Source organism: Asanoa sp. NPDC049573, assembly GCF_040676615.1.
Lineage (GTDB): Bacteria > Actinomycetota > Actinomycetes > Mycobacteriales > Micromonosporaceae > Asanoa.
The window spans coordinates 300,580-413,441 of record NZ_JBFAPI010000006.1; the positions used below are offsets into that span (position 1 = coordinate 300,580).

Genomic DNA, 112,862 nt, shown 5'->3' on the forward strand with positions numbered 1-112,862 from the left:
GCTGGCTCGGCCCCGAGAAGGGCGTCATGCACATGGCCATCTCGGCCGTGGTCAACGCTCTCTGGGACCTCAAGGCCAAGCAGGCCGGCCTGCCGCTCTGGCAACTGCTGGCCTCGATGCCGCCCGAGGAACTGGTCTCCCTGGTCGACTTCCGCTATCTGACCGACGCGCTCACCCCCGGCGAGGCGCTCGACCTGCTCCAGCCCGGCGCCGTCGGTCGCGAGGAGCGGGTCGCCGAGTTGCTGGCCAGCGGTTACCCGGCATATGCGACGTCGCCGGGCTGGCTCGGCTACGACGACGCCAAGCTGCACCGGCTCTGCCGGGAGGCCCTCGACGCGGGCTTCACCCAGATCAAGCTGAAGGTCGGCGCCGACGTCGACGACGACATCCGCCGGCTGCGGATCGCTCGTGAGGTCTGCGGCCCCGACATCCGGATCGCCGTCGACGCCAACCAGCGCTGGGACGTCGGCCAGGCCATCGAGTGGGTCGGCGCGCTGGCCGAGTTCGAGCCGTGGTGGGTCGAGGAGCCGACCAGCCCGGACGACGTGGTCGGGCACGCGGCGATCGCCCGAGGCATCGCACCGATCCCGGTGGCCACCGGCGAACACGTGCAGAACCGGGTCGTCTTCAAGCAGTTGCTGCAACTGGGCGCGGTGTCCTATGTGCAGCTCGACGCCGCCCGGGTGGCCGGTGTCAACGAGAACATCGCGATCCTGTTGCTGGCGGCCAAGTTCGGCAAGCCGGTCTGCCCGCACGCGGGCGGCGTCGGCCTGTGCGAGCTGGTGCAGCACCTCTCACTGTTCGACTACGTCGCGGTGTCGCGTTCGATGGACAACCGCGTCATCGAGTACGTCGACCATCTCCACGAGCACTTCCTCGATCCCGTGCAGATCCGCGCCGGTCGTTACCTGGCACCTCAGGCACCCGGCTTCAGCTCGACCATGCGCCCGGAAAGCCGGGCCCGGTTCGCCTTCCCCGACGGCCCGGCCTGGTCCCGCGCCGGCTGAACGGCAACACCCCTACCCATCCCTCTTCCCACCACAGAGGACTGCGATGATCCTGAACAGACGCGCCGTCGTCAGCGTGGCGGTCGTCGCCGCATTCGCCGCGGCGACCGCTGGTTGCAACTCGTCCGAACCCTCCTCGACCGGCGGCAGCGGCACCGACGCGGGTGGCAAGCAGCCGCCGATCGCCGTCGACCTGCCCCGGGCCGACTCCGACTTCTGGAACTCCTACGCGAAATACATCCCGCAGTACGCGCAGGAAACCGGCATCAACATGATGACGCCGACCAACTCGCAGAACGACATCGCGAAGCTGGTCGCCAACGCGCAGGCGCTGACCGCACAGGGCGCCAAGGCGATCGTGATGGCACCGCAGGACACCGGGGCCATCGCCACGACGCTGACCATGCTGGAGACCAAGAAGATCCCGGTCATCTCGGTCGACACCCGGCCCGACAAGGGCAAGGTCTTCATGGTGGTGCGGGCCGACAACCGCGCCTACGGCCAGAAGGCCTGCGAGTTCCTCGGCGAGAAGCTGGGCGGCAAGGGCAAGGTCGTCGAGTTCCAGGGCTCGCTGTCGTCGGTCAACGGCCGCGACCGTTCCGAGGCGTTCGCCGAGTGCATGAAGTCGAAGTTCCCCGGCATCACCATCTTCGAGGAGCCGACCGAGTGGGAGGGCGCCAAGGCGTCCGCCGCGCTGCAGACCCGGCTCGCGCAGCACCCCGACATCAACGGGATCTACATGCAGGCCGGCGGCGTTTTCCTGGCACCGACCCTGCAGCTGCTGAAGTCGAAGAACCTGCTGGTGGCGCCGACCGACCCCAAGCACATCTTCATCGTCTCCAACGACGGCATCCCGCAGGAGTTCGACGCCATCCGCAAGGGCGAGATCGACGCGACGGTCTCGCAGCCGGCCGACCTCTACGCCAAGTACGCGCTTGTCTACGCCAAGGCCGCGGTCGACGGGAAGACGTTCACCCCTGGACCGACCGACCATGACAGCACCATCATCGACGTCGGCAACGGCGTGCTCGAAGACCAGCTGCCGGCGCCGCTCGTGACGAAGGACAACGTCGACGACGCGTCGTTGTGGGGCAACCAGATCGGGAAGTGATGACCGCAGCTCTGTCCGACACGGTCGGCGGTGGGGCCAGCACCCCGCCGCCGGCCGTGGAGGCCACTTCGATAACCAAGCGGTTCGGCGCGACGACCGCGCTGGCCGACGTGAACGTGGCGATCCGGGCCGGCGAGACGCACGCCCTGGTCGGGCGCAACGGCGCGGGCAAGTCGACGCTGGTCTCGGTGCTCACCGGGCTGCACCGCGCCGACGAGGGCACCGTGCGCTTCGGTGGCGAGCCGGCGCCCGCGCCGGCCGACCGCGACGGCTGGCGGCGCCGGGTCGCCTGCGTCTACCAGAAGTCGACCATCATCCCGACGCTGACGGTCGCGGAGAACCTGTTCCTCAACCGGCAGAGCTCGGGCGGTCCGATCCGCTGGGGAACGCTGCGCCGGCGGGCCGGTGCGTTGCTCGAGGAATATGGTGTCGCGGTCGACCCGGCCGCGCAGGCCGGCGACCTCAACGTCGAGCAGCGCCAGCTCGTCGAGATCGCCCGGGCGCTCTCGCTGGGCACCCGCTTCATCATCCTCGACGAACCGACCGCCCGGCTCGACGCGACCGCGATCGAGCGGCTGTTCGAGCGGATGCGGTCGCTGTCGGCGGCCGGCGTGACCATGCTGTTCATCTCGCACCACCTGCGCGAGGTCTACGAGGTCTGCGACACCGTCACCGTGCTCCGCGATGCCCGCTGGGTGCTCACCGAGCCGGTCTCGGCGGTCAGCCACGACCAGTTGGTCGCGGCGATGACCGGTGAGGCCGTCGGGCTGACCGAGGTCGCGCCGCGCGAGGTGCCGCCCGGCGACAGCGTGCTGTCGTTGCGGGAGTTGACGCTCGCCGACGCGTACACCGGGATCGATCTTGAATTGCGTGCCGGCGAGATCGTCGGCGTCACCGGCTCGGGCAGCAGCGGCAAGGTGTCGCTGGCCGAGACCGTCGGCGGGCTACGGCGCGCCGACAGCGGCACGGTCGCGGTCGGCGACCGGGTGGTCGGTGCCGGCGTGCCCGGGGCGCTCAGGGCGGGCATCGGGCTGGTCCCGGAAGACCGGCACCGCGAGGGGCTCGTGCCGCTGCTGTCGGTGGCGGAGAACGCGACCCTGCCGATCGGCGACCGGTTGGGGCCCGCGGGCGTCGTGCTGCCGGCCCGGCGGTCGGCGGTCGCGGAAGAAATGATCAAGAGGTACGACATCCGCACCGAGAGCCCGGCCGCGCCGGTCTCCAGCCTCTCCGGCGGCAACGCGCAGAAGGTCGTGCTGGCCCGCGCGCTGTCCACCGACCCGCGGGTGCTGGTGCTGATCAACCCGACCGCGGGTGTCGACGTGCGCTCGAAGGAGTCGCTGCTCGGCGCGGTGCGGTCGGCGGCCGACCAGGGCACGGGCGTGCTGATGGTCTCCGACGAGCTTGACGACCTGCGGCACTGCGACCGGGTGCTGGTCATGTTCCACGGCCGGGTGACGGCCACGCTGGCCCGCGGCTGGGACGACGCACACGTGGTCGCCGCGGTCGAGGGTGTTTCTGCAGAAGGAGCGCAGTCATGAGCGAGCGAGTCAGCCGGCTCGGTGCGTCGCGGTCAGGGCACGCCTGGCGAAGCGAGGTGCGCGGGTGAGTGAGCGGAGCGAGCGAATCAGCCGGCTCAGTGCGTCGCGGTCAGGGCACGTCTCGCGAAGCGAGGTGCGCGGGTGAGTGAGCGGAGCGAGCGAATCAGCCGGCTCAGTGCGTCGCGGTCAGGGCACGCCTTGCGAAGCGAGGCGCGCGCATGAGCGGCACTACCACGGCACCGCCGTCGACGTCGGCCGAGCCGGCCGGGCGGCGGTTGCGGGGGCCTCGGCTGGCGCGGATGCGGGACCTGGCACTCGTACCCGCGATCATCGTGTTGGTCCTGGTCGGCGCTTTGATCGACCCGGTGTTCCTGAGCAGCGCCAACATCACCAACGTGCTGCAGCAGCAGACCGAGTTGTCGCTGCTGGTGCTGGCCGAGGCGATCATCCTGATCGGTGGCCGGTTCGACCTCTCGCTTGAGTCGACCGTCGGCCTGGCGCCGGCGCTCGCCGTGGCGCTGGTCATCCCGGCCGCCAGCAACGGCTTCGGCACGGAGTGGTCCACGGCGCTGGCGATCCCGATCTGCCTGCTGGTGGGCCTGGCCATCGGTGCGTTCAACGGCCTGCTGATCCTGCGGTTCGGGCTGTCCGCGTTCATCGTCACGCTCGGCATGCTGATCGTGCTGCGCGGCCTGCAGATCGGCATCACCGGCGGCCAGAACCTGTTCGAACTGCCGGAGTCGGTGCTCTACCTGGGCAACGCGACCTGGGTCGGGCTGCCGGCCTCGATCTGGATCTCCGGCATCCTGTTCGCGATCGGCATCGCGGTGCTCGGCTTCTTCAGGCACGGGCGCGCGGTGTACGCCATCGGCGGCAACCGGGACGCCGCGCGCGCCGCCGGCATCCGGGCCGACCGGGTGATGTGGATCGTGTTCATCGTGGGCAGCCTGCTGGCCGCGCTCGCCGGTCTGCTGATGACCGGCCGGCTCGGCTCGGTGGCGTCGGCACAGGGCGACGGCATGATCTTCACGGTGTTCGCGGCGGCCGTGATCGGCGGCGTGAGCATGGAGGGCGGCAAGGGCACGCTGTTCGGCGCGTTGTGCGGCGTCATCGTGCTCGGCCTGATCAACAACATCCTCACGCTCGCCGGCGTCTCGGCGCAGTGGATCCAGGCCATCTACGGCCTGATCATCCTGGTGGCGCTGATGCTCGCCCGGTTGACGACGGGTAAGGCCCAGGACTGAGGTGACCGCGTGGCGTTGACCGACGAAGCCATCGACAAGATCAAGGAGATGATCGTCTCCGGGGCACTCGGCCCCGGAGACCGGCTGCCCAAGGAGGCCGATCTCGCCGAGCGCCTCGGCCTGTCGCGCAACTCGTTACGCGAGGCGGTCAAGGCGCTGTCCATCATCAAGGTGCTCGACGTGCGGCAGGGCGACGGCACCTACGTCACCAGCCTCTCGCCCGACCTGCTGCTCGAGTCGCTGAGCTTCGTGGTCGACTTCCATCGCGACGACACCGTGCTGCAGTTCCTCGAGGTCCGCCGGATCCTGGAGCCGGCGGCCACGGCGCTGGCGTCCCGGCGGATGAACGACTCCGACATCGCGAAACTGCAGCGGGTACTCGACGAGTTGGGTGCGTCCCCCTCGGTGGAGGCGCTGGTCGCCAACGACCTCGAGTTCCACCGGGCGATCGCGGCCGGGTCGGGCAACGCGGCGCTCTGCTCGCTGATCGACGGGCTCTCCGGGCCGACGACCCGGGCCCGCATCTGGCGGGGGCTCACCCAGGAGGGTGCCGTCGACAAGACCCGCGAGCAGCACCAGGCGATTGTCGACGCGATCGCCGGGCGCGAGCCGGAACTCGCCCGGTCGTGGGCGACCGTCCACATCGCGGGCGTCGAGGAGTGGTTGCGACAAGCGCTCTGATCCGCCTTGTACGTCGCTCGGCGTAGTGTCGGATACTCCGGGCCGAGTACGAATTCGTCGGTCCCCGGTCTTAGAGTCAGCGCATCCCATACAGACTCTCCGGACGGGGTTCTCCGATGCGCTCGCTCTACCTCTGGTTGTCCAGGTTGATCGCGCTCGGCGTGGTGGTGCAGGTGCTGGTCATCGCGTGGAGTGCGTTCGACATCTTCAACAAGGCCAACGACGGCGTCCCGTTCACCGAGGACACCGACGCCAACGCCGGCCAGCTGGTGCACTCGGCCGTCGGCATGATGGTGATCCCGGCGCTGGCGTTGATCTTCGGCATCGTCTCGTTCTTCGCCAAGGTGCCCGGCGGGATCGGCCGCGCCTGGATCACGGTCGGTCTCGTGGTGCTGCAGATCGTGCTGGCCTTCGTGTCGTTCGACGCCCCGGTGGTGGGCATGCTGCACGCCCTCAACGCGTTCGCGATCGCGGGCGTCGCCGGCGTGGCCGGTGCCCGCGCGTCCCGTGCCGCTCGTTCTGACACCTCCGTCGCGGCCCCCGTCGGGAGCAGTGACCCAGGGGTCACCGCGGGCGCATGACGGCGCTTGACGACCCGGCCGAGCAGGTTCCCACCTCGGCCGGGGGAGACAACCATGCCCTTTCCACGGCGGTCGACGACGCGGCTGGCACGCCGCCGGCGCCGGCGCCCGGCGGTGCGGAGGCCGCCGGGCGCCGGTCCTGGGTCCGCCACCTGACGCGGTGGGGTGCGATCGGGCTGTCCCTGGTCCTGGTCGGCACGCTCGGCTATCTCTGGTTCGACAGCCGGGTGCCGTCGACCTACTCGGTGATCGACATGGGCTACGCCGACTACGGCGGCGGGGCCGTTCCGCTCGCCGGGCATCAGCATGCCGGGGGAGTGAGCGTCTCGACGCTGACGGGGCCCGCCACCGGGACACCGGCGGTCGCGGTGACGCTGACGGCGCGTAAGGAGTCGTTCACGCTGGCGTCCGGCGAGCGGGTCGACGGCTACACGCTGAATCACGCGTCGCCCGGCCCGGAGATCCGGGCGCGGGTCGGCGATCTGGTCCAGGTCGACCTGGTCAACGAGTCGGTGCCCGACGGGGTGGCGTTGCATTGGCACGGGGTTCGGGTGCCCAACGCCGAAGACGGCGTGGCCGGGGTGACGCAGGACGCCGTGCCCGTCGGCGGGCGGCACACCTACCGGTTCGTGGCGCAGGACGCCGGCACCTACTGGTACCACTCCCACCAGGTGTCGCATGAACAGGTGAAAGGCGGCCTGTTCGGGGCGCTGGTGGTCGACCCTTCGCCCGCGGACCTGGTGCTACCCGTCCACACCTACGACGGGCGGCGCACGGTGCAGGGCGCGTCCGGGGAGCGGCGTCTGCCCGCGCCGGCCGGGGTGCCCGCGCGGCTCCGGTTGATCAACACCGACAACGGGCCGCTGCGGCTGTCGGTGACCGGTGCGCCCTACCGCGTGGTCGCCGTCGACGGCCACGACCTGCACGGGCCGACCGACATCTCCGACCGCGGCGTGGTGATCGCGGCCGGTGGCCGGGTTGACCTTTCCGTGACGCCGCCGGCCGGTGGCGGGGCGGTCCGGGTCGACCTCGGTGCCGGGTCGTCGGTGGTGGTCGGTCCGGCGGGTGCCTCTGCGCCGGCCGCCGTCACCCCGGCCGCGGTGGTCGACCTGCTGTCCTACGGCACGCGCGGGCCCGTCGACCTGGACCTGTCGCACTTCGACCGCGACTTCACGCTCAGCATCGGGCGGTCGCCGGGTTTCCTCGACGGTCGCCCCGGGCTGTGGTGGACGATGAACGGCCACCTCTATCCCGACGTGCCGATGTTCATGGTGCGCACGGGCGACATCGTCAAGATGACGATCAGCAACGATTCGGGCGAGGTGCACCCGATGCACCTGCACGGCCACGTAGCCCTGGTGCTGTCCCGCAACGGCGTGCCGTCCAGCGGCAGTCCGTGGTGGACAGACTCACTCGATGTCGACGACGGCGAGAGCTACGTGATCGCCTTCAAGGCCGATAATCCGGGCATCTGGCTTGACCACTGCCACAACCTGCCGCACGCCACCGACGGGATGATCGCCCACCTGGCGTATGAGGGGTATACGACTCCGTACGTGATCGGTGGAAAGGCCGACAACGCTCCCGAGTGATCATTCAGACAATGTGAATGACCTTGCATATTTTTCGCGCCTGCAGGTAGCGTTCCCAGCCGATCATCGATGCGGGGGACAGGCAACCATGCGGGTCGACGTCGAGAAGGTCCAGTCCACCACGCGCCGCGAGGAGGCGTGGAACCTCTACGTCGCCGCGTTCGACGAACTGCGCACGGCCGCGGTGCAACGCCACGTCATGCACCGCTGGGAGTTCGACGAGGTCATGTCCGACGACCGCGTGGAGAAATACGTGGCGCTGGCGTCCGACGGCTCGCTCGCGGGCCTGTCGACGCTGACCAACGACCTGGACGCCATGCCGCTGATCTCCCCGGACTATTTCGCACACCGCTGGCCGGACCGCTACGCCGAACGCCGCATCTGGTACCTGGGCTTCATCGCCATCGCCACCGACCACCGCCGCTCAGGCGTCTTCGAGGCAATGATCGAGAAGATGTGGCGCGTAGTCCGCGCCAACGCGGGCGTGGCCGCCTTGGACCTCTGCGCCCGCAACGAAACCCGCCAACTAGACGCGGCGATCACCCGCACCCTGACGGCCCTTACCCCTGAGGTGATCCCGACCCGCCTCGATACCCAGGCCTTCTGGGCCTGGGAACTTCCCGTCGCCTCATAGGGCCGCCGCGCCACCACGCGGCTGAGACCACCTCGGTCGCCCACCGGGGGCCTTGGTCCTTCGCGCGTTGCGGTGTTTCTTGCTGGTGGTCTTTGGCGCTTGCGGCCTTCGGGGGTCAGGCGGCGCCGCTCTTACGCCCCTTGCGGCCTTCCCGGCCTTGCGGCCTTCCCGGCCTTGCGGCCTTCCCGGCCTTGCGGCCTTCCCGGCCTTGCGGCCTTCCCGGCCTTGCGGCCTTCCCGGCCTTGCGGCCTTTGCCAGCAGAGCCTTACAGCGTGGGCCCTGTGCGCGCCTATCGCTCGTCGCTGTCGATGCGGGTGCGGGCTACCAGCTCGACCTCTTCGCCGGAGGGCGGGGCCTCCGGCGATTCGGTTGTCGCGCGTCGGCGGTTCTTGACCGGCACGCGCGGCACCGGGTGGGTTACCTGCGGGACCTCGGGGCCGCGGCTGCCTTTGCTGCGGCTGGGCACGACCGGCCTCTCGTCGGCGTCCGGAGCAGCCTCCCCGGCCAGCGCCGCGAGCGGTTTGTCCGGTGATGGCCTCCGGTCGCCGGTGCCGTTGGCCGTTGCCGCAACCCCGTCCGGGTGGAGGGCCGGCGCCGCATGGTTGGGGCCGTTGCCGTTCGCCGTTGTCGGCTCGGCCGGGATCGGGTCGAGCAGGCGGCGGGCCAGGTCGCCGTTCGTGTCTGGGCGACGGGGTCCGGCGCCCGGGATCGGGCGCGGGATGGGCTCGGCGTCGTGGGCCAGGGCGCCGCCGCGGCCGACTGCTGCCGGGCGGCGTAGGCGGGCGAAGGTCTCCGGGTCCTGCGGGCGGCCCCACAGCCAGCCTTGGCCGTAGACGACGCCCAGCGCCTGGAGTACGTCGCGTTGCGACTGGGTCTGTACTCCCTCGGCCACCACGCTCAGGCCCAGCGCCGAACTCATCGCGACCACCGCGCGGACGATTTCCTCGTCTTCCGGGTTGGTGCCGAGGCCGCCGACGAACGAGCGGTCGATCTTCACGCCGGTTACCGGGTGGCGGCGGAGGTAGCCCAGGGCCGAGAAGCCGGTGCCGAAGTCGTCGACGACCAGGCGGACGCCCAGGTCGCGCAGGTCGGCCATCACCTGGTCGGTGACCTGCGAGCCGTCGACCATGACCGACTCGGTGATCTCCATCATCACCGACGCGCCTTCCAGGCCGTGTTCGACCAGGGCCTCGGAGAGCTCGCCCGGCAGGCGGGGGTCGCGGAGCTGGCGCGGCGAGACGTTGATCGACAACCAGAAGTCGTCGGCGACCACGTCGTTCTGGCGCCACTCGGCGAGTTGGCGCAGGGCCTCGCGTATCACCCAGCGGCCCAGGTCGGTGATCAGCCCGGTCTCCTCGGCGACCGGGATGAACCGGGTCGGGGGGATCGTGCCCTTTGTCGGGTGCTCCCAGCGGATCAGCGCCTCGACGCCGGCCAGGCGCGCGCTGTTCATCCGGACGATCGGCTGGTAGGCCAGGCGCAGCTGGTCGTGGGCGAGCGCGTGGCGGAGGGCCAGTTCGATGTCGATCCGGTCGCGTACCCGGTCATGCATGGTCGAGTCGAAGAGCACCCAGCGGCCGCGGCCCTCGGCCTTCGCCTGGTACATCGCGGTGTCGGCGTCGCGGAGCAGGCCCTCGGCGGTGACCAGGGCGGGGCCGGCGGGCTGCGGGCCGGCCACCTCGTCGGCCAGCACGGGCTTCGACACCGGCGCGGCGGCGGAGCTCGCGATGCCGATCGAGCCGGACACCACCACGTCGGAGGCGGTCGCCTTGAGGGGCAGGGTCAGGCTGGCCAGGATCCGCTCGGCGAGTGCGATCGCGTCGTCGGGCGTGCTCACGTTGGCGATCACGAACTCGTCGCCGCCGACCCGGGCGACCGCGGCGCCGCCCGGCACCGTGCGGCGCAGGCGGCGGGCCACCTCGACGATCACCCGGTCGCCGGCGTAGTGCCCCCACGAGTCGTTGACCAGCTTGAAGCCGTCGAGGTCGAGGAAGAACAGCCAGAGCGGGCGTTCCGGGTCGACCGGGCGGGCGAGCACCTGGCCGACGTGGTCGACGAGCAGCGCGCGGTTGGGCAGCGCGGTCAGGTGGTCGTGGGTGGCCTGGTATTCGTACTCACGCTGCGCGGCCGCGTAGGCCTGCACTGCGGAAACCGCCCGCAACAAAAGCAACGCCACCATCAGCGCGCCGCCGACGGCCAGCACGACGCGGTCGAGCACCGTCTGGTCGGGGATGACCGCGGTCAGCACGAATGGGACCGCCAGCGCCGGGATGATCAGCAACAACCGGCGCCAGGACCAGGCCTGGACCGGCAAGGGGGTACGCCGGCCGATGTCGCGCATCGACGGGTGGAGCGCGCAGGCACCGACCAGCACGAAACCGAGGATGAAGGGCAGGTCGATCAGGCGGCTGCCGCTGAGCGTGCCGTTGAGCCCGATGATGGCGTAACCGATGTCGCCCACCAGCAACAACACCATCGAACCGATGAGCATGAGGTAGCTGGGGCCGCGGATCGAGGTGGTGAACGCGACGTTGGCGACCAGCAGGACCAGCACCAGGTCGAGGATCGGGTAGAGCCCCGCCACGGTTGACACGGCCGCGGAGCGGTCGTCGATGCCGGCGGCCGGCATCGAGAACAGCAGGGCGAATATCAGGCCCGCGCCGAGGCCGAGCAGGGTGCCGTCGATGACGGCGTGCCGCTTGGGCCCGTGTTTGACGGTGAGGAAACCGACCAGGCCGGCGAACATCAGCACATAGCCGGGCAGCGTGAACGCGTCGCCGGTCAGCTGGGTGGCGCCGCTCTGCTCGGTCGACCACGGTCGCACGGTCGCACCGACCACGAAGAACAGGGAGGCTATCCCGAGCAGCACCCAGGGCCAGCGCGGGCGTGCGTGGAAGCGGCGCGGCCCGACGATCAGTGCGGTGGCCGCGCCGACACCGACGATGGCGAAGGTGACGCCACTTCCGACGGTGCTGTCGATGAGCAGATATGCGATTGCGGCGGCGAGGCCGACCAGGATGAACACACCGGCTGGAAAGGCGGAGGCCAGTGTCTTCGAGCCGGCCGAGACCGCACGTGGCATTTCATCGCCCCCTGCGCGGACTTCCGGCGAAGTTACCCAGCGAACCACGACTGTAGCAGGGTCCATCGGTGGAAACTGATGGTTCTTCGCGTTTGTCGGCCAGATTCACCAAGCTGCTGCCGAGTGCCCGGTTCTGGTCTCACGCACGGGACTCACCTGACTACCGTGGGGTGGTATATGAGGTCGGCGTGACCGCCGTGCCCGGTGTGTTCTGTCTATTGTGGGCGGGGTTGCCGCAACAGTTCCCTGATGGCCGCCGTGGATGGCGCGGCGTCGAGCGCCTCGAGCGCGCCGCCGTTGTCGAGCCAGCGCTGCGCCGCCCGCGCGTCGCCGCCCGCGGGCAGGCCACCGGCGATGAGCAGGGGCAGCAACACCGCGTAGCGGGGAACCATGTGCGCCGGGAAGCGGTGCGGCACGCGCGCGACCGCGGTCGCGACGCGGATGGCGTGCTCGTTGCCCGGTGGCGCGCCGGGCCGCTCCGGTTCGGCGGCCAACCAGCGCCAGCCGTGGGCCGCGTCGCAGTCACGGCATCCCACCGCACCGGACCCGAGCACCGCGCCGCACACGGCGCATGTCGTGTGCGCGAGCGCGCCGTCGAGCACCCGCCAGGGCACCCCGCGCGGATCGGCGGCGACGGTGGCGGCGAACGCCGGAATGTCGGCCTCACCCACGTCGTAGTCGCGCAAGGCCGCCCGCCAGGCCGCCTCGATGTCGTCGTCGAGCCACCGCGAGCAGGCCACACACGACGGGGCCCGCGCCGGCCGCCGCCAGCCGCACTCGACACAGCGCGGCAACGGTCGCAGGTCCATCCGGCGATGCTCCCAGAGCAGCGGCCAGCGGTCGCGTGGGTTTCTCGGCGAGGGCGGCCGCATCTTTCTCGGCCCCCGCAGCCGCATCGGCCTGCCGGCCGGTGGCTGGCGGGCTAAGCCGACGCCGGGGTCGGGAGGGTTTCGGACTGCGGGGCCTCGACGGGGGCCGTGTCGGCCTGGGTCGGGAGGGTTTCGGACAGCAGGGCCTCGACGCGGGATGCGTCGCCGGCGTCGTGGGCGGCCAGCAGGGCGGCGAAGCGGTCGGCCGGCATGATGGGGATGCCCAGGTCTTCGGCCTTCGCCGCCTTGGAGCCGGCACCGTCGCCGACCACCACCAGGTCGGTGCGCTTGGAGACCGAGCCGGCGGACTTGCCGCCCAGCCGTTCGACCGCCTCGTTGCCCTCGTCGCGGGTCAGGCCGGGGACCGCACCCGTCACCACCACTGTCATCGGGGCGCCGTCGGGCCTGCGCAGCGGCGCGGCCGCCGGGGAGAGCGCGTCGGCGGTGGCAGCGGCGGCGGTGGGGTCGACGGGCTCGGTCATGTTGACGCCGCGGGCGATCAGTTTGTCGATCACCGGGCGGAGCTCGACCAACTCGGCCGCTATGGTCACCGCCCGCTCGGGACCGACGCCCTCGACCTTCTGCAGGTCTTCGGCCGTCGCGGCCAGCAGCGCGTCCATCGTCGTGAAGTGGCGGGCCAGGCGGCGGGACATCGAGCGGCCGGTCATCCGCAGGCCCAGGCCGGTCAGCACCCGGGACAACGGCTGCGCCGCCGAGGCCTGGATGTTGGCCACCAGCTTGCCGGCCGAGACGTCGCCCATCCGGTCGAGCGGTTTGAGGGTGGCCACGTCGAGGTCGTAGAGGTCGGCCGGGTCGGTGACGAGGCCGGCGCGGACCAGCAGGTCGATGATTTTGTCGCCAAGGCCCTCGATGTCCATCGAGGTGCGGGCCGTGTAGTAGGCCAGCGACTCGTGTGCCCCGCAGGACCGGCCGCGGGTGCAGCGCCAGCGTTTCTGGGTGCGGTCGATCTCGCCGCCGCAGCGGGGGCACTCGGTCGGTGGGGTGAAGGGCTCGGATGAATCCGGCCGCTCGTCGAGCTTGGCCCCGGTCACCTCGGGGATGACGTCGCCGGCGCGCCGGACGAACACCGTGTCGCCGGCGCGGACGTTGCGGCGGGTCAGGTCGTCGAAGTTGTGCAGGGTCGCCGACGTGACCGTGACGCCGCTGATCTGGACCGGATCGAGCACCGCGACCGGCGTGATCACCCCGGTGCGGCCGACCTGGACCTCGATGCGGAGCAGCGTCGTGGTGCGGGTGTCGGCGGGGAACTTGAAGGCGATGCCCCAGCGCGGCGCGCGGCTCGACGAACCGGCGTCGTCGCGATCGGCGGCCAGGTCGGCCTTGACCACCGCGCCGTCGACGCCGAAGCCCAGGGTCAGCCGGTTGGCGTCGAGGTGGTCGATCGCGGCGATGACCTCGTCGATGGTCGCGCACAACGGCATGCCGGCGGCCGAACCCGCGGTCGTCACCACGCCCAGCGACGCCACGTAGGCCATCGCCCCCGAATGGGACAGGTGGTCGGCCGGGTCGAGGCCGTGCACCGCATACGCGAAGAAGGACAACGGTGCCGAATAGGCCCGGTCGACCGCCCGCAAGGTGCCGGCCGCGGCGCTGCGCGGGTGGGCGAACGGCGGCTCGCCGTGGCCGGTGCGCAACTCGTTGGCCAACGCGAAGTCGGCCTCGGTCATGAAGACCTCGCCGCGCACCTCCAGGGTGACCGGCGAGGAGAGCCGGTGCGGCAAACCGACGGCCCGGCGGGCCTGGCCGGTCACGTCTTCGCCCGCCCGGCCGTCGCCGCGAGTGATCACCTGGGTCAGCGAGCCGTCGACATAGCGGGCCGAGATCGCCAGCCCGTCGATCTTGGGCTCGACCGTGTAGCCCCCGGCCTGGCGGCCCAGGATGCGGTCGAGCCGGGCCGCCCATTTGCGCAGACCGTCGGCGTCGAACACGTTGTCGAGGCTGAGCATCGGCGTGGTGTGTGGCACGTCGCCGACCACCCCGCCGCCGGCACCGACCACCTCCGTCGGCGACTCGGCGACCGTCCACTCCGGATGCGCGGCCTCGGTCGCGGCGACCCGGGCGATCAACGCGTCATAGGTGGCGTCGTCCATCGCGAGCGTGGAACCCGAGTAGTAGTCGCGGGCGGCCGCGCGGACCCGCTCGACCGCGGCCGTGTAGTCGGCCTGCGAGTCGAAGGCCGCGGCGTGCGCGGGATCGACGGTGGTGGACATCTGAGCCCCCATGATCAGCATCAAACGAACACCACGAACCTTAGCCAACGGGTACGACAGAACCCCGCATCCGGGTCCCGTATGCCCGCAATGCCCGGAGGAAGCGAGAAAGCCGACTGCCGCAGCAGGAAACCGGACATACGCCGCTCGTCGTCGTCGGTCACGCACTGTATGCCCAGCTCGGCGCACCAGCCCAGGACCCGGTCGAGGTGCGCGGCGAATCGAACCACAACGGCACCTCCGGCAGAGGAAAATCACCGACAGAGACCAGGGGGTACGGGCATGCGAGTGGCAGTCATCGGCGGCACCGGGCTGGTCGGTCGGCACACGGTCGACGCGCTGCGGGCCGGCGGGCACGACGCGGTCGCGGTCTCGCGGCGCTCCGGCGTCGACCTCAGCACGGGGGAGGGGCTCGACGCGGCCCTCGACGGGGTCGAGGCGGTGATCGACGTGTGCAACACGAACGCGACCGACCGGGCCGAGGTCGAGCGCTTCTTCGCCGCCGAGACCGAGAACCTGCTCGCCGCCGAGCAGCGCGCCGGCGTCGGCCACCACGTGCTGCTCTCGATCGCCGGCGTCGACAGCGTGACGGGCAACGCGCACTACGCCGGCAAGCGGGTGCAGCAGGCCATGGTCAGCGACGGCGCCATCCCGTGGACCATCGTGGCCGCCACCCAGTTCTACGAGTTCGGCGCGATGGTGGCCGGCTGGACCCGCGACGGTGACCGGGCGGTGGTACCGCCGCTGCTGATGCAACCGATCGCGGTCGTCGACGTGGCCGCCACGCTGGTCGAGGTCGCGGTGGGCCGGCCGCTCGGCCGGCTGATCGAGATCGCCGGCCCCGACACCCACGACCTGGTCGACATGACCCGGCGCACGCTGACCGCCCGGGGCGACCAGGTGCGGCTCGTCGCGAGTTGGCGCGGCGGCCCGCTCGGCGTCGAGATGGCGGGCGAGGTGCTGCTGCCCGGCGACGGGGCCCGGATCGCGGCGACGACGTTCGAAGATTGGCTCGCGGGCCAACCGGGGTAGCCGCCGCCGGCCAGCGACCGTCATCCTGGACGCGTGACGGAGACGGCGCTACGCACCACAGTGGAACAACGACGGCCCGAGCTCGACGCGATTCGCACCTTCGTCGTGGTCGGCCTGGTGTTCTTCCATGCGTCCCTGGTGTTCGACGCGTCCGACGACTACTACGTCAAGAACCCCGACACGACCAGCGTCACCACCGTGCTGGCGGGTTTCGGCGTGCTCTGGGCGATGCCGGCCCTGTTCCTCATCGCGGGCTTCGGCTCGTGGCACTCGATGGCCCGCCGCGGCGCGGGTGGCTTCGTCCGCGAGCGGCTCCAGCGGCTCGGCGTGCCGCTGCTCTTCGCGATCCTCACCTTTCTGCCGGTGCCGGTGTGGCTGCGCCTCAAGGCCGCCGACCCCGGCTATCACGAGAGCTACCTGAGCTTCCTGCCGCGGTTCTACGAGGTCCACCTCGACCTGGGAGACTTCCCGTTCATCCTGCGCGGCGACTATTTCGAGACCGGCCACCTCTGGTTCGTCGTCCTGCTGCTCACGTTCTCGCTCCTGCTCGCGGCGGTGGTCCGCTGGTTACCCGGCGGCCAGCCGCTGGCTCGGGCGGTCGACCGGCGCGGTGTCGTGCTGCTCCCGGCCTTCCTCACGTCGGCCATCTGCGCCTTTATCGGCATGGAGGAGCCGTTCGCCGGCTGGAGCCGTTGGGCCTACCTGCTCTTCTTCCTCTGCGGCTACCTGGTCGCGTCCGACGAGCGCTTCCGGCTCGCGATGCGCCGCGACGCGGTGCCGGCCGCGATCGCCGGAGCGGTCGTGTTCGCCGCGAGCGGGCCGGTCCTGCTGACGGCGGGCGACGAGCCGTTCACCGCGATGACCCCACACGCGATCGCCGGCCGGGCCCTGTTCGGCTTCGCCGGCTGGTGCGCGGTGGTCGCCATCCTCGGCCTGCTCGACCGCCGCAACACCGGCCGCACCGGCAGGAAAGAGCCAGGGCGGCCCTTCCGCTATCTCGCCGAGGCCGCCCTGCCGCTCTACGTCCTGCACCAACCGATCGTCGTCGCGGTCGCCTACGGCGTGGTCCAGTGGCACGCGCCGATCGTCGTCAAATACCTGGCCATCGTGGTGGCGTCGCTGGCCCTGACACTGGCCGCCTACGAGTTCCTGGTCCGCCGCACCCGTGTCACCCGCTACCTGATGGGGATGCGACCCACCACCTAGCCCTTCAACCCGCTCATCGAGATGCCCTGGATGAACCGCCGCTGGAAGATGAGGAACACGACCACCATCGGCAGGGTGGCCACTACCGAGCCGGCCATCAACAGGTTCCAGGAGGTGCGGTTCTTCACGACGAACAGGGCCAGCCCGAGCGGTGCCGTGTAGTGGTCGGAACTCGAAACCACGATCAAGGGCCAGAGGAAGTCTTCCCAGGCCTACGTGAACGTGAAGATCGCGGTGGCCGCGAGCGCGGGCCCGCACAGCGGCATCACCACCTTCCAGAACACCTTGAACTCACCGGCGCCGTCGATCCGGGCGGCGTCGAGCAGTTCGTCGGGGATCGACATCATGTACTGCCGGAGCAGGAAGATGCCGAACGCGCTCACCGCGCCCGGCAGGATCAGCCCGTAGTAGGAGTCCAGGAAGCCGTGCCCGCCCTGGCCCATGACGTCGTTGCCACCGAAGAACGGCACGTGCTTGAGGACCAGATAGTTGGGAATCAGGGTGACCTGCGGCGGCACCATCATGGTGGCCAGGAACACCAGGAAGATGAGGTTGCGGCCGGGGAACGTGCGCTTGGCGAACGTGTAGGCCGCGAGCGAGTTGAAGAACAGCTGCAGCGTGGTCACCGAGCCGGCGACGAACGCGCTGTTGAGAAACCAGCGCCAAGCGCCCTCGCTGCCCTGCGCGAGCTCGCCGGCTTTGCCGATCCCGAAGAAGCCCTTGTAGCCATCCAGCGTCGGGTGCTTCGGAATCCACTGTGGTGGCCAGGAGAAGATGTCGCCGACGTGCTGGAAGGACGCCGAGACCAGCCAGGCGAACGGCGCCACGAACAGGATGGCGCCGGGCACCAGGACGAGATAACAGAAACCGAGCCAGGCGCGGCGGCGCCAGACCGGGCCACGCGGCGGCGGCGAGACGATCGGTGCGGTCGCGGCCGGGCGGTCGACTACGGTGGTCACACGTCAGCCCTCCGGTAGAGGCGAAGCTGGAGCACGGTGAACACCAGCAACAACACGAACAGGCCGTACGCCAGCGTGCTCGCGTACCCCATCTCGTAGAACTTGAAGGCGGCCTCGTAGATGTAATAGACCATCGTGGTGGTGCGGTCGAGCGGGCCGCCGCTGGTCATGATGTAGATCTGGGTGAACACCTGGAACGAGCCGATGATGCCCATCACCATGAGGAACAGCGTCGAGGGCCGCAGCTGCGGCAGCGTCACGTAGCGCAGCCGGGCCCAGGCGCCCGCGCCGTCGATCCGGGCCGCCTCGTAGAGGTCGCTCGGGATCGCCTGCAACGCGGCCAGGTAGACCACCATCGAGAAGCCGACGCTGGTCCAGACGCTCATCAGCACGACCGCCGGCATCGCCAGGTTCTTGTCGGAGAGCCAGACCAGTGGCTCGCTGATCAGGTGCGTCTTCAGCAGGTAGAAGTTGAACAGCCCGAAGTCGCCGTTGTAGAGCCATTTCCAGATGATCGCGGCGACCACGAACGGCGTGACGGTGGGCAGGAAGTAGAGCGTGCGCAGGATTCCCCGGCCGCGGATCGGTTGGTTGAGCAGCAGGGCGACGGCCAGGCCGATGATCATCCCGAGCGGCACCGAGGCGCCGGTGAAGTAGGCGGTGTTGATGATCGACCGGCCGAAGTCCTTGTCGTGCAGCAGGTCCTGATAGTTCTGCAGGCCGATGAACGGCTTCTCCGGCTCCAGGATGTTCCACTCGCGGAACGTCAGGTAGAACGCGAAGCCGAGCGCGAAGACGGTGAAGATGGAGAACAGGATGAGCCCGGGGGCGAGAAACCCGTACGCGGACCGCTCCCGCCACATTCTGTTGAGGACGCCGCTGCGGGCTCCTCGCCCCCGCGCGCTCACCTGATGATCTTCTCGGCCTCGGCGGCGGCGTTGTCGAGCGCCTGTGCCGCGGTCTGCTCGCCGTAGATGGCCTTGGCCAACTCCGCGTTGATGGCTTCCTCGATCTTGGGCCAGTCGGGGTTGGCGACCACGTTGCTCACGCCGCACGGCATCGCCTCGGCGAAGCCCTTGAGGATCGGCTTGGTCGCGACCAGGTCGGGCGACTCGAGCAGGCTGCTGATCGGGGGAAGGGTGGTGCCGGCCTTGGACTTGTAGGTCCATTGGGCCACGTTCTCGGGCTGGCTGAGGAACTCGATGAACTTCCACGCGGCGTCGGCGTTCTTGCCCTGGCTGAACATGACCAGCGCGTCACCGGCGATCGTCGTGCCGCAGCCCGCGGAGCCCTTCGGCAGCGGCGCGACCGACCACTTGCCGTCGATCTGCGGGAACTCGTCGCCCAGCGTGCCGGCGAACCAGGAGCCGGCGACATACATGCCGACCTGGCCGTTGGCGAACGCCTGGCGGCCGTCGTAGGAGTTGGAGTTGAGATAGTCCTTGGGCGCGTACTGCGCCATCTTGACGTAGAACTCGGCCGCGGTCTTGGCCTCCGCCGAGTTGAAGAGCACCTGCTTGCCGTCGTCGGAGAGCAGCTTGCCGCCGGCCTGCCAGAGCCACGGATACCAGTAGTAGGCGGCCTCCGGCGAGCTGGCGAACATGGCGTTGCCGTAGGTGCGCTTGGCCGGGTCGGTCAGCTTCTTCGCCGCTTCCTCGTACTCCGGCCAGGTGGTCGGCGGGGCCGTGATGCCGGCGGCCTGGAACAGGTCGGTGCGGTAGAACAGCGCCGTCGACTCACCGTCGAACGGCAGGCCGTACATGCTGTTGTCGTAGGTCACGAAGGTCTTGAAGGCCGGCACGTAGGCGTCGGCCTTCACGACGTCGGAGCGCTTGATGTAGTTGTCGAGGTTGACCAGCGCCTTGCGCGCGGCGAACTGGGCCGTGGTGCTCGCGTCGATGAACGCGACGTCGGGCGGGTTGCCGCCGGCGACCTGGGCGGTGAGCTTCTCGTTGGCCTCCTCCGCCGGCACGTTCTGAAACTCGATCTTGATGTTCGGGTGCGCGCTCTGGAACGTGTCGACCAGCGTCTTCATGTCTGGTTCCGCGCCGACCCAGGACGCGAAGGAGATGGTCACGGGGGAGGACGGCTCGGGTACCGGGCCTTCGCCGGCGCCCTTGTCGGTCGACGAGCCCCCACCCGTCGAGCAAGCCGCCAGCGCGAGCGCCGCGGTCGTCGTCGCCACCACCGTTGCCAGGGACCTACGGGACAGGCGATGTGTCATCGGATCAGCTCCCTAAGTCTTTATCGACGAATCACAGGCGTAACCCGCATGCAAATCGTTTGGCATACTGCGGCTAGGGTCATCGTCGGAACAGTCGTTGTCAAGAGATCCGGCGTAACGAACCGCTCGCGCGGGCTCTCGAAGGGAAACAGCTTTGCTAGCGTCTGCAGGCATGCCAGAGCCACCGCGCTCAGCCGGGCCCGACGACACCCGGGTGACGCTGGTGCAGGTGGCCAAGTTGGCCGGGGTCAGCCCCACGACGGTGTCCCATGTGCTCTCCGGCAAGCGCTGGGTCGCCGAATCGACCCAGGAGACCGTGCGCGAGGTCATCCGCCAGCTCGGCTACCGGCCCAACAACGTCGCCCGCAGCCTGCGCACCCGGCGGTCCAAGATGATCGCGGTCGTGGTTCCCGACATCACCAACACGTTCTACGCCGTGCTGACGCGGGGCCTGGCCGACGCCGTCGACGTGGCCGGCTACGGCACCTACGTCTGCAACACCGACGGGATACCGGAGCGCGAGGACTCGTTCCTGGCCGACGTGGTCGACCGCGGCGTCGACGGCGTGGTGATGGCCGCCGGCAACGTCACCGGCGACGTGGGCGCCGGCCCCGGCGGCCTGGGCGTGCCCGCGGTCCGCATCGGCAGCGCGTCCGACGACGACCCGCACGTCGACCTGGTCGCACCCGACGACGAGGTCGGATCGCACGCGGCCGTGCGCCACCTGGTCGACCGCGGCTCCCGCCGGATCGCCATCATCGAAGGCCCACACGCCACCGGGTCCGGCCGCGACGACGGCTATCGCCGCGCCCTGACGGAGAGCGGGATCCCCGTCGACCCGGCCCTGATGGTGCGCGGCGACTGGACCCGCTCGGGTGGCCAGAAGGCGATGCACACGCTGATGGCGCTCGACGAACGGCCGGACGCGGTGTTCTGCGCCAACGACCTGACCGCGATCGGTGCCATCGACGCCGCGCACGAGCTCGGGCTGACGGTGCCCGGCGACGTCGCCATCGTCGGCTTCGACGACGTCGACGCCGCGACGATCGTGAACCCTCCACTGACGACAGTGCGCAACCCGGCCTACGAGACCGGCTACACCGCGGGTGAGCTGTTGCTCAGCCGGATCACCGGCAGCTACGCCGGCGAGGGTCGCATCGTCGTGCTGCCCTGCCCGCTGGTCGTGCGCTCGTCCGCCTGACCGGGTCACATCGTCACCACCGCCTTGACGAAGCCGTCCGGCTTCGTGCGGGCCGCTTCGAACGCCTCGCCGATCCGCTCCAGCGGGAACCGGTGCGAGACCAGTGGCGCCAGCGAGAGGTGGCCCGCGGTCAGCAGCCGCATGCCCACCTCCATCCCGCGCATGATGACGCCGACGTCGCGGTAGTGCGCGTTGACGATGCCGAACGCCATCCAGTTCCAGTGCGCCAGGTTGATCCGGCGGGCCTCGCCCTGGTGGAAGCCCACCAGCACCACCTTGCCGCTCATCCGGGTGGTCTGACCGACGACGTCGAGCGCGGCCTGGCCGCCGGTCGCCTCGAACGTGATGTCGGCCCCCCGCCCCTCGGTCGCGGCCGCCACGACGTCGACCAGCGACTCGGAGCGCACGTCGACCACCCGGGTCGCACCCAGTGCCGCGGCCCGGGCCAGCGCGTCGGGCCGGGTGTCGGCGACGATGAGCTGCCGGGCCCCGCGCAGCGCGACCAGCGACTGCACCAGGTTGCCCATGAAGCCCGCGCCGATGAGCACCACGTCGTCGCCGAGTCGGACGCCGGTCTCCTCGACGGCGTTGACGGCGCACGCGAGCGGCTCGGCGAGGGCCTCGTCGAGCGGGACGCCGCCGGCCGGCACGCAGTAGGCGGCCTTGACGGTGACGTATTCGGCGAAACCGTGCGAGGTGACCCAGCAGCCGACCGGGTCACCGGCGGCCAGACCGGTGACGTCGGGACCCACCTCGGCGACCGTGCCGCTCACCTCGTGCCCGATGAAGCGCGGATAGTCGTCGCCGTCACCGGCGAACGCCGCGAGTTCCGAGGAGCAGACACCGCAGGCGGCCACCCGCACCAGCACCTCGTCGGGCGCCGGCACGGGCCGGTCGACCTCCTCGATCTCGAACCGGCCGGGACCGGTCAACATCGCGAGCCTCATCAAACCTCCCCGAACACCACGATGGTGTACGTGCCGAGCCCGTCCAGTGCCACCCGGTGGAAGCCGTCGGCCGCCACCACCGGAAGCGGTGTCACCGTGCCGTCGCTCTCGTACGCGGCCGCCACTTCCGTCACGTCCGGCAGCCGCACCGACAACGTGACCGGGCCCGTCCGGCGCACCTGGTCGGCCGCGTCGTCATGGCCGTAGTTGACCAGGTGCACGGCAACGGCACCACCGGCCAGCGCGGCCGTGTTGACCGCGACGGCGCCGGTGTCGGCTCCCGCGAGCGTGACCTGCCGGCCACCCGGCAGCAGCGCGTCCAGCCCGGTCTGGTCGTGGATCCGCACGACCTGGCCGCCACCGTCCGCATAGGCGGCCAGCGCCGCCTGCTGGGCCTCGGTCAGGTGGTCGACGCGCGGCAGGACCACCGTGCGGTAGCGGCTCAACGACTCGGCCGTGACCCGGTCCGGCGCGGTCCGCCCGTCCGAGAAGATCACCACGTCGAAGGGCACCGCGGCATTGGCCAGCGCCTCGGTCACCTGGCGGTAGGGCACCACCACGGTCTCGTCGCGGGCGTTGACGAGGTTGTCGCCGACGTCGGCCTTGGCGATCAGCTCGCGGTTGCTCTCGACGCCGTAGACGACGGCCACCTCGTTGACCGTGCGGCGCGCGAAGAACCGCTCGTGCTCGGCCAGGAACGCCTGTGCCTGTGCGGCCATCTCGTGCGGTGCGTAGAAGGCGTCTTCGATCGTCGCGCCCATCCACGAGCCGTAGGGCACCGACATGTTGACGCCGAACGCCGCCGCCTCGAAGAGCGAGAGGCGGAACAGGTCGTAGCCGCGGCCTTTCTTCAAGGACTCGACCAGCTCGGGCACCACGCCGCCGTACGGGTTCTCGACGACGATGACGTCCTTGTCACCCGCGAACCCGGCCACGTAGCGGAACCACTGCGGCTGCCGGAACGTGGTGTTGCGCATCTCGGTGACGATCAGGTCGACGTCGTCGACCAGCCCGAGATACTGCGGGTCCATGTTGAAGAAGTTGCCGGAGACCAGCACCTCGCGCCCGACCGACCGGCCGTACTCGCGGGCGTAGTCGGCCAGCTCCGCGAAGTGCGCCCGGATCGCGCCGAGCTGGTAGCGGTGGTACTCGGCGTACAGCGGTGTCTCGTGGAGCCGGCTCTTGAAGTCGTAGCCCTGTTCCAGCAGCCACCGTCCGTAGTGGAAGTCGGTGAGGTCCAGGTCGATCGGCAACGAGGCCAGATACGACCGGAAGCCGGTCATGCAGTCGCGGCAGAAGCAGCCGCCGTACTGCAGTGAGCCCAGCGGCAGCTCGGTCTCGTCGAGCTGAACCCCGTCGACACCGGCGTCGATCTGGATCTTGATGATCGCCTTCAGATACGCCCGCCAGACCGGGTTGTTGCGGTCCATGTAGAAGCACTGGTGCTCGCGGTCCGGGCACTCGACCCAACGGGCGTGCAGCGCGCGCTGGTGGATGTCGCGCGCGCAGCACTCCTCGATGATGTCGGTGACCGGTTCGCCGGCGCTGTTGACCAGACCGTCGAGGAAGTAGGCCTCGACCGGCTTCCACAGCTTCGGGTACCGGTTCTGGCCGAACTCGCGCAACCCCATCCAGTCGCGCTTCCCGGCGCCGCGCAGTTCGTTGATCGCCAGCACCTCGTCCTCGGCCTCGGACAGTTCGACCGGGAACTCCCAGCCCTGCGCCTCGAAGACGATGCCCAGCACCTTGATGCCCCGGGCCTGTGCCGCCGCGACGAACTCACTGTCGTTGACGAAGCCGTAGAACCGGGACCGGGCGTCGACCGGCCCGAACGCCTCCTGCTCCAGGTAGGGCAGCGAGATCGAACCGCCACCCATGGATGCCCAGACCAGCGTCGTGGCCCGGTAGTCGACCAGGTCGTCGATCATCCGGAGCCGGCGGGGCGGCAGGCTGGGGTGATAGCAGTGCTGGCGGGGGAACCAGGCGTCGAAGTACACGCCACGTTGCATCGCGAACTCCCGTCTAGACGATCAGCGGTGCCAGCGTGCGCTGGGCGATCACGAGCCCTTGGCGGACCCGTTCGGGTGTGCCGGACCAGACCGGGTCCTCGTGCTCGACCGAGACGAAGCCGTCGTAGCCGCCCTCGTAGAGCACGTCGACCAGGCGCCGCCAGTCGACCTCGCCCAGGCCCGGAACCCGGTAGCGCCACCACCCGCTGGTCCACGGCGACGGCTTGTCGATCAGCTGGCCGAACACGCCGAAGCTGTTGCGGGCGGCCGGGTCGACCTGCACGTCCTTGGCCTGCACGTGCTTGACCAGGCCGAGGTTCTCGGCCAGCGCGGCGACCGGGTCGATGCCCAGCCAGACCAGGTGCGACGGGTCGAAGTTCAGGAAGAAGCCCAACCCGCCCAGCCAGCGCCACAGCTCGGGCGAATAGGCCAGGTTGGCCGGGTAACCGTCCGGGTGCCAGCCTTCCATCGGGCAGTTCTCCACCACGAAGACCACACCCCGCTGCGCCGCGTACGCCACCAGCGGCGGCAGCAGGTCCTCGGCGAGCCGCAGGTTCGCGGCGACCGTGCGGGTGACGTCGCGGCCGATGAACGTGCCGACCAGCGGACAGCCCAGCGCCGCCGCCTGGTCGACACAGCGGCGCAGGTGGTCGTGGATCCGCTTGCGCTCTCCCACGTCGTGGTGCAGCAGGTTCTCGTAGTAGGCGACCGCCGAGATTTCCAGACCGTGCCGGCGCAGCACCTCGCCGGTGCTCGCGTCGAGATGGCTCGCTTCCCACGGCCGGCCCGGGTCGACCGGCCACGCCGCCACTTCGAGAGCGGCGTAGTCCTGCCCGGCGGCCCACCCGGCGATCGCGTCGAGCGGCTCGCCGGGCAGGCACGCGGTCAGGAAGCCCAGTTTCACCGAGGATCCGGCTGGTAGGTGTTGCCCGCGCTGTCCTCGCCCCGGGCCAGCCAGATCTTCCAACCCGCGTTGTCGGGCACGTCGAGCACCTTCACCGAGGCGGGGAAGTAGCGCATCGTGTAGCCCGTACGCCGGATGTCGCTGGTGTTGGGCTTCGCGCCGTGGATGATCCGTCCATCGTGGAGTGAGCACTGGCCGCGTTCCAGCTCGAAATAGACGGCCTTGCTCTCGTCGACGTTCGGGATCTCGGCGTGGAACGTCTGCACGGTCTTGTCGGTCGGCACATACTCGGAGAAGCCGTTGTGGTGCGTGCCGGGGATGACCCGCATGCAGCCGTTCTCCTGGTTGCTCGGGCCGAGCGCCAGCCAGACGGTGACGATCCGGTCATACTCCGAGAGCCGGCCCTTCCAGTAGGCGCTGTCCTCGTGCCACGGCGTGGCCCGGCCCACCTTCGGGTCCTTCGAGATGAAGTGACTGGTCCACAGCGCGATGTCGGGCCCGACCAACGGCTCCACGAGGTCGAGCACCTCCTCGGACAGCAGCAGGTCGAGCAGGCGCGGGTCGCGGAAGTGCGGCGTGTCGAGCTCGTCCGAGAGCTTGTCACCCTTATCGGCCAGGTGTTCCTCGAAGATTCCTTCGAGCAGGTCCATCTTCGCGGGGGAGAACAGCTGCTCGCGGTTGAGGTAGTAGCCGTTCTCGCGGAAGAACGCAACGTCCTGTTGGTCCAACACGGTGCACCTCCGGGTGCGGGATCAGGGTTTGGTGGACGGGTCGGCGGCCATCACCCGGATGAGCTCCGCGAACAGGTCGAGGTCTTCGACGAAGTCCTCGGGACCGGTCTTCGGGCTGCCGCCGGTGGTGACCATCGTGTGGAAATACTCGAGCTCGTGGGTGTAGGGGTCCTTGAGGTGGGGCCGGTTGACCGACCGGTGCAGGCCGTCGCCGTGGGTCTCCTCGGTGATGAGCAGGGTCGGGAAGTGCCGGACATACGGCGTGTCGTACTGCACCCGCATGGTGGCGTGCTCGCCATAGACCTCGATGTGCGCGTCGAACCGGAGTTGCTGGTCGACCCCGGTCTCGTAGGTGACCAGATAGTCGTCGTACTCCAGCAGGGCCGTGATGAACTGCCCGTCACGCCACTGCCGGGCCGCCAGCACGCCGCGCGGCCGGCCGAGCAGCTCGCGCATGGCCGACAGGTCGTGGCTGCCGAGCCCGCAGAGCAGCCGGTAGGTGCCGGCCAGCACGTCCGGAACGGCACCGAGCGCGTCGGCGACCAGAGCGCGGCCCTTGGCCCACCGTTCTTCGACCTTCTCCCGGGGTACGTCCTGCGGCCGGTCCACGAAGATCGTCTGGTCGATGATCAACTGGTTCCGGCCGATGATGTCGTGCACCCGCGCGTAGTTGATCCGGCCCAGGTCGCCGATCCGCTCGGTGGCCTCGACGAACGCCGGCGCGAACCGCCGCATGTAGCCGACCATGACCACCGCTCCCGAGCGGTCCCGGGCAGCGATGATCCGCTCCGCCTCCCGCGGGCTGAGGCACATGGGCTTCTCCACGAGCACGTGCACGCCCCGGTCGAGCGCGGCGACCACGGCCTCGGCGTGGTACTCGTCGCTGTTGAGCACGAGCACGCAGTCCAGCCGCTGGTGGTCGAGCATCTCGGCGACATCGGCATATCGGTTCGGCACGCCGTACTGCCGTCCGATCCGGTCCAGCAGGCCGGGGGAGATGTCGCAGACGGCGGTGACCTCGAAGAGGTCCGGCAGGGACCGGAGCACCGGAAGGTGCACGACCTGGGCGACCTCGCCGAGTCCGATGACGCCCATGGACAACCGAGTCACGAGCAGACCCCTTCCGACGGTATGCAAAACGTTTTGCCAACTTCGGTGGGCGCAGCCTAACCACAGGTGTGCGGTGGGGGCAATGGGTCTTGTGAGGTGCCCGGGAACGGCCGTAGAGTGCGCGCTGGCAAAACGTTTTGCACCTCCGCCCTGAAGGAGGAACCATCGTGCGCCACGACTTCTCCCGCCGTTCCCTTCTCCTCGGCGCCGCCGGCCTGGCCGGTGCGGGCGCCCTCGGTGTCGCGCCGGCCTCGGCCGCGCCGCGCACCCCGCTCTGGAAGACCGCCAAGCAACGCGGCATCGTGTTCGGCTCGTCGACCGCGACCTGGCAGATCTCCGACCCCGACTACGCCGCGTTGTTCAACCGCGAAGCCGCCCTGCTGTTCACCGAGGACGACCTGCTCTGGTACCGGCTCAAGCCGACGCCGGACGCGGATCTCGACTTCAGCTACGCCGACCAGATCATCGCGTTCGCCGAAGAGCGGCACATGCGGGTGTTCGGCGCCCACCTCGTCTGGGACGAGGGCTTCGGCGACGGCTGGACCGAAGACGACCTCTGGGGCATGTCCGAGCAGCGGGCCCGCACGGTGCTCTTCGGCACCGCCCGCGCGGTGGTCCGCCGCTATCGTGGCCGGGTCGACGCCTGGAGTGTCGCCAACGAGGTCACCAGCCCCGAGGGGGAGCGCGGCTATCGCACCGACGTGCCGTGGTGGGAGCCGCTCGGGCCGTCCTACGTGGAGGAGGCCTTCCACGTGGCGCACGACGCCGATCCGCACGCGCTGCTGGTCATCAACGAGTTCGGCTTCGAGACCGTCAACGAGTACGGCGACGAGCCCGGACCGCGGCGCCGGGCCACCCTCCAGGTCATCGACAGGCTGCTCGACCGCGGTGCGCCGGTGCAGGCCCTCGGCGTGCAGGCGCACCTGTTGGCCGACCAGTTCCAGGACCGGTTCGACGCCCGCGCCTACACCCGCTGGCTGGGCGAGGTCGCCGACCGCGGCCTCCAGATCCTGATCACCGAACTCGACGTGCGGGACGACGGCCTGCCGGCCGACATCGCGGTCCGCGACGCCGGCGTCCGCGACGTCTACCGCCGCTACCTTGACGTCGCGCTCTCGTGCCGCGACGTGCGCGCGGTCATGGCGTTCGGCCTCTCCGACCGCTACACCTGGCTGGAAGAGGACTACCCGCGGGACGACGGCGCCGCACGACGCCCGCTCGCCTACGATGACGACCTGGCGCCGAAGCCGGCCTACACGGCGATCGCCAACCAGCTCGGCGGCGCACCGAACCGACCTCTACTGTGGAGCATTCCGGAATGACTGAAAACCGCCGGGCGCTGGTCGTCCGGGGCGGCTGGGACGGGCACGTGCCGGTCAGCGCGACCGACCGGTTCGTGCCGTTCCTCCGCGAACAGGGCTTCCATGTCGAGATCAGCGACACCCTCGACGTGTACGCCGATCCGGCCGCGATGGCCGGTCTCGACCTGATCGTGCAGTGCTGGACGATGGGCACCGCGACCGCCGAGCAGATCGACGGGCTGATCGGCGCCGTGCGCTCCGGCACCGGGTTCGCCGGCTGGCACGGCGGTGTGGTCGACTCGTTCCGTTCGTCGACCCGTTATCTGCAGATGACCGGCGGCCAGTTCGCCGAGCACCCCGACGACTTCGTCGACTACGAGGTCGAGGTCGTCGCCGCCCGGGCGGACCACCCGATCGTCGCCGGCCTGCCGGCCAAGTGGGCGCTGCACACCGAACAATATTGGGTGCTCACCGACGCGCTCAGCGACGTGCTCGCGACCACCCGGTTCCGCGCGACCGCCGACACCGCCTGGCGCGCCGACCTGGTGGTGCCGGCGGTCTGGACCCGGCAATGGGGCCAGGGCCGCATCTTCGTCTCGACGGTCGGCCACAAGCTCGACGACCTCGACCACCCGCAGGTGCGCACCCTCACCGAACGCGGCCTGCTCTGGGCGAGCCGACAGGCCTAAGGGCAATCGGGCGCCTTGCACCCCCGGCGGGCCTTCGCGTGCAGGTCGAAATCGTGCGCGCTGATCCGCACCAGCCTCAGCCGGGGGCGCATCGGCCCGCGCCGCCAGAACCACCGCACCCGGTCGAGTTCGCGGCGGGCCGCACCCTCGTCGGCGCGTGGGCAGCCGAACTCGTGATCACCGGCCGGCCAGTCGAGCCGCACCGCGAACACCATGTCGGCCGACGAACGGGCCTGCCTGGCGCCGCGCAGCGGCCCGCCGTCGCCGACGGTAGCGTCGAAATGCCTGGTCCACAGACTCTGCCACACACTCTTCCCCTTCGATGCATCCACTGTGCATGTCCGGCCGAGGGGGAAGACGCCGGCGTCCTTGATTTTACCCGTTACCCGGCGCCGGAAACCGTCGAGAAGTAATGCGTGACGAACGCGTCCGGGTTAACCGTTTCGGCGATCTCGTGTGGCCCGTTGTCGGTGGGCCGCCACCGGGTGCCGCCGTCGGCGGTGTCGACGGTGACCTCGCCGCGCGCAAACCCGCACAGCCCGGGCGCGAAGACCGAGGCGGCCGCCAGCGGGTCGTGGAAGGTCACCTCCGGCCGCTCGGTGAACCAGGCCGCGGCCATGTCGGCCACCGGCCGCAACAGCGGAAGGTCGCAGCGGGCCAGGAACTCGGGCGCGTCCATCCGCACGCGGCGGGTCACGTCCAGGCCCACCGACCGGTGCACCCGGACGGACGCCGCGTAGACCCGGGCCGCGGCGTGCGGATCGTTGTGCACGTTCCACTCCGGCCCGGTCGGATCGAGGAACCACCCACCCATCATGACCAGGCCCTTCAGCAGTGACGGGAGCACCGGGTCGACGGCGAACAGCAGCGCCACGTTGGTGAGCGGGCCGATGGTCAGCAGCGTGACCTCACCCGGGTGTGCGCGGATCGTGTGCCGCATGAACTCGACCGCCTCGCCGACCGGGAACACGTCGTCGTGCGGCCAGCGGGCGAGCGCGGCGGCCTGGGGCGGCGGCTTCTGCACGGGCGGCCCGACCAGCGGCACGCCGGCGCCCGGCAGGATCGGCACGTCGCGCCCGGCGACCCGGCAGAGCACGCTGGCTAGGCTGGCCCGGTCGACCGGCGCGGCGGTCACCGTGGTGATGCCGAGCAGCTCGCACTCCGGCTGGGCCAGCAGGTAGGCCAGGCAGACGGCATCGTCGATGTCGTTGCCGATGTCGGTGTCCAGCAGGACGAGCTCGGCCATCCGGCCATGATCCCAGCCTCAGGAGACCTCGGCCAACCGTTCGGCGAGGATGATCCGTGAGGCCGCCTGGATCAGCGCCAGGTGCGAAAAGGCCTGCGGGAAGTTGCCCAGGTGCCGCCCGGTCTTGGTGTCGAACTCTTCGGCGTAGAGGTTCATCGACGAGCCGACCTTCAGCAACCGCTCCATCAGCTCGATCCCGCGGGCCACCTCGCCGGTCGCGGTCAGGGCCGACACAAGCCAGAACGAGCAGATCAGGAACGAACCCTCCTTGCCGGAGAGGCCGTCGTCGGTCTCGTCGGTGCGATAGCGCAACACGAACCCCTCCTCGGTGAGGTCCTTGGCGATCGCGTCGACCGTGTTGCGCATCCGTTCGTCGCTGGGCGGCAGGAAGTTGTAGAGCACCGCGAGCAGCGTCGACGCGTCCAGGGCGTCGGTGTCGTAGTGCTGGCGCAGCACGCCGTCGTCGCGTACCCCGTGGGCCAGGATGTCGTCGTGGATCTCCTTGGCTGTCTCGGCCCAGCGCTTCTTCGCGTCGGGATGCCCACGGATCTCGGCCAGCCGCGACGCCCGGTCCATCGCGATCCAGCACATCAGCTTGGACGACACGTAGTGCTGGGGTTCGCCGCGCGCTTCCCAGATCCCCTGGTCGGGGTTGCGCCACACCTTGGCCGCGGAGTCGGCCTGGCTGGTCACGATGGGCCACAGCCGGCGCGGCATCCGCTGGCTGCGCCGGGTGTGCAGCAGGACCGAGTCGAGCACGGCGCCGAACACGTCATTTTGCCGCTGGTCGAACGCGCTGTTGCCGACCCGCACCGGCCGGGCGCCGCCGTACCCGGAAAGGTCGTCACGGGTCTTCTCGGTCAGGTCCCGGCGCCCGTCGATGCCGTACATGATCTGCAAGGTGCCGTCGTGGTTGGGTTCGATGTCGGCGACGAACTGCATGAACTCGTCGGCCTCCCAGTCCAGGTTGAGGTAGTGCAGCGCCTGCATGGTGAACGAGCTGTCCCGCATCCAGGTGAACCGGTAGTCCCAGTTGCGCTCGCCGTGTGGTGTCTCGGGCAGCGACGTGGTCAGCGCGGCGACCGTCGCGCCGGTCGGCATGTAGGTCAGCCCCTTGACGGTGATCGCCGAGCGTTGCAGGGCGTCACGCCAGCGGTGGTCCGGGATCCGCGCACCGGTCAACCAGTTCCGCCAGTAGGCCGTCGTGTTGTCGACGCAGGCCTGCGCGTCGGCGTAGCTGCCCGGCGTCGCGAGTTGGTCGGCCCAGGAGAGCACGCAGTACGCCCGCTGGCCGCGCTTGAGCCGCCGCCGCCCGCGGATCCGGTTGCCCTCGATGCCCATCGCCATGTCGGAGCGCAGCCGCACGGTGGTGCCCGCACCCGTGCCGTCGGCGACGTGCTGGTCATTGTCCACGAAGGACCAGGTGGCCGGCGTGCGGCCGTAGTCGAACGCCGGCTCGCAGACCATCTCGATATCGACGTGTCCGTCAAGACATTCGACGGTACGCACGAAAAGGTGATCGGCGTCGTCGTCGTAGGGCGGCCGGCTGTGCGGGGTGACCACGTCGGGCCCGTTGGTCGGCCCGATGCTCAGGGCGTCGCGCACCAGCAGCCATCCGGTCAGCGTCCGCCAGGTGGTCATCAGCACGTTGGTGCCCGGCTCGTAGTCGCGTGCGGTCGGATGGTTGATCCCGTAAGGCCCCAGCCGGAACATGCCGGCCTCGCGGTCGAGCACGCTGCCGAAGATGCTCGGCGAGTCGAACCGGGGCACGCACAGCCAGTCGACCGAGCCGTCCGGTGCGACCAGCGCCCCGGTATGGCAGTTGGACAGGAAGGCGTAGTCCTCGATCGGCGGGAACGGGGAGCGCGTCGCAGCCATGCTCACCCAGCCGCTCGCCGCGCGCGCGTTGCGCCCGCCGGCGGCGACCAGCCCGCCCGCCCCCGAGATCGCGGCGGCGGCCTCGGCGCTGTCCGGGTTCGTGGTCACAGTTCGACGGTAACCACGCGTACGACGCCGTATGCCGGAAATCGCGCAGAAGGCCCCGGCTCTCGCCGGGGCCTTCCACTGTGGTCGATCGTCAGCGCGCCGCGGTGCGGCGGAACTCGCCCGTGTCGTCGGGCGCCGAGCGCATCCCGGTGCGCTCCGGCCGCCAGACGGCCAGCGCCCAGATCACGAAGACCGCCATCGCGATCTCCAGCAACGACCAGAACGGGTAGTAGGGAATGAAGAAGAAGTTCGCCGTCGCGGACAGCACGGCGAAGAAGATGCCGACCGCCCGGGCCCAGCGCGCACCGGTGAAGAGCGCGAAGCCGGCGAGCGCGGCCAGCGCGCCCAGCACGATGTGCAGGATGCCCCAGCCGGTGGTGCTGAACGAGTAGAGGTAGTTGTTCGCCACCACGAAGAAGGATCCCCGCAGGACCGCGACGATGCCCATCACGAGCTGCCAGAGACCCATCATGACCAGCACGACCGCGGCGAAGATCGAACCGCTCGCCGCCCAGAGCTGCCTGCTCGATGTATCCCGCGTCATCGTGTCCCCCCGATGCTCGGACGTATTGCGCTCTTTCATCGTGGCACGATTTTCCGAATCGCGAGGTAAGTTCCTATTTTGGCCGCTCCTGCAGTTCGGCGAGCAGGCGGACAAGCCGATCCCGCCCAGCGGTGTCCGCCGGATCCTTGACCCGCACGACCAGCACGACCTCGGGCCCGTCGAGTGTCACGGTGAGGGCTAGGTGGCGGAGCAGTTCCTGTTCGCCGGCCAACCGCGCCACCGCGGCGACCGTCCCGAACCCGGCACCCCACCGCACCTCGGCGGCGACATCGGTCCGCTGCGCGAGCCGCCCCCCGCTGGGCCGCGCCGGCCCGGCCGACCCCCCGCCCCACGGCGAAGGCGGCGGCAACCGGTGCGTGGGAATTCGCATGACGACCTCCCAACCCCGAGATCACCGTCCCATCCCACCGCCCCGACCCGGACCACTTTGGCGTTGCTCGACGACCCGCTTGCGCCGCTCGTGCCGGCGTGTCTGTCGGCCGGCGTGTCGAGCCGGCCGGGGAAGGTGCTCCCGGTGCCGACATGTTTTCGCACGTACGTACATGCGAAAACATGTCTGCTCCGGGAGACCCTCCGGCCCGGGCGAGGTCACGTTCGGTGACGGGCGCGGCGGATGATGCGGGCGATCTGTGGGTAGTCGGCCTCAACGTCGGATAACGGCCGGATCGGATAGCTGCGCTCGGCCACCACGACGCGAACCGGGGGTGGCGCGGCCGGCAGGAGGCGCACGTGGAGTTCGCCCCACGGGGTCCAGTAATGCGGTGGCCCGGGCTTGCGCGGGTCGCGGTCGATGGGTGCGAAGTCCTGCCACTTGTCGCTCCAGCGGCGCACGTTGGGTAGCCCGGCCAGCCAGTGGGCGACCTTGTCGGCGTCGGCCTCGGCGAACGCGAGGTCGGTGCGGCGGACCTTGATGGGCACGCCCATCATGGCGGCGGCGAGTTGACCGTCGAGCAGGAACGGGACGTCTGCGTCGAGGCGCTTGGTCAAGCTGTTCGCGGTGCAGAGGTCGTCTTCCCGGGTGTCGTCGGACGCGGCGTCCATCCCGGCGTCCAGGTCGGCGTCGCGTTGTTCGACGCTGACACGCAACTGGAGACCGAGCGCGTCGAAGAGTCGGTCCAGCAGCGCGATGGTGGGCGCCACGTGGCCAGACTCGATCATGGAGACGTGTTGTTGTGTCGTCGCGGCGCGGCGGGCGAGTTGGGCCTGGGTCAGGGCCGCCTTCTCGCGTTCGGCGCGCAGCAGTGGGGCGATCGCCGTGGCCAGGCCGTATCCGTCTTCGTCCATGCCGCGATGGTGCCGGCGGGGTGTGACATCAGCCGGCGGCGAGGATGGCGGCCCGGGTGGGTACCGGGCCTACCGCGCCGTGGCCCTGGGTGGTCAGGGCGCCGGCGACGGCCGCGTAGTGTGCGGCCTCCTGCGGGGTGGCGCCGGAGACCAGGTTGGCCATGAACGCGCCGTCGAACGCGTCGCCGGCGCCGGTGCTGTCGACCGGGACCACCGGGTGCGGCTTGACCTCGGTCAGGGTGCCCTCGTGCCAGAGCAGCGCGCCGTCGGCGCCCATCTTGAGGACGACGGTGCGGGGGCCGCGGGCGGCGTACCAGTCGACCACGTCGCGCGGGTCCTGGGCGCCCGTCAGCAGGCGGCCTTCCTCGACGTTGGGGAACGCCACGTCGGCCAACTCAACGCTGCGGGCGACCACGGCGCGGGCCCGTTCCAGGGGCCAGAGCTGCGGGCGGTAGTTCGGGTCGTAGCTGACCAGCGTGCCGGCGGCGCGGGCGAGCGTCATCGCGTGGAAGGCGGCGTCGCAGGCGGACAGGCTGATCGCCTGGGTGATGCCGGACACATGCAGGGCCTTGGCGGCCGCGATCGCCGCTGCCGGGACGTCGGACGGTGCCAGGCGGCTCGCGGCCGAGTCGGCGCGGTAGTAGGTGAAGACACTGCTCGCGGGGTGGCGGGAGATGAAATAGACGCCGGTGCGCTCGCCCTCGGCCCGGACCACGTGCCGGGTGTCGATGCCTTCCGCCTGCCACAGGCCAAGAAACGCCTCGCCGAAGGGGTCGGCGCCGATCCGGGTCAGGTAGCCGGTGCGGGCGCCCGAGCGGGCGGCCGCCACGAGGAAGTTGGAGGTGTCGCCGCCGAAGCCGGTGGAGAACTGGCCGGCGCTGTCGAGCGTCTCGTGGCCGACGGTGCTGAACTCCAGCAGCGGTTCACCGATCGCGATGATGTCCATGGCGAGTGACAGTATGCGAGGGGAACCTTGCACCCTTCAACGCCCGAGGAGCAGCTATGATGTCGATCGCCCGGGACCTGCTCGCGGTCAGCCCGGTCGTGCCGGTCGTGGTGGTGGACGACGCGGCCGACGCCGTGCCGCTGGCGGAGGCGCTGTTGCGCGGCGGGGTCGGCATCATGGAGATCACCCTGCGCACCCCGGACGCCCTCCCGGCCCTGGTCGCGGTGGCCAAGGCGGTGCCGGAGATGCGGGTCGGCGCCGGCACGGTCGTCACCCCCGAACAGGTCGGGGCCGCCCGGGAGGCGGGAGCGACCTTTCTGGTCAGTCCGGGTGCGACCGGCACGCTGGTCGATGCGGCGCTGGCCTCGGGGCTGCCGTTCCTGCCCGGGGCCGGCACGGTGAGCGAGATGCTGGCCCTGGCGGAGCGCGGGCTCGACACGCTCAAGTTCTTCCCGGCCGAGGCGAGCGGCGGGCGTTCCTATCTCTCGTCGGTGGCCGGGCCGCTGCCCGGCCTGGCGTTCTGCCCGACCGGTGGGATCTCCGCCGGCACCGCCGCCGACTGGCTGGCCCTGCCCAACGTCGGCTGTGTGGGCGGGTCCTGGCTGACCCCGGCGGACGCGGTGCGCGGTCATGACTGGGACCGCATCGAGCGGCTCGCCCGGGAAGCGACGCGGCTGCGCGGATAACAGACTGTCGCACGCATGGTGGAGAGTAGAAGCGTGCAGGTGGGAATTCTCGGCCCGCTGGAGGTCATTTCCGACGGCGGGCCCGTCGAGGTGGGCGGCGCGCGGCTGCGGGCGCTGCTGACCCGGCTCGCCCTCGACGCCGGGCGGCCGGTCGGCACCGAGACGCTGGCCGACGCCCTCTGGGGTGACGCCCAGCCGGCCGACCTCGCCAACGCGCTGCAGTCCCTGGTGTCCAGGCTGCGCCGGACGGTGCCGGGGATCCCGGTGTTGCTGGGGCCGGGCGGCTACCGGCTCGACCTGCCGGGCGACGCGGTCGACGCCGAGCGGTTCACCGCACTGGCCCGCGACGGGCGCGACGCGCTGCGCGGCGGCGACCCCGACAAGGCGGTCCGGCTGTTGCGCGACGCGCTCGCCCTGTGGCGGGGGCCGGCGCTGGCCGATGTCGCCGACGCGCCGTTCGCCGTGGCGCCGGTGGCCCGTTTCGACGAGCTGCGGCTGGCGGCGCGCGAGGACCGGATCGAGGCCGAGCTTCAGCTCGCCGGGCCGGCCCACCTGGTCGCCGAGCTCGACGAGTTGGCCGCCGCGCATCCGCTGCGCGAGCGGGTTTGGGCGTTGCGGCTGCGGGCGCTCGCAGCCGCCGGGCGGCCGGCCGAGGCGCTCGCGGCCTACGCCGACTTTCGCCAGCGGCTCGCCGACGAGCTCGGCGCCGACCCGTCGGCCGAGTTGCGCGAGGCGCACCTGGCCGTGCTCCGCGGCGCCGACGAGCCACCGGCGGCCCGGGCGCGTGCCACGCGGGGCAACCTGCGGGCCGCGCTGACCAGCTTCGTCGGTCGCGGTGCCGAGCTCGGCCGGGTCGACCGGTTGCTCGGCGACGGGCGGCTGGTCACGCTCGTCGGGCCGGGTGGTGCCGGCAAGACCCGGCTGGCCACGGTCGCCGCCGCCGCGCGCGCCGAAGCCGGCCTCGACGCGGCCTGGATGGTCGAGCTGGCCCCCGTCACGGACCCGGCCGACGTGGTGCAGGCGGCGCTGGTCGCGATCGACGGGCGGGCGGCCGCGTTCAGCGAACCCGGTCGCCGGCAGGCCAACCGCGACGCGCTGACCCGGCTGGTCGAGGCGCTCGCGCCGATCGACGCGCTGGTCGTGCTCGACAACTGCGAGCACGTGGTCGATGCCGCCGCCCGGCTCGCCGACGAGCTGCTCGCCCGCTGCCCGCGGCTGCGCATCCTGGCCACCTCGCGCGAGCCGCTCGGCATCACCGGCGAGGCACTCTGCCCGCTGCCGCCGCTCGGCCTCCCCGACGCGCCGCCGGCCGGGGCCGAGGTCGACCTCGACGCCGTCCGCGGCTATCCGTCGATCCAGCTGTTCCACGACCGGGCCGAGGCGGTCCGGCCGGGGTTCGACGTCACCGCCGACAACGTCGACGACGTGGTGGAGATCTGCCGCCGCCTCGACGGGCTGCCGCTGGCCATCGAGCTGGCCGCGGCCAGGCTGCGCAGCCTGTCGACGGCGCAGGTCGCGGCCCGGCTCGACGACCGGTTCCGGCTGCTGACCGGCGGCAGCCGCACCGCGCTGGAGCGGCACCGCACGCTGCGGGCGGTGGTCGCGTGGAGCTGGGAGCTGCTGACCGTCGAGGAGCGGCGGCTGGTCGAGCGGCTCGCGGTGTTCCCGTCGACGATCACCGCGGAGAGCGCCGCCGGGGTGGCCGCGCCCGATGCCACCGTCGACGCGGTCGCCGACCTGCTCGCCGCGCTGGTCGACAAGTCGTTGCTGCAGGTGGCCGGCGACGGGCGCTACCGGATGCTGGAGACCATCCGCGAATACGGGCTGGAGCAGTTGGTCGCCGCCGGCGAGGCGCCCCGGCTGCGGTCCGCGCACGCCGCCTACTTCCTGGCCCGGGCCGAGTTGATGGAGCCCCGCCTGCGCACCCGCGACCAGCTGCGGTGGCTCGACGCGTTCGACGCCGATCGGGCCAACATGATCGGCGCACTGCACTATGCGGCCGAGACCGACGACGCGGCGACCGCGATCCGGCTGGCGGCGGCGTTGACCATGCCGTTCACCATCCGTGGCGATCACGAGCAGGCGGTCGCGCTGCTGGGCCGGGCGCTGGCCGCGCATGGTCCGGCGCCGGCCGCGCACCGCGCCGTGGTCACCGCCCTGTTCCTGCTCAACTCGGTCTTCACCGGCAGTTGGCCCGGTGACGCGGCCGTCGAGGAGCTGAAAGGCCTGGTCCGGGCGGCGCCGGCGAAGGCGCACCCGTTCCTGCCGGTGATCGAGCCGATCATGACGCTGTTCACCGACGACACCGAAAACGGGCTGGCGGCGATCGCGCGCGGGCTGCCGGACGCCGACCCGTTCACCCGCGGCATGCTGCTCTCGCTCAGCGGCAGCATCAAGGAGAACGACGGCGACGCCGACGGGATGCTCGCCGACCTGACCGCGGCGGCCGAGATCCAGCGTGAGCTCGGCGAGCGGTGGAGCCTCGGCATGACACTGGGCTCACTGTCCGACGCGTTGGCCAAGCGCGGCGACCTGGCCGGCGCGACCGCGGCACTGGAGGAGGCATCGCGGCTGGCCGCCGAGCTCAACGCCCGCGAAGACCTCGGCTACCAGCGGGTCTGGACGGCCAACCTGCGGGCCCAGGCCGGCGACCTCGCCTGGGCGCGGGCCGACCTCGAGCGCTTCCTGGCCGAGTCGACCCGGGAGGGGATGGCCAACCGCACGGCCGCGTTCGTGGTGATGATGCTCGGCGAATACGACCGCCGGGAGGGCAAGCTGGCCAGCGCCCGCGAGCGCTACCGGCAGGCCGACGAGATGCAGAAGCTGTCGCCGCTGATCGCGCCGCAGTTCCGCGGCATGCTGTGCGGGTTCGAGGCACACGTCGCGATCGCCGAGGGGCGGATGGACGACGCGCGGCGGCTGGTCGCCGAGGGCGTCAAGGGCGCCATGCTCGGCAAGGACATGCCGGTCATCGCGCTGATCGCGGTGGCCACCGTGTCGCTGTGGGCCGCGCTCGACGAGCCGGAGCGGGCGGCCGAGGCGCTCGGCGCCTCCGACTCGCTGCGCGGCAGTCCCGACCTGTCCAACGGCGATGCCGTGTCGCTGAGCGAGAAGCTCCGGGCCCGACTGGGCGACGCGGCCTACGACGCGGCCTACGGCCGTGGCCGCGCGCTGAGCCGGGCCGACGCGCTCGCGCTCGTCGACCCGGCCCACTATCCCGACTTCACACCCGGCGGCGATAGAACCTGACCGCAAGCGGCGCGAAGACCACGATGATGCCCACCGACCAGAGCAGCGACTTGGTGACCGTGTCGCCGACCGGGCCGCCGTTCATCAACGCCCGCGCCGCGTCCATCACCGAGGCCACGGGGTTGATCCGCACCCAGGCCTGCAACCAGCCGGGGAGCGTGTCGGTCGGCACCATCATGTTGGTGCCGAAAGTGAGCGGGAAGAGCAGCAGGAACGCCGTGCCCTGCACCGCGCCCGGCTCCCGCATGATGACGCCGAGCAGCACGAAGATCCAGGTGATCGACGCGGCGAAGAAGATCACCAGCAGGCACGCGGCCAGGGCGTGCAGCGGGTCGGTGCCGATCCGGTAGCCGGTCGCGTAGCCGAAGCCGAGCAGCACCACGATCGAGACCACGAAGCGCACCAGGTCACCGACCACCGAGCCGATCAGCGGCGCGGACCGGGCGATCGGCAGGCTGCGGAAGCGGTCGAAGACGCCCTTCTTCACGTCGGTGTTGAGCGAGAACCCGGTCGCCACCGAGGCGAACATGACCGACTGCACCATGATCGCGGGAAGCAGGAAGGTCAGGTAGCCGACCTGCGAGCCCTGGATCGCGCCGCCCAGCAGGTAAACGAAGATCACCACGAACATCACCGGCTGGAGGGTGACGTCGAGGAGCTGTTCCGGCGTGCGCAGCGTCTTGATCAGGCTGCGCCGGGCCAGCGCCAGGCTGTGCCGGACCAGCCGGAAGGGCCGCGCCGGCGGCTGGCCCTTGGTCAGGGTGGAGCCGGCCGGCGTCCGCGTGTTCGGGCCCGCCCCGTGGTCGCGCTCGATCGTCGTGGTCATGCCGCCACCTCCACCTTCTCGTCGTCGTCGGCGGTCGCCTTCTTGCCGGTCAGCGTGAAGAACACCTCGTCGAGGCTGGGCAACCGCAGCGACAGTTCCATCACGCCGATGCCGGCCTCGTCGATCCGCCGGACGACCGTCGCGAACGCCTGGTCGTCGTCGACCGGCACGGTCAGCACACCGCGGCCGGGTGACTCGGGGTCGCGGTCCGAGATCGCGGCCAGGATGGTCGCGACCTCGCCGAGCCGGGCCGGGTCGATCGGGCGGACCAGGATCGTCTGGCCGCCGGCGATCTGCTTGAGCTGCGCCGGCGTGCCGTGCGCGATGACCTTGCCGTGGTCGATCACCGAGATGTCGTCGGCGAGCGCGTCGGCCTCGTCGAGGTACTGCGTGGTGAGCAGCACTGTGGAGCCGTCGTTGACCAGCGACCGGACGACGCCCCACATGTCTTCGCGCTTGGCCGGGTCGAGGCCGGTGGTCGGCTCGTCGAGGTAGATCACGGCCGGCCGGCCGACCAGGCTCGCGGCCAGGTCGAGCCGGCGGCGCATGCCACCGGAGTAGGTCTTCGCCGGCCGGTTGGCCGCCTCGGTCAGGTCGAACCACTCCAGCAACTCGGCCGCCCGCGAGCGGGCGTCGCGGCGGCGCAGGTCGAGCAGTTCGCCGATCAGCGTCAGGTTCTGGGTGCCGGTCAGGTCCTCGTCGACCGACGCGTACTGCCCGGTCAGGCCGATCAGCCGGCGCACCGCCGCGGCGTCCTTCACCACGTCGAACCCGCCCACCGTCGCCCGCCCCTCGTCGGGCCGGAGCAGCGTCGCCAGGATCCGCACCGCCGTGGTCTTGCCGGCGCCGTTGGGCCCGAGCACACCCAGGACGGTGCCCTGTTCGGCGGCCAGGTCGATGCCGGCCAGGGCAGTGGTCTTGCCGAAGCGCTTGACCAGGCCCTCGGCCTGGAATGCCACGCTCATCGCGTTCCCCCTTGGTCGTCTTTCACGAGACCAAGATGGCCGGACCCACTGGCAGCGCCCGCACACGGCGCTGGCACGGGCCTGTCAGGAGGAGTCGCGGACCACCAGCGTGGGGCTGAAGATGACAGTGCGCGGGGAGCGACCCGGCTCGCGCAGCCCGGCCAGCAGCAGCCGGGCCATCTCGCCGGCCATCTCCTCGACCGGCTGGTGGATGGTCGTGAGCTGGGGATGCGCCTCGAGCGCGGCGCTGCTGTCGTCGAAGCCGACCACCGAGATGTCGTCGGGCACCCGCCGGCCCGCCTCCTGCAACACCCGCACGGCGCCCTCGGCCATCAGGTCGTTGGCGACGAACAGGCCGTCGAGATCCGGGTGGGTCTCGATCAGCGCGCGGGCGGCGGCCTCGCCGCTGGCCCGGGTGAAGTCGCCCTCGGCGACCGGCGGGCTGGGCAGCCCGTGCCGGGCCAGCGCGTCGCGGAAGGCGGAGAGCCGGTCCTGCCCGGCCGGCATGTCCTGCGGCCCGGCGATCGTGGCGAGCCGCCGCCGGCCGCGGGCCACCAGGTGGTCGGCCGCGAGGCGGACGCCGGCCGGCTGGTCGACGTCGACGTAGCTGAGCCGCACCGGCCGGCCCGGCCGGGCGGAGAGCACGGTGGCCACGCCCATGTCGGCGAGTTGGCCGGGGAACGGGTCGGCGGCGTGGCTGGAGATCAGCAGGACCCCGTCGACGTGCCCCTGCCGCAGGTAGCGCAGCACCTGGTCGTGTGCCGGCGGGTCGGCCGGGATGATCACCAGGTGGATGCCCTCCGGGCGGAGCACCTGCTGCGCGCCGGCGGTGAGCCGGCCGAAGTAGGGGTCGGTGAACACCCGGTTGAGGAACGTCGCGGCGTATTCGCGGTGGTCCGGCGGCTCGCTGATGACCAGAGCGACCGAGTCGGTCCGGCGGGTGACCAGCGACCGGGCCGCGAGGTTGGGCACGTAGCCGGTCTGCTCGATGGCGCGCTCGACGGCCGCCCGCATCCGCGGGTCGACGGTCGGCACGTCGTTGATCACGCGCGAGACGGTCGCCCGCGAGACACCCGCGGCGACGGCGACCTCGTCCAGGGTTGGCGGTCGGGGCGGATCCGCGGGCCGGGTGGTCACGGGACCAGTTATAGCACCGGAACCATCACCGGAACTTCCGGTAGAACTTCCGGGCTTGCGCGACCCGTTGGACCCCGCCGGCCCGTTTCCGGGCCGGCGGGGATAGCGCGGTTGATGGGTACGGGTCACGGTGTGCCGTTGACGCCGCACTTGATGACGGGTCGGATGCAGTCGCGCACCCGGCGCTCCATCTCCGCCTCGGGCCAGGCGTTGAAGAAGTCGCCGTGCATGGTGAAGCCGCGGCCGGAGGAGAGCCGGATCCGGGCCGGGTCACCGTTGACGGGGTAGCGCAGCACCTGGCGCAGCTTGGGCACCGGCACCGGGTGGGTGGCCGGGCAGTCGCCGTTGACCGGGTAGGCCATGTGGCTCTTGTGGTCGGCCGAGTCCAGGTCGCGGCCGTTCCAGCACTGCGGGAAGTCCAGGTAGGACTCCAGCATGCTGCCCGCGGGACAGGTGATGAAGTCCTTGCCGGCGCCGGCCTCGTTGTGGTGCAGGCAGGACCAGCGCGAGATGGTCGTCGCGTCGGGCGCGGTCGCCTTGGCGTTGCCGGCCACGATCCGCAGCCCCAGCGGGAGCGGCTGGATCCGGGCGGTCACGTCGGCGCGTACGCCCTCACCGAGGTAGTAGAACACCCCGGTGGTCGGCTCGACCGGCTGGTCGTCGTAGTAGAGGGTGGGCACCCAGTAGGAGGACAGGTCGATGGCCGGGTTGCAGTTGCTGGTGCCGGCCACCAGGTCGGAGATGTTGGTGTAGGCGTTGGTGCCGCGCGCGCCGAAGAAGCTGTGCATGTGCGACGCGCCGGGCAGGCTCGGGAAGACGATCGGGTCGTCCGGGAGCCGGTGTGAGAACGGGCAGTCCGCGAGGAACTCGGACACCCGCACGATGGGGCCGGTCGGCGGTGGCGGGGGCGCCGCGCCGCCGACGCCGTAGACCTGGAACTCCCAGAGCGAGACACCCCACTGGGTGGCCCGCCGGGTGGTGTTGACCCGCACGTAGCGGCCGCTACCGGAGACCGTGAGGTCCTGGTTGCCGCCGGTCGCGGTGGTGGTGCTGTAGATGGTGGTCCAACTGCTGCCGTCCGCCGACGTCTGGATGGTGTACGCGCTGGCGTAGGCGGCCTCCCAGCGCAGCACCACCCGGCTGACGGTGGCACTGGCGCCGAGGTCGACCCGCAGCCACTGCGGGTCGCTGAACGCGCTGGCCCACCGGGTGCCGTTGTTGCCGTCGACGGCGTTGCCGGCGGGGGTCCCGCCGTTCTCGGTCGACGACGCGCTGGCCGCCCGGCCCTGCGAGATGAGCGGGTCGGCCGCGACGGCATCACCGGCGGCGGCCACCAGGTAACCACCGAGCAGCAGAACCAGCACGGCGGCGAAGCTTGCTTTTCGTCGCATCGGAACTCCTCCCTGTGCCTAGTTCTGGTAGACCCGGACGTAGTCGACGAGCATCCGGGACGGGAACGGGGTGGTGCCGTCGACGGGGCCGGGGAAGTCTCCGCCGACCGCGAGGTTGAGGATCACGTAGAACGGGTGGTCGTAGACCCATGGGCCGCGGGTGGCCTCGACGGTCGCCTTGCTGGCCACGAACACGGTGTTGCCGTCGAGCTTGAACGTCATGGCCTTGCTGTCCCACTCGACCGCCCACACGTGGAAGTCGTTGGCCAGGTCGACGCCGCCGGGCGCGGTGTATTTCTGCCCGTATCCGCCACCGCCGTTGTAGGCGGGGGCGTGCAGCGTGGAGTAGCCCTCGGTCGTGTTGCGGCCGAGCACCTCCATGATGTCGATCTCGCCGTTGTAGGGCCACGGCCGGCCGGTGAGGAAGTCGGCGCCCATCATCCAGAACGCCGGCCAGAAGCCGTTGCCCTTGGGCACCTTGATCCGGGCCTCGATCCGCCCGTACTGGACGGTCATCTTGGTGCCGGTGTTCATCCGGTGCGAGGTGTACTGACGGCCGCCGGCTGCCTCCCGGCGCGCCTCGATGACCAGGGAACCGGCGCCATCCATGTTGGCGTTGTTGTTGTTCGTGTAGTACTGCAGTTCGTTGTTCTGCCCGGTGCCGGTGTCGATCGTCCACTTCGCCGGATCCGGCTTGCTACCGGCCGCGCCGTTGAACTCGTCACTCCACACCAGACGGTTGGCGGGGAACACCGGGTCCGGTGGCATCGCCGGTGGCGTGGTCGGGTTGCCGCCGGTGCCGAACACCTTGAACTCCCACAGCGAGTAGCCGTAGGCGCTGGACCGCGCGGTGCCGTACATCCGGACGTAGCGGCCGGTGCCGGTGACGTTGAGGGTCTCCTTGAAGCCGGCGCCCGTCGTGGTGGAGTAGATGGTCGTCCAGGTGGTCGCGTTGGACGAGACCTGGATCTGGTAGGCCCGCGCGAACGCCGGGTCCCACTGCAGCACCACCTGGGTGATGCCGGCGGTGGCACCGAGGTCGACGTAGATCCAGCCCGGGTCGACCCAGCCGGTCGTGCTGCTGGTGGCCCAGCGGCTGGCCGGGTCGTTGTCGAACGCCCGGGCCGGGGTGCACTCGAAGCAGTTGGCGTCGCTCTGGCTGGTGCTGGCGACCGCCGGCTTGTTGTAGGAGAGCAGCCGGACCTCGCCACCGGGCGGTGGGTCGGTGGGCGGCGGCGTGGTGGGTGGCGGGTCGGTGGGCGGGTTCGTCGGTCCACTACCGGTACGGACCTGGAACTCCCAGAGCGAGTATCCGAAAGCGGTGCCCCGCGCGGTGCCGTAGACCCGCACGTAGCGGCCGGAGCCGTTGACGGTCAGCACCTGGGTGCCGCCGGTCCCGGTCGTGGTCGAGTAGACCGACACCCAGGTCGCGGCGTCGGTCGAGGTCTGCACCTGGAACGCCCGCCCGTAGGCGGCCTCCCACTGCAGCGTGACGCCGCAGATCGACTGGGTGCTGCCCAGGTCGACCTGGAGCCACTGCGGGTCGGCGGCGGCACTCGACCAGCGGGTGCCGGCGTTGCCGTCGACGGCCGAGCCGGCCGGGAACGCGGCACTCTGGGTCGACGACGCGGTGGCGGGACGGCCCAACGCGGCGTTCGCGGTGCCACAGCCCCCGGAGCCGGCGATGCTCCCGTAGACCTGGAACTCCCAGAGCGAGACCCCGTACCCGGTGGCCTTGGCGGTGGCGTTGACCCGCACGTAGCGGCCACTGCCGCTGACCGTCAGGTCCTGGATCCCGCCGGTGCCGTTGGTGGTCGTCTGGATGGTCGTCCAGGTGGTGCCGTTGGCCGAGGTCTGGACGGTGAAGGCGGTCGCGTACGCGGCCTCCCAGTTGAGCACGACCCGGCTGACCGTGGCTGTGGCGCCGAGGTCGACCTGCACCCACTGCGGCACGCTGAATGCGCTGGACCAGCGGGTCGCGGTGTTGCCGTCGACGGCGGCGGAGGCCGGCGTGCCGGCGTTTTCGGTTGACGAGGCGGTGGCGGGGTGGCCTTGCGAGATCAGCGGATCCGCCGCCGCGGCGGTCACCGTGGTGGCCACCAGGAAACTGGCGAGAAGTGCGAGCACGGCGCCGCCTGCGGCGGCCAGGCGCCATCGTCGGCCGGGCATGACCCGACTCATGTGGGTCTCCTTTACGTGGGACGGGACGTAAAGAGAGCGCTCTCTTCCGCGCCACTCTGACGGGTCACCCAACCGCTGTCAATGGCTGATGGCCGTCGATGGCTCAAGGTGGGGAAACCCGGCCGCCGACTGGGTCGATTCGCGGGTGTCGATCGCTTGACGCGCCACGCCGACGGGCGCAAGGTGGGGGAAGCGCTCTCTGAGCCGGGTCTCGCGGCATGTAACGAAACCGCAACGGATCCTTGACATGGCGCTCACGTTCCTCGATGGTCGGGAACCAAGTGAGAGCGCTCTCTCCCATCCGGCACCTCGCACCCCCACCACCACAGGCACATCCCAGAACCTGCCGTGGAGAGCGCTCTCCAGACCCTGCCCAGATAACCGATCGCCTGGAGGAGTCCATGCGCCGCAGGTTCACCGCGGTCGTCCCGATCGTCGCCGCCGCACTGCTCGCGACGGCGGCATGCGGGAGCGACGATGGCGACAACCAAGCCGCCGACGACGGTCCGGTCACGCTTACGGTCGCCACGTTCGGTGAGTTCGGATACAAAGAGCTCTACGCCGAGTACATGCAGCTGCACCCCAACGTGAAGATCACCGAGCGGATCACCAAGACCGAGGACCACCACAAGAACCTCGCCGCCCACCTGGCGACCAACACCGGCGCCGCCGACATCGAGGCGCTGGAAGAGGGCTGGATCGGCCAGTTCACCGCGCAGCCGTCGAAGTTCTACGACCTGACCGAGTTCGGCGCCAACGACATCAAGGCGCAGTGGCCCGAGTGGAAGTGGAAGGTCGGCACCTCGAAGGACGGCAAGGTGATCGGTCTCGGCACCGACGCCGGCGGCATGGCGATGTGCTACCGGACCGACCTGTTCCAGAAGGCCGGCCTGCCGACCGACCGCGCCGAGGTCTCCAAGCTCTGGCCGACCTGGGAGCAATACATCGAGACGGGCAAGAAGTTCGAGGCGGCCAAGGTGCCGGGCGCGCACTTCTTCGACGGCCCGACCGTCATGTACCGGTCGATCCTCGGCCAGGCCCCGGTTGGTCTCTACGACGGCGACAACGTCGTGGTCGACAGCAACCCCGACGTGAAGAAGGCGTTCGACCTGTCGGCGGAGGCCGTGACCTCGGGGCTGTCGGCCCGCGCCGAGGCCTGGACGCCGGCCTGGAACGCCGGTTTCGCCAAGGGCACGTTCGCCACGCTGGCCTGTCCTTCGTGGATGATGGCCTACATCCAGACCCAGGCCAAGGACGCCACCGGCAAGTGGGACATCGCTGACGTGCCCGGTGGCGGCGGCAACTGGGGCGGCTCCTGGCTGACCGTGCCCAAGCAGGGCAAGCACGCCAAGCAGGCGTACGAGCTGGCCAAGTGGCTGACCGCGCCGGAGCAGGAGGTCAAGGTCTTCCAGAAGTACGGCAACTTCCCGTCGACCCTGACGCTCTACAACGACCCGGCCATCAAGGACTTCAAGAACCCGTACTTCAACAACGCACCGGTCGGCGAGATCTTCTCCAAGTCGGTGACGACGATGAAGCCGCAGTACCTCGGCCCGAAGGCCGGTGACATCAACACCCAGATCATCAACGGCCTGACCCGGATCGAGCAGGGCAAGCAGACGCCCGACCAGTCCTGGCAGCAGGTTCTGACCGACGTGAAGGCGCTTCTCTAAGAGATCCCCGCCCGCCTGGTCCCGGTGCGCATCCGCGCCCGGGACCACGGCGCGCACCGAGTAACCGGAGGTGACGGGGATGACCCAGTTGGCGACGGAGGAGCGGGTGGGGCCGCGCCGCGGCCTGCTGCACCGCCTCGACGTCAAGGGCTCGCCCTACCTGTACATCGCGCCGTTCTTCATCCTGTTCCTGGGGTTCGGCGTATTTCCGCTGATCTTCACGGCCTGGGTCTCCCTGCACGACTGGAGCCTGCTGTCCGAGGAGCACACGTGGATCGGCTTCGGCAACTACACCAAGCTCTTCGACGACCCGGCGTTCTGGAACGCGCTGTGGAACACCGTGTCGATCTGGGTCCTCTCCACCGTGCCGCAACTGTTGCTGGCGCTGGTTCTCGCGCACGTGCTCAACCAGCGACTGCGCGGCCAGACGTTCTGGCGGATGACCGCGCTGGTACCCAACATCACCAGCGTCGCCGCCGTCGCCATCATCTTCAGCCAGCTCTTCGGCCGCGACTACGGGCTGATCAACTGGGTGCTCGGCCTCTTCGGCATCGACCACATCGACTGGACCGCCAACACCTGGAGCTCACACGTCGCGGTGTCGTCGATGATCATCTGGCGGTGGACCGGCTACAACGCGCTGATCTACCTGGCCGCGATGCAGGCGGTGCCCAAGGAGCTGTATGACTCGGCCTCGCTCGACGGCGCGACGAGCTTCCAGCAGCTCCGGAAGATCACCGTGCCGGCGATCCGGCCGACCATCATCTTCACGGTCATCATCTCCACGATCGGCGGCATGCAGGTGCTCGCCGAGCCGTTGCTGTTCGGCGGCAACGGCCTGACCGGCGGCTCGGACCGGCAGTTCCAGACCCTCGCGCTCTACCTCTACGAGGTCGCGTTCGGCCGCTTCGACTTCGGTTACGCGTCGGCGAGCTCGTGGGTGATGTTCCTGATCATCGTGATCGTCGCCGCGATCAACTTCGGCATCACCAGCCGGCTTCGGAGGAGCTGATGGCCACTACCCTCGCCCCGCCGCCCCGGCACCTCGGCCAGCCGCCGACGGCCCGCCGCCGGATCCGCCGCGCGTTCCGCCGCCGGCCCGGCAAGCTGACCTACCTGATGCTGACGGCGATCGCGTTCTTCTCGTTCTTCCCGCTCTACTGGTCGGTGGTCGTCGCCTCCCAGGACAACAGTGCCCTCGGCAAGATGCCGCCGCCGGTGCTGCTCGGCGGCAACCTGTGGTTCAACCTCAAGCGGGCGTTCACGATGGTCCCGTTCGAGAAGGCCCTGATCAACTCGTTCCTGGTCGCCGGTGCCATCACGCTCAGCGTGGTGCTCTTCTCCACGCTGGCCGGCTTCGCCTTCGCGAAGCTGCGCTTCCGCGGCCGCAACATCCTGCTGCTCAGCATCATCGGGACGATGATGGTGCCGACGACGCTCGGCATCATCCCGCTCTACATGCTGATGGCGAAGATCCAGTGGACCGGCACCATCTACGCGGTCATCGTCCCGGCGATGGTCAACGGCTTCGGCGTCTTCTTCATGACGCAATACCTGTCCGAGGCGGTGCCCACCGAGTTGCTGGAGGCCGGCCGGGTCGACGGTTGCTCGACCATCCGGCTCTTCTGGCACGTGGTGCTGCCGGCCGCGCGGCCGGCAGCCGCGGTGCTGGGCATGCTGACGTTCCTCACCGCGTGGAACGACTTCTTCTGGCCGCTGGTCGTGCTGACGCCCGAGGATCCGACCGTCCAGGTCGTGCTCTCCACGCTGTCTGCCGGCCGGATCACCGACTACTCGCTGGCGCTGACCGGCGCGCTGATCGCGATCCTGCCGCTGCTCGTCGTCTTCGTCGTGCTGGGCAAACAGATCATCGGAGGAATCATGCAAGGAGCCGTCAAGGGATGACCATCGTCGAGGAAGCCACCGACGCCCATCTGCTGCGGTTCCCGGAGGGGTTCCGGTGGGGCGCGTCCACCGCGTCCTACCAGATCGAGGGCGCCGCGCAGGCCGACGGGCGGTCACCGTCCATCTGGGACACCTTCGCGCGTACGCCCGGAATGGTCTTCGGCGGCCACACCGGCGACGTGGCCTGCGACCACTACCACCGGTTCGCCGACGACGTCGCGCTGATGGACGACCTGGGCCTGCGCACCTACCGGTTCTCGGTCGCCTGGCCGCGGATCAAGCCCGACGGCACCGGCCCGGTCAACCCGCGCGGCCTCGACTTCTACGACCGGTTGGTCGACGCGCTGCTGGAGCGGGGCATCGAGCCGATGGCCACCCTCTACCACTGGGACCTGCCGCAGGTGCTGGAGGACCGGGGCGGTTGGACCAGCCGGGAGACCGCGCACGCGTTCGCCGAGCTGGCCGCCGCGACGGTGGCCCGGCTCGGCGACCGGGTGCGGACCTGGGGCACGCTCAACGAGCCGTGGTGCTCGGCCTTCCTCGGCTATGCCAGCGGGGCACACGCGCCCGGGCGGCAGGACCCGCGGGCCGCCTTCGAGGCGGCGCACCACCTGTTGCTGGCACACGGCGCGGGCGTCGAGGCGCTGCGGGCCGGTGGCGCGCGGGAGGTGTCGCTGACCCTCAACCTGACCCGGGTGACACCGCGGGACCCGGCCGACCCGCACGACCGGGCGGCCGCGGACCTGATCGACGGCCTGCAGAACCGGATCTTCCTGGACCCGGCGCTCAAGGGCGGCTATCCCGACGACATGCGGGCGCTGTTCGACCGGTTCGGTGCCGGCGGGGTGATCGAAGACGGCGACCTGGCCACCATCGCGGCGCCGATCGACCTGCTGGGCGTCAACTACTACCAGCCGGCGGTGGTCGCGGCCCAGGTCGGCGCGGCCGCCAACCCGAACTATCCGGGCAGCGAGGGCATCATCTACCCGGCGCAGGACACACCGGTCACCGCGATGGACTGGCCGGTCGACCCGACCGGGCTGGGCGACCTGCTGGTCCGGCTCTCCGTCGACTACCCGGGCACGCCGCTGATCGTCACCGAGAACGGCGCGTCCTACGTCGACACGGTGGTCGACGGCCGGGTCGCCGACCCGGCGCGGATCGGTTACCTCGATGGCCACGTGCGGGCGGTGCACGACGCGATCCGCCGGGGCGCCGACATGCGCGGCTACATCGCGTGGTCACTGCTCGACAACTTCGAGTGGGCGTACGGGTACGACAAGCGGTTCGGCCTGATCTACGTCGACTACGCGACGCAGGCCCGGCTGCCCAAGGACAGCGCGCTGTGGTTCCGCGAGGTGATCCGCCGCAACGGCCTCACACCGTAGCCGGGCGTCTAGGGGACGGTCCGGTCGATCGCGGCCGGGCCGTCTTCGTCGAGTTCGGCCTTGGCCCGCGCGATGTTGTGCGGCGTCGGGTCCTTGCCCTCGGCCTCGGCCAGGTCCTCGGGGTCCCACGGCTGCTCGGCGCCGGTGCGGGGCTCCCAGCCCGGCTCCCGGAACACCGGACTGTCGTCGTCCGGGCCCCCGCCCGTCTCGAACTCCGAGATCGCGGTGTCGTCCTCCACGGCGTCCGCGACCTCCTCGGACTCTTCCAGTGGCCGTTCATCGCTCATGCGCGAGCGCATACCCCGCTCCCCGGCGCGCTATGCACGACGGAAGGGCCCGTTATCAACGCAAGCGTTAACAACGGGCCCTTCCTCCGCCCTCAGCCCTGGGTGATCCGGACGTCGTCGACGCCGGCCTCGACCAGGCTGGCGGTGCTCGCGTCGACCGCCCGGAACACGATCCGGACCGACTGACCGGCGTACGGCGTCAGGCTCGCCGTGCGGGTGGCCCAGGCGCCGTTGCGGTTGCTGGCCGCGCCCGCCTGGGTGAACAGGGTGGTCGTGCCGCCGCTGTGCACCACGGCCGCGGAGAACGAGTCGGCGCTGCTCGAGTTGCTGCCGTGCGCCAGGTACCAGGAGAACGAGAGGGTCAGCGGGCCGCTCGCGGGCAGCGTGATCGCCGGCGACTGGATCGTCGTGGTGCCGCCGTCGACGTCGAAGTCGCCCGCGGCGGTGCCGGCCGAAGCCCCGGTGACCAGGTCGTTGGTGCCGCTGACGGTGGTGCCGAGCTGCTTGGCGCCGTTCGACGCGGTCGCGGCCGGGTCGCCGCGCACCCATTGCCCCAGGGTCGCGGTGTCGGTGCCGGCCGGGTTGGTCGTCCAGCCGGTCGCGGTCTCGAACGTGTCGGTGTAGACGGCCGCCGGGGGAGCGGGTGGGCTGACCGCGACGTTCCAGACGGCGTACGCGATCGCGTCGGCGTTGCGGTCCAGCGCGGTGTCGTTGATGTTGGACGTGGTGTCGCACGAGCGGTGGTAGCAGGCGTCGAACGCGACGCCGGACGAGCCGCCCCACTTCGCCGCCTGTGCGGCCGTCTTGCGCTGCTCGGCACCGGTGAAGGTGCCGCCGGCCGGGATGCCGGCCGCGATGAACGGGCCGTAGTCGCTGCGGCCGTCGAAGTCGGTGCCCTCGGTCGGCACCCCGATGCCGGCGAAGTAGGTGGCCAGCACGGCCTCGAGCTGGGCCGAGCCGGCGGGGCCCGGGCCGGCGCCGGTGCCGTCGGAGTTGTCGCCGTCGTAGAGGAAGTAGCCGGGGTTGGGCGAACCGACCATGTCGAAGTTGTAGTAGGCCTCGATGTTGGCCCGGGCCGTGGCGCTCAGGCTGTCGACGTAGAAGTCGGAGCCGATCAGGCCCCGCTCCTCGGCACCCCACCAGGCGAACCGCAGGTGCCGGGCCGGCGCGATGCCCTGCCGGGCGACCTCGAGCGCGACCTCGAGGATCGAGGCGGAGCCGGAGCCGTTGTCGTTGATGCCTGGGCCGGCGGCCACGCTGTCGAGGTGCGAGCCGACCATGACGGTGTTCGTGGTGTCGCCGCCCGGCCAGTCGGCGATCAGGTTGTAGCCGGTCGCGCCGCCGTAGCTGAACGACTGCACCGCGGTGGTGAAGCCGGCCGTGTCGAGCCGGCCGCGCACGTAGTTGACCGACGCGAGATAGCCGGGCTGGCCGTGTGCCCGGTTGCCGCCGTTCGCGGTGGCGATGCTCTGCAACTGGGTCAGGGTCGCCTTGACGTTGGCCAGTGGGATGTTGGGCCCCGGCACGGCGGCGGCCGCCGGGCCGGCCACCGCCGCCGTGGTCAGCGCGACGGTCACGGCGGCCGTCAGCAGGATCGGGATGGTTCGGTTCATCCGCATGTCGCTCCCTTGTGGGTGAACGGGCATGTGCCGGCCGTATGGTCGCGACGCGCCGCGAGGCGTACAAGACATTGATGGGTTTCTTTTGAAGGTAAGCTGAAAGAGACCTGTGAGCGCAAACACAATCGATGCCGGGAATGGCGCACGGCCGAGTGGATTTGCAGGCAGTGTGATCGATCCTCCCGAGCTGTCGCTCCGGCAACGCGTCCGCCTCGTCGTCGTCCTCGGCTCGCTGATCGCCATCGGCCCGCTGACCATCGACATGTACCTGCCGGCCCTGCCGGCGATCACCGCCGACCTCGGCACCACGTCGACGGCGGTGCAGCTCACGCTGACCGGCACGCTCGCCGGCCTGGCGCTCGGGCAACTGGTGATCGGTCCGCTGGCCGACGCGTTCGGCCGGCGCCGCCCGCTGCTGCTCGGGCTCGCGCTGCACGTGCTGGCCTCGGTGCTCTGCGTGGTGGCGCCGTCGATCGGCCTGCTCGGCGCGCTGCGGGTGGTGCAGGGCCTGGGCGTGGCCGCGACCTCGGTGGTCGCGATGGCCGTGGTCCGCGACCTGTTCAGCGGCACCGCGTTCGCCCGGCTGTTCTCCCGGCTGATGCTGGTGATGGGCCTGGCGCCGATCCTCGCGCCGACGCTGGGCAGCGCCGTGCTGGAGGCGACCAGTTGGCGCGGTGTCTTCGTGGTGCTGGCCGGGTTCGGCGTGCTGCTCACGCTGACCGCGCTGTTCGCGCTGCGCGAGACGCTGCCGCCGCAGCGGCGGCGCAAGGGCGGCGTCGCCGACACCATGCGGACCTACGTCGGCCTGCTGCGCGACCGGGTGTTCGTCGGCATGGTGCTGGTCGCCGGGTTCGCGATGGCGGCGCTGTTCTCCTATGTGGCCGGTTCGTCGTTCGTCTTCCAGGACCAGTACGGGCTCGACGAGCGACAGTTCGGCTTCGCGTTCGGCGCCGGCGCGGTCGGCCTGATCACCGCCACCCAGCTCAACGTGCGGCTGCTGCGCCGCTTCACCCCGCAGCGGGTGCTGGTCGGCGCGTTGACGCTTGGCACCGGCGCCGGCGCTCTCCTGATCGCGTTCGCCGCCACCGGCTTCGGCGGCCTGGCCAGCCTGCTCGCCGCGCTCTGGCTGGTGCTGTTCGCGGGCGGCCTGGCGATGCCCAACTCGGCCGCGGTCGCGATGTCGCGGCACGGCGAGGCCGCCGGCACCGCCGCGGCGCTGCTCGGTGCCGTGCAGTTCGGCACCGGCGCGCTGGCCGCACCGCTGGTCGGCGTGTTCGGCAACGGTGCGTTGGCGATGGCGACGGTCGTCGCCGGCGGCATGGTCGCCGCCACCCTGGCGCTGCTGCTGGTCGCCCGCCCGCACCGGATGGCCGACCCCGACGCCGTGCCCGTCGAGACGCCCGAACTGGCCGCCGCCGTCGCCTGAATGCGCACTGCGCAGTCTCCCGTTACCGCCCAGTAGCCGAGCGCACCCGTGTTTCGCTGGATCGTGGGACCCGACGCGCGAGGGGGCAGCGATGAGCGGCTCGATCAACCCGGCCCGATCGCAATGGGACGTCATCGTCGTCGGCGGGGCACCGCCGGGCGAGACGATCTCGCTCTACAGCAGCCAGGCCGGGCTCTCGGTGGCGTTGGTCGAGCAGGACCGGGTCGGCGGTGAATGCCTGTTCTGGGCGTGCATGCCGAGCAAGGCGATGCTGTTGCCGGTGCAGGCCCGCAACCTGGCTGTCGACCTGCCGGGGATGCGGCAACTGGTCAACGGCCGGCGGGTCGACGCCGAAGCGGTGCTGGCCCGGCGCGACGAGATCACCTTCAACCACGACGACAAGCAGTCCGTCGACCTCATGCTGAGCAACGACGTCGACGTGATCCGTGGTCGCGGCCGGCTGGTCGGGCCGCGCAGGGTGGAGGTCAGCGACAACGGCCGCACCCGGGAGATCACCGCCGACAAGGCCGTGGTGCTCTCGCCCGGCACCGACGGCGCGATGCCGCCGATCACCGGGCTGGCCGACGCCCGCCCGTGGCGGTCGCGCGACGTCACCAACATGCACGACGTGCCGCGCCGGATGGTGGTCATCGGCGGCGGTGTGGTGGCCTGCGAGGCGGCGACCTGGCTGCGCGGGCTCGGCGTCGAGGAGTTGACGCTGGTGTTCCCCGGCGAGCGGCTGCTGGCCACGAAGGAGCCGTTCGTGGGTGGCCTGGTGCGCGACGCGTTCGAGGCCGACGGGATCACCGTGTTGACCGGTACGCCCGTGCACGAGGTGCGCCGCGAGCGGGTCGACGACCGGGGCATCGGGCGCACGCACGGTGGTGAGGCCACCGTGAGCGTCGGCGACGGCGAGACGCTCGTGGCCGACGAGGTGCTGGTGGCCACGGGTCGGGTACCCAACAGCCGCGACATCGGGCTCGAGGCGGTGGGTGTGCGGACCACCGACCGCGGCTTCGTCGAGGTCGACGACCACATGACGGTGCCCGGCACCGACTGGCTCTACGTGCTCGGCGACCTCACCGGCCGCGCGCTGCTCACCCACATGGGCAAGTACCACGCGCGGATCGCCGGCGAGGTGATCGCGGCCCGGGCCGCCGGCCGGCCGCTCGACGAGCGGCCCTACAACCCCTACACCGACCAGGCCGACAAGGACGGCGCGCCGCAGGTGATCTTCTGCGACCCGGAGGTGGCCTCGGTCGGGCTGACCGAGGCGGAGGCGCTCGACCGGGACATCCCGGTGGAGGTGGTGGAGCGCGACTTCGCCGGCATCGACGGTGCCCGGCTGGCCCGCGAGCACTACGTCGGGCGGGCCAAGCTGGTCGTCAACAACGCCGACGACACGCTGGTCGGCGCCACGTTCGTCGGCTCCGGAATGAGCGAGTTGCTGCACGGCGCCAGCGTCGCCGTCGTCGGCAAGGTGCCGATCAGCGCGTTGCGGCACGTGGTCGCCAGCTTCCCGACGATCAGCGAGATCTGGCTCTACCTGCTCGAGGAGTTGCGTCAGCGGCGGGTCGCGGCATAGCGCAACCGGATGCCGCTGAAGCCGACCGTGCTGGCCACCACCTCGTCCCAGAACGGCCAGAGGTTGGGCAAAACCCGCAGTTGGATGCCGGCCGCCTCGTGCAACGCGAACAGGTCGCCGACCGGCTCGGCCGGACCGAGCGGTGCGACCGGTTCGGTCGCGACCAGCGCGTGCGCCTCCGCACCGATCGGGTGGAACGGCGCCGCCGGCAGCCGGTAGGCGTAGAGCCGCACGTCGCGCATGGCCGGCAGGGCCGCGTATTCCACGGCGTGCACCCGGTTGCCCGAGCCGGCGCCGATGATCCGGTCACGGTCGGCCGGCGTGGTGTCGGGTGTCGTCCACGCCATCGCGCGCGGTGTGTCGCGCGGGAACCAGTAGTCGGGTGCGCGGTCGGCGCCGACCGCCCAGACGTAGGGCTCGGTCTCCGCCGACGTGGCGGCCACGTGCGGCACGAAGCGTCGGATCGTCGGGTCTTCGGAGAAGTGCAGCACCTCTCCCTCGGCCGGGCGCATCGGCACAGTCAATCAGCCGGTGCGCAACTCCTCCACCGCGGTGCTGCCGCGCAGGAACAGCAGCCCGACACCGACGGCGGCGACCACCGCGGCGACCGCCAGCAGCCCGTACGTCGCGACGGTGCCCAGCGGCAGCACGTAGGGCGCGGACCGGCCGTAGTTCTCGACCGTGTCGCCCATCGCCGTGCTGGCCAGTCGGCTGCCGACGAACAGGGCCAGCACGACCGAGGGCACCACCGGGACCAGCGTCTGCCACAGGATCGACCGGGCCAGCACGCCGCGGGGCACACCCGAGGCGACCAGCGCGGCGTACGCCCGGCGGCGCGAGACGATGCCCTCGCCGATTGCGACCAGCAGCCCGCCGGCCGCGATCACCAGGGCGACCCCGATCGCGAGGTCGACGAGGTTCATCGTGGCGAGATAGAAGTTGTCGCCGGAGAACACGAACCGCCCGGTGTCGGCCTCCATCGAGGCGATCTCGAGGTCGCGCATGATCTGGAAGTAGCCGCGCTCGCAGGCGGCGCCGGCGCCGACGATGACGCAGGCGAGCAGCGCGGCGAAGGTGCGGCCGCCCTGCCACGGGTCGGTCGTCAGCCGCCGCGCGGCCAGCAGCACCGAGGGGCGGTGCCCCCAGCGGTGCAGCAGCCGGCCGGACGCGTGCGAGATCCAGCCGGTGCCGAGGATGACTCCGAGGATCGCGCACAGCGGCCCGCCGATCCCGACCGTGACGACGAGGAAGTCCGGCGGCACGCTCTGCCGTGCCTCGTAGGCGCGGAAGATCGGCAGCACGCTGCTGGTGGCGACCAGCCCCAGCAGGATCAGCGCCCCCGGCCAGGGCAGCGGCGGGCGGGTGCGGCGGGACCGCCGGAACACGCCGAGCGGCCCGATCACCACCCGGCGCACCAGCAGTGCCGCGGCGAGGGCGGCGACCAGCGGAATGGCGACGACCGTGACCACGATGGCCGGCGGCGACGGCAGCACGTCGGTCGGGAACGGCAGCAGGCCGTCGGCCCGCGGCCGGTCGAGCAGCGAGTGTGCGGCGAAATAGCCGGCGGTGCCGGCGCCGGCGCCGATCAGGGCGGCGAGGCCGGTCTCGGCGACCACGATCAGCGTGGCCTGGCCGGGAGTGGCCCCGGCCAGCCGGAAGCCGGCGAGCCGCCGGTCGCGGGCGGGTGCGCCGAGCCGCGCGCACTGGCCGGCCAGGGCCAGGATCGGCATGGTGAGCAGGAGCAAGGTCAACGTCGTGCCGCCGCGCAGGCCGGGCTCGTCGAGCAGGGCGTTGCTGTAGCGGTGGTTGTCGATCCGCTCGCCCAGCTCGGGGATCGCGATGACGGTGAGCGCCGACAGGATGGCCAGCGTGCCCAGGGCCGCGCTGACGGCGGTGAGCGCGACCCGCAGGCCGTCGGTGCGGCTGCCGGCCAGGGCCAGCCGGAGCAGGGTCGACGGCTTCACCGCCCGTGCCGCCCTTGCACGGCGGTGAGGCCTAGCCCGCTGGGGTCGAGCGCACCGTCGCGCAGCGACACCTCGCGGTCGGCGTAGCCGGCGACGGTCGCGTCGTGGGTGACCAGCACGACCGTGGTGCGCTGGTCGCGGACCACGCGGACCAGTTGGCCGAGGAGTTGCTCGCTGGTGCGCGAGTCGAGGGCGCCGGTCGGCTCGTCGGCGAACAGCACCCGGGGCTCGGTGACCAGCGCCCGCGCCGTCGCGCAGCGCTGTTGCTGGCCACCGGACATCTCGCCCGGCCGGGTGTCGGCCAGTTCGGCCACACCCAACCGGTCGAGCCACTGCACCGCGGCGGTCCGCGCCTCTCGCCGCCCCGTGCCGGCGAGAAGCAACGGCAGCGCGACGTTTTCCGCCGCGGTGAGCTCGGGCACCAACTGCCCGAACTGGAAGAGCACGCCGAACTCGGTGCGGCGCAACCGCGCCCGCATCCGCTCCGACCAGGTGTCCAGGCGGTGCTCGCCGTAGGTCACCTCGCCGGCGTCGGGCCGCAGGATGCCGGCCAGGCAGTGCAGCAGGGTCGACTTGCCACAGCCGCTCGGGCCGGTGACGGCGACGATCTCGCCCTCGGCGATGTCGATGCTGACGCCGCGCAGGGCCGGTGTCGGTCCGTAGGACTTCACCACGCCCCGGGCACGCAGAATCGTCATGACTGCACCTCCCGATGCAGGTCGGCGACGCGGTCCAGGGTGTTGGCCACCCAGCGGAGGTCGGCGTCGAGATGGAGGATCGCGAAGTCGGCGGCGACCACGTCGCCGAGGCTGCTCTCCGGGTCGGTCTTGACGAGGGTGAGCGCGCGCAGCCGTTCCATGTGGGCCGCGCGCTGCGCGACGAGATAGTCGCGGGCCCGTGCCTCGCCGCTGACCAGCACCGCGACCGCGACCTTGGCGAACAGCGCGCTGGTCACGAACGGCGCCGGCGGCTCGATCTCGCTGAGCCACTCGTCGAGCCGGGCCCGGCCCGCCTCGGTGAGCGCGAAGCTGGTGCGCTCCGGCCCGCCCGCCTGGTCGTGCCCGCTCGTGGTGACCAGGCCGTCCCGTTGCAGCCGCCCGAGGGTGGCGTAGACCTGGCCGAAGGCGACCGGTTTGGCCTGCGGCAGCCGCTGGTCGTGCGACCGTTTGAGCTCGTAGCCGTGCATGGGCCCGTGGGCGAGCAGCCCGAGCAGCACATGCGTGGTCGACACGCCCTCACTATTCACCGAGTGAATAGTGAGCGTCAAGCCCCGGCGTTCAGAGCATCGTGTCCAGCGTGATCGGCAGGTCGCGGATCCGGCGACCGGTCGCGTGGTGCACCGCGTTGGCGATCGCCGCGGCCACACCGACGATGCCGACCTCGCCGAGACCCTTCGTCCCGGTCGGGGTGAACGCGTCCGGGCCGCCGACGAAGACCACGTCGAGGTCGGGCACGTCGGCGTTGACCGGCACCAGATAGTCGCCGAAGGTGCCGTTCGCGACCCGGCCGGTGTTGGGGTCGACGACGGTCTCCTCCAGCAGCGCCATGCCCAGACCCATGACGGTGCCGCCGATCACCTGGCTGCGGGCCAGCTTCTCGTTGTAGAGCCGGCCGCCGTCGATCACCGAGACGAGCCGGCGCAGCCGCACCAGCCCGAGTTCCTCGTCGACGCCGACCTCGGCGAACCGGGCCGCGAACGGGCCGGCCACGGCCAGCTCGCTGCTGCCGGCCGCGCCGGCGAGGTCGGAGTGTCCGGTCGCCGAGAGTTCGTCGAGGCCGAGCCGGTCGAGCATCGCGCCGAAGGTCTCGCCGGGCCCGCCGTCCAGGCGGGCGAGGCGCTCGGTCAGCTGGCCGGCCGCGTCCTTGACCGCGGCGCCGAGCGCGCCGGCCAGCCCCGAGCCGCCGGACTGCGGCGCCGGCGGCAGGTCGGTGTCGCCGATCTCGACCCGGACCTGGTCGAGCTCGAGGCCGAGCAACTCGGCGGTGAGCTGCGCCGCGATCGTGTAGGTCCCGGTGCCGATGTCGGTGGCCGCGGCCCGCAGCGTGGCGTTGCCACCCCGGTCGACGGTCAGCCGCACCTCGCACGGGTCGGCGTAGAAGTCGAAGGTCACCCCGGCCATCCCGTAGCCGACCAGCCAGTCGCCGTCGCGCATCGAGCCGGGCGCGGGGTCGCGCCCGGCCCAGCCGAACCGGTCGGCGCCGACCATCAGGCACTCGCGCAGCGCCTTGCTCGACCAGGGCTTGCCGGAGGCCGGGTTGACCTCGGCGTAGTTGCGCAGCCGCAGCTCGACCGGGTCGACCCCGATCTGGTCGGCCAGCTCGTCGAGCGCGGACTCCAGGGCGAAGTTCAGCTCCGCGCCGCCGGGCGCCCGCATGAACCCGGTGTACGGGATGTTGAGGTGCGCGATCCGGTCGTGGGTGGCGACGTTGTCGCAGGCGTACTGCACCGGCGTGCTGGCGACGATGTAAGAGCTGAGCCGGTCCTCGACGCCGTTGGCGGCCAGGCAGTCGTGGTCGATCGCGAGCAGCCGGCCGTCGCCGGTCGCGCCGAGCCGGATCCGCTGCCGGTTGGTCGCCCGGTGGCCGGTCGAGCTGAACATCTGGGGCCGGGTCAGCACCAGCTTGACCGGCCGGTCGAGGACCCGCGCGGCAAGCGTGGTCAGCACCGTGTGGCTCCACAGCCGCAGGCCGGCGCCGAACCCGCCGCCGAGGAACGGGATCAGCACCCGGACGTCGCGTTCCGGCACCTCGAACATGGCCGCCAGCGACGCGCGCACCATCGTCGGGTACTGCGTCGTGTCGTGCACCACCAGCCGGCCGCCCTGCCAGTCCGCGACCGTGGTGAACAGCCCCATCGGGCTGTTGGTCTCGGCCGCGATCGAGTAGGTCGCGTCGAGCGTGGCGTCGGCGGCGGCGAGCCCGATCTCCACGTCACCGCGGCCGGTCTCCAGCCCGTACGGGTTGGCCTCGACCACGGCCCGCGGGTCGCCGATGTCGAGCACCGGATCCTCGGCCGCGTACTCCACCTCGACCAGGCGCGCGGCTTCCTGTGCCTGGGCCCGGGTGCCGGCGACCACGATGCCGATGTGCTGGCCGTAATGGAAGATCCGGTCGTCCTGGAGCGTCCAGCGGGTGGTCGACCCGAGGTCGTTCGGCGGCGGTGGTGCCAGCGGGGGCGCGTTCTCGTGGGTGAGGACGGCCAGCACGCCTGGTGCGCCCTCCGCCGCCGAGCGGTCGATCCGGGTGATCCGGCCGGCCGCCACGGTCGACGAGACCAGGGCGGCGTGCACCTGGCCGGGTAGGTCGAAGTCGGAGGGGTAGGGCGCGGCGCCGGCCACCTTGCGCCGGGCGTCGACCCGGTCCAGCGGCCGCCCGAGCAGCCGGTCCGTGAGCGTCGCCGTCATGTGGTCACCGTCCGCAGGATCCGCACGATCGTGCGTTTGGCCAACTCGACCTTGAACTCGGTGCCGGGCACGGTGAACGGGTCGCGGATGGCCGCCTCGGCCGCGGCGCGGTAGGTGCGCTCGTTGGCCGGTGCGCCGACCAGCACCCGCTCGGCCTCGTAGGCGCGCCACGGCACCGTGCCGACCCCGCCCAGCCCCAGCCGCGCGAACGCGACCGTGCCGTCGTCGACCCGGACGGCCGCGGCCGCGGAGGTGAGCGCGAACTCGTAGGAGGACCGGTCCCGGACCTTCAGGTAGCCCGACCGGGTGCCGGCCGGCAGCAGCGGCAACTCGACGTGGGTGACCAGTTCGCCGTGGCGCAGCACGGTCTCCCGGTCCGGCCGGTCGCCGGGCGTCAGGTAGAACGCCGTGAGGGGCACCCGCCGGATGCCGTCGGCGTCGCGCAGCACCACCACCGCGTCCAGCGCGACCAGCGGGACGCACGGGTCGGAGGCGTGCAGCGCGATACACGACGGGCCGGCGCCGAGGATCGCGTGCATCCGGGCCACACCCTCGACCGCGGCGCAGCCCGAGCCCGGCGTGCGCTTGTTGCAGGCGGCCACGGCGGGGTCGCGGAAATAGCGGCAGCGGGTGCGCTGCAGGAGGTTGCCGCCGATGGTGGCCATGTTGCGCAGCTGGGTCGAGGCGCCGGCCAGCAGCGCCTCGCGGACCAGCGGCAGCCGGGCGCCGACAGTCGCGTCGGCGGCCAGCTCCTCCATTGTGGTCAGTGCGGCGATCCGCAGGTGGTCACCGGTGCGCGTGACACCACGCAGCGGCAGCCGGCCGATGTCGACGAACCGGCTCGGATGCACCACCCGGTCCTTGAGCGCCAGGTCCAACTCGGTGGTGCCGCCGGCCAGGAACGCCGCGTCCGGCTCCTCGCTGACCAGGGCCACGGCGCTGGACGGGTCGGCGGCCCGGACGTACTCGATGCCGGTCATGAGCCACCAGCCACCTCGCGGATCGCCGCCACGATGTTGGGGTAGGCCGCGCAGCGGCACAGGTTGCCGCTCATGAACTCGCGGATCTCGTCGTCGGAGCCGGCCCGACCCTCGCGCAGTAGCGCCACCGCCGACATCACCTGCCCTGCCGTGCAGTAGCCGCACTGCAGTGCGTCGTGCCGGACGAAGGCCTCCTGCACCGGATCGTCGGCGAGCCCCTCGATGGTGGTGATCTCGCTGCCGTCGCACTGCGCCGCGAGGGTGAGGCAGGAGACGATCCGCTTGCCGTCGCGCAGCACCGTGCACGCGCCGCAGGCGCCCTGGTCGCAGCCCTTCTTGGTGCCGGCCAGATGCAACTGGTCGCGCAGCGCGTCGAGCAGCGTCGTGGTGCTGTCCAGCCGGACGGGATAGGTGCGCTCGTTGACCCGCAACTGGACGGTCACCTCGGTCGAGCGGGCGGTGGTTGCCGAAGACATGGGGACTCCTCGTGCCGGCGGCCGCTTTCCGGCGACGCTACCGGCGGTGCCCGGCACGAAAAGCCGTTCGCGAACCTTTGCCCGATGGGCAATCCGGCGTACGCCACACTGGCACCCGTGGACGACACGATCTGGAAGCTGGTGCCCGCGGCGCGGGGCTGGCTCGACGCCGCCAACGGGACCGACGACGCGGAACTGAGTTGCCGGATGCTGAAGGTGACCGAGGAGGCCGGCGAGGTGGCCAGCGCCTGGATCGGGCTGCGCGGGCAGAACCCGCGCAAGGGCGTCACGCACACCCGCGACGACGTCGCCGCCGAACTCGCCGACGTGGTGATCACCGCGCTGGTCGCGATCGAGAGCCTGGGCCTGGACGCCCGGGCCACCCTGGAGGCCACGGCGGCCAAGGTGCACGCCCGGATCGGAAGCTAGAGCAGCCCGGCCTCGCGCATCAGGCGGGACAGGCCGGCGCCGTCGGGTGCCCACAGCCAGCGCTGCGCGCCGGTGTCCCGCGACCGCGGGCTGTTGTCGTGGATCGGCAGCGCGCCGGCCAGCACCGCCTGGGCCGGTGACAGGCGGCGGATCGCGACCGCGGCGACGTTGTCGGGGTAGGACCGGGCGAAGTCGGCGTAGATCTCCGGGTCGTGCTGCCCGTCGTCGCCGATCAGCAGCCACTTCACGGTCGGGAACTCGGCGGCGAGTCGGCGCAGCGTGGCCCGCTTGTGCTCCTGGCCGCTGCGGAACCAGCGGTCCTTCTGCGGGCCCCAGTCGGTGAGCAGCAGCGGGCCGGCGGGGTAGAGGTGCCGCGACAGGAACCGGGTCAGTGTCGGCGCGACGTTCCAGGCCCCGGTCGACAGGTAGAGCACCGGCGCGCCCGGGTGAGCGTTGACCAGGCGCTCGTAGAGGACGGCCATCCCGGGCACCGCGGCCCGGGCGTGCTCGTCGAGCACGAACGTGTTCCACGCGGCCAGCAGCGGCCGGGGCAGGGCGGTGACCATCACCGTGTCGTCGATGTCGGAGACGATGCCGAAGGTCACCGAGGGGTCGACGATCCGCACCGGCGCCTCGGCCGATTCGGCGCCGTCGACCCGGATCGTCACCGTCTGCCAACCCGGCGGCAGGTCGACGTCGACCCGGGCGTCGACGAACCCGCCGCGGTCGGTGCGCAGCAGTTGGCGCCGGTCGCCGGCGATGACCTCGACCTCGGCGTCGTTGACCGCGACGGTGCCGAAGCTGCGCCAGCCCCGCACGATCTTGGGTTTGGTGGTCGGCGGGGCACCGTCCGGCCCCGGTGGCGGCGTCTCGCCCTCACCCGGCCGGCTGAGCAGCACCCGGCCCATTACCCGCACCCAGCCCGGCCCGCCGTAGCCGGTGTAGGGCACGATGCCCGCCCGCCAGCCGCGCCGGCGCATCCGGCGTTCGATCACCCCGCGGACGGCGTCTTCGGCGCGGGCGGCCCGGTGCATTCGCGGGGGCGCGGAGGGCAGCGACACGCTCCCACCCTGCCATAACCCGTTCGCGGCGGCTCGACGGCGGTGGATCTTGCACATCTTCTAGATCATGACCGGAATTCCGGACAGGAGTAACCGGACACATCACGAGTAAAGGTTTTCACTCTGAACCAGTGATCGGGAACACAGGCGAGGGATAGTTGACGGATGGCGGGTCCGGCGCCGAAGCGGCCCGGCGGCAGAACGTGCCGGCGGTGGGACGCCGCACGGCCGTCAGAGCTTCGCGCGACCCTCTTCGAAGAACGCCGCGATCGCCGCCGCGTCGGGCAGGTCGCTGATCCCGCGGGCGGCGCCGAACGGCGCGTTCCAGAACTCGCCCTGTCGCGGTGTCCACGGGCCGACATAGGCGTAGGGCTCGTTGTGCCAGGTGTCGCCGGGGGAGACCCCGTAGTTGACCTCGTTCTCGGTGACCGAGACGTCGAAGTGTTCGGGCCACAGCACCGGCACCTGGTCGGGCAGCAACCGGCGCAGGGCCCCGTCGCCGGCGTTGAACCAGTCGGCGAGATAGCTCGCCTTCGCGGCGTCGACGACCAGCGCCTCGTCTTCGCGTACGCCCGAATGGTCGTCGTAGATGTCGGGGACGCCCGCCTCCACGTCGACCGCCGCCGCCAGCCCGGCCGGCGTGTTGCCCGGCAGCGCCAGCCGCTGCCCGCCGGCGATCAGCTCGGCACCCTCGACCCGCAGCTCAGGGGCCTTGATGGTGGCGAAGCCGCCCGGCACCACGCGCAGCCGGATAGTGCCGCTCGCCCGATATTGCGGTCCTGCCAACAGGATTTCCGCGACACCGTGCCAGGCACGGCGGGTCTCGGCGAGACGGTGTCCGGTCACCCGCCCAAGGCTACCGGCGACGCCGCGTCGCCCGGTCCGCAACGCAACAGAACGCCGCGCAGTCCAACCCGGAGGTGCTAATGCAAGTCCCTGCCCCGTTCACCTACGAACGGGCGACGAGTGTCGAGCACGCGATCGAACTGCTCGGCCAGCTGGGCCCCGAGGCCCGTGTCGTCGCCGGTGGACACAGCCTGATCCCGATGATGAAGCTCCGCCTCGCCCGCCCCGACGCGCTGGTCGACATCAACGCGCTGGGTGCCGAGCTCGGGCAGATCCGCGTCGACGGCACCGACCTGGTGATCGGCGCCCTGACCCGGCACGCCGACCTGCTCGGCTCGGCCGTCGCGGGCGAACATTTCCCGATCTTCCACGACGCCGAGCGGGTGATCGCCGACCCGGTGGTGCGCAACTTCGGCACTGTCGGCGGCTCGCTCTGCCAGGCCGACCCGGCCGAAGACCTGTCCGCGGTGTTCTCGGCGGTCGACGCCGTGGCGGTGGTGCGCGGGCCAGGCGGCGTCCGCCAGGTGCCCGTCCGCGCGCTGCACGTCGGTCCATATGAGACGGTGTTGGCGCCCGACGAGCTGATGCTCGAACTGCGGGTGCGGATCCGGCCCGGCGGCGGCAGCGCCTACGAGAAGGTCGAGCGGCGGGTCGGCGACTACGCGGTCGCGGCCGGCGGCGCCGCGCTCTGGCTCGACGGCGACACGGTGAGCGGTGCCGGCATCGGGCTGACCGCCGTTGGTGCCGCGCACTTCGCCGCGCCCGAGGCCGAGGCGGCGCTGGTCGGGCAGCCGGCCACCGAAGAGTCGTTCCGCGCGGCCGGCCGGATCGCCGCGGAGAACTGCGACCCGATCGCCGACCAGCGCGGTCCGGTCGACTACAAGCGGCACCTCGCCGCGGAGCTCACCACCCGGGCACTGCGCCGGGCGGCCGCCCGTGCGCGCGGTCAGGAGGCATAGAAAATGCAGGTCACGATCACCCTCAACGGCACACCGGAGACGCACGAGATCGAGTCGCGGCTGCTGCTCGTGCACTTCATCCGCGAGAAGGCCGGCCTGCGCGGCACCCACTGGGGCTGCGACACCTCCAACTGCGGCACGTGCGTCGTCTGGCTCGACGGCAAGCCGGTCAAGTCGTGCACGGTGTTCGCCGCGATGGCCGACGGGCACGAGGTGCGCACGGTGGAGGGGCTGGAGCAGGGCGGGCAGCTCGACCCGGTGCAGCAGGGCTTCATGGAGTGCCACGGCCTGCAGTGCGGCTTCTGCACGCCGGGCATGTTGATGACGGCCCGGGCGCTGCTCGACGCCAACCCCGACCCGACCGAGCACGAGATCCGGGAGGCGATCTCCGGGCAGCTCTGCCGGTGCACCGGCTACGAGAACATCGTCCGCTCGGTCCGCTGGGCTGCCGAGAAAGAGGCGTCCGGCCCGGTCACCGAATCGGAAAAGCCCGTGGAGGCGACGGCATGACCACCGTGGAGGAACGCCCGCACACCGGCTTCGGCCGCACGCTGCGCAAGGAAGACGTCCGGCTGGTCCGGGGCAAGGGCAACTACGTCGACGACGTGCGCCTGCCCGGCATGTTGCACGGTGCCCTGCTGCGCAGCCCGTACGCCCATGCCAAGATCCTTTCGATCGACACCTCGGCCGCCGAGAGCATGCCGGGCGTCAAGGCGGTCATCACCGGCGAGACGCTCAAGGGCCTGGGCCTGGCCTGGATGCCCACCCTGTCCTACGACGTGCAGGCCGTGCTGGCCACCGACAAGGTCCGTTACCAGGGCCAGGAGGTGGCGTTCGTGGTGGCCGAGGACCACTACGCGGCGCGCGACGCGGTCGAGCTGATCGAGGTCGACTACGAGCCGCTGCCGGCCGTCGTCGACGCGAAGAAGGCGATGGACGCGGACGCGCCGGTCATCCGCGACGACAAGGAAGACCAGACCGACAACCACATCTTCGACTGGGAGAGCGGCGACCGGGCGAAGACCGACGACGTGTTCGCCAACGCGGAAGTGGTCGTCGCGGAGGACATCCTCTACCCGCGGGTGCACCCGGCGCCGCTGGAGACCTGCGGCTCGGTCGCCGACATGGACCCGGTCACTGGCAAGCTGACGCTCTACACCACGAGCCAGGCACCACACGCTCACCGCACGGTGTACGCGCTGGTCGCGGGCCTGCCCGAGCACAAGATCCGGGTGATCGCGCCGGACATCGGCGGCGGCTTCGGCAACAAGGTCGGCATCTACCCGGGCTACGTGATGTCGATCGTCGGCTCGATCGTCACCGGCAAGCCGGTCAAGTGGGTCGAGGACCGGGCCGAGCACCTGATGAGCACCGCGTTCGCCCGCGACTACCACATGCGCGGCGAGATCGCGGCGACCAGAGACGGCAAGATCCTCGGCCTGCGGGTGAACGTGATCGCCGACCACGGCGCGTTCAACGCGACCGCGCAACCGACGAAGTTCCCGGCCGGCTTCTTCCACGTCTTCACCGGCTCCTACGACCTGCGGGCGGCGCACTGCACGGTGACCGGCGTCTACACCAACAAGGCGCCCGGTGGCGTGGCCTACGCCTGCTCGTTCCGCATCACCGAGGCCGTCTACCTGGTCGAGCGGATGGTCGACGTGCTCGCCTACGAGCTCAAGGCCGACCCGGCCGAGTTGCGGATGAAGAACCTGCTGCGGCCCGAGCAGTTCCCCTACACCACCCAGACCGGCTGGGAGTACGACTCCGGCGACTATCCGAAGGCCCTCCAGCTGGCCATGGACATGGCCGGTTACGACGCGCTGCGCACGGAACAGGCCGAGAAGCGCGAGCGGGGCGAGCTGATGGGGATCGGCGTCGCGTTCTTCACCGAGGCGGTCGGCGCGGGCCCGCGCAAGCACATGGACATCCTCGGGCTGGGCATGGCCGACGGAGCCGAACTGCGCATCCACCCGACCGGCAAGGCGGTCCTGCGGATCTCGGTGAAGACCCAGGGCCAGGGCCACGAGACGACGTTCGCGCAGATCGTCGGCAACGAGTTGGGGCTGCCCACGGCCGACATCGAGGTGGTGCACGGCGACACCGACCAGACGCCGTTCGGCCTCGGCACCTACGGGTCCCGGTCGACACCGGTCTCCGGCGCCGCGACCGCGCTGGTGGCCCGCAAGATCCGCGACAAGGCGAAGATCATCGCCGCGGCCATGCTCGAGGTGTCGCCCGACGACCTCGACTGGGCCGGCGACCGGTTCCACGTCAAGGGCGACCCTGAGCAGGCCAAGACGATCCAGGAGATCGCCATGGCCGCGCACTCCAGCCTGGAGCTGCCGGAGGGCGTCGAGGGCCACCTCGACGCGACGACCGTCTACAACCCGCCCAACCTGACCTACCCGTTCGGCGCCTACATCTGCGTCGTCGACGTCGACCCGGGCACCGGCGGGGTCAAGGTGCGGCGGTTCATCGCGGTCGACGACTGCGGCGTGCGGATCAACCCGATGATCGTCGAGGGCCAGGTGCACGGCGGCCTCGCCGACGGGGTCGGCATGGCGCTGATGCAGGTGATCGCGTTCGACGAGGAGGGCAACCACCTCGGAGCGTCCTTCATGGACTATCTGCTGCCTACGTCGCTGGAATGCCCGTCGTGGGAGCTGGGCGAGACGGTCACCCCGTCGCCGCACCACCCGATCGGCGCCAAGGGCGTCGGCGAGTCCGCGACGGTCGGCTCGCCGTGCGCGGTGGTCAACGCGGTGCTCGACGCGATCAAACCCTTCGGGGTGCGGCACGCCGACATGCCGCTGACGCCGGCCGCGGTCTGGGGTGCCATGCAGGGCCGGCCGATCCGGACGGACCTCGCGATCCCGTGACCGCCACGACCGAGCAGAGGGCGAACGAGTTGCGCGTCGCGCGCAGCCCGTTCGTCCTCGCGGTCGTGGTCCGCGCCGAGCGGCCCACCTCCGCGAAGCCCGGCGACCGGGCGATCATCCGCGACGACGGCACGATCGAGGGCTTCGTCGGCGGTTCGTGCGCCGATACGACGGTGCGGATCCAGGCCCTGCGGCAACTCGCGGCCGGTGAGTCGACGCTGCTGCGGATCACACCGGGCGGCGACGCGACCCGGCCGCCCGGGTTCGTCTCCGACACGCCGGGGCTGGTGGTGGCCGACAACACCTGCCTGTCCGGCGGCACCATCGACGTGTTCCTGGAGGTGGTCATGCCCTCGCCGCTGGTGCAGGTCTACGGCGACACACCGATCGCCCGGGCCCTGGTCGCGGTCGGCGGCGCGGCCGGCTACGAGGTCCGGCTCGCGGCCACGCCCGGCGCCGTCCCGGCCGACGCGCTGGCCGTGGTGGTGGCCTCGCACGGGCACGACGAGATCGGCGTGCTGACCGACGCGGTCGCCGCCGGGGTGCCTTATGTGGCGCTGGTCGCCTCGCCGAAGCGGGGCGCCGCGGTGCTCGCCGAGGCGGGCGTGCCGGCCGGGCGGGTCAAGACGCCGGCCGGGCTCGACCTCGGCGCCCGAACGCCGGGCGACGTCGCCGTCTCCATCCTTGCCGAGGTGGTCGCCTCCCGTGCGACGGCGACGGCGACGGTGACGGCATCGGCCGGGCTCGCGTCGCCGCCGCCGCGCGCCCCGCAGCCCGTGTCGATAGGTGCCCCTTCCGCTGCGCAAAGCGTTGACAACGGGCCCGTGGTCGCGCGGGACCCGGTGTGTGGGATGGAGGTGCTGGTGGAGCCCGGCGCGCTGTCGCTGGAACACGCCGGTCGCACCTGGTATTTCTGCGCCGCCGGCTGCCGCAAGGCGTTCGCCGCCGACCCCGCGCGGTGGGGCGGATGAGCGGCGACCTGCCGGCAGACGTGGGCGGGCTGGCGGCAGCGCTCGACCGCACCGGCTATCTCGCCGACGAGCCGCTGGCCACCGCCCTGTTCCTGGCCACCCGGATGCCGGCGCCGATCCTGCTCGAGGGCGAGCCCGGCGTCGGCAAGACCGAGGCGGCCAAGGCGCTCGCGGCCGCGCTCGACACGCCGCTGGTGCGGCTGCAGTGCTACGAGGGCCTGACCGTCTCGGAGGCGCTCTACGAGTGGAACTATCCCCGGCAGTTGCTGGCGATCCGGCTCGCCGAGGCCTCCGGCGCGACGGTCGCCTCGGCCGACCTGTTCACGCCGGAGTTCCTGCTGGCCCGCCCGCTGCTGGCGGCGCTGGAGCACATCGGGCCGCGGCCGGCCGTGCTGCTGCTCGACGAGGTCGACCGGGCCGACGACGAGTTCGAGGCGTTCCTGCTGGAGTTGCTCGCGGAGAACACCGTGACGATCCCGGAGCTGGGCACCCGGCGTGCGGTGCTGCCGCCGATCGTGGTGCTCACCTCCAACCGCACCCGCGACCTGCACGACGCGCTCAAGCGGCGCTGCCTCTACCACTGGATCCCCTACCCGGCGGCCGACCGGGTGGCGGCGATCGTCCGCCGCCGGGTGCCCGGCATCGGCGACCCGCTGGCCGACCAGGTGTCGGCCGCGGTGCACCGGCTGCGCGGGCTGGAGCTCTACAAGCCGCCCGGGGTCGCCGAGGCGGTCGACTGGGCGACCGCGCTGCGGGTCCTCGGCATCGCGACATTGACGCCCGCCACAGCCGCACAGACGCTCGCCGCCGTGGTCAAATACGACGAAGACCTGGCGACGGTACGCGGAAGCGGGCTCTTCGATGACTGAACCGTCCACCGCCGACCTCGCCGCCGTGGTGGCCCGGTTCGGCGCGGTGCTGCACGACTCCGGCGTGGCGGTCGGCCCCGACCGCGGCGAGCGGTTCGCCCGGGCGGTGCTGCTCACCCGGCCGGCGACCACCCGCGCGCTCTACTGGTGCGCGGCGGTCACGCTGCTCGCCGACCCGGCCGACCGGCCCGCCTTCGACCGCGCGTTCGATCTCGTCTTCGGCGGTCTCGTCGACGACGCCTCGGCCCGCAATGCCTCCCTGCCGGAGCCGGGCAGTGCCGGTGTGCCGCCCCGGCCGGGGCGCGCCGAGGGCGGTCAGCCGGGCGTCGGCGACCAGCCGTCCGGTTCGCCTCCTTCGTCGCCCGGGGCGCGTAGCCCGTATCCCCTCGTCGCGAGCGCGACCGAACGACTCGGCGGGCGCGACTTCGCGAAGCTCTCGCCCGACGAGCTCGCGCAGCTCGCCGTCGCCATGCGGCGGCTGCGGCTGTCCAGCCCGCCGCGGCGCACCCGGCGCACCCGGGTCGGGCACCGCGGCCCGGCGCTCGACCTGCGCGCGACGCTGCGGGCCGCCCGGCGCACCGGGGGTCACCCGGTGCGGCTGCGCCGGCGCCGCCCCCGGGTCAAGCCGCGGCGGCTGGTCGTCCTCTGCGACATCTCCGGTTCGATGGCGCCCTACGCCCGGGCGCTGCTCCAGCTCCTCTACTGCGCGGCCGCCACCGGGCCGCGGGCCGAGGTTTTCACCTTCGCCACCCGGCTGACCCGGCTCACCCGGGTGCTCGAGCGGGTGCCGCCCGCGGTGGCGCTCGAGCGCGCCGGCCGGGCGGCCCCGGACTGGTCCGGCGGCACCAGGATCGGCGCGGCACTGCGCACCTTCCTCGACGAGCACGGCGCCCGGGGGATGGCCCGCGGCGCCGTGGTGCTGATCCTCAGCGACGGGTGGGACACCGGTCCGCCGGAGATGCTGGGGCAGCAGATGGCGCGCCTGTCGCGCCTGGCCCACCGGGTGGTCTGGGCCAATCCGCGCACGCAGAGCCCGGCCTTCCGGCCGCTGACCGGCGGCATGGCCGCCGCCTGGCCCTACTGTGACGCGGTGGTGAGCGCACACCGGCTGACCGCGCTCGACGACCTGCTGGCGGCGCTGGCCGATGCCGGGGCCCGGCGACCGCGGCCCAGGGTGGCCGCCGCGCCGCCGACCGACCATAGTGATAACTGGGGGCGATGACCGTGCGTGACGTGCTCGCCGACCTGTCGCGCTGGTGGCGCGAGGGTCGCCCGGTCGGGATGGCCACCGTGGTGGGCACCTGGAAGAGCGCACCACGGCCGCCCGGCGCCACCATGCTGGTCGGCCCCGACCAGACCGCCGTGGGCAGCGTCTCCGGCGGCTGCGTGGAGGCGGCCGTCTACGAGCTCGGCCTCGAGGCGATCGAGGGCGGCGAGCCGCGGCTGGTCCGCTACGGCGTCAGCGACGACGACGCGTTCTCGGTCGGGCTGACCTGCGGCGGCATCATCGACATCTTCGTCGAGCGGGTCGACCCCGGGTCGTTCCCGCAACTGGGCGACGTCGCGTCGGCCATCGCGGCGCAATCGCCGGTGGCGGTGGCCACGGTGATCAGCGATCCCGCGGGGCGGGTCGGCCGCCGGGTGGTCGTCTGGCCGGACCGCGTCGACGGGTCCCTCGGCTCGGCGCACTTCGACGAGGCGCTCACCGAAGACGTGCGCGGGATGCTGGCCTCGGGCCTGACCGGGCCGCTGCACTACGGCACCGACGGCGAGCGGCTCGGCGACGAGGTCACCGTTTTCGTCGCCTCCTATGCGCCGCCGCCGCGGATGCTGGTCTTCGGCGCGATCGACTTCGCCGCCGCGCTCGCCCGGCAGGGCAGCTTCCTCGGTTACCGGGTGACGGTCTGCGACGCCCGCCCGGTGTTCGCGACCAGCCGCCGGTTCCCGGGCGTCGAGGTGGTCGTCGACTGGCCGCACCGCTATCTCAACGCCGAGATCGCCGCCGGCCGGGTCGACGGTCGCACGGTCGTCTGCGTGCTGACCCACGACCCCAAGTTCGACGTGCCCGTGCTGCAGGTGGCGCTGGAGCGCGAGTTCGCCTACGTCGGCGCGATGGGGTCGCGGCGCACCCACGACGACCGGGTGGCCGGGCTGCTCGCCGCCGGTGTGCCCGAGGCCCAGCTCAAGAAGCTGCACTCGCCGATCGGGCTGGCGCTCGGCGCGCGTACCCCGGAGGAGACGGCGGTGAGCATCACCGCCGAGATCATCGCCGACCGCTGGGGTGGCGGCGGGCAGAAGTTGTCCACTCTGGACGGAAGTATCCACGAGAACCTCGACCGACGCTGACTGGGAGATCCTCGCAATGGAGCTGGAACACGAGTTCACCGTCGCGGCACCCGTCGACCGCGCCTGGGACGTGCTGCTCGACCTCGACACGGTCGTGCCCTGCATGCCCGGCGCCGCGCTGACCGGGCAGGACGGTGACACCTTCGACGGCACCGTCAAGGTCAAGCTCGGCCCGGTCTCGATGACGTTCGCCGGCAAGGGCACGTTCGTCGAGCGCGACGAGGCCAGCCGGACCGTCGTGGTCGAGGCGTCCGGGCGCGACTCCCGCGGCGGCGGCACCGCCAAGGCGACGGTCCGGGCCACGCTGAGCCCGTCGGCCGACCCGACCGCCACCGACGTGCACGTGCACACCGACCTGGCCGTCACGGGCCGGATCGCCCAGTTCGGCCGCGGCATGATCGCCGACGTCAGCGGCCGGCTGCTGACCCAGTTCACCGACTGCCTGCAGGGCAAGCTGGCCGGTGGCGCATCGGTCGCGGCCCAACAGACCGCGACCTCGGCCGGGGCGGCGGCGTCCGGCGGTGGGGCGTCGGCGGCGGGTGCCGCCGCGGCCGGGACGCCGGCCGGCTCACCCTCGTCCGGTGGACGGCCCGGCGGTGAGCCGAACGGGCGGGCCAGCGACGCCCGGCCGGAGGCGTTCCACGGCCTCCGGCCGGCGGAGCGGGCGTTCCCGGGCCAGGTCGAGTCGGAGGAACGGGAGGCCTTCGCCGAGCAGCGGCAGTCGTTCACCGAGGTCGACGTCGAGCCGGTCGACCTGCTCGCGGTCACCGGCCTGGGCCCGGCGGCCCGGCGCGCGCTGCCCTTCGCCCTGGTCCTCGTCGCCGGCATCGTGATCGGCACGATCCTCCGGCGCCGCCGGCACTAGATCTGGTTGCGGCCGCCGTCGACGAACAGTTCGATGCCGGTGATGAAGCTGCTCTGGTCGGAGGCGAGGAAGAGCACGGCGCTGGCCACCTCGTCCGGCCGCCCGATCCGGCCCATCGGGATCGTGCTGGCCAGGTAGGACTTGAGCTGGTCGGCCTGCTCCTGGTCGGGGGCCAGGCCGTCGATGCCGGGCGTGTCGATCGTGCCGGGGCTGACCGCGTTGACCCGGATCGAGCGGCCCTTGAGCTCGGCGGCCCAGGTGCGGGCGAAGGAGCGCACGGCCGCCTTGGAAGCGGCGTAGACACCGAACGCCTCGTTGCCGAGCGTTCCGGCGTTCGACGACTGCAGGATGACCGACGCGCCGTCGTTGAGCAGGGGCAGCGCCTTCTGCACGGTGAACAGCATCCCCTTGGTGTTGTTGCCGAACGTCTCGTCGAAGTGCTTCTCGGTGACCTGCTCCAGGGTCGAGAACTCGCCGCCGCCGGCGTTGGCGTAGAGCACGTCGACGCGCCGGTTGTCGGCGGCCACGGTGGCGTAGAGCCGGTCGAGGTCGGCCAGGTCGGCGACGTCGCCGCGGACGCCGGTCGCGTGGTGGCCGATCTTGGCCACGGCGGCGTCGAGCGCGTCCTGGCGCCGGCCGGTGACATAGACGTGCGCGCCCTCGGCCGCGAAGCGTTCCGCGGCGGCCAGGCCGATGCCGCTGGTGCCGCCGGTCACGATGGCCGTCTTGCCGTCAAGCTGTCCCATGGTGGGTACTCCCGAATCTAGTTTTTTAGTGCTCGATAAAAAACTACGTCGGCCGGGAGCCGGGCGTCAAGGGGATGTGACGGGCGCCGCCGGTCAGGCGGGAGTCGGCGCCGGCGCGGGCCAGACCGTCATGGCCGTGTCGACGATCTGGTGCAGTTGCTCCCGGGTCGCGCCGCCCGCGGCCTGGACCGCGATGCCCTGGTATATGGTGGTGAAGTAGCGGGCGAGACCCTCGGGATCGGCGCCGGCCGGGAGATCGCCGGTGTCGCGGGCCCGCTCCAGCCGGGCCCGCAGGGCCGCCTCGCCGGCGGCCCGCCGGGCGGTCAACTCCTCGCGGGCGCTCGTGGCGCCGGGCGAGTAGGCCAGCGCGCCCTGCACCGTGATGCAGCCGCGCGGGTGGTCGGGATCCGTCGTCGCGTCGGCGGCGCCGTGCAGCAGGGCCTCCACCGCCGCCCGGGCCGTCGGCTGGTCGAACGCCTCGCGGATGTAGCGGGCCGGGCCGTCGGCGTAACGGTCGAGCACCTTGCTGAACAGCTGTTCCTTGTTGCCGAAGGCGTTGTAGAGGCTGGGTGCGTTGTTGATGCCCATGGCCTTGGTGAGGTCGGAGATGCCGGTGCCCTCGTAGCCCTGCCGCCAGAACACCTCGAGTGCCCGGTCGAGTGCCGCCTCGCTGTCAAAGGCGCGCGGCCGTCCCCCTGCCATGATCGCCTCCTCCGCCGGAATTTATAGCTATTGCTAAAATACACCGGTTCCGGCGATCGGCGAGCCTGGTCAGGCTGTCGTCAGGCTCTTGTCGTGGGCACCGCGCAGCACGGCGGCAGCGAGTTCCGGCAGCTGGTTCGGCGGCACCAGCCTGGCCAGCCGGTCCGGGCTGCTGGGCAGGTGCACCGCCTTGGCCGCGGCGGTGACCCGCTCGTCCAGGTACGGGCGGACGTCCGGCCAGATCGCCTGCACCTCGCGCAGGTAGATGTCGGCGCCGGTCGGCCCGATGCCCGGGAACTCGATCAGCGACGCGCGCAGCGCCTCCTGGTCCCCGTACGCCGCGCCGTGCATCCGCCGCAGGTCGCCGCCCCAGCGGTCGAGCAGGAGCTGGGCGCCGGCCGCCAGCTGTGCCACCGCCGGGCCGCCGTAGCGGATGTAGTGGCCCCTGGCCAGGGCGTGCCAGCGGGTGTGCTCGTCGGAGTCGACCATGGCCCGGGGCGAGGTGAGACCGGCCTCGAACAGCTCGCGTGCGGCCGCCACGGCGACGTCCGCGGAGATGCGGGTGCTCAGCAGCTTGACCAGCACCAGCAGCTGGTAGAGCGGCTGGGGCCGGTCGGCGAGGCGGATGCCGGCCTGGCGCGCGTAGGTCTCTCCGTAGCGGTCGAGCAGCAGGTCGACCCGGTCCTTGTCGGTCATGCGTCCCGGGTTTCCGCCGGGCGCCGATCTAACCGGGCGGTGCCGGCCTGGTTCGGCCGGCACCGCCCGGGTCGGATCAGGGTCCGATCAGCTCGCGGTGCAGGAGCGGATCTGCGGTCGAGCGCTGGAGTTGCCGTTCATCATCGTGGTGAAGCCGAACGTGTTGCCGCTGCCGTTGGAGCGCATCGTCATCACGTATCCGCTGCTGTCCCAGCTCGGCGACCCGCTCCAGGTGGCGGAGATCCGCTGCGGCGAGGTGATGGCGACGACCACCGACCAGTTGCTGGCGCCGTTGACGGTCACCGAGGTGTTGTAGCGGTCGCCCCAGACGGTGCCGGGCGTGACGGACGCGGTGCAACTGCCGGAGGGCGGCGGCGTGGTCGGGTTGCCCGTGCTCGGCGGGGTGGTCGGGTTGCCGGGGTCGCTGCCGTTGTTGAGCGCGGTGAGGACAGCGTTGTAGGCGGCCTTCTTGTTGCCGCTGCCGTCGAACAGCAGCGGGCTCTCGCTGGAGCGCCACGAGTCGGAGTCGCGGATGCCCCAGACGGTGATCACTCTGCAGCGGGAAACGGCCAGGCAGTCGTTCACCACGTTGCTGTAGGCCGACGTCGGCGCGTTGCGGATGTCGAGTTCGGTGATGTGCACGTCGACGCCGAGGGCGGCGAAGCTGGACAGCGTGGTGCGATAGTTGCTCGGATAGTTGGAGCCGCCGGTGAAGTGCGACTGCAGGCCCACACAGTCGATCGGCACGCCGCGGCTCTTGAAGTCCTGCACCATCCGGTAGACGGCCTGCGTCTTGGCGTCGTTCCAGTTGTCGATGTTGTAGTCGTTGTAGCACAGCAGCGCGTTCGGGTCGGCCGCGTCGGCGGCGCGGAAGGCCGCCTCGATCCAGTCGTTGCCGGTGCGCTGCAGGTTGGAGTCGCGGCGGGCGCCGGACGAGCCGTCCGCGTAGGCCTCGTTGACCACGTCCCACCAGGTGACCTGGCCGCGGAAGTGGGTCGCCACCTGGGTCACGTGGTTGAGGATCGCCTGGCGCAGCGCGCTGCCCGACATGTTCTGCATCCAGCCCGGCTGCTGCGAGTGCCAGGCCAGCGTGTGGCCGCGCACCTTCATGCCGCGCGACGTGGCGTACTGCACGATCCGGTCCGCGTTGCCGTAGGAGAACTGGCCCTGCTGTGGCTCGGTCGCGTCGATCTTCATCTCGTTCTCGGGCGTGACCTGGTTGAACTCGCGGTTCAGGATGGTCGTGTAGGCCGAGTCGTTGAGCCTGCTGGCCGCTACGGCGGTACCGAAGTAGCGACCGCCGCGCTCGGCCGCCGACGCACCGAGGGTGGTCGCGGCGCTGGCGTTGCTCGCGAAGACCAAGGTGCCGGCGGCGGCCAGCAGGCCGACGGTCGAGACGACGACGGCGGTGCGTAGTCGCATCTGGGTGTCCCCTTCTGCCGGGTCCGGAGGGACGGACCGCATCGATGTGAGTGGATCGAAGTATTGCGATGGTGTTTCGGGAGCGTCAATGAGTTTCGGAAACTTCCGGGAATGTGTTCCGGAACGATGAGTTTCCGGCCCCGGCGCGGTAGATATCTCGACCGCTTCACCGAGGAGGAAGATTCAGATGATGGACGCCGGGATCAAAGACCTGTTCGACCGCGTGTACGCCGCCTGGGGCGACGCCGACGCCTTCGCCGCGCTCTACCGCGAGGACGCCACCGTCGTCATGCCCGGCGTGTTCCGGCAGGGCCGCGAGGCCATCCGCACGTCGATGGGCGCGGCCTGGGCCGGACCGCTGAAGGGTTCCCGCGGTGTCGACGAACCGCAGGACGTCAGGATCATCGGCGACACCGCGGTGGTGGTCAGCCGGGCCGGGATCCTGCACGCCGGCCACACCGAACTCGCGCCCGGCGCCGAGGTGCTGGCGACCTGGGTGCTCACCCGCGAGGCCGGGGACTGGGCGGTGGCCGCCTACACCAACACACCGGCGGCGGCGTGAGCGCACCCGTCGACACCGACGCCGACGTCGAGGCGTTCCGCTCCGAGTTGCTGGTGCACTGCTACCGGATGCTCGGGTCGGTCGACGACGCCGAAGACGTGGTGCAGGAGACGATGCTGCGGGCCTGGCGCGCCCGGGAGTCCTACGACCCCGGGCGCGCCGCGCTGCGCACCTGGCTCTACAAGATCGCCACCAACGCCTGCCTGACCGCGCTGCGCGGCCGGGCCCGCCGGCCGTTGCCCTCGGGCCTCGGCGCGCCCAGCGACGACCCCGCGGCGCCGCTGACCCCGGCGTTCGACATCCCGTGGTTGCAGCCGCTGCCGGACGCCCGGCTCGACGACCCGGCCGGTCGGGTGGTCCGCCGCGGCAGCCTGCGGCTCGCGCTGGTGGCCGCGCTCCAACTGCTGCCGGCCAAGCAGCGGGCGGTGCTGGTGCTGCGGGAGGTGCTCGAGTTCTCCGCCCGCGAGGTGGCCGACCTGCTCGACACGTCGGTGCCGGCCGTCAACAGCGCGCTGCAGCGGGCCCGGTCGGCACTGTCCGATGTGGAGGAGATCGAGGTCGCCGAGCCCGACGACCGCACGGTCCGGGCGGCGGTCGACCGCTACGTGCGGGCGTTCGAGGTCGCCGACGTCGACGGCCTCGTCCGGCTGCTCACCGCCGACGCCGTGCTGGAGATGCCGCCGGTGCCCCTCTGGTATCGCGGTGCCGACGCGTACGCCGCCTTCATGCACCGGGTCTATGCCATGAACGGCGAGTTCTGGCGCGTGGTCCGGCTGGACGCCAACACCCAACCGGCGTTCGCGGCCTACGTCCGCGAGGGAGACGGTTTCGCGCTGCACACCTTGCAGATCCTGACCGTCACGGCGACGGGCCGCATCGCCCGCAACGTGGTCTACCGCGACCCGACCGTCTTCGCCGACTTCGCGCTGCCGCCGGCCCTGCCCGCCGGCGGCTGACCGCGGGCTCGCGATTCGAGTAACCGGCTACGGGATCGGCGAAGGTCCGCCGGTTCCCATCCGCCGGCCCCGCCCGGGGAACCCGAGGACCAGGCCCCGCCGGTCGAGGAACCGCTCGGTCAGCCGCGGGCGAGGCGGCGTTCGCCCGAGGAGCCCTGCACGTAGTCGAGGTCGTAGTGTGCGAACAGCGACGGTTCGTCGCTCGCCGCGAGTTCGCCACCGTCCGGGATGGACGGCGCGTTCTTCACCTGGTCGCGGAAGGCGGTGACCTTCACGTAGCCCGGACCGACGTTGGCGCCGGCCAGCGGGACGAAGACCGCGCGGTGACGCGTCGGCATGCCGATCGTGACGGCGGCGAAGGTGGGCTCATCGGTGGCGGTGTCGACGTAGACCGATTCGAGGCTCCCGATCTTGTTGCCTTCCGGGTCGACGACCGATTCGCCCTGCCACTCACGGATATCCACGGAATCGAACATGCTGGCCCCCTTATTGGGATTGAGGAAGGGAAAGACTGGCGGCCGGCGTCGCTAAGTCGTGCCGGGGGCCGGGTCGATGCCGCGGTTCGCGCGGGCCGCCGCCGACTCGGATGCCGGCTGGTCCGCGGCGCCGGACTCGCCGATCGCGGGTGCTGGGCCGGCGGTGCCGGTGTCGTCCGGCGGGGCGCCGGTCGGCTGGGGCGCGTGGGCCTGGATCAGGAAGAAGATCAGGATCGCGCCGGCCACGAAGATCCCGGCCGAGACCAGGAAGGCGACCTTGTAGCCCGCGACCGGTGCCTCGACGGCCGCCGCCGCGCCGGTGTGTGTCGCCGCGTAGGTGCTGGTCACGCTCACCGCGATGGTGCTCAGCAAGGCCGTGCCGATCGAGCCGCCGACCTGCTGCATCGTGTTGACCAGGGCGGAGGCGACACCCGCGTCGTCGCGGCTGACCCGTTCGGTCGCCGTGTTGATCGCTGGCGCGAAGATCAGGCCGAAGCCGAAGCCGAGCAGGGGGAGCGAGGGGAAGATGTGCACCCAGTAGTTGGAGGTGGAGTCGATGAAGTAGAGGTAGGTCATGCCCACCGCGGCCATCAGCATGCCGATGGTGATCAACGTTCGGGCGCCCAGGATCGGCATCAGCTTGACGTTCGCCAGCGTCGAGCCGACCAGCACGAAGGCGATCATGGGTAGGAACGCCACCCCGGTCAGCACCGGGCTGTAGCCCTTGGTCAGCTGCAGGTAGAAGGTCAGGAACAGGAAGACGCCGAAGATCGCGATCGCGGCCAGGCCGACCGCCAGGTAGGCGCCGCCGCGGCTGCGGTCCAGGATGATGCGCAGCGGCAGCAGGGGGTGTTTGATCCGGCGTTCGATCAGCACGAACACCGACAGCAGGAGACCCGCGACCACCAGGCTGACGATCGTCAGCAGGTCACCCCAGCCGTCGGAGGCCGCGCGGGCGAAGCCGTACACGATCAGGAACAGACCCACCGCGGCGCAGAAGGTGCCCCACCAGTCGATCCTGGGCGTGCTGGCCGGGCGCTGGTTGCGCAGGTAGTACTGGCCGCCGACCCAGGCGATGCCCGCGAAGACCAGGTTGACGAAGAAGCACCAGCGCCACGAGGCGTACTCGGTCAGCACCCCGCCGAGCAGCAGTCCGACCGCGCCCCCACCGCCGGCGACGGCGCCGTACACACCGAACGCCCGTCCTCTTTCGGCTGGTTTCTGGAAGCTGTTCGCGATGGTCGACAGCGCCGCCGGCGCCAGCAGCGCACCGAACGCGCCCTGGAAGGCCCGCGACACCACCAGCACCATGAAGTCGGTGGAGGCACCGCCGGCGGCCGACGCCGCGGCGAAGCCGATCAGCCCGATGATGAACATCCGCTTGCGCCCGAACAGGTCGCCGAGGCGGCCCCCGAGCAGGAGCAACGATCCGAAGGCCAGCGCGTACGCGGTGACCACCCACTGCCGGTCGCTGTCGGCGAAGCCGAGCGCGTCCTGCGCGGCGGGGAGGGCGATATTGACGATGGTGGCGTCGAGCACGACCATGAGCTGTGCGATCGAGACGACGACCAGGATGGTCCAGCGGTGTTTGCTCTCGAACTCGCGATCGGCGTCGTATCGCCGCGCCGCAGCGGATTCTGTCGTCATATGACTTCCTCGGCCTATATGACCGGAAAAATCCTTCTTTTGTGGTAGCCAACCTCCACCGTATGACGTGATCCGACCACAGCCAGCGACAACGCCCACTTCATCGTGTGTCCTGGCTCTCTGTCCCGGCCCGGGTTTAGCGCTCTGGCGGCGGGGCAAATCCCCTCGCCACATCGACGAACACCCCCCGGAGGCGAGGCACCAATGGGCAAGTTGGTCTACAAGCCGGTGGGCATCCTGCTCGGCGTCGCGGCCGGCGGCATCGCCGGCCTGGTGTTCAAGCAGGTGTGGAAGCAGGTCGCCGGCGACTCCGACGCGCCGAACGCCACCGACGAGGAGCGCGGCTGGGGCGAGGTGCTCGCTGCCGCGGCGCTCCAGGGCGCCATCTTCGCCCTGGTCAAGGCCGCGGTCGACCGCGGCGGCGCGGCGGGCGTCAAGCGGCTGACCGGCCGCTGGCCGACGTAACGGTTGGGGTCTGAGTTCCCGGGCTCAGGCCCCGCGTCGCGACCAGTCCGTACGATGGTGGGCGCTATGTCGACGCTTGCGCCCGGCCTACGCCTGCACGACCGCTTCCTGCTGGTCGCGCGGATCGGTGTGGGCGGGATGGCTGAGGTCTGGCGGGCCGACGACACCGTCCTGGGCCGTCCCGTCGCCGTCAAGGTGCTCGACCCGTCGGTCGGCAGCGACACCACGATCCGGATCGCCACCCATCGCGAGGCGCGCGCCGCCGCCGGTCTGACCCACCCCAACATCACCCGGGTGTACGACTACGGCGAGGCCGCCCTGCCCCGCGGCCGGCTGGCGCCCTACCTGGTGATGGAGCTGGTCGAGGGCAACGACCTGGCCGAGCGGCTGACCGCCGGCCCGCTGTCCTGGCCCGACGCGGCGTCGATCGCGGCCCAGGTGGCCGCCGGGCTGGCCGCCGCGCACGCGGCCGGCGTGGTGCACTGCGACATCAAGCCGGGCAACGTGATGCTGACGGCGACCGGCGTCAAGATCCTCGACTTCGGCATCGCCGGGCTGGCCGGGGTCAGCTCCGACGACAAGGTCCGCTACGGCACCCTCGGCTACCTCGCGCCCGAGCGCCTGGCCGGCGCCGAGCCGACGGCGGCCGGCGACGTCTACAGCGTCGGCGTGCTGCTCGCCGAGGCGCTGGTGGGCCGGCGGCCCGAGTCCAGCCGCGGCGTGGCCAGCTTCCCGGTGCTGCCGGGCGTGCCGGCGGCACTGACCCGCATCGGCACCGCGTGCCTGGCCGCCGACCCCTCGCTCCGGCCGTCGGCCGCGGAGTTGGCCGGGGCGCTGACCGGCCTGGCCACCGCGCCGGCGTCCGGCCGCGCGGTGGTCGCCGCGCCGACGACCGCGCTCAGCCGCCTCGACCATCCCGATCAAGGCGCCATCGTGGGTGCCGGTGCCGGTGCCGGTGCCGGTGCCGGTGCCGGTGCCTGGGCCGCCGGGCCCCGCGGGCCGATGCGCGCCGTGGCCATCGGCGCGCTCGCCGCGGTGATCGTGGTGGTCGCGATCGTGCTGGCGATCGTGGCCAGCCCGTCCGGCGGCACCACGCCCGGCGGCGGGGGAGTGGCACAGGCGGGCGCCAGCCCACAGCCACCGGTCGGGGGCGACGTCGAGGCCGCGCCGACGACCGACCCGCCCACGCCGACCGCCCCGGCCGACCGCGACGAGGTGCTCGACCAGTTCGAGGCGGCGCTCGCCCAGGCGGTCGACGACGGCAAGGTCGACGAGAAGGCCGCCAAGCGGATCGAGGATCGCCTCGACGACCTCCGCGAGGCCGTCTCCCGCGGTCGCGACGCCGCCGACAAGGCCCGCGACCTCCGCGGCGAGGTGCTCCGCGACCGCAACAAGGAGCACGTCGACGAACTGGTCCGGCGTCAGTTGCTGCGGCTCCTGATCCCGTTCAACAGCGACGGCGACGACGACGAGGGTTGAGCCTCAGAGCAGCCCGGCCTTGCGCAGCGCGTCGGCCATGGCGCTGTTGACCGGCGCCGCCGGCCGGCCGCCGCCCTGGCGCCCGCCGCCCTGACCGCCGCCGCCACCGCCTTGCCGGCCGCCCTGGCCGCCGCCACCGCCTTGCCGGCCGCCTTGGCCACCGCTACCGCCTTGCCGGCCACCGCCGCCCTGAGCGCCGGCGCCGCCTCGGCCGCTACCGCCTTGCCCGCCGCCACCGCCCTGCCGGCCGGCGCCGCCCTGAGCGCCAGCGCCGCCTTGGCCGGCGCTACCGCCTTGGCCGCCGCTACCGCCTTGGCCGCCGCTACCGCCTTGGCCGGCGCCAGCGCCCTGCCGGCCGCCGCCCTGAGCGCCGCGCCGGCCGCCGCCGTCACGGCCGCTGGCTCCGCTGCCGCCCTGACGCGGCCGGCCCTGCTGGCGGTCGCCGCCGCCCTCGCGGCCCGCGCCCCGGTTGCCACCGCCACCGCCGCCGCCGCGCGGCGTCCCCGCGGGACTCTCCTCGTCGAGCCGCAGCGTCAGCGAGATCCGCTTGCGCGGCACGTCGACGTCGAGCACCCTGACCTTCACCACGTCGCCGGGCTTGACCACCTCGCGCGGGTCCTTGACGAACGTCTTCGACATCGCCGAGACGTGCACGAGGCCGTCCTGGTGCACGCCGACGTCGACGAACGCGCCGAACGCGGCCACGTTGGTCACCACGCCCTCGAGCACCATGCCGGCGACCAGGTCGCCGATCTTCTCGACGCCCTCGGCGAACGTCGCGGTCTTGAACGCCGGTCGCGGGTCGCGCCCTGGCTTCTCCAACTCGCGCAGGATGTCGGTGACGGTCGGGACGCCGAACACCGCGTCGGCGAAGTCGCCGGGCCGCAGGCCCCGCAGCAGCGTGCCGTTGCCGATCAGCGCCGGCAGGTCGGTGCCGACCGACGCCAGGATCCGCCGGACCACCGGGTAGGCCTCCGGGTGCACCGACGACGCGTCGAGCGGGTCGTCGCCGCCGGCGATCCGCAGGAAGCCCGCGCACTGCTCGAACGCCTTCGGGCCGAGCCGCGGCACCTCCTTGAGGGCTGTGCGGTCGCGGAACGGGCCGTTGGCCTCGCGGTGCGCGACGATGTTGGCCGCCAGCGACTCGCCGATGCCCGACACCCGCGACAGCAGCGGCGCCGACGCCAGGTTGACGTCGACCCCGACGCCGTTGACGCAGTCTTCGACCACCGCGTCGAGCGAGCGTGACAGCTTGGCCTCGGAGATGTCGTGCTGGTACTGGCCGACCCCGATCGACTTCGGATCGATCTTCACGAGCTCGGCCAGCGGGTCCTGGAGGCGGCGGGCGATCGACACCGCACCGCGCAGCGAGACGTCCATGCCGGGCAGTTCCGAGGCGGCGTACGCCGATGCCGAATAGACCGAGGCACCCGCCTCGGAGACCATCACCTTGGTCAGGTTGAGCGAAGGGTTCTTCGCGATCAGGTCGGCGGCCAGCTTGTCGGTCTCCCGCGACGCGGTGCCGTTGCCGATCGCGATCAGGTCGACGCTGTGCTCCTGCGCCAGCTTGGCCAGGGAAGCGAGGGCCGCGTCCCACTTGTTGGCCGGCACGTGCGGGTAGATCGTGTCGGTCGCCAGCACCTTGCCGGTCGGGTCGACCACCGCCACCTTCACGCCGGTGCGGAACCCCGGGTCGAGGCCCATCGTGGCGCGGGTGCCGGCGGGCGCGGCCAGCAGCAGGTCGCGCAGGTTGGCCGCGAACACCCGCACGGCCTCGTCTTCCGCCGCCTGGAACAACCGCATCCGCAGGGACATGTCCAGGTGTACGACGATCCGGGTGCGCCAGGCCCAGCGGACCGTGTCGAGCAGCCAGCGGTCGGCCGGCCGGCCCTGGTCGGCGATGCCGAAGTGGCTGGCGATCCGCTGCTCGTAGAGCACCGGCCCGGTGGCCAGCGTGCCGGCCGCGACGGCGTCGGCCTCGGCGGCGTCGGGCTCCAGGATGAGGTCGAGCACCTCCTCCTTCTCGCCGCGGAACAGCGCGAGGATCCGGTGTGACGGCAGCGAGGTCAGTGGCTCGGCGAAGTCGAAGTAGTCGCTGAACTTCGCGCCCGCCTCCTCCTTGCCGGGCTTGACCTTGCCGCGCATCCGGCCGCGCTCCCAGACCTGCTCGCGCAGCGTGCCGATCAGGTCCGCGTCCTCCGCGAACCGCTCGACCAGGATCGACCGGGCACCGTCGAGCGCGGCGGCCGGGTCGGCGACGCCCTTGTCAGCGTCGACGAAGGCCGCGGCCTCGGCCTGCGGGTCGCGCGTCGGGTCGGCGAAGAGCAGATCGGCCAGCGGCTCCAGGCCGGCCTCGCGGGCGATCTGGGCCTTGGTCCGGCGCTTGGGCTTGAACGGCAGGTAGATGTCTTCCAGCCGGGCCTTCGAGTCGGCGGCGCGGATCTGCGCCTCGAGGTCGGCGTCGAGCTTGCCCTGTGACCGGATCGAATCGACGATCGCGTCGCGCCGCTCGTCGAGCTCGCGCAGATAGCGCAACCGTTCTTCGAGGGTGCGCAGCTGGGTGTCGTCGAGCCCGCCGGTGGCCTCCTTGCGGTAGCGGGCCACGAACGGCACCGTGGCGCCGCCGTCGAGCAATTCGACTGCGGAGCTGACCTGGGATTCGCGGACGCCCAACTCGTCGGCGATCCGCGCGGAGACGGACGGAGCTGCTGCCTGGATCTGGTCGGTCACGTCCGGCATTCTGCCGGACCGGTTCGTTTCACGTGGCCAGTGGGTAGAAGCCACACCGAGGGAGGTACGTGATGCTGGCCGAGCGACTACGCGATGTCGCGCCCGACGCCCTGGTCGAGGTCGTCGACCACCACGTCCGTTCCGAGCTGGGTGGGCTGCGCGCCGACGTGCTGCTGGCCGACTACCGGATCGCCGGCCTGTGGCCGGTGTTGCGCCCCGACGACCCGACCCAGGGCCTGCTGGCCGAGCAGACCTTCGCCGCGCGCTGCTTCGCCCGCCAGGAGCCGATGGTCGAGGACGTGCCCGAGACGCCGGGCGTACGCCAGTATGTCCCGCTCACGGTCTGGGGTGAGCGCCTCGGCATCCTGGTCGCCGACTTTCCGGCGCGGCCCGACGACGCCACGGTGCGGCACTGTCGCGCGATCGCCGACGACCTGGCGGTCGCGTTGCGGGCGGCCGACCGTGACACCGACCGCTACCGCTTGGCCCGGCGCCGCCAGCGCCTCTCGATGGCCGCCGAGATGCAGTGGGACCTGCTGCCCGGGCGGTGTGTGACCGATCATGGCTACGTGCTGGCCGGCCAGTTGGAGCCGGCCTACCGCACCTCCGGCGACAACTTCGACTGGGCGGTCAACCGCGGCCGGTTGACCGTGACGGTGGTCAACGGCAACGGCACCGGGCTCGCCGCCTCGGCGTTGACCTCGCTCGCGGTCAACGCGATGCGCAACGCCCGCCGGTCCGGCGGCACGCTCGTCGAACAGGCCGAACTCGCGTCGGACACGCTGTTCGCGGCCCATCGCGGCACGCGGCCGATCGAGGCGCTGTTGCTGGAGTACGACGCCGGCAGCGGCCACGTGAAGGCGGTCGACGCCGGCTCGCCGCGGGCCTGGCGGGTCCGGGACGGCGCGGTCGCTCCGGTCGTGCTGGAGGAGCAACTGCCGTTGGGCATGTTCGAGGAGAACCGCTATGGCGTGCAGACCTTCGAACTGTCCGTCGGCGACCGGCTGTTCGTGGTCAGCGACGGCGTCCACTGCGCGGCGCCCGGCGGCCGCGAGTCCTATGGCCAGCGGCACCTGGCCGCCGCCTTCCGGTCGGCCCGGCTCTCCCCGCCCGCCCAGGCGATCGGCGCGGTGATGCGGGCATTGCACGACTATCACGGCGACATCGAGCTCGAAGACGACGCGGTGATCGTCTGCCTGGACCGCACCCATCCCGTCGACGGGACCGCGGGCGTTGTGGATCAGACCACTCCGGAGCGCATGGTCGAGGCGGCGCCAGGGTAAGTCAGCGTCTTGTCAACGGAGGCGCGACGGAATGGACCGCGCGGCGAACCTGGCCAGTTCCATCGAGGCGGCCTCTGAGGCGCTGGTCAGCGTCCTGGAGGCGGCGCGCACGCGTCAGGAGTCGCCGGTCTCGCCGACCCAGGTCCGGGTTTTATCGATCATCAACGTGCGGCCGGACACCAACGTCAACCGGCTCGCCGAGATCCTTGACGTGGTGCCCTCGTCGGCCAGCCGGCTCTGCGACCGGCTGGAGGCGGTCGGTTTGCTGCGCCGGGCGGCCGACGAGCGCGACCGGCGCGAGGTGCGCCTCGTGCTGACCGCCGCCGGCGCGACGGTGCTGCGCGAACTGCGCGAACGCCGCGCCCAAGCGGTGCAGGCGGTGCTCGACCGGATGCCGCACCGGGCCCAGCACGACCTGCTGGTCGCCCTGCTGGCATTCGGCCACGCGGCGGCACAGATCCAGGCCGAGTCGACCGAGCCGCGGACCGCCTAGCGACGCACGGCCCGCGCCGCGGTGGCGAGGATCAGGTCGATCTGCGCGGCGGCACCGGCGTGGCCCGCGTCTGCGGCCAGCAGGATCAGGGCTTTCCAGAGCGCCCAGCCGCGGCCGCGTTGCCAGGTGGCGTCGTCGGTGCGCAGGGCGGTGCGGAAGGCGCTCCGGGACGCGGCGTCCAGGAAGGTCCAGGCGATCACCAGGTCGCAGGCCGGGTCGCCGACGCCGGACGTGCCGAAGTCGATGACTCCCGCGAGCCGGCCGTCGCGGACCAGCAGGTTGCCGTTGGCGACGTCGCCGTGGAACCAGACCGGCTCGCCGTGCCACTCGGCGGCCAGCGCGGCCTCCCACTCGCCGGTGGCCGCCGCGGCGTCCACCTGCCCGTCAAGGGCCGCGATCGCCCGCCGGGTCTCGTCGTCGTAGTGGTGCAGCCCGGCGCCCCGCCAGAAGCTGTGCTCGCCGGCTGCGGGTTCGCCGCCGGTGTCGACGGCCTGCAGCGCGGCCAGAAAACGGGCGAGGTCGACCGCGAACGCGGTCAGGTCGGTGATCGTCTCCCGGCTGGCGGTGTCACCGTCGAGCCAGCGGTTGACCGACCACGGCCACGGATAGCCGGCGCCGGGCCGGCCCTGGGCGAGCGGGACGGGAATCGGTTGCGGCAGGTGCGGCGCGAGCACCGGCAGCCAGCGCTGCTCCTTGGCCACGCTCGCCACATAGCCCTCGGCGCTGGGCAGTCGCACCGACATCGCGTCGCCGAGGTGGAAGGTCCGGTTGTCGTTGCCGCCGACCGCGACCGGCCGCACCGGCAGGTCGGCCCACTGCGGGAACTGCTCGGCGACCAGGGTGCGGACGAGATCGGCGTCAATGATCATCGCGACGATATTCGGCCAGACGGCCCGGCGTGGCAACCGGTTTACCGCTGCGCTTCGTCACGATCTCGGCGAGAATGAACCATGGCATCGATGGCAGACCGGCTCCGCGACTTCCTGCGCAGCCCCCGCGGGCAGAAGCTCGTGCGGCAGGGTCAGGCGCAACTCAGCAAACCGGAGAACCAGCGCCGGCTTCAGCAACTCGCCAACCGGCTACGCGGCCGCCAGCGCTGACGCCCGGCCCCGAAAACCAGCGGCGCCCGGGCCGCCACTGCGGCTAGTCTGCCCAGGCCATGACCGAGTTGCCGCCCGTCGCACACCTGCACGTCCACCTGGAGAGTGCGGTCCGCTGGGCGACCCTGGCCGAGATCGCGGCCGCCAACGGCATCGCGTTCCCCGACCACCTGCGCGGCGGCGCGCACCGCTTCACGTCGTTCACCGACTTCTTCGACCAGAACCACCTCGTCCGCGAGATCCTTCGCACCCCCGACGACTTCCGCCGGGTCGCCGTCGAGTTCTGCGCCGACCAGGTCGCCCAGGGCGTCGGCTACGTCGAGGTCTCCTTCACCGCGGCCGCACACGGCGAGCGCCTGGGCGACCTCGACATGCCCCTGTCCGCGGTGCTCGACGGCCTGGCCGAGGGCGGCGAACGCCACGGCCTGGCCTGGCGGGTCATCCTCGACACGTCCCGGCGCCGCTCGGTCGAGCGGGCCTGGCGCACTCTCGACCTGGCCCGCAAGCACGACGGTGTCGTCGGTGTCGGCCTGGCCGGCGACGAGGATTTTCCGGCGGCCCCGTTCGCGGCGGTCTTCGCCGAGGCCCGCGAGGCCGGCCTGCACGTCGTCCACCACGCCGGCGAGGCGGCCGGTCCGGCCAGCATCCGCGAGGCCCTCGACGTCGGCCTGGCGGAGCGCCTGGGCCACGGCATCCGCGTGCTCGACGACCCCGACCTGGTGGCCGAGGTCCGCGAACGCGGCATCCCGCTGGAGGTCTGCCCGACCTCCAACGTGGCGCTCGGGTTCGCGCCGTCGCTGGCGGAGCACCCGCTGCCCCGGCTCCGCGCGGCCGGCCTGGCGGTCACCCTCAACACCGACATCCCGGAAATGATCCACACCACCCTGCGCGACGAGTACGCGGCCGCGGCCCGCGAGTTCGCCTGGACCGCCGACGACCTGGCCGATCTGGCCCGCACCTCGATCGACGCGTCATTCGCCGACCCCGCCACCAAGGCCCGCCTACACAGCGGCCTGGCACTTGCCTAGGTCGCGGTTCGGCGGTTCGCCGAGCGGTCGTCGCGGCTACGCGACCGGGAGCAGGCCGCGGTCCGCGAAGACCTTCTTGGCCGCGAACACGGCGTTGAGGGCGCGCGGGAAGCCGCAGTAGACCGCCGAGTGCAGGAAGACCTCGATGATCTGCTGCGGCGTCAGGCCGACGTTGAGTGCGGCGTTGACGTGCACGTCCAGTTGCGGCTCGCAGCCCCCGAGGGCGGTCAGCATTCCGAGCGTCACCAGCTGACGGTCGCGGGGCTCCAGGCCGGGCCGGGCATAGATCTCGCCGAACCCCCAGGCCACGACCTGGTGCCCCAACTCCGGCGCGATGTCGGCCAGCGCCTCGATGACCTTCGCGCCGGCCTCGCCGTCGATCCGGTCGAGTATTTCCTTGCCCTGGTCGAAACGCTCCTGACGGGAGGTTCTCTCGCTCACGATCCGGCTCCTTCGTTCTGGTGATCAGCCAGAACACTAGGAGTTGGAGCGCGCTCTAGGTCAAACCTTGTGGATGGCGGAGCCGAGGACGTCGCGGTTGAGGGAGCCGATCACGGTCAGCGGGATGCCCTTCGGGCAGACCGCGGTGCACTCGCCGGTGTTGGTGCAGCCGCCGAAGTCGGCCGCGTCGTGCGCGGCCAGCATCGCGGTCGCGCGGCCGGCCCGTTCCGGCTGGCCCTGGGGCAGGGCGCCGAGGTGGGCGACCTTCGCGGCGGTGAACAGCATCGCCGAGCCATTGGGGCACGCCGCCACGCACGCGCCGCAGCCGATGCAGGCCGCCGCCTCGAACGCGGCGTCCGCGGCCGGCTTCGGCACCGGGGTGGCGTGCGCGTCCGGGGCGCTGCCGGTCGGTGCCGAGATGTAGCCGCCGGCCTGGATGATGCGGTCGAACGCGCCGCGGTCGACGACCAGGTCCTTGACCACCGGGAAGGCCCGGGCCCGCCACGGCTCGACGTCGATCGTGTCGCCGTCCTTGAAATGGCGCATGTGCAACTGGCAGGCGGTGGTCAGCTTCTGCGGGCCGTGCGCCACGCCGTTGATGACCATTCCGCAGGCGCCGCAGATGCCCTCGCGACAGTCGTGGTCGAACGCCACCGGCTCCTCGCCGGCCGTGGTGAGCTGCTCGTTGAGCACGTCGAGGACCTCGAGGAACGACATGTCCGGCGAGATGTCATCGACCTTGTAGGACACCATCGAACCGCGGGTCTCGCGGTCCTGCTGGCGCCAGATGCGCAGGGTCAGTTTCACGAGTAGCTCCGCTGGCTGGGTTTCTCGTACTCGAAGGTCAGGGCCTCTTTGTGCAGCACCGGCTGCTCGCCGAACTCCCACGCGGCCACGTAGGAGAACTCGTCGTCGTTCCGCAGCGCCTCGCCGTCGGGGGTCTGCGACTCGGCCCGGAAGTGGCCGCCGCACGACTCGGTGCGGTGCAGCGCGTCGATGCACATCAGCTCGGCCAACTCGAAGAAGTCGGCGACCCGGCCGGCCCGTTCCAGCGACTGGTTGAGCTCGGCGCCGGTGCCGGGGACCTTGACCCGCGCCCAGAACTCGGCGCGCAGCGACCGGATCAGCTCGATCGCCTTGCGCAGCCCGGCGTCGGTGCGCTCCATGCCGCAGTACTCCCACATGATCTTGCCGAGCTCGCGGTGGAACGAGTCCACCGAGCGGTCGCCGTCGATCGTGAGCAGCTTCTGCACCCGGTCGGCGACCGCCGTGCGGGCCTCGACCACGGCCGGGTGCTTGGGCGTCAGCTTCTGGAACGGGCCGTCGGCGAGGTAGGCGCCGATCGTGTTGGGCAGCACGAAATAGCCGTCGGCGAGGCCCTGCATCAGCGCCGACGCGCCGAGCCGGTTGGCGCCGTGGTCGGAGAAGTTGGCCTCGCCGATCACGAACAGGCCGGGGATCGTCGAGCGCAGGTCGTAGTCGACCCAGAGCCCGCCCATCGTGTAGTGCACGGCGGGGTAGATCCGCATCGGCGTCACGTAGGGGTCTTCGCCGGTGATCCGCTCGTACATCTCGAAAAGGTTGCCGTATTTGGCTTCGACCGCCGGCCGACCCAGCCGGGACAGCGCGTCGGCGAAGTCGAGGTAGACGCCGCGCCCGCCGGGGCCGACACCGCGGCCCTCGTCGCAGACCGCCTTCGTCGCCCGGGAGGCGATGTCACGGGGCACCAGGTTCCCGTACGCCGGATAACGCCGTTCCAGGAAGTAGTCGCGCTCGTCCTCGGGGATGTCGCCCGGCGATCGGGTGTCGCCGGCCTGTTGCGGCACCCACACCCGGCCGTCGTTGCGCAGCGACTCGCTCATCAGCGTCAGCTTGGACTGGTGTTCGCCCGAGACCGGGATGCAGGTCGGGTGGATCTGGGTGTACGCGGGGTTGGCGAACAACGCCCCCCGCCGGTGCGCCCGCCAGCTCGCGGTGACGTTGCAGCCCTTGGCGTTGGTCGACAGGTAGAACACGTTGCCGTAGCCGCCGCTGGCCAGCACCACCGCGTCGGCCAGGTCGACGGTGACCGCGCCGGTCTCCAGGTCGCGCACCACGATCCCGCGGGCCCGTCCGTCGACCACGATCAGGTCGAGCATCTCGTGCCGGGTGTGCATGGCGACCGTGCCGGCGTTCACCTGCCGTTCCAGCGCCTGGTAGGCGCCGAGCAGGAGTTGCTGGCCCGTCTGGCCGCGGGCGTAGAACGTGCGGGAGACCTGGGCGCCGCCGAACGATCGGGTGTCGAGCAGGCCGCCGTACTCGCGGGCGAACGGCACGCCCTGCGCCACGCACTGGTCGATGATCTCGACGGAGACCTCGGCCAGCCGGTAGACGTTGGACTCGCGCGACCGGAAGTCGCCGCCCTTGATGGTGTCGTGGAAGAGCCGCTCGACCGAGTCGCCGTCGTTGCGGTAGTTCTTCGCAGCGTTGATCCCGCCCTGCGCGGCGATCGAGTGCGCCCGCCGCGGGCTGTCCTGGTAGCAGTAGCAGCGCACCCGGTAGCCGAGCTCACCGAGCGTCGCCGCGGCCGAGCCGCCGGCCAGGCCGCTGCCCACCACGATCACGTCGAGCCGGCGCCGGTTGGCCGGGTTGACCAGCCGGCCGGTGGAGCGCCGCCTGGTCCACCGCTCCGCGAGCGGGCCGTCCGGCGCCGCGGTGTCGGCGATCGGCTCGCCGTCGACGAAGAACTCACCCGGGTACGTCATGCGGGTCCCACCCATCCGACGAGAACAGCGAACGGCACCACGAGGAAGCCGGCGCTGAGGAGGATCGCGAAGGCGAGCGCGGCCACCCGGGCCCGCCGCTCGCCTTTCGCGGTGCGCTGTCCGAGCGTGCGCAGGGCACTGAACAGGCCATGGCGTACGTGGAAACCGATCGCGACGATGGCCAGCGCGTAGAAGAGGGTGACCGGCCAGCGGCTCGGCGCGAAGTCGGCGACGACGTTGGCGTAGGGATGCGCCGCGTCGCCGACCGGGTTGACCGTGCCGGCGGTCAGGTCGAGCAGGTGCCAGACGATGAACAGCAGGATGATCACGCCGCCCCAGCGCATCGTGCGGGCCGCGTAGCTGCCCTGCACCTTGGGGCGGTGGGCGTAGGCGACCGGGCGGGCGCGCTTGGCGCGCAGCGCGAGCGTGGTGGCCGCCCATGCGTGCCCGATCACCGCGGCGGTGAGCACGCCGCGCTGGATCCAGAGGTACCAGACGTGCGGGACCACCGGATAGCCGATCGTGCGCAGCCAGTGCGCGTAGTTGTCGAACGAGTCGGCACCGAAGAAGATTTTGAGGTTGCCTACCATGTGCGCGACCAGGAACAGCAGCAGGAGCAGGCCGGATACGGCCATGACGGCCTTGGCGCCCACCGTCGACCGGTAGATCGCCTTTGTACGTGTCGCCGCTGCCACCATGCTGCCGACGCTAGGTTGACCTCACATGATGCGTCCAATGCATGGCGATACTGGTGTCAATAGCGTTAAGCTATCAATATGCGCCTGGAGCAGCTGCGATCCTTCGTGGCGGTGGCCGAACTACGACATTTCACCCAAGCGGCCGTCGCTGTCGGTGTGGCGCAGCCCTCACTCAGTAAGCAGATTCACAGCCTCGAAGCCGAGCTCGGGGCGCCGCTGTTCACCCGCCTGCCGTCCGAGGTGGAGCTGACCCCGGCCGGCGAGGCGCTGCTGCCGCTGGCACAACGGATCCTGGCCGACGCCGAGACCGCTCACCGCGAAGTGCGAAACCTGGTCGGCCTGACCAGCGGCCGGGTGCGGCTCGGTGCGACGCCGAGCCTGTGCACCTCGCTCGCGCCGCGGGTGCTGCGCCGCTTCCACACCGCCCATCCCGGCATCGAGCTGCGGGTGGCCGAGGGCGGCTCGCAGGAGCTGGTCCGGTCGCTCTCGCACGGCGAGCTCGACCTGGCCCTGGTGGTGCTGCCCGCGACCGGCATCGACCCCGCGTTGGAGGCCGCGCCGATCCTGGAGGAGGCGCTGGTCGTGGCGGCGGCGGTGCGTACGGTGCTGCCCGACCCGATGCGCGTCGACGACCTGCGCGACCGGCCGCTGGTGATGTTCCGGCCCGGCTACAACCTGCGCGACGACGCCCTCGACGCCTGCCGCCGGGCGGGCTTCGAGCCGACGTTCGCGGTCGAGGGCGGCGAGCTCGACGCGGTGCTCGAGTTCGTCGAGGCCGGCCTGGGCCTGGCCGTGGTGCCGGAGATGGTGCTGGCCAACCGCCCCGGCCTGCGCGCCGTGCCGCTGGCACCACCGGGCCTGCGCCGGACGATCGCGCTCGCCCAGCGCCGGGGTGTCTCGCTGACCCACGCCGCGTCGGCGCTGCGGGACGTGATCCTCGCCGACGTTTGTCCGTAGAGTGTCCGAACGTGAAACCTTGGCGCGAAGCGGCGGCCCGCATGTTCGGGCGTCCCACCCCGGCGCGGATGGTGCCGACCGGTTCGGTGCGGCAGCAGCGGCGGATGCCGGCTCCGCTGCGCCGGCGCGAAGACCGGATGCTCGACTACTCGCCGGAGCTCGACGGCCGCGCCGACCCGGGCGAGGTCGTGTGGACCTGGGTGCCCTACGAGGAAGACCCGCGCCAGGGAAAGGACCGCCCGGTCGTGGTGGTCGGCCGCCGGGGCCGCACGATGCTCGGCCTGATGCTCTCCAGCAACGAGCGCCGCGACGGCCAGCACGGCTGGCTCGCGCTCGGCACCGGCTCCTGGGACCGCGACTCGCGGCCGAGCTGGGTGCGGCTCGACCGGGTGCTGACCGTGCACGAGACCGGCATCCGGCGCGAGGGCTCCGTCCTCGACCGGGGCCGCTTCGACCGGATCGCGGCCCGGCTCCGCCACGACTACGGCTGGCGTTAAAGGCATTTCGCGCGGTTCTTCCGGCTCAGGTCGGCCCGTGCGGGCCGCTAGGCCACCGGTTCGGGTCGGACGAGCGCCACCGCCCGGTCGAGTTGCGCCAACTCGGCCTCGCTCATCGTCGGGTTGGCCCGGCGCATGGCCAGCACCCAGGCGACCGCGTCCGGCGACGGCGGCTTCAGCGACGCGGCCAGCGCGGTGAGCGTCTGCCGGGCCGCGGCCGTCACGGCCGGATCGAGCGGCCAGAGCGTGACCTGGGCCAGGATCAGCAGGCTCATCGCCACGTCGCGGTCGGGCGGGCCCTCGGTGGCGTTACGCCAGTCGATCGCCACCGGGCCCCGGGCGGTCAGCATGACGTTGTCCGGGTGCAGGTCGAGGTGCAGGATCCGGTCGCCGGGGTCGGCGGCGATGCGGGGCGGCAGCGCGTGCAGGCGCTCGTGCAGGTCGGCGATCACCGCCGCCACGGCGTCGGGGGTTGACTCGCCGGCCAGCGCCGCCGACAGCAGGGTCGGGCCGTCGAGCCGTTCCATGACCAGGTCCGGGCCGTCGGCGTCGTAGACGATCGGCGCCGGGTAGCCGGCCCCGGTCAGGTAGGCCATCACCTCGGCCTCGGGTGCGCTGTCGCCGCCATGCCGGTAGCGGCGCAGCACCCGGTCGGGGCCCAGCGCGTAGACGTCGGCCTCCCGGCCGGACGCGATCAACTCCATGCCCGGCATTCTCCGGTCAGTCGAGCCAGGCCGCCAGGTCGAGCGCGCGCAGCCGGTGCGGGTCGCCGAGCACGTGGATCTCGGTGATCAGGCCGCCGCGGACCACGAAGGACATGATCGAGACCACCTGGTCGCGCGGCGCGATGACGGCACCGGGCGTGCCGTTGATGAGCGCGTGTTTGACGTAGGGCGCGAGTTGTTTCGCTGTCTTCGCCTGGCTGGCCACCGCGACGCCGCCGCGGATGATCGCGGAGAACGCCGGCCGGCCGGCACCGCCGTCGGCGCGCAGCACCACGTCGGGGTCGAGCACGGCGACGAGCGCGTCGAAGTCGCCGGCCCGCGAGGCGGCGAAGAACGCGTCGACCACCTCGCGCTGGCGGGCCAGGTCGGCGTCGGGTTCCGGCGCGGACTCCTGCACCCGGCGCCGGGCCCGGCTGGCCAACTGCCGGGTGGCCGCCGGGGTGCGGTCGACGATCAGCGCGATCTCGTCGAAGGCCACGGCGAACATGTCATGGAGTACGAAGGCCAGCCGCTCGGCCGGGTTCAGCGTGTTGAGCACGACCAGCAGTGCCAGCCCGACCGCGTCGGCGAGCAACGCCTGGTCTTCGGGGCCGACGCCCTCGGCCGGGCTGACCACCGGGTCAGGGAGGTGCGTGTCGAGCGGAAGCTCCGCCCGGGTGCCCCGGGAGCGCAGCATGTTGAGGCAGATCCGGCCGACCACCGTGGTCAGCCAACCGCCCAGGTTGCTCACCTCGGCGATGTCGGTGCGGGCGAGCCGGAGCCAGGTCTCCTGGACCGCGTCGTCGGCCTCGCTCAACGAGCCGAGCATCCGGTAGGCCACCGCCCTCAGGCGGCCGCGGTGCTCCTCGAAAAGTCGCGCCAACTCGGTTTCGTCCACCGGTCACATCCTCTCGCCACCACGTGTCATACCGGTAGAAGAGCGAGGCTACAAACCCAGCGAACCGGAGGAACATCATGAAAACCCCCATCCTGGTCACCGGCGGTACGGGCACCCTCGGCCAGTTGGTCGTGCCCCGCCTGCTGGAGAAGGGCAGCCAGGTCCGGGTGCTCACCCGCACGGCGCGGCCGGCCGCAGACGGGATCAGCTACGTGGTCGGTGACCTGGCCAGCGGTGCCGGCGCGGAGGCCGCGGTCGAGGGTGTCGGCACCATCGTGCACCTGGCCGGCAGCCAGAAGGGCGACGACGTCAAGGCCCGGCACCTGATGGCCGCGGCGGCGAAGGCCGGCGTCGAGCATGTGGTCTACATCTCGGTCGTCGGCGCCGACCGCACCCCGGTGAAGAGCGCGGCCGACCGGGCCATGTTCGGCTACGTCGAGGCGAAGCGGCTGGCGGAGGAGATCGTGGTCGCCTCCGGCGTTCCCTACTCGACACTGCGCGCGACCCAGTTCCACGAGCTGATCTTCACGACCGTGAAGGCGCTGGCGAAGCTGCCCGTGGTGCCTGCGCCCGCCGGCCTGAAGGCCCAGCCGATCGCAGCCGACGAGGTCGCGGCCCGGCTGGTCGAACTCGCGCTCGGCGAGCCGCAGGGCCTGGTGCCGGACTACGGCGGGCCCCGCGTCTACGCCTTCGCCGACCTGGCCCGTTCCTACCTGAAGGCGACCGGTCGCCGCCGCCCGATCATCCCGATGCCGGCGCCCGGCGCCGCGGCCCGCGCGTACCGGGCCGGCGCCAACCTGACGCCGGACCGGGCGGTCGGTAGCCTCACGTGGGAAGACTTCCTGACCCACCGACTGGCGGCGTGACACTGCGGTTCGGCCTCGGCCTTGTGCCCGCTACCGGCAAGCGGTTCTCGGCCGGATCGGGTGCTCTCATGTACGCGCTGGAGCACCTACCCGACCTCCGTGCGGGTTCGCGAACCCAAGCCAACCGGGTTCGAATTTCCTAACCGGCTTCGGCGGCGTCCATGGCCTTGTAGATGCGTTGTTCGGAGACCGGGTAGGGAGTGCCGAGGGCCTGGGCGAAGATGTTGACCCGGAGTTCTTCGATCATCCAGCGGATCTCGACCACGGCCTCGGCTCGGCGGCGGCTCGGTGGCAGCGCCGCCTGCATGGCGTCGTATTCCTTCTGGACCTGGGCGATCCGGGCCTGGCCGGCGCGGTCGCGGGCCGGGTCCTGGCCCAGCCTGTCCAGGCGGCGTTCGACGGCGGCCAGGTAGCGCGGCAGGTCGCCGAGGTGGGTCCAGCCGGTCGCGGTGATGAAGCCGGGGTAGATCAGGGCCGACAGTTGGGCCCGCACGTCGGTCAGCGCGGCCAGCGCGTCCAATGAGGACATCCGGGAGATGCGCAGTTCGGCGGCGTGTTGCGCGGCCAGGGCCCGTTCGACCCGGGCGACCACCGCGACCACCGTGTCGACCAGGTCGGCCCGCACCTGGTCGCGCAGGGCGGCGAAGCCGTCCGGGTCCCAGGCCGGGCCGCCGGCCTGGGCGACGAGGCGGTCGACCGCCGCGCCGGCCGCGTCGCGCAACAGTTCCGGCACGCTGCGGTGCGGGTTGCGGCTCAGGGCCAGCTTCTGCTGGTTGGTCAGCCGGCCCTGCAGGAACGTGGCCGGGTTGGGCAGCGTCAGCAACAACAGCCGGCGCGTGCCGGCGATCATCGCGGCGGCCTGCTCGCCCGCCGTGTCGAAGACCTCGACGCCGACCGTGGTGCCCTCGTCGACCAGCGCCGGGTAGGCGGTGACCCGGAAGCCGGCCCGGTCCTGCTCCAGGGTGCGGGGGAGCGGGCCGAAGTCCCAGGACGTCAGGCCCGAGCGGGCGATGCCGGGCGCGGCCGCGGTGACCGTCGCGCGGACCTCGGCCTTGAGTTGGGCCTGCAACGCCGCCAGGTCCTTGCCGCGGGCCACCTCGCGGTCGCCGTCGACCACCCGGTAGGTCAGTTTCAGGTGGTCGGGCACCCGCGACAGGTCCCAGGCGTCGTGCGGCACCGTCACGCCGGTCATCCGACGCAGTTCGCGGGTGACCGCCTCGATCAGGGACACGCCCGTCGTCGGTGTGACGCCGGCCAGCGCGGCGCGGGCGAAGTCAGGAGCCGGCACGAAGTTGGTGCGGATCGCCTTGGGCAGTGAGCGGATCAGCGCGACCACGAGGTCGAAGCGCAGGCCCGGCACCTGCCAGTCGAAGTCTTCGGGGCGCACCTGGCCGAGCATCGGCAGCGGCACGTCGACCGTGACACCGTCTGTCGTGGACCCCGGAGCGAACTCGTAGGTCAGCGGCAGCGCCGCGGATTCCGAGCGCCACACGTCGGGGTAGGAGGCCGGATCGACGTCGCCGCGGCCGGCGTTGACCAGGAACTCGCGGGTGAAGGTGAGCAACGTCGGGTTTTCCCGGCGGGCCTTCTTCCACCACGCGTCGAAATGCCGCCCGGAGACGACGTCGGCCGGGATCCGCTGGTCGTAGAAGGCGTAGAGGCTCTCCTCGTCGACCAGGATGTCGCGCCGGCGGACCCGGTCCTCCAGCGTCGCCACCTCTTCCAGCAGGCGGGCGTTGTCGCGGAAGAAGTGGTGGTGGTTGGTCCAGTCGCCCTCGACCAGGGCGTGCCGGATGAACAGCTCGCGGGACAGCACCGGGTCGACCCGGGCGTAGGTGACCCGGCGGCCGACCACGATCGGCACACCGAACAGGGTGACCCGCTCGACCGCCATCACCGCCGCCTGTTTCTTCTCCCAGTGCGGCTCGCTGTAGGTGCGCTTGACCAGGTGGCCGGCGAGCGGCTCGACCCACTCCGGCTCGATCCGGGCGTTGACCCGGGCCCACAGCCGGGAGGTCTCGACCAGTTCGGCCGACATCAGGAAGCGCGGCGGCTTCTTCGCCAGGGTCGAGCCCGGGAAGATGGCGAACTTGGCACCGCGGGCGCCGAGGTATTCGCGCTTCTCGCCCTCGCGCAGGCCGATCTGGGAGAGCAGCCCGGCCAGCAGCGACTGGTGCAGCCGCGCCGGGTCGGGCGACGAGGAGGGCACCAGGCCGAGCGACTTGGTCACCTGCCGGAGCTGGGCGTGGATGTCCTGCCACTCGCGGGCCCGCAGGTAGTTGAGGTATTCGGCGCGGCACAGCCGGCGGAACGCGCTCGACGACAGCTCCTTCTGCCGGTCGCGCAGGTGTCGCCAGAGGTTGAGGTAGGTGACGAAGTCGGAGTCGGGGTCGGCGAACCGGGCGTGCAACTGGTCGGCGTGGGTGCGATGCTCGACCGGCCGTTCGCGCGGGTCCTGGATGGACAGTGCGGCCGCGACCACCATCACCTCGTCGAGGCAACCGTTGCGGTCGGCCTCGAGCACCATCCGGCCCAGCCGCGGGTCGACCGGCAGTTGCGCGAGCCGGCGGCCGGCCTCGGTGAGGCGCTTCGCGTCGTCGAGCGCGCCCAACTCCTGGAGCAGGGCCACGCCGTCGGTGATGTTGCGCCGGTCGGGCGGGTCGATGAACGGGAAGTTGGCGACGTCGCCGAGGCCGATCGCGGTCATCTGCAGGATGACCGAGGCCAGGTTGGTACGCAGGATCTCCGGCTCGGTGTATTCGGGCCGGGACAGGAAGTCCTGCTCGTCGTAGAGGCGGATGCAGATGCCGGGCGAGGTGCGGCCGCTGCGGCCCTTGCGCTGGTTGGCCGACGCCTGGGAGACCCGCTCGATCGGCAGCCGCTGCACCTTGAGCCGGTGGCTGTAGCGGGAGATGCGGGCCGTACCCGGGTCGACGACGTATTTGATGCCCGGCACCGTCAGCGAGGTCTCGGCCACGTTGGTGGCCAGCACCACGCGGCGCCCGGTGTGCGGCTGGAACACCCGGTGCTGCTCGGCCGCCGACAGCCGGGCGTAGAGCGGCAGGATCTCCAGGTGCGGGAGGTCGAGCCGGGCCAGCGCGTCGGCGGTGTCGCGGATCTCCCGCTCGCCGCTGAGGAACACCAGCACGTCGCCGGGCCCTTCGAGAGCGAGTTCGGTGACCGCGTCACCGATCGCCTGGATCGGGTCGCGCACCAGCGAGCCGGCGACCTCGTCGTCGTCTTCGTCGGCGGGCTCGTCCAGCACCAGGGGCCGGTAGCGCACCTCGACCGGGTAGGTGCGCCCGGACACCTCGACGATCGGCGCCGGCGAGCCGTCTCGCTGCCGGAAGTGCTCCGCGAAGCGCGACGTCTCGATGGTCGCCGAGGTGATGATCACCTTGAGGTCGGGCCGGCGGGGCAGGAGCGACGCCAGATAGCCGAGGATGAAGTCGATGTTGAGGCTGCGCTCGTGTGCCTCGTCGATCACCAGGGTGTCGTAGCGCAGCAGATCGCGGTCGGTCTGCAACTCGGCCAGCAGGATGCCGTCGGTCATCAGCTTGACCAGCGTGTCGTCGCCGCCGCGGTCGGTGAACCGCACCTTGTAGCCGACGGTGCTGCCCAGCGGGGTGCCCAGCTCCTCGGCGATCCGGTCGGCGACCGTGCGGGCGGCCAGCCGGCGCGGCTGGGTGTGCCCGATCTGACCCCGGATGCCGCGGCCCAGCTCCAGACAGATCTTGGGGATCTGCGTCGTCTTGCCGGAGCCCGTCTCACCCGCGACGATCACGACCTGGTGGTCGCGGATGGCCGCCGCGATGTCGTCGCGGCGCTCGCTGACCGGCAGCTCGGCCGGATAGCGGATCACCTGCAGGGCCGCCCGGCGGGCCGCGACCCGGCCCTCGGCCGCCACGACCTCGGTCTCGATCGCGGCCAGCGCCGACGCCTTCTTGGCCGCGTCACGGATCTTGCGGGTGCCTTCCAGCCGCCGGCCCAGGCGGTGGGCGTCGCGCAGGGTCAGCGCGGCCAGGCGGGTGGGCAACGACGGGTCGGCTGCTGCTGCGGGCGCGTTCATCTCGCGCCCAAGGATAGGCGGGGAGGGGGTCGGTCAGCTCGTGGTTATCCGTACGACGTGATCTTTGGCGGTCGGTTCGGCGAAGCGGACCAGGGCCTCACCCTCGGCCTCGACCGCCGCGGTCACCGCTTTGGTCGGCTTTTCGAAGGCGGTGACCGTGAGCGTCGCCACGCCCCGCTTGGTCTCGGTCGACCAGACCCCGGCGACCAGCCCGTCGACCAGGAACGTGGGCAGCCAGCGCAGGTTGCGCTTGAGGTAGACGCGGTCCTTGTAGGCGTCGGGCAGGATCCGGGCCCGCCGGTTGGCGGCGAACGCGAGCAGCGCGTTGTCGAACGGGGGCAGGAAGCGCGGCGGCGCATCGGTGTCGTCGGCGGGCCGGGGCGCGCCTTCCACGTCGTAGAGCACCCGGCGGCCGTTCTCCTCCCGCAGCGTGGCCAGGTCGAGCCGTTCGAGCGCGGCCTTGACCGGCCCGGCCGGCGAGCCGAGCCAGTAGGCGATGTCGTCGGCACCGGCCGGCCCGAACGCGCCGAGGTGCCTGGTGACCGCCGTCTCCCAGGCTTTTTCGCTGGTCAGGCCGCGCGGGGTGGGCGGGCCGGCCCGATAGCCGGCGGGCGTCTTGGCGCCCCACCCGCCGTCGGTGGGCGCCTTCACGAACGCCGGCTGGGCCCGGAACGGCCGCCACTTGTATTCCCGCTGCGCCTCGACCGCCTTGGCCGGCAGGGCATCGGGGTGATCATCAACCCATTTCTCGGCGTACGCGGTGAGTTCGTCGCCCGTTCTGGTCTTCTTCGCGAAAGCCACCGTGTCGGTGAGCATGTCGCCGGCCCGCTCGGGTTGGTCGACGCCGCGCAGCAACCAGCCGCCCACCCCGGTCTCGGCCGCGATCCGGGCCCAGACGGGGTGCTCGGCCGCGCTGACCAGGTGCAACGTGCGACGCATGAGGATGCCGGTGACCAGGTCGCCCTTGTCGAGCACGGCCCACAGGTCGGCGGGCGAGAACCCGTCGAGGCGGCTGAACAGCCCCAGGGGTGGTGCCGACCACTGCTGCGCCTGGAGCGCGCCGATCTGTTCGATAGCCGACACCAACGATTTGCCGCTGTGTTTGCCGCCACCTGGGCCGGCATGCCTGTCCAGCAGGCCCTGCCGGGCCAGCAGCGCGCGGTTCAGACCGGTCGCCGTCGCGGTATCTTGGGGAGTTCGCATGGTTGCCGGTTCGCTTCCGGAAGGAACGTTGTTGTCTGAGCGCGTTGATCCTAGTCGCGTCCTCGATCCCACAGACTCGCCTGCCGAGATGGAAGCCGAACAGAAATACGTATCAGGCCTCTATGACCGGCTCGACGGGATGCGGGCGCTGGCCGAGTCACGGCGCTCCGGCGCGCTGGCCGCGACCGGGGGCACACCGCAGGCGCGGTCCCAGCGCGAGTCGTCCGTGGCGATGTACTCCGAGCAGCTGGCCCAGCTCTCGGCGGTGGAGAGCGGGCTCTGCTTCGGCCGCCTCGACTCGGAAACCGGCGCTCCGCTCTACATCGGCCGGATCGGCATCTTCGACGAGGCCGGCGACTACGAACCGCTGCTGCTCGACTGGCGCGCGCCCGCGTCCCGCCCGTTCTACCTGGCCACCGCGGCCGACCCGCTGGGGATAAGGCGCCGGCGGCACATCCGCTCCAAGGGGCGCACCGTCATCGCGCTCGACGACGAGGTGCTCGACCTGTCGGCGGCCGGTTCCGCGGCCCGCGAAGGGCTGGCCGGCGAGGCGGCGCTGCTGGCCGCCGTCGGCGCCAACCGCACCGGCCGGATGCGCGACATCGTCGAGACCATCCAGGCCGAGCAGGACCGGATCATCCGCGCCGACCTCGGCGGCGTGCTGGTCGTGCAGGGCGGCCCGGGCACCGGCAAGACCGCGGTCGCGCTGCACCGGGCGGCCTACCTGCTCTACACGCACCGCCGCGAGCTGTCGACGCGCGCCGTGCTGGTGCTCGGCCCCAACCCGACGTTCCTGCGCTACATCTCCCACGTGCTGCCGTCGCTGGCCGAGACCGGTGTGCTGCTGTGGACGCTCGGCGACCTCTACCCGGGCGTGACCGCCCGCGGCGAGGAGCCCGAGTCGGTCGCCGCGATCAAGGGCCGCGCGGCCATGGTCGACGTGCTCGCCTCGGCCATCGCCGACCGGCAGGAACTGCCGCGGGAACCGATCACGGTGTACGTGGAACGCGAACCGCTGACCATCGACCGCGATCTGGTGTCCACCGCCCGCGAGCGGGCCCGCCGCTCCGGCAAGGTGCACAACGAGGCCCGCCAGGTCTTCGAGCACGCGCTGGTCGAGGGGCTGGTCCAGCAGGCCGCCGCGATCATCGGCACCGACCCCTACGCCGACGACCCGCTGGGCGGTGGCGACGCGCCCGGCGACCCGTTGTTGATGGGCGCCGCCGACCTGTCCGACATCCGCGACGAGCTGACCGGCGACCCGGGCATCCGGGCCGCGCTCGACACGCTCTGGCCGCCGCTGACGCCGCAGCGGTTGCTGCGCGAGCTCTACTCGTCGGCCGACCGGATGGCCGCCGCCCGGCTCGGCCGCGACGGCGCCGAGTTGCTCACCCTGGCCGAGGCGGCCGCGCTGGCCCGGCCGATCGGTGCGCCCTGGACGCCGGCCGACGCCGCGCTGCTCGACGAGGCCGCCGAACAGCTCGGCGAACTACCCGAGGCCGCGGTCGCCGCGCGCACGGAGGCCGACAAGGTGCGCCGCTCCGAGCTGGCCTACGCCGAGGGTGCGCTGGAGATCGCGCGCGGCTCGGCGTCGATCGACACGGAAGACGAGGACGACCCCGAGCTCCTGCTGGTCACCGACCTGCTCGACGCGTCGCGGCTGGCCGAGCGGCAGGAAGACGCGCTGCGGCTGAGCGCGGCCGAGCGGGCCGCGCTCGATCGCAAGTGGGCGTTCGGGCACGTGATCGTCGACGAGGCGCAGGAACTGTCGCCGATGGCCTGGCGGGTGCTGATGCGCCGGTCGCCCAACCGCTCGATGACCGTGGTCGGCGACATCGCGCAGACCGGCGACCCGGCCGGTGCCGCGTCGTGGTCCGAGGTGTTCGCGCCCTACGTCTCCGAGCGCTGGAAGCTGGCCGAGCTGACCGTCAACTACCGCACGCCGGCCGAGGTGATGTCGCTGGCCGGCGAGGTGCTGGCCCGGATCGACCCGGACGCCACGCCGCCGCGTTCGGTGCGGTCCACCGGCGAGGCCCCGGTCCAGGGGTCGCTCGACCAGCTCGGGCCGGTGCTGGCGACGGAGGCGGCGGTGCTCGGCGAGGGCCGGCTGGCGGTGATCGGGCCGGCGGGCCGGGTCGCCGGCCTGGCCGCCGACGTCCGCGCCGCGCTGCCGGAGCTGGCGGTCGCGGTCGGCGACGAGCCCGACCTGGAGAGCCCGGTCGCGGTGCTGTCCGCGCGCCAGGCCAAGGGCCTCGAGTTCGACACCGTGGTGGTCACCGACCCCGACGGCATCGAGAAGGAGTCGGCCCGCGGCCTCAACGACCTCTACGTCGCGCTGACCCGGGCGACCCAGCGGTTGATCGTGCTGCGCTGACCCGGAACGCACGGGCCCGCTACCGCGACGAGCGTCAGCGGAAGCGGCGGCCTTCGTCGCGGCGGTAGGCCCAGACGGCCACCGCGCCCGCCGCGACCGTCCAGATGGCCAGGATGACCAGGGACTTGGTGTCCGGCCTGAAGTCGCCGACCGCCGCCCACAACAGCTCGACCGCGCCGCGGGTGGGCAGATACGGCGCGATCGTCTGGATGAAGGCCGGTGCCTGGTCCGGAGACGACATCAGGCCGCCGCCGAAGGCCAGCGGGAAGAAGATGACCTGGCAGACCACGAGCGCGGCCTTGAGCGGGAGGGCGTAGCCGATCGCCAGGCCCATCAGGGTGAACGGCAGGGCGCCGACGAAGACCGCGCCGAGCCCGAGCAGGAAGCCCGCCGGGGTGACCGTCGCCGCCGTGAACAGGGCGCCGATCACGACCACCGGCACCAGCGAGACGAGCGACATGGCCATGCCGGCCAGGATGCGGCCGGCGAACCGCGGTGCCGCGCCCGCCGCCATCGTGCGCAGGTAGCCGTCCCACGGCTGTGACCGGTCGTCGGCCACGCCCACGCCGTAGGTGAACAGGCTGCTCACCATGATCGAGAAGGTGACCATCGACGCGGTGGCGAAGGTGGCGGCGACCGGGTCGTCGCCTGCGAACGGTACGACGAAGAAGAGCATCGAGGCGGCCGGGAAGAACGCCGAGCCGATCAGGGCGATCGGAATGCGGACCGTCTCCAGGAGTTGGTAGCGGGCGTGCACCAGGGCGAGCGTCACGAAGGGTGCTCCGTTCTCAGGCGGCGGTGGCCAGGGGAGTGGTGGCCGTGATGGCCAGGAAGGCCTCTTCCAGCGAGGTGGCGGCCACCTCCAGCTCACGGAAGTCCACATCGGACGCGACGAGCGCGCGGACGAGTTGGTCGGAATCGGGCGTGAGCAGGTGGGTGCGGCCCTCGCGGACCTCGGTCGCCACCACGCCGGGCAACGCCGGTGCCGCGCCGTCATGGGCGAAGCTGACCCGGCGGACGCCGACCAGGCCGCGGACGGCGGCCACCGTGTCGTCGGCGAGCACCCGGCCGCGACCGAGCACCACCACCCGGTCGGCCAGCGCCTCGATCTCCTCCAGGTAGTGGCTGGAGAGCAGCACCGTGCCGCCGTCGCGGTGGTAGGCCTTGACCGCGTCCCACAACGCCCGGCGGGACTGCACGTCCAAGCCCGTGGTCGGTTCGTCGAGCACCACGATCCGGGGGCGGCCGACGAATGCCAGCGCGATCGCGAGGCGCCTCCGCTGGCCGCCCGACAGCCCGCCGGTCTGCCGCCGCGCCAGGTCGGCCAGGCCGAACTGGTCGAGCAACTCGCCGCGGGGCACGGGGGAGGGGTAGTGGGCCGCGACGAAGTCGACCACCTCGCCGACCCGCAACGTCGCCGGCAGCCCGGTCTCCTGCGGCGTCACGCCGAGGGCGCGGCGGACAAGCGGGTCGCGGGGGTCGCCGCCGCACAGCAGGACCTTGCCCGAGTCGGGTCGGCGTACTCCCGTCAGCAGGTTCGCCAGCGTCGACTTGCCGGCGCCGTTGGGGCCCAGCAGGCCCACCAACTCGCCCTGCCCCACCTGGAGCGAGACCCGGTCGAGCGCCACGACGTCGCCGTAGCCGCGGGTGACCTCGATCGCCTCGGCGAGGATCATGCCTTCTCCTTGATGTCCGGGGGTTGCAGCAGGGCGCGTACGGCCGCTGTGTAGTCGTCGAAGGCCACCCGGCCCCGGTGGGTGAGCGCGACCAGGGTGACCGGGGTGCGGCCGCGGTGGGTCTTGGTGATCTCGACGTAGCCGGCGTCTTCGAGCTTGCGCAGGTGCACCGAGAGGTTGCCCGCGGTCATGCCCAGGATCTCCTGCAGGCGGGGAAACGCGATCTGGTCGCCGGAACCCAATGTGGACAGTGCCGCGACGACCCGCAGCCGGGCCTGCGCGTGGATCACCGGATCCAGCGGCGCGTCGGTCATGCCGACCCCCGGCGCCCGCGCCTCCATCGGCTGGCGATCGCGCCGAAGACGATCATTCCGCCGCCGGCCGCGACGCACATGATGAGCGACTGCCAGCCCGGCCCGGCGAGCACCCCCGCGACGTTGACCACCGAGATCCAGACACCCAGGATGAAGAGCGGGCGGCTGAGCCAGATCGCACCGCCGGCCATGTGCAGCGCGCCGGTGAGGCCGACGGTGGTCGCGGCCCAGACCATGGTGACCAGGTCGTCCGGGAGGGCGTCGCTGATCCGCACCATGATCACTGTCACCGTGGCGAACGCGATGAACCAGGACCACCCGTAGTAGGCGCCGCGCCTCGACGACTCACCGGTGACCTGGCCGCTGGCCCGCGTGCCGGTCATCGCGGAGATCACGCTGGCCACTGCCAGCAGGGCAACCAGCACGGCGACGGGCAACCACTCGGGCATCGCCACCAAGACCCGGTCGTCGGGGCCGAAGCGCAGGAACAGCAGGCCGAAGCCGATCAACCAGGCGAAGCCCCACGGCCAGTACCACCAGCGGTCGTCGACGTAGATGCGGCGCAACACCGCGGCGCGTTGGTCTTCGATCAGCTTGAGCGCCTCGGCCGGATCGCCGGGCGGCTGGTCGTTGTCGATAAAGCTCTCACTCACGTAAAGAACTTTACAACACAAAGTCAATGGTGGCGTCCGAGCGGTACATCGGGGGATCGATGGGTGAAAGTTCCTAAAGGATCGTTCCACCCGGGTAGCGACCCATTCGCCGGTAACGTCAGAAGCTTCCCGTGCGGCGAAGGAGCCCCGCCATGTCCCATCACCTCGACACTCCGCTGGCGCGGCAGAGCGGCCAGCTGTTCCTCAACGACCTCTACGTCTTCGGCGGCGAGGGCTGCACCGCCTTCGTCATGGACGTCAACTCCAACATCACCGAGCCCAACGTCCCGCCCGGTTTCCACCCCGAGGCCCGCTACGAGTTCCGGATCCACCTCGCCGGCAACGACCACGAGGAGCTGACCTTCCGGGTGGCGTTCGAGCCGGTCGAGTCCGACGGCCAGCAGGCCTACCAGGTGTTCGAGTTGCTCGGCACGGACGCCCGCGGAGACGACGGGAGCGGCCGGCCGGTGGCCAGCGGGCGCACCGGCCAGGTGATCGAGGAGGGCAGCGTGCGGGTCTGGGCCGGCCGGATCAACGACCCGTTCTACATCGACCTCGACGAGCTGGCCGTGATCAACGCCGCGGTCAAGGACGGCACCAGGGTCGACCTGTCGACGTGGCGTTCCGGCACGCCCAACAACACCTTCGCCGGCTCCCAGGTCTACTCGATCGTGCTCGAGGTCAAGCACGACCACCCGCGGCTGCGGCCCGGCGCCGACATCGGCGTCTGGTGCGCCACCAAGCTCGCCACCGACGACGGCGGCTGGCGGCAGATCAACCGGTTCGGCCTGCCGATGATGTGGCCGATCTTCTGGCCCGACGACACCGACTTCTCGAACCCCGCCAACGAGCGGCATCCGTCGGAGGACCGCAACGCCGACGGCAAGTACATCGCCGAGAAGGTCGCCGCCGTGGTCGCCGCGAACGGCAACTGCGTCGATCCCGAGGGCTACGGCTACCTGGTCTCCCAGCGGATCTTCCCGGAGATCATGCCCTACACCGTGGGCACACCGGCCAGCTTCGGCTTCACCGGCATCAACGGCCGCACGCTGGCCGACAACGCCCCCGAGGTGATGTTCTCGCTCGTCCTGGACAGCGCCACGAGCTCCGGCCTGGGCCCGTCCGTGGCGGCCGACATGCGCCGCGACGAGTTCCCGTGGGTGGTGCCGGCGAGCTGACTGCGCCAAAGTGGTGGGATGAGCACCCGGATGCGCGACGCGATGGGGCAGCAGTTCAAAGAGCTGAGGCACGAACCCACCGAGAAGCGGGTACGCGCGACGCTCGGCGGCCAGACCATCGTGGACACCACCAATGCCGTGCTGGTCTGGGAACCTCGCCGGATCGTGCCGACCTACGCGGTGCCGGCCGCCGACCTGCGCGCCTCGCTCTCGTCGGCCGGCCCGGTCTCACCCGGCGGGCCCGGGTTCCTGCACCCCGGGATCCCCTTCACCGTGCACTCGACGGCCGGCGAGGCGTTCGACCTCTCGGCCGGCGGCCAGACCCGTGCCGGGGCGGCCTTCCGGCCGGCCGACGCCGACCTGCGCGACCACGCCGTGCTCGACTTCGCCGCGTTCGACGGGTGGTTCGAGGAAGAAGAGCGGATCCACTCCCACCCACGCGACCCCTACCACCGGGTCGACGCGCGGGCCAGCTCCCGGCACGTGCGGATCGAAGACGGCGGCACGCTGCTGGCCGAGACCACCCGACCGGTGCTGGTCTTCGAGACCAACCTGCCGGTGCGGTTCTACCTGCCGCGCGAAGACGTCGCGGTCGAGCTGACGCCGAGCGACCAGACCTCCTACTGCCCCTACAAGGGCCAGGCGTCCTACTGGTCGACCGGCGACCGGGCCAACGTCGTCTGGTCCTATCCGGACCCGCTGCCCGACGCGGCCGGGATCGGCGGCCTGGTCGCGTTCTACGACGACCTGTTCGACGTGACGGTCGACGGGAAACTGCGCGACCGCCCGGGCGGGGCCGTCGTCCGGTCGCTGCGCGAGGAGTTCGGCGTCGCCTAGTCCGGACCTCGGCGATCTCATGAGCCGTGCTGGACCCAGAGGTTCTCCTCGACGTAGACGCCGCGGTCGCGCTCGCGGTCGATGCTGACGAGGTTGAGGGCGTCGGGGACGACGTATTGGCCGGTGACCGGGAAGGGCATGGCGGCCCAGCTTTCCCACTCGGCGACGGTGCCTTCGATGACCATCGAGCGGGCGGCCGGGCCGAGCACCCGGGCGCCCATCCGCTGGTGCGTGCGGATCCACGGGTCGACCGACAGGCCGTCGGCGCGGGTCCAGGTGGCGTAGTCGGCCATCGACGCCAGCGGGTAGCGGTGCTTCCACGTTGGACGCAGCGGCGCGATGACGTGGGCCAGGCCGTCCTGGCGGGCCCGCCGGGTCAGTTCGGTCAGCACCACCGTCGCCAGGCCGCGCCTGTCGTGTGCCGCGCCCACCGCCGCGGCCATGAAGCTCAGCGTCGTCGGAGCGGTGCCGGCCTCGCGGCCCTCGACCGCGCGCACCATCGCGTCGTCGTAGCCGCTCGGCAGGTCGTCGGGTTCGCCGGTCCAGGCCAGCGGCACACCCCAGCCGCCGGCGACGACCACGCCGCCGTCGAGCACCACGATGTCGTAGCGGGCGAAGTATTCCTCGACCCGGGACAGATATTTCTTGGGTACGTCGTCGTGGAAGATGAACTCCGGCCACCGTTCCCGGAACACCTCGGCCGCCTGCTCGTCGAGGTCGGGCCGATCGGCCCGCGTCACGATCTCCACGCCGGGAAGGTTATCCGGTGGGCAGTTCGACCGTCAGCACCCGGGCGACCGGCCGGAAGCCGGCCCGGTCGTAGAGCCGGCGGGCCGGGTTGCCGTCGGTCACCGCCAGGGCCAGCGCCGGCAGGCCGGCCGCGTGCGTGCCGCGCAGTGCGTGCACCAGTAGCGCCCGGCCGAGGCCGCGGCCCTGCGCCGTCGCGCCGACGCCCAGGTTGAGCACCCACGCGCAGCGGTAGTCGGTCCACGGCACAGGGCCGGCGCAGAGCACGTGACCGGCGCTGCGACCGTCGGGGCCGACCAGCCGGGCACACGCCGGCGCCAGCGGCGGCACCGGGTCGGCCTTGTCGAACATCGCGGTCACCGCTGTGGTGTCGTTCCCGGTCCAGCCGCCGTCGGGATGACCCGGCGCGTACGCCGCCGCCAGCGCCGAGGCCAGGTCGTCGTCCCAGCCGCCCGCGGTCAGCGACCAACCGTCCGGCAGGGCGGCCGGGGCCGGCAGGTCGGCCAGGTCGTGCCGCATCTCGGTCGCGGCCCGGCGCAGCGGCAGCCCGAGCGCGGCCACCAGGGCCTCGTCGGCGGTCTCCAGCGTCAGCCCGGCCAGGTCGCGCCGCGCCTGCCCGGCCACCCGTCCCACCGGCACCCCGGCGGCCGGGCGGACCGACTCGGCGACGTCGTCGCGCAGGATCAGCCGGGCCAGCACGGCGCCGTCGTCGTCGCACAGCAGCGAGTAGGTCAGGTCGAGGTCGTCAGGACGGACGGGCACCCGTCGACCGTAGGCGAACGGCGCCCCCACCGATGCGGCGGGCAGGTCCTAAGGTGCCTCGCATGCAATCGTTGGTCGCGATCATTCGCCAGAACGCTGACGTCGCTCGTTTCCTCGACTGGCCGGGGGACTTTGGCCTGGACCGCGGCGACCATGTCGAGGAGGTCCACCTCCGGTCTGGCGCCGCGTTGGAAGGGTTTGCCGGCGACGGCTCCGGTGGGACCTACTTCTTCTGTGGTGCGGGCGGAGAAGACCGTCCGATCCTCTACGCGGATTCCGAAGGCGGCGCCGCGCTGCTCGCCATCGGCCTGGCCGAACTGCTGCGACTGCTGCTGGTCGCACCGTGGTGGCGCGACTGCCCGGACTGCACCGCCGCGGAGAGTCAGCAAGCCGCGGCGGAGTATGTCGCGGACATCCCGGATCTGGTGGCGCAGCGCGACCGCGTCGCCGCCGTGCTGGGGCTGACGTTGCCCACCGAAGAGGACGCCCTGTCTCGCCTGCGTGAGGTCGCGCTCGGCGCGGGCGAAGAGTTCGTGCTCGTCAACACGTCGGAAGGCAACCGCTATGAGCCGCTGATCACGACCTGAGGGCTGGGCCCACCCCACCCCCGGGGGGCCGGGGAGGGGGAACGGGGTGGGCGGCCGGACGAACCTAGGCGGCGACGGACCAGGTGGCGCGGAAGGCGGCGGCCTCGCCGGCCAGCCACTGCTCGACCTGGTCGGGCTTGACCGAGGGGTCGGGGCGGTGGACGACGCCGCGGCGGAGGTCGACCAGGACCGGGTCAGCGTGGGGCAGGACCTGGTCGATGTGGCGGGACATCAGGTGGAGGGTGGCGATCACGGTCTCCCGGCTGGGCGGCTGTTCGTCGAGGTGCAGGCGGACGGCCTCGGCGCGGCCGTCGGGATGGCGGAGGCCGAAGTGTGGGTTGATCTTCACGGGCAGGTCGCCCAGCATGGCGATCGCGTCGCGGGTCTGGGCCAACTCGGTGTCTTTGTCCAATGTGCCGAGATAGGTCAGCGCGCCCGGCAGGAGCGACTCGTAGAGCGGCTTGTAGCGCGGCTTGACCTCGTTGACGACCGCGTGGAGGTGGCGGCCGGCGCCCTTGAACGCTATGTCGCTTTTGAGGGCTTTGACGAGCTGGGCGTGTGGGTTGAAGCCGGAGCGGCTCTCGCGCTGCTTGCGGAGGCCGCCGACGAACGTGGCCTTGGCCGGGCCGGTGCGGTCGACGTAGCGGGCGAACGCGAGAAGAGTGGCGTAAGGGACGGCGGGTGCGGTCACATGGCCCTCCAGCTTCCAAGATCTCCGCTGGTCAGCGGCGATTTTCGTACACCTATTCTAATCGAAACCGGCCGCTGTGCCCACCCTGGTTACGGTCACCGAGGCGACCCCGGCGCTGTCCGACGCGGCCAGGTCGACGGTGGCCTCGATGGCCCAGTCGTGGTCGCCCTCGGGGTCGTCGAAGATCTGCCGGACCTCCCAGCGGTCGGCCTTCTCCTCGATCAGCAACAGGGCGGGGCCGCGGGCGTCGGGACCCACCCCGATGTCGCCGTACTCGTCGTAATAGGGAGCCAGGGCCGCGGCCCACTCGGAAGCGGTGAAACCGTCCGCGCCGTCCAACTCGCCCAGCGACTCCCAGTCGCGCAGCGCCGCGAGTTCGACCCGGCGGAACAGCGCGTTGCGGACCAGCACCCGGAAGGCCCGCTTGTTGCGGGTGACCGCCGGCGGCGGCCGTTCGATGCCGTCGACCTCCTCGTCGACCGACAGCGGGTCGCGCAGCCGCTCCCACTCGTCGAGCAGGCTGGAGTCGACCTGCCGGACCAACTCGCCGAGCCACTCGATCAGGTCCCACAGTTCCTCGGTGCGGGAATCCTCCGGCACCGTCCGGCGCAGCGCGTGGTAGGCGTCGGCCAGGTAGCGCAGCACCAACCCTTCCGACCGCGACAGGCCGTAGAACGCGACGTACTCGCCGAACGTCATGGCCCGCTCGTACATGTCGCGGACCACCGACTTGGGCGCCAACTCGTAGTCGGACACCCAGGGATGGCCGCGCGCGTACATCGCGTAGGCGTCGTCGAGCAGGTCGGCGAGCGGCCGGGGGTGGGTGACCTCCTCGAGGAGCTCCATCCGCTCCTCGTATTCGATCCCTTCGGACTTCATCGCCTGTACGGCCTCGCCGCGG

105 protein-coding genes (2 of these 105 only partly in view) are annotated in these 112,862 nt (G+C 71.5%); 45 read left to right on the forward strand and 60 right to left on the reverse strand.

Annotated elements, in window-relative coordinates; genetic code table 11:
• The 8 genes from AB0J74_RS16865 to AB0J74_RS16900 all read left to right on the forward strand — a co-directional run.
• A protein-coding gene (locus tag AB0J74_RS16865) for an L-fuconate dehydratase (RefSeq protein ID WP_363448664.1) crosses the window boundary here: on the forward strand, positions 1-1,007 show its 3' portion. 301 nt of this gene lie to the left of the window's left edge; only the last 1,007 of its 1,308 coding nucleotides appear in the window; its start codon lies beyond the left edge, outside the window; the stop codon is at positions 1,005-1,007.
• 46 nt (positions 1,008-1,053) lie between these two features.
• Positions 1,054-2,118 carry a sugar ABC transporter substrate-binding protein gene (locus tag AB0J74_RS16870; protein ID WP_363448665.1) on the forward strand — a complete coding sequence of 355 codons (1,065 nt, stop codon included), beginning with the start codon at positions 1,054-1,056 and terminating at the stop codon, positions 2,116-2,118.
• Complete coding sequence (locus AB0J74_RS16875; protein WP_363448666.1) at positions 2,118-3,656, forward strand: sugar ABC transporter ATP-binding protein; 1,539 nt, start codon at positions 2,118-2,120, stop codon at positions 3,654-3,656. Before AB0J74_RS16870 ends, AB0J74_RS16875 begins: the two co-directional genes overlap by 1 nt.
• A 218-nt stretch (positions 3,657-3,874) precedes the next feature.
• On the forward strand, positions 3,875-4,900 hold the full coding sequence (locus AB0J74_RS16880) for an ABC transporter permease (RefSeq protein ID WP_363448667.1): 1,026 nt from the start codon (positions 3,875-3,877) through the stop codon (positions 4,898-4,900).
• 9 nt (positions 4,901-4,909) lie between these two features.
• Positions 4,910-5,581, forward strand: coding sequence for a FadR/GntR family transcriptional regulator (locus AB0J74_RS16885; RefSeq protein ID WP_363448668.1), 672 nt, complete (start codon positions 4,910-4,912; stop codon positions 5,579-5,581).
• Between the two features lie 116 nt (positions 5,582-5,697).
• The gene (locus AB0J74_RS16890) at positions 5,698-6,162 is read left to right on the forward strand and encodes a hypothetical protein (RefSeq protein ID WP_363448669.1); all 465 of its coding nucleotides are present in this window, start codon (positions 5,698-5,700) and stop codon (positions 6,160-6,162) included.
• A complete protein-coding gene (locus tag AB0J74_RS16895; RefSeq protein WP_363448670.1) occupies positions 6,159-7,754 on the forward strand; it encodes a multicopper oxidase family protein in 1,596 nt (531 codons plus the stop codon). The genes AB0J74_RS16890 and AB0J74_RS16895 overlap by 4 nt, the downstream gene beginning before the upstream one ends.
• A gap of 88 nt (positions 7,755-7,842) precedes the next feature.
• Positions 7,843-8,388: a hypothetical protein gene (locus AB0J74_RS16900; RefSeq protein ID WP_363448671.1), complete on the forward strand. Its 546-nt coding sequence runs from the start codon at positions 7,843-7,845 to the stop codon at positions 8,386-8,388.
• 289 nt (positions 8,389-8,677) lie between these two features.
• Here the strand turns inward: AB0J74_RS16900 and AB0J74_RS16905 are convergent, their stop codons facing one another.
• The 4 genes from AB0J74_RS16905 to AB0J74_RS16920 form a co-directional block, all read right to left on the reverse strand.
• The gene (locus AB0J74_RS16905; protein WP_363448672.1) at positions 8,678-11,470 is read right to left on the reverse strand and encodes an EAL domain-containing protein; all 2,793 of its coding nucleotides are present in this window, start codon (positions 11,468-11,470) and stop codon (positions 8,678-8,680) included.
• A gap of 215 nt (positions 11,471-11,685) precedes the next feature.
• On the reverse strand, positions 11,686-12,279 hold the full coding sequence (locus AB0J74_RS16910; RefSeq protein WP_363448673.1) for a hypothetical protein: 594 nt from the start codon (positions 12,277-12,279) through the stop codon (positions 11,686-11,688).
• A gap of 113 nt (positions 12,280-12,392) precedes the next feature.
• Positions 12,393-14,570, reverse strand: a complete 2,178-nt coding sequence (gene ligA, locus AB0J74_RS16915) for an NAD-dependent DNA ligase LigA (protein ID WP_363448674.1) — start codon at positions 14,568-14,570, stop codon at positions 12,393-12,395.
• Between the two features lie 20 nt (positions 14,571-14,590).
• Positions 14,591-14,800, reverse strand: coding sequence for a hypothetical protein (locus tag AB0J74_RS16920; RefSeq protein WP_363448675.1), 210 nt, complete (start codon positions 14,798-14,800; stop codon positions 14,591-14,593).
• A gap of 52 nt (positions 14,801-14,852) precedes the next feature.
• Between AB0J74_RS16920 and AB0J74_RS16925 the strand changes: the two genes are divergently transcribed.
• Complete coding sequence (locus AB0J74_RS16925; protein ID WP_363448676.1) at positions 14,853-15,602, forward strand: SDR family oxidoreductase; 750 nt, start codon at positions 14,853-14,855, stop codon at positions 15,600-15,602.
• A 33-nt stretch (positions 15,603-15,635) separates the two neighbouring features.
• On the forward strand, positions 15,636-16,808 hold the full coding sequence (locus AB0J74_RS16930) for an acyltransferase family protein (RefSeq protein WP_363448677.1): 1,173 nt from the start codon (positions 15,636-15,638) through the stop codon (positions 16,806-16,808).
• Here AB0J74_RS16930 and AB0J74_RS16935 read toward each other — a convergent pair.
• Genes AB0J74_RS16935 through AB0J74_RS16950 form a run of 4 tightly spaced genes read right to left on the reverse strand, consistent with a single transcriptional unit; the run spans position 16,805 to position 19,991 of the window.
• Positions 16,805-16,996: a hypothetical protein gene (locus AB0J74_RS16935; protein WP_363448678.1), complete on the reverse strand. Its 192-nt coding sequence runs from the start codon at positions 16,994-16,996 to the stop codon at positions 16,805-16,807. The two genes, AB0J74_RS16930 and AB0J74_RS16935, sit on opposite strands and share 4 nt — an antisense overlap.
• Before the next feature lie 24 nt (positions 16,997-17,020).
• Positions 17,021-17,767, reverse strand: coding sequence for a carbohydrate ABC transporter permease (locus AB0J74_RS16940; protein ID WP_363448679.1), 747 nt, complete (start codon positions 17,765-17,767; stop codon positions 17,021-17,023).
• Complete coding sequence (locus AB0J74_RS16945) at positions 17,764-18,675, reverse strand: sugar ABC transporter permease (RefSeq protein ID WP_363448681.1); 912 nt, start codon at positions 18,673-18,675, stop codon at positions 17,764-17,766. The genes AB0J74_RS16940 and AB0J74_RS16945 overlap by 4 nt, the downstream gene beginning before the upstream one ends.
• A complete protein-coding gene (locus AB0J74_RS16950) occupies positions 18,672-19,991 on the reverse strand; it encodes a sugar ABC transporter substrate-binding protein (protein ID WP_363448683.1) in 1,320 nt (439 codons plus the stop codon). The genes AB0J74_RS16945 and AB0J74_RS16950 overlap by 4 nt, the downstream gene beginning before the upstream one ends.
• Positions 19,992-20,163: 172 nt before the next feature.
• Here AB0J74_RS16950 and AB0J74_RS16955 point away from each other — a divergent pair, with 172 nt between their 5' ends.
• Positions 20,164-21,192 (forward strand): LacI family DNA-binding transcriptional regulator, encoded by a 1,029-nt coding sequence (locus AB0J74_RS16955; RefSeq protein WP_363448685.1) that lies wholly within the window; start codon positions 20,164-20,166, stop codon positions 21,190-21,192.
• A 5-nt stretch (positions 21,193-21,197) separates the two neighbouring features.
• Here the strand turns inward: AB0J74_RS16955 and AB0J74_RS16960 are convergent, their stop codons facing one another.
• From AB0J74_RS16960 to AB0J74_RS16980, 5 genes are read right to left on the reverse strand one after another with little or no spacing between them, the layout of a single operon-like run.
• Complete coding sequence (locus tag AB0J74_RS16960; RefSeq protein WP_363448688.1) at positions 21,198-22,139, reverse strand: zinc-binding dehydrogenase; 942 nt, start codon at positions 22,137-22,139, stop codon at positions 21,198-21,200.
• A complete protein-coding gene (locus AB0J74_RS16965; RefSeq protein WP_363448690.1) occupies positions 22,139-24,148 on the reverse strand; it encodes a hypothetical protein in 2,010 nt (669 codons plus the stop codon). The genes AB0J74_RS16960 and AB0J74_RS16965 overlap by 1 nt, the downstream gene beginning before the upstream one ends.
• Before the next feature lie 13 nt (positions 24,149-24,161).
• Positions 24,162-25,052 carry a sugar phosphate isomerase/epimerase gene (locus AB0J74_RS16970; RefSeq protein WP_363448692.1) on the reverse strand — a complete coding sequence of 297 codons (891 nt, stop codon included), beginning with the start codon at positions 25,050-25,052 and terminating at the stop codon, positions 24,162-24,164.
• On the reverse strand, positions 25,049-25,783 hold the full coding sequence (locus AB0J74_RS16975; RefSeq protein ID WP_363448694.1) for a phytanoyl-CoA dioxygenase family protein: 735 nt from the start codon (positions 25,781-25,783) through the stop codon (positions 25,049-25,051). Before AB0J74_RS16975 ends, AB0J74_RS16970 begins: the two co-directional genes overlap by 4 nt.
• Before the next feature lie 21 nt (positions 25,784-25,804).
• Positions 25,805-26,893 (reverse strand): Gfo/Idh/MocA family oxidoreductase, encoded by a 1,089-nt coding sequence (locus AB0J74_RS16980; RefSeq protein ID WP_363448696.1) that lies wholly within the window; start codon positions 26,891-26,893, stop codon positions 25,805-25,807.
• 167 nt (positions 26,894-27,060) lie between these two features.
• Here AB0J74_RS16980 and AB0J74_RS16985 point away from each other — a divergent pair, with 167 nt between their 5' ends.
• Both AB0J74_RS16985 and AB0J74_RS16990 read left to right on the forward strand, forming a co-directional pair.
• Entirely contained in the window at positions 27,061-28,215 is a 1,155-nt protein-coding gene (locus tag AB0J74_RS16985; RefSeq protein ID WP_363448698.1) for an endo-1,4-beta-xylanase, read from the forward strand.
• Positions 28,212-28,883, forward strand: a complete 672-nt coding sequence (locus AB0J74_RS16990) for a ThuA domain-containing protein (RefSeq protein WP_363448700.1) — start codon at positions 28,212-28,214, stop codon at positions 28,881-28,883. The genes AB0J74_RS16985 and AB0J74_RS16990 overlap by 4 nt, the downstream gene beginning before the upstream one ends.
• Here AB0J74_RS16990 and AB0J74_RS16995 read toward each other — a convergent pair.
• The 7 genes from AB0J74_RS16995 to AB0J74_RS17025 form a co-directional block, all read right to left on the reverse strand.
• Positions 28,880-29,191, reverse strand: a complete 312-nt coding sequence (locus AB0J74_RS16995; RefSeq protein WP_363448702.1) for a hypothetical protein — start codon at positions 29,189-29,191, stop codon at positions 28,880-28,882. The genes AB0J74_RS16990 and AB0J74_RS16995 overlap by 4 nt on opposite strands.
• 74 nt (positions 29,192-29,265) lie before the next feature.
• Complete coding sequence (locus tag AB0J74_RS17000; RefSeq protein WP_363448704.1) at positions 29,266-30,129, reverse strand: nucleoside hydrolase; 864 nt, start codon at positions 30,127-30,129, stop codon at positions 29,266-29,268.
• Between the two features lie 18 nt (positions 30,130-30,147).
• On the reverse strand, positions 30,148-32,115 hold the full coding sequence (locus AB0J74_RS17005) for a glycoside hydrolase family 15 protein (RefSeq protein ID WP_363448706.1): 1,968 nt from the start codon (positions 32,113-32,115) through the stop codon (positions 30,148-30,150).
• Positions 32,116-32,206: 91 nt separating this feature from the next.
• Entirely contained in the window at positions 32,207-32,659 is a 453-nt protein-coding gene (locus AB0J74_RS17010; RefSeq protein WP_363448708.1) for a hypothetical protein, read from the reverse strand.
• Between the two features lie 73 nt (positions 32,660-32,732).
• Positions 32,733-33,050 carry a hypothetical protein gene (locus AB0J74_RS17015; protein ID WP_363448710.1) on the reverse strand — a complete coding sequence of 106 codons (318 nt, stop codon included), beginning with the start codon at positions 33,048-33,050 and terminating at the stop codon, positions 32,733-32,735.
• Positions 33,051-33,268: 218 nt separating this feature from the next.
• A complete protein-coding gene (locus AB0J74_RS17020; protein ID WP_363448712.1) occupies positions 33,269-33,964 on the reverse strand; it encodes a helix-turn-helix transcriptional regulator in 696 nt (231 codons plus the stop codon).
• A 28-nt stretch (positions 33,965-33,992) separates the two neighbouring features.
• Positions 33,993-34,910, reverse strand: coding sequence for a sugar kinase (locus AB0J74_RS17025; protein ID WP_363448714.1), 918 nt, complete (start codon positions 34,908-34,910; stop codon positions 33,993-33,995).
• Positions 34,911-34,966: 56 nt separating this feature from the next.
• On the opposite strand from AB0J74_RS17025, the gene eda reads away from it, so the two are divergent.
• Together eda and AB0J74_RS17035 are read left to right on the forward strand one after the other, a co-directional pair.
• Entirely contained in the window at positions 34,967-35,596 is a 630-nt protein-coding gene (eda, locus tag AB0J74_RS17030; protein ID WP_363448716.1) for a bifunctional 4-hydroxy-2-oxoglutarate aldolase/2-dehydro-3-deoxy-phosphogluconate aldolase, read from the forward strand.
• A gap of 15 nt (positions 35,597-35,611) precedes the next feature.
• A complete protein-coding gene (locus tag AB0J74_RS17035; RefSeq protein ID WP_363448718.1) occupies positions 35,612-38,845 on the forward strand; it encodes a BTAD domain-containing putative transcriptional regulator in 3,234 nt (1,077 codons plus the stop codon).
• On the opposite strand, the gene AB0J74_RS17040 is transcribed toward AB0J74_RS17035, so the two are convergent.
• From AB0J74_RS17040 to AB0J74_RS17060, 5 genes are all read right to left on the reverse strand, one after another.
• Entirely contained in the window at positions 38,820-39,671 is an 852-nt protein-coding gene (locus AB0J74_RS17040; protein ID WP_363448720.1) for an ABC transporter permease, read from the reverse strand. The genes AB0J74_RS17035 and AB0J74_RS17040 overlap by 26 nt on opposite strands.
• On the reverse strand, positions 39,668-40,636 hold the full coding sequence (locus AB0J74_RS17045; RefSeq protein ID WP_363448722.1) for an ATP-binding cassette domain-containing protein: 969 nt from the start codon (positions 40,634-40,636) through the stop codon (positions 39,668-39,670). The genes AB0J74_RS17040 and AB0J74_RS17045 overlap by 4 nt, the downstream gene beginning before the upstream one ends.
• A gap of 84 nt (positions 40,637-40,720) precedes the next feature.
• Entirely contained in the window at positions 40,721-41,773 is a 1,053-nt protein-coding gene (locus tag AB0J74_RS17050) for a LacI family DNA-binding transcriptional regulator (protein ID WP_363448727.1), read from the reverse strand.
• A 125-nt stretch (positions 41,774-41,898) separates the two neighbouring features.
• Positions 41,899-43,164, reverse strand: coding sequence for a DUF1996 domain-containing protein (locus AB0J74_RS17055; protein ID WP_363448729.1), 1,266 nt, complete (start codon positions 43,162-43,164; stop codon positions 41,899-41,901).
• Between the two features lie 18 nt (positions 43,165-43,182).
• Positions 43,183-45,345, reverse strand: coding sequence for a discoidin domain-containing protein (locus tag AB0J74_RS17060; protein WP_363448731.1), 2,163 nt, complete (start codon positions 45,343-45,345; stop codon positions 43,183-43,185).
• Between the two features lie 401 nt (positions 45,346-45,746).
• Here AB0J74_RS17060 and AB0J74_RS17065 point away from each other — a divergent pair, with 401 nt between their 5' ends.
• The 4 genes from AB0J74_RS17065 to AB0J74_RS17080 all read left to right on the forward strand — a co-directional run bounded on the left by AB0J74_RS17065 (position 45,747) and on the right by AB0J74_RS17080 (position 50,311).
• Positions 45,747-47,018 carry an extracellular solute-binding protein gene (locus AB0J74_RS17065; protein ID WP_363448733.1) on the forward strand — a complete coding sequence of 424 codons (1,272 nt, stop codon included), beginning with the start codon at positions 45,747-45,749 and terminating at the stop codon, positions 47,016-47,018.
• Between the two features lie 79 nt (positions 47,019-47,097).
• Entirely contained in the window at positions 47,098-48,030 is a 933-nt protein-coding gene (locus AB0J74_RS17070) for a sugar ABC transporter permease (protein ID WP_363448735.1), read from the forward strand.
• Positions 48,031-48,137: 107 nt separating this feature from the next.
• The gene (locus tag AB0J74_RS17075; protein WP_363448935.1) at positions 48,138-48,923 is read left to right on the forward strand and encodes a carbohydrate ABC transporter permease; all 786 of its coding nucleotides are present in this window, start codon (positions 48,138-48,140) and stop codon (positions 48,921-48,923) included.
• The gene (locus AB0J74_RS17080; RefSeq protein ID WP_363448737.1) at positions 48,920-50,311 is read left to right on the forward strand and encodes a GH1 family beta-glucosidase; all 1,392 of its coding nucleotides are present in this window, start codon (positions 48,920-48,922) and stop codon (positions 50,309-50,311) included. The genes AB0J74_RS17075 and AB0J74_RS17080 overlap by 4 nt, the downstream gene beginning before the upstream one ends.
• Before the next feature lie 8 nt (positions 50,312-50,319).
• Here AB0J74_RS17080 and AB0J74_RS17085 read toward each other — a convergent pair whose 3' ends face one another.
• Positions 50,320-50,598 carry a hypothetical protein gene (locus AB0J74_RS17085; protein ID WP_363448739.1) on the reverse strand — a complete coding sequence of 93 codons (279 nt, stop codon included), beginning with the start codon at positions 50,596-50,598 and terminating at the stop codon, positions 50,320-50,322.
• Between the two features lie 92 nt (positions 50,599-50,690).
• A complete protein-coding gene (locus tag AB0J74_RS17090) occupies positions 50,691-52,211 on the reverse strand; it encodes a M28 family peptidase (protein WP_363448741.1) in 1,521 nt (506 codons plus the stop codon).
• Between the two features lie 175 nt (positions 52,212-52,386).
• Between AB0J74_RS17090 and AB0J74_RS17095 the strand changes: the two genes are divergently transcribed.
• On the forward strand, positions 52,387-53,643 hold the full coding sequence (locus tag AB0J74_RS17095) for a multidrug effflux MFS transporter (RefSeq protein WP_363448743.1): 1,257 nt from the start codon (positions 52,387-52,389) through the stop codon (positions 53,641-53,643).
• A 91-nt stretch (positions 53,644-53,734) separates the two neighbouring features.
• Positions 53,735-55,228 carry an NAD(P)/FAD-dependent oxidoreductase gene (locus AB0J74_RS17100; RefSeq protein ID WP_363448745.1) on the forward strand — a complete coding sequence of 498 codons (1,494 nt, stop codon included), beginning with the start codon at positions 53,735-53,737 and terminating at the stop codon, positions 55,226-55,228.
• Here AB0J74_RS17100 and AB0J74_RS17105 read toward each other — a convergent pair.
• Genes AB0J74_RS17105 through AB0J74_RS17135 form a run of 7 tightly spaced genes read right to left on the reverse strand, consistent with a single transcriptional unit; the run spans position 55,207 to position 62,052 of the window.
• Positions 55,207-55,740, reverse strand: a complete 534-nt coding sequence (locus AB0J74_RS17105; RefSeq protein ID WP_363448747.1) for a DUF6886 family protein — start codon at positions 55,738-55,740, stop codon at positions 55,207-55,209. The genes AB0J74_RS17100 and AB0J74_RS17105 overlap by 22 nt on opposite strands.
• A 12-nt stretch (positions 55,741-55,752) precedes the next feature.
• The gene (locus AB0J74_RS17110; protein WP_363448749.1) at positions 55,753-57,192 is read right to left on the reverse strand and encodes an FtsX-like permease family protein; all 1,440 of its coding nucleotides are present in this window, start codon (positions 57,190-57,192) and stop codon (positions 55,753-55,755) included.
• Positions 57,189-57,890: an ABC transporter ATP-binding protein gene (locus AB0J74_RS17115; protein ID WP_363448751.1), complete on the reverse strand. Its 702-nt coding sequence runs from the start codon at positions 57,888-57,890 to the stop codon at positions 57,189-57,191. The genes AB0J74_RS17110 and AB0J74_RS17115 overlap by 4 nt, the downstream gene beginning before the upstream one ends.
• Complete coding sequence (locus AB0J74_RS17120) at positions 57,887-58,423, reverse strand: PadR family transcriptional regulator (protein WP_363448753.1); 537 nt, start codon at positions 58,421-58,423, stop codon at positions 57,887-57,889. Before AB0J74_RS17120 ends, AB0J74_RS17115 begins: the two co-directional genes overlap by 4 nt.
• Before the next feature lie 46 nt (positions 58,424-58,469).
• Positions 58,470-60,596 (reverse strand): xanthine dehydrogenase family protein molybdopterin-binding subunit, encoded by a 2,127-nt coding sequence (locus tag AB0J74_RS17125; RefSeq protein WP_363448755.1) that lies wholly within the window; start codon positions 60,594-60,596, stop codon positions 58,470-58,472.
• Positions 60,593-61,576, reverse strand: coding sequence for a xanthine dehydrogenase family protein subunit M (locus AB0J74_RS17130; protein ID WP_363448757.1), 984 nt, complete (start codon positions 61,574-61,576; stop codon positions 60,593-60,595). Before AB0J74_RS17130 ends, AB0J74_RS17125 begins: the two co-directional genes overlap by 4 nt.
• Complete coding sequence (locus AB0J74_RS17135) at positions 61,573-62,052, reverse strand: (2Fe-2S)-binding protein (RefSeq protein ID WP_363448759.1); 480 nt, start codon at positions 62,050-62,052, stop codon at positions 61,573-61,575. Before AB0J74_RS17135 ends, AB0J74_RS17130 begins: the two co-directional genes overlap by 4 nt.
• Positions 62,053-62,169: 117 nt before the next feature.
• Here AB0J74_RS17135 and AB0J74_RS17140 point away from each other — a divergent pair, with 117 nt between their 5' ends.
• Complete coding sequence (locus AB0J74_RS17140) at positions 62,170-62,481, forward strand: MazG-like family protein (RefSeq protein ID WP_363448761.1); 312 nt, start codon at positions 62,170-62,172, stop codon at positions 62,479-62,481.
• On the opposite strand, the gene AB0J74_RS17145 is transcribed toward AB0J74_RS17140, so the two are convergent.
• On the reverse strand, positions 62,478-63,515 hold the full coding sequence (locus AB0J74_RS17145) for a phosphatase domain-containing protein (RefSeq protein WP_363448937.1): 1,038 nt from the start codon (positions 63,513-63,515) through the stop codon (positions 62,478-62,480). The two genes, AB0J74_RS17140 and AB0J74_RS17145, sit on opposite strands and share 4 nt — an antisense overlap.
• Positions 63,516-63,773: 258 nt before the next feature.
• Positions 63,774-64,388: a hypothetical protein gene (locus AB0J74_RS17150; protein WP_363448763.1), complete on the reverse strand. Its 615-nt coding sequence runs from the start codon at positions 64,386-64,388 to the stop codon at positions 63,774-63,776.
• An 80-nt stretch (positions 64,389-64,468) separates the two neighbouring features.
• On the opposite strand from AB0J74_RS17150, the gene AB0J74_RS17155 reads away from it, so the two are divergent.
• The 8 genes from AB0J74_RS17155 to AB0J74_RS17190 are packed head-to-tail and all read left to right on the forward strand — an operon-like array spanning position 64,469 to position 73,280.
• Positions 64,469-65,347: a xanthine dehydrogenase family protein subunit M gene (locus AB0J74_RS17155; protein ID WP_363448765.1), complete on the forward strand. Its 879-nt coding sequence runs from the start codon at positions 64,469-64,471 to the stop codon at positions 65,345-65,347.
• A gap of 3 nt (positions 65,348-65,350) precedes the next feature.
• Positions 65,351-65,857, forward strand: coding sequence for a (2Fe-2S)-binding protein (locus AB0J74_RS17160; RefSeq protein WP_363448767.1), 507 nt, complete (start codon positions 65,351-65,353; stop codon positions 65,855-65,857).
• Positions 65,854-68,229, forward strand: coding sequence for an aerobic carbon-monoxide dehydrogenase large subunit (locus AB0J74_RS17165; protein WP_363448769.1), 2,376 nt, complete (start codon positions 65,854-65,856; stop codon positions 68,227-68,229). Before AB0J74_RS17160 ends, AB0J74_RS17165 begins: the two co-directional genes overlap by 4 nt.
• Complete coding sequence (locus AB0J74_RS17170) at positions 68,226-69,200, forward strand: XdhC family protein (protein WP_363448771.1); 975 nt, start codon at positions 68,226-68,228, stop codon at positions 69,198-69,200. Before AB0J74_RS17165 ends, AB0J74_RS17170 begins: the two co-directional genes overlap by 4 nt.
• On the forward strand, positions 69,197-70,069 hold the full coding sequence (locus tag AB0J74_RS17175; protein WP_363448773.1) for a MoxR family ATPase: 873 nt from the start codon (positions 69,197-69,199) through the stop codon (positions 70,067-70,069). The genes AB0J74_RS17170 and AB0J74_RS17175 overlap by 4 nt, the downstream gene beginning before the upstream one ends.
• Entirely contained in the window at positions 70,062-71,291 is a 1,230-nt protein-coding gene (locus tag AB0J74_RS17180; RefSeq protein WP_363448775.1) for a VWA domain-containing protein, read from the forward strand. The genes AB0J74_RS17175 and AB0J74_RS17180 overlap by 8 nt, the downstream gene beginning before the upstream one ends.
• Positions 71,288-72,415 carry an XdhC family protein gene (locus tag AB0J74_RS17185; RefSeq protein WP_363448777.1) on the forward strand — a complete coding sequence of 376 codons (1,128 nt, stop codon included), beginning with the start codon at positions 71,288-71,290 and terminating at the stop codon, positions 72,413-72,415. The genes AB0J74_RS17180 and AB0J74_RS17185 overlap by 4 nt, the downstream gene beginning before the upstream one ends.
• 16 nt (positions 72,416-72,431) lie before the next feature.
• Positions 72,432-73,280, forward strand: coding sequence for an SRPBCC family protein (locus tag AB0J74_RS17190; protein ID WP_363448779.1), 849 nt, complete (start codon positions 72,432-72,434; stop codon positions 73,278-73,280).
• Here AB0J74_RS17190 and AB0J74_RS17195 read toward each other — a convergent pair.
• The 4 genes from AB0J74_RS17195 to AB0J74_RS17210 all read right to left on the reverse strand — a co-directional run bounded on the left by AB0J74_RS17195 (position 73,277) and on the right by AB0J74_RS17210 (position 76,846).
• Positions 73,277-74,026: a glucose 1-dehydrogenase gene (locus AB0J74_RS17195; protein ID WP_363448781.1), complete on the reverse strand. Its 750-nt coding sequence runs from the start codon at positions 74,024-74,026 to the stop codon at positions 73,277-73,279. The genes AB0J74_RS17190 and AB0J74_RS17195 overlap by 4 nt on opposite strands.
• Before the next feature lie 93 nt (positions 74,027-74,119).
• Complete coding sequence (locus AB0J74_RS17200) at positions 74,120-74,728, reverse strand: TetR/AcrR family transcriptional regulator (RefSeq protein ID WP_363448783.1); 609 nt, start codon at positions 74,726-74,728, stop codon at positions 74,120-74,122.
• Positions 74,729-74,797: 69 nt separating this feature from the next.
• Complete coding sequence (locus tag AB0J74_RS17205; protein ID WP_363448785.1) at positions 74,798-75,424, reverse strand: hypothetical protein; 627 nt, start codon at positions 75,422-75,424, stop codon at positions 74,798-74,800.
• Positions 75,425-75,511: 87 nt separating this feature from the next.
• Positions 75,512-76,846 carry an endo-1,4-beta-xylanase gene (locus tag AB0J74_RS17210; protein ID WP_363448787.1) on the reverse strand — a complete coding sequence of 445 codons (1,335 nt, stop codon included), beginning with the start codon at positions 76,844-76,846 and terminating at the stop codon, positions 75,512-75,514.
• Positions 76,847-77,033: 187 nt separating this feature from the next.
• Between AB0J74_RS17210 and AB0J74_RS17215 the strand changes: the two genes are divergently transcribed.
• Both AB0J74_RS17215 and AB0J74_RS17220 read left to right on the forward strand, forming a co-directional pair.
• A complete protein-coding gene (locus AB0J74_RS17215; protein WP_363448790.1) occupies positions 77,034-77,408 on the forward strand; it encodes an SgcJ/EcaC family oxidoreductase in 375 nt (124 codons plus the stop codon).
• Positions 77,405-78,364, forward strand: a complete 960-nt coding sequence (locus tag AB0J74_RS17220; RefSeq protein WP_363448792.1) for an RNA polymerase subunit sigma-70 — start codon at positions 77,405-77,407, stop codon at positions 78,362-78,364. The genes AB0J74_RS17215 and AB0J74_RS17220 overlap by 4 nt, the downstream gene beginning before the upstream one ends.
• A gap of 119 nt (positions 78,365-78,483) precedes the next feature.
• Here the strand turns inward: AB0J74_RS17220 and AB0J74_RS17225 are convergent, their stop codons facing one another.
• Positions 78,484-78,840 carry a PRC-barrel domain-containing protein gene (locus AB0J74_RS17225; RefSeq protein ID WP_363448794.1) on the reverse strand — a complete coding sequence of 119 codons (357 nt, stop codon included), beginning with the start codon at positions 78,838-78,840 and terminating at the stop codon, positions 78,484-78,486.
• A gap of 51 nt (positions 78,841-78,891) precedes the next feature.
• Positions 78,892-80,487, reverse strand: coding sequence for an MFS transporter (locus tag AB0J74_RS17230; RefSeq protein WP_363448796.1), 1,596 nt, complete (start codon positions 80,485-80,487; stop codon positions 78,892-78,894).
• 204 nt (positions 80,488-80,691) lie between these two features.
• On the opposite strand from AB0J74_RS17230, the gene AB0J74_RS17235 reads away from it, so the two are divergent.
• A complete protein-coding gene (locus AB0J74_RS17235) occupies positions 80,692-80,952 on the forward strand; it encodes a DUF4235 domain-containing protein (protein WP_363448798.1) in 261 nt (86 codons plus the stop codon).
• 66 nt (positions 80,953-81,018) lie between these two features.
• Positions 81,019-82,431, forward strand: coding sequence for a serine/threonine-protein kinase (locus tag AB0J74_RS17240; RefSeq protein WP_363448800.1), 1,413 nt, complete (start codon positions 81,019-81,021; stop codon positions 82,429-82,431).
• Between the two features lie 3 nt (positions 82,432-82,434).
• Here AB0J74_RS17240 and AB0J74_RS17245 read toward each other — a convergent pair whose 3' ends face one another.
• On the reverse strand, positions 82,435-85,161 hold the full coding sequence (locus AB0J74_RS17245) for a Tex family protein (protein ID WP_363448802.1): 2,727 nt from the start codon (positions 85,159-85,161) through the stop codon (positions 82,435-82,437).
• Between the two features lie 71 nt (positions 85,162-85,232).
• On the opposite strand from AB0J74_RS17245, the gene AB0J74_RS17250 reads away from it, so the two are divergent.
• Both AB0J74_RS17250 and AB0J74_RS17255 read left to right on the forward strand, forming a co-directional pair.
• Positions 85,233-86,444, forward strand: a complete 1,212-nt coding sequence (locus tag AB0J74_RS17250; protein WP_363448804.1) for a PP2C family protein-serine/threonine phosphatase — start codon at positions 85,233-85,235, stop codon at positions 86,442-86,444.
• 31 nt (positions 86,445-86,475) lie between these two features.
• Entirely contained in the window at positions 86,476-86,937 is a 462-nt protein-coding gene (locus tag AB0J74_RS17255) for a MarR family transcriptional regulator (RefSeq protein WP_363448806.1), read from the forward strand.
• Here AB0J74_RS17255 and AB0J74_RS17260 read toward each other — a convergent pair.
• Positions 86,934-87,806: an aminoglycoside phosphotransferase family protein gene (locus tag AB0J74_RS17260; RefSeq protein WP_363448808.1), complete on the reverse strand. Its 873-nt coding sequence runs from the start codon at positions 87,804-87,806 to the stop codon at positions 86,934-86,936. The two genes, AB0J74_RS17255 and AB0J74_RS17260, sit on opposite strands and share 4 nt — an antisense overlap.
• Before the next feature lie 90 nt (positions 87,807-87,896).
• Between AB0J74_RS17260 and AB0J74_RS17265 the strand changes: the two genes are divergently transcribed.
• Complete coding sequence (locus AB0J74_RS17265; RefSeq protein WP_363448810.1) at positions 87,897-88,037, forward strand: hypothetical protein; 141 nt, start codon at positions 87,897-87,899, stop codon at positions 88,035-88,037.
• A 59-nt stretch (positions 88,038-88,096) separates the two neighbouring features.
• Complete coding sequence (add, locus tag AB0J74_RS17270; RefSeq protein WP_363448812.1) at positions 88,097-89,065, forward strand: adenosine deaminase; 969 nt, start codon at positions 88,097-88,099, stop codon at positions 89,063-89,065.
• Positions 89,066-89,101: 36 nt separating this feature from the next.
• Here the strand turns inward: add and AB0J74_RS17275 are convergent, their stop codons facing one another.
• Genes AB0J74_RS17275 through AB0J74_RS17290 form a run of 4 tightly spaced genes read right to left on the reverse strand, consistent with a single transcriptional unit; the run spans position 89,102 to position 92,945 of the window.
• A complete protein-coding gene (locus AB0J74_RS17275; protein ID WP_363448814.1) occupies positions 89,102-89,506 on the reverse strand; it encodes a carboxymuconolactone decarboxylase family protein in 405 nt (134 codons plus the stop codon).
• A gap of 60 nt (positions 89,507-89,566) precedes the next feature.
• Positions 89,567-90,313 (reverse strand): succinate dehydrogenase/fumarate reductase iron-sulfur subunit, encoded by a 747-nt coding sequence (locus AB0J74_RS17280; protein WP_363448816.1) that lies wholly within the window; start codon positions 90,311-90,313, stop codon positions 89,567-89,569.
• Entirely contained in the window at positions 90,310-92,250 is a 1,941-nt protein-coding gene (locus AB0J74_RS17285) for a fumarate reductase/succinate dehydrogenase flavoprotein subunit (RefSeq protein WP_363448818.1), read from the reverse strand. Before AB0J74_RS17285 ends, AB0J74_RS17280 begins: the two co-directional genes overlap by 4 nt.
• Positions 92,247-92,945, reverse strand: a complete 699-nt coding sequence (locus AB0J74_RS17290) for a succinate dehydrogenase cytochrome b subunit (protein WP_363448939.1) — start codon at positions 92,943-92,945, stop codon at positions 92,247-92,249. Before AB0J74_RS17290 ends, AB0J74_RS17285 begins: the two co-directional genes overlap by 4 nt.
• A 75-nt stretch (positions 92,946-93,020) precedes the next feature.
• On the opposite strand from AB0J74_RS17290, the gene AB0J74_RS17295 reads away from it, so the two are divergent.
• Together AB0J74_RS17295 and AB0J74_RS17300 are read left to right on the forward strand one after the other, a co-directional pair.
• On the forward strand, positions 93,021-93,905 hold the full coding sequence (locus AB0J74_RS17295) for a LysR substrate-binding domain-containing protein (RefSeq protein ID WP_363448941.1): 885 nt from the start codon (positions 93,021-93,023) through the stop codon (positions 93,903-93,905).
• Positions 93,906-93,973: 68 nt separating this feature from the next.
• Positions 93,974-94,402, forward strand: coding sequence for a type II toxin-antitoxin system PemK/MazF family toxin (locus AB0J74_RS17300; RefSeq protein ID WP_363448943.1), 429 nt, complete (start codon positions 93,974-93,976; stop codon positions 94,400-94,402).
• Positions 94,403-94,449: 47 nt separating this feature from the next.
• Here the strand turns inward: AB0J74_RS17300 and AB0J74_RS17305 are convergent, their stop codons facing one another.
• Entirely contained in the window at positions 94,450-95,106 is a 657-nt protein-coding gene (locus AB0J74_RS17305; protein ID WP_363448820.1) for a phosphotransferase, read from the reverse strand.
• A gap of 16 nt (positions 95,107-95,122) precedes the next feature.
• Positions 95,123-96,004 (reverse strand): RNA polymerase sigma factor SigJ, encoded by an 882-nt coding sequence (gene sigJ, locus AB0J74_RS17310; protein WP_363448822.1) that lies wholly within the window; start codon positions 96,002-96,004, stop codon positions 95,123-95,125.
• A 77-nt stretch (positions 96,005-96,081) separates the two neighbouring features.
• Here sigJ and AB0J74_RS17315 point away from each other — a divergent pair, with 77 nt between their 5' ends.
• Positions 96,082-96,870 (forward strand): NAD(P)H-binding protein, encoded by a 789-nt coding sequence (locus AB0J74_RS17315; RefSeq protein ID WP_363448824.1) that lies wholly within the window; start codon positions 96,082-96,084, stop codon positions 96,868-96,870.
• Positions 96,871-97,009: 139 nt separating this feature from the next.
• Here the strand turns inward: AB0J74_RS17315 and hrpA are convergent, their stop codons facing one another.
• Positions 97,010-100,939 (reverse strand): ATP-dependent RNA helicase HrpA, encoded by a 3,930-nt coding sequence (gene hrpA, locus AB0J74_RS17320; protein ID WP_363448826.1) that lies wholly within the window; start codon positions 100,937-100,939, stop codon positions 97,010-97,012.
• Between the two features lie 33 nt (positions 100,940-100,972).
• On the reverse strand, positions 100,973-102,142 hold the full coding sequence (locus tag AB0J74_RS17325; protein ID WP_363448828.1) for a winged helix DNA-binding domain-containing protein: 1,170 nt from the start codon (positions 102,140-102,142) through the stop codon (positions 100,973-100,975).
• Positions 102,143-102,230: 88 nt separating this feature from the next.
• Here AB0J74_RS17325 and AB0J74_RS17330 point away from each other — a divergent pair, with 88 nt between their 5' ends.
• Positions 102,231-104,516: an ATP-binding domain-containing protein gene (locus AB0J74_RS17330; RefSeq protein ID WP_363448830.1), complete on the forward strand. Its 2,286-nt coding sequence runs from the start codon at positions 102,231-102,233 to the stop codon at positions 104,514-104,516.
• Between the two features lie 34 nt (positions 104,517-104,550).
• Here the strand turns inward: AB0J74_RS17330 and AB0J74_RS17335 are convergent, their stop codons facing one another.
• The 4 genes from AB0J74_RS17335 to AB0J74_RS17350 are packed head-to-tail and all read right to left on the reverse strand — an operon-like array spanning position 104,551 to position 107,159.
• Complete coding sequence (locus AB0J74_RS17335) at positions 104,551-105,288, reverse strand: ABC transporter permease (RefSeq protein ID WP_363448832.1); 738 nt, start codon at positions 105,286-105,288, stop codon at positions 104,551-104,553.
• A gap of 16 nt (positions 105,289-105,304) precedes the next feature.
• On the reverse strand, positions 105,305-106,192 hold the full coding sequence (locus AB0J74_RS17340) for an ABC transporter ATP-binding protein (RefSeq protein WP_363448834.1): 888 nt from the start codon (positions 106,190-106,192) through the stop codon (positions 105,305-105,307).
• The gene (locus tag AB0J74_RS17345; RefSeq protein ID WP_363448836.1) at positions 106,189-106,506 is read right to left on the reverse strand and encodes a transcriptional regulator; all 318 of its coding nucleotides are present in this window, start codon (positions 106,504-106,506) and stop codon (positions 106,189-106,191) included. Before AB0J74_RS17345 ends, AB0J74_RS17340 begins: the two co-directional genes overlap by 4 nt.
• A complete protein-coding gene (locus AB0J74_RS17350) occupies positions 106,503-107,159 on the reverse strand; it encodes a transporter (RefSeq protein ID WP_363448838.1) in 657 nt (218 codons plus the stop codon). The genes AB0J74_RS17345 and AB0J74_RS17350 overlap by 4 nt, the downstream gene beginning before the upstream one ends.
• Before the next feature lie 152 nt (positions 107,160-107,311).
• Here AB0J74_RS17350 and AB0J74_RS17355 point away from each other — a divergent pair, with 152 nt between their 5' ends.
• Positions 107,312-108,337 (forward strand): DUF4331 family protein, encoded by a 1,026-nt coding sequence (locus AB0J74_RS17355; protein ID WP_363448840.1) that lies wholly within the window; start codon positions 107,312-107,314, stop codon positions 108,335-108,337.
• Positions 108,338-108,355: 18 nt separating this feature from the next.
• Positions 108,356-109,174: a DUF427 domain-containing protein gene (locus tag AB0J74_RS17360; protein ID WP_363448842.1), complete on the forward strand. Its 819-nt coding sequence runs from the start codon at positions 108,356-108,358 to the stop codon at positions 109,172-109,174.
• Between the two features lie 17 nt (positions 109,175-109,191).
• Here the strand turns inward: AB0J74_RS17360 and AB0J74_RS17365 are convergent, their stop codons facing one another.
• Both AB0J74_RS17365 and AB0J74_RS17370 read right to left on the reverse strand, forming a co-directional pair.
• On the reverse strand, positions 109,192-109,923 hold the full coding sequence (locus tag AB0J74_RS17365; protein WP_363448844.1) for a hypothetical protein: 732 nt from the start codon (positions 109,921-109,923) through the stop codon (positions 109,192-109,194).
• A 10-nt stretch (positions 109,924-109,933) separates the two neighbouring features.
• A complete protein-coding gene (locus tag AB0J74_RS17370; RefSeq protein WP_363448846.1) occupies positions 109,934-110,683 on the reverse strand; it encodes a GNAT family N-acetyltransferase in 750 nt (249 codons plus the stop codon).
• 62 nt (positions 110,684-110,745) lie between these two features.
• Here AB0J74_RS17370 and AB0J74_RS17375 point away from each other — a divergent pair, with 62 nt between their 5' ends.
• Positions 110,746-111,270: a hypothetical protein gene (locus AB0J74_RS17375; RefSeq protein ID WP_363448848.1), complete on the forward strand. Its 525-nt coding sequence runs from the start codon at positions 110,746-110,748 to the stop codon at positions 111,268-111,270.
• Between the two features lie 64 nt (positions 111,271-111,334).
• Here AB0J74_RS17375 and AB0J74_RS17380 read toward each other — a convergent pair whose 3' ends face one another.
• Both AB0J74_RS17380 and AB0J74_RS17385 read right to left on the reverse strand, forming a co-directional pair.
• Positions 111,335-111,961 carry a hypothetical protein gene (locus tag AB0J74_RS17380; protein ID WP_363448850.1) on the reverse strand — a complete coding sequence of 209 codons (627 nt, stop codon included), beginning with the start codon at positions 111,959-111,961 and terminating at the stop codon, positions 111,335-111,337.
• A gap of 57 nt (positions 111,962-112,018) precedes the next feature.
• Positions 112,019-112,862, reverse strand: the 3' end of a protein-coding gene (locus AB0J74_RS17385; protein ID WP_363448852.1) for a DUF3516 domain-containing protein. 1,670 nt of this gene lie beyond the right edge of the window; 844 of the gene's 2,514 nt are visible here — the last part of the coding sequence; the start codon falls outside the window, past its right edge — the gene reads right to left on this strand; its stop codon occupies positions 112,019-112,021.

Bases quoted from the DNA above. Each gene is read 5' to 3' on its own strand.
- AB0J74_RS16870 (WP_363448665.1), top strand. From the start codon at position 1,054: ATGATCCTGAACAGACGCGCCGTCGTCAGCGTGGCGGTCGTCGCCGCA.
- AB0J74_RS16875 (WP_363448666.1), top strand. From the start codon at position 2,118: ATGACCGCAGCTCTGTCCGACACGGTCGGCGGTGGGGCCAGCACCCCG.
- AB0J74_RS16880 (WP_363448667.1), top strand. From the start codon at position 3,875: ATGAGCGGCACTACCACGGCACCGCCGTCGACGTCGGCCGAGCCGGCC.
- AB0J74_RS16890 (WP_363448669.1), top strand. From the start codon at position 5,698: ATGCGCTCGCTCTACCTCTGGTTGTCCAGGTTGATCGCGCTCGGCGTG.
- AB0J74_RS16895 (WP_363448670.1), top strand. From the start codon at position 6,159: ATGACGGCGCTTGACGACCCGGCCGAGCAGGTTCCCACCTCGGCCGGG.
- AB0J74_RS16900 (WP_363448671.1), top strand. From the start codon at position 7,843: ATGCGGGTCGACGTCGAGAAGGTCCAGTCCACCACGCGCCGCGAGGAG.
- AB0J74_RS16905 (WP_363448672.1), bottom strand. From the start codon at position 11,470: ATGCCACGTGCGGTCTCGGCCGGCTCGAAGACACTGGCCTCCGCCTTT.
- AB0J74_RS16910 (WP_363448673.1), bottom strand. From the start codon at position 12,279: ATGGACCTGCGACCGTTGCCGCGCTGTGTCGAGTGCGGCTGGCGGCGG.
- ligA (WP_363448674.1), bottom strand. From the start codon at position 14,570: ATGTCCACCACCGTCGATCCCGCGCACGCCGCGGCCTTCGACTCGCAG.
- AB0J74_RS16925 (WP_363448676.1), top strand. From the start codon at position 14,853: ATGCGAGTGGCAGTCATCGGCGGCACCGGGCTGGTCGGTCGGCACACG.
- AB0J74_RS16950 (WP_363448683.1), bottom strand. From the start codon at position 19,991: ATGACACATCGCCTGTCCCGTAGGTCCCTGGCAACGGTGGTGGCGACG.
- AB0J74_RS16955 (WP_363448685.1), top strand. From the start codon at position 20,164: ATGCCAGAGCCACCGCGCTCAGCCGGGCCCGACGACACCCGGGTGACG.
- AB0J74_RS16960 (WP_363448688.1), bottom strand. From the start codon at position 22,139: ATGAGGCTCGCGATGTTGACCGGTCCCGGCCGGTTCGAGATCGAGGAG.
- AB0J74_RS16965 (WP_363448690.1), bottom strand. From the start codon at position 24,148: ATGCAACGTGGCGTGTACTTCGACGCCTGGTTCCCCCGCCAGCACTGC.
- AB0J74_RS16990 (WP_363448700.1), top strand. From the start codon at position 28,212: ATGACTGAAAACCGCCGGGCGCTGGTCGTCCGGGGCGGCTGGGACGGG.
- AB0J74_RS17000 (WP_363448704.1), bottom strand. From the start codon at position 30,129: ATGGCCGAGCTCGTCCTGCTGGACACCGACATCGGCAACGACATCGAC.
- AB0J74_RS17010 (WP_363448708.1), bottom strand. From the start codon at position 32,659: ATGACGCGGGATACATCGAGCAGGCAGCTCTGGGCGGCGAGCGGTTCG.
- AB0J74_RS17015 (WP_363448710.1), bottom strand. From the start codon at position 33,050: ATGCGAATTCCCACGCACCGGTTGCCGCCGCCTTCGCCGTGGGGCGGG.
- AB0J74_RS17020 (WP_363448712.1), bottom strand. From the start codon at position 33,964: ATGGACGAAGACGGATACGGCCTGGCCACGGCGATCGCCCCACTGCTG.
- AB0J74_RS17025 (WP_363448714.1), bottom strand. From the start codon at position 34,910: ATGGACATCATCGCGATCGGTGAACCGCTGCTGGAGTTCAGCACCGTC.
- eda (WP_363448716.1), top strand. From the start codon at position 34,967: ATGATGTCGATCGCCCGGGACCTGCTCGCGGTCAGCCCGGTCGTGCCG.
- AB0J74_RS17035 (WP_363448718.1), top strand. From the start codon at position 35,612: ATGGTGGAGAGTAGAAGCGTGCAGGTGGGAATTCTCGGCCCGCTGGAG.
- AB0J74_RS17040 (WP_363448720.1), bottom strand. From the start codon at position 39,671: ATGACCACGACGATCGAGCGCGACCACGGGGCGGGCCCGAACACGCGG.
- AB0J74_RS17045 (WP_363448722.1), bottom strand. From the start codon at position 40,636: ATGAGCGTGGCATTCCAGGCCGAGGGCCTGGTCAAGCGCTTCGGCAAG.
- AB0J74_RS17055 (WP_363448729.1), bottom strand. From the start codon at position 43,164: ATGCGACGAAAAGCAAGCTTCGCCGCCGTGCTGGTTCTGCTGCTCGGT.
- AB0J74_RS17060 (WP_363448731.1), bottom strand. From the start codon at position 45,345: ATGAGTCGGGTCATGCCCGGCCGACGATGGCGCCTGGCCGCCGCAGGC.
- AB0J74_RS17065 (WP_363448733.1), top strand. From the start codon at position 45,747: ATGCGCCGCAGGTTCACCGCGGTCGTCCCGATCGTCGCCGCCGCACTG.
- AB0J74_RS17070 (WP_363448735.1), top strand. From the start codon at position 47,098: ATGACCCAGTTGGCGACGGAGGAGCGGGTGGGGCCGCGCCGCGGCCTG.
- AB0J74_RS17075 (WP_363448935.1), top strand. From the start codon at position 48,138: ATGCTGACGGCGATCGCGTTCTTCTCGTTCTTCCCGCTCTACTGGTCG.
- AB0J74_RS17080 (WP_363448737.1), top strand. From the start codon at position 48,920: ATGACCATCGTCGAGGAAGCCACCGACGCCCATCTGCTGCGGTTCCCG.
- AB0J74_RS17085 (WP_363448739.1), bottom strand. From the start codon at position 50,598: ATGAGCGATGAACGGCCACTGGAAGAGTCCGAGGAGGTCGCGGACGCC.
- AB0J74_RS17090 (WP_363448741.1), bottom strand. From the start codon at position 52,211: ATGAACCGAACCATCCCGATCCTGCTGACGGCCGCCGTGACCGTCGCG.
- AB0J74_RS17100 (WP_363448745.1), top strand. From the start codon at position 53,735: ATGAGCGGCTCGATCAACCCGGCCCGATCGCAATGGGACGTCATCGTC.
- AB0J74_RS17105 (WP_363448747.1), bottom strand. From the start codon at position 55,740: ATGCGCCCGGCCGAGGGAGAGGTGCTGCACTTCTCCGAAGACCCGACG.
- AB0J74_RS17115 (WP_363448751.1), bottom strand. From the start codon at position 57,890: ATGACGATTCTGCGTGCCCGGGGCGTGGTGAAGTCCTACGGACCGACA.
- AB0J74_RS17125 (WP_363448755.1), bottom strand. From the start codon at position 60,596: ATGACGGCGACGCTCACGGACCGGCTGCTCGGGCGGCCGCTGGACCGG.
- AB0J74_RS17130 (WP_363448757.1), bottom strand. From the start codon at position 61,576: ATGACCGGCATCGAGTACGTCCGGGCCGCCGACCCGTCCAGCGCCGTG.
- AB0J74_RS17135 (WP_363448759.1), bottom strand. From the start codon at position 62,052: ATGTCTTCGGCAACCACCGCCCGCTCGACCGAGGTGACCGTCCAGTTG.
- AB0J74_RS17145 (WP_363448937.1), bottom strand. From the start codon at position 63,515: ATGCACCGGGCCGCCCGCGCCGAAGACGCCGTCCGCGGGGTGATCGAA.
- AB0J74_RS17155 (WP_363448765.1), top strand. From the start codon at position 64,469: ATGCAAGTCCCTGCCCCGTTCACCTACGAACGGGCGACGAGTGTCGAG.
- AB0J74_RS17160 (WP_363448767.1), top strand. From the start codon at position 65,351: ATGCAGGTCACGATCACCCTCAACGGCACACCGGAGACGCACGAGATC.
- AB0J74_RS17165 (WP_363448769.1), top strand. From the start codon at position 65,854: ATGACCACCGTGGAGGAACGCCCGCACACCGGCTTCGGCCGCACGCTG.
- AB0J74_RS17175 (WP_363448773.1), top strand. From the start codon at position 69,197: ATGAGCGGCGACCTGCCGGCAGACGTGGGCGGGCTGGCGGCAGCGCTC.
- AB0J74_RS17180 (WP_363448775.1), top strand. From the start codon at position 70,062: ATGACTGAACCGTCCACCGCCGACCTCGCCGCCGTGGTGGCCCGGTTC.
- AB0J74_RS17185 (WP_363448777.1), top strand. From the start codon at position 71,288: ATGACCGTGCGTGACGTGCTCGCCGACCTGTCGCGCTGGTGGCGCGAG.
- AB0J74_RS17190 (WP_363448779.1), top strand. From the start codon at position 72,432: ATGGAGCTGGAACACGAGTTCACCGTCGCGGCACCCGTCGACCGCGCC.
- AB0J74_RS17195 (WP_363448781.1), bottom strand. From the start codon at position 74,026: ATGGGACAGCTTGACGGCAAGACGGCCATCGTGACCGGCGGCACCAGC.
- AB0J74_RS17200 (WP_363448783.1), bottom strand. From the start codon at position 74,728: ATGGCAGGGGGACGGCCGCGCGCCTTTGACAGCGAGGCGGCACTCGAC.
- AB0J74_RS17205 (WP_363448785.1), bottom strand. From the start codon at position 75,424: ATGACCGACAAGGACCGGGTCGACCTGCTGCTCGACCGCTACGGAGAG.
- AB0J74_RS17210 (WP_363448787.1), bottom strand. From the start codon at position 76,846: ATGCGACTACGCACCGCCGTCGTCGTCTCGACCGTCGGCCTGCTGGCC.
- AB0J74_RS17215 (WP_363448790.1), top strand. From the start codon at position 77,034: ATGATGGACGCCGGGATCAAAGACCTGTTCGACCGCGTGTACGCCGCC.
- AB0J74_RS17225 (WP_363448794.1), bottom strand. From the start codon at position 78,840: ATGTTCGATTCCGTGGATATCCGTGAGTGGCAGGGCGAATCGGTCGTC.
- AB0J74_RS17230 (WP_363448796.1), bottom strand. From the start codon at position 80,487: ATGACGACAGAATCCGCTGCGGCGCGGCGATACGACGCCGATCGCGAG.
- AB0J74_RS17235 (WP_363448798.1), top strand. From the start codon at position 80,692: ATGGGCAAGTTGGTCTACAAGCCGGTGGGCATCCTGCTCGGCGTCGCG.
- AB0J74_RS17240 (WP_363448800.1), top strand. From the start codon at position 81,019: ATGTCGACGCTTGCGCCCGGCCTACGCCTGCACGACCGCTTCCTGCTG.
- AB0J74_RS17250 (WP_363448804.1), top strand. From the start codon at position 85,233: ATGCTGGCCGAGCGACTACGCGATGTCGCGCCCGACGCCCTGGTCGAG.
- AB0J74_RS17255 (WP_363448806.1), top strand. From the start codon at position 86,476: ATGGACCGCGCGGCGAACCTGGCCAGTTCCATCGAGGCGGCCTCTGAG.
- AB0J74_RS17260 (WP_363448808.1), bottom strand. From the start codon at position 87,806: ATGATCATTGACGCCGATCTCGTCCGCACCCTGGTCGCCGAGCAGTTC.
- AB0J74_RS17265 (WP_363448810.1), top strand. From the start codon at position 87,897: ATGGCAGACCGGCTCCGCGACTTCCTGCGCAGCCCCCGCGGGCAGAAG.
- add (WP_363448812.1), top strand. From the start codon at position 88,097: ATGACCGAGTTGCCGCCCGTCGCACACCTGCACGTCCACCTGGAGAGT.
- AB0J74_RS17285 (WP_363448818.1), bottom strand. From the start codon at position 92,250: ATGACGTACCCGGGTGAGTTCTTCGTCGACGGCGAGCCGATCGCCGAC.
- AB0J74_RS17300 (WP_363448943.1), top strand. From the start codon at position 93,974: ATGGTGCCGACCGGTTCGGTGCGGCAGCAGCGGCGGATGCCGGCTCCG.
- AB0J74_RS17305 (WP_363448820.1), bottom strand. From the start codon at position 95,106: ATGGAGTTGATCGCGTCCGGCCGGGAGGCCGACGTCTACGCGCTGGGC.
- AB0J74_RS17315 (WP_363448824.1), top strand. From the start codon at position 96,082: ATGAAAACCCCCATCCTGGTCACCGGCGGTACGGGCACCCTCGGCCAG.
- hrpA (WP_363448826.1), bottom strand. From the start codon at position 100,939: ATGAACGCGCCCGCAGCAGCAGCCGACCCGTCGTTGCCCACCCGCCTG.
- AB0J74_RS17325 (WP_363448828.1), bottom strand. From the start codon at position 102,142: ATGCGAACTCCCCAAGATACCGCGACGGCGACCGGTCTGAACCGCGCG.
- AB0J74_RS17330 (WP_363448830.1), top strand. From the start codon at position 102,231: ATGGAAGCCGAACAGAAATACGTATCAGGCCTCTATGACCGGCTCGAC.
- AB0J74_RS17340 (WP_363448834.1), bottom strand. From the start codon at position 106,192: ATGATCCTCGCCGAGGCGATCGAGGTCACCCGCGGCTACGGCGACGTC.
- AB0J74_RS17345 (WP_363448836.1), bottom strand. From the start codon at position 106,506: ATGACCGACGCGCCGCTGGATCCGGTGATCCACGCGCAGGCCCGGCTG.
- AB0J74_RS17355 (WP_363448840.1), top strand. From the start codon at position 107,312: ATGTCCCATCACCTCGACACTCCGCTGGCGCGGCAGAGCGGCCAGCTG.
- AB0J74_RS17360 (WP_363448842.1), top strand. From the start codon at position 108,356: ATGAGCACCCGGATGCGCGACGCGATGGGGCAGCAGTTCAAAGAGCTG.
- AB0J74_RS17375 (WP_363448848.1), top strand. From the start codon at position 110,746: ATGCAATCGTTGGTCGCGATCATTCGCCAGAACGCTGACGTCGCTCGT.